The organism is Streptomyces sp. NPDC019531, from assembly GCF_044903305.1.
Classification (GTDB): domain Bacteria; phylum Actinomycetota; class Actinomycetes; order Streptomycetales; family Streptomycetaceae; genus Streptomyces.
Genome location: NZ_JBJDQL010000002.1, coordinates 1 through 80881, shown reverse-complemented (window position 1 = coordinate 80881; position 80881 = coordinate 1). Strand labels below are relative to the sequence as shown.

Sequence of the window (80881 nt, the reverse complement as noted above, 5' to 3'; positions counted from 1 at the left end):
CACGCGGAGCTGCGGGCGTTCGGGCCGCGGGGGCGGCGCCCGACCCCCAGACGCGGCACCCCGCCCGCGGGGGCGCGCGGGCCCCCCCCCCCCGGCCCACAGCGGCAACAGTGCCTCAGAACCCCGCCGGCTCCGTGTAGACCCCCCACTCGTCCCGCAGCACCCCACAGATCTCCCCCAGAGTCGCCTCCGCCCGCACCGCCTCCAGCATCGGCCCGATCATGTTGGAGCCGTCCCGCGCAGCGGCAAGCATCCCGTCCAGTGCCGTACGCACAGCACCCTCGTCCCGCCCCGCCCGCCGCGCGGAGAGCACCCGCACCTGCTCCCGCTCGACCTCGTGACTCACCCGCAGGATCTCCAGATCCCCGGTGACGGAACCATGGTGGACGTTCACCCCCACGACCCTCTTCTCCCCCTTCTCCAGCGCCTTCTGGTACCGGAAGGCGGACTCGGCGATCTCCCCGGTGAACCAGCCGTCCTCGATCCCCCGCAGAATCCCGGACGTGACCGCCCCGATGGGATGCCGCCCGTCCGGATGCGCCCGCAGTCCCCGCTCCTTGATCTGCTCGAAGATCTTCTCCGCGTCCGCCTCGATCCGGTCCGTCAGCTGCTCGACGAACCACGAACCACCCAGCGGATCGGCCACGTTGGCGACCCCGGTCTCCTCCATGAGCACCTGCTGGGTGCGCAGCGCGATCTCCGCGGCCTGCTCCGACGGCAGAGCCAGCGTCTCGTCCAGCGCGTTGGTGTGCAGGGAGTTCGTCCCGCCCAGCACGGCCGCGAGCGCCTCCACCGCCGTACGCACGACGTTGTTGTACGGCTGCTGCGCGGTCAGCGAGACACCGGCGGTCTGGGTGTGGAACCGCAGCCACTGCGCCTTCTCGGACCGTGCCCCGTACACGTCCCGCATCCAGCGGGCCCAGATCCTGCGCGCTGCACGGAACTTGGCGATCTCCTCGAAGAAGTCGACGTGCGCGTCGAAGAAGAAGGACAGCCCGGGCGCGAACACGTCGACGTCCAGGCCGCGCGACAGCCCGAGTTCCACATAGCCGAAACCGTCCGCGAGCGTGTACGCCAGCTCCTGCGCGGCCGTCGAACCGGCCTCACGGATGTGGTACCCGGAGACGGACAGCGGCTTGTAGGCGGGGATGCCGGCCGCGCAGTACTCCATCAGGTCGCCGATCAGCCGCAGATGGGGCTCGGGCTTGAAGAGCCACTCCTTCTGGGCGATGTACTCCTTGAAGATGTCGGTCTGGAGCGTGCCGTTCAACACCGACGTGTCCACGCCCTGCCGTTCGGCCGCGACCAGGTACATGCAGAAGACGGGTACGGCAGGACCGCTGATCGTCATCGACGTCGTGACCTCGCCCAGCGGGATGTCACGGAAAAGGACCTCCATGTCGGCCGCCGAGTCGACGGCGACCCCGCAGTGCCCGACCTCGCCGAGCGAGCGGGGGTCGTCGGAGTCCCGGCCCATCAGCGTCGGCATGTCGAAGGCGACGGACAGCCCGCCCCCGCCGTTGGCGAGGATCTTCTTGTACCGCTCGTTGGTCTGCTCGGCGTTCCCGAACCCGGCGAACTGCCGGATGGTCCAGGTCCGCCCCCGGTAGCCGGTCGGATAGAGCCCACGCGTGTAGGGGTACTCCCCCGGCCATCCGATCCGCTCGAAGCCCTGGTACGTGTCCCCCGGCCGTGGCCCGTACAGCGGCTCGACGGGGTCCCCGGAGAGCGTGCCGAAGTCCGCCTCCCGCTTGCGCGAGGCGTCGTACCGGGCCTGCCAGCGTCGGCGGCCCTCTTCGATGGCGTCAGCGTCCATACCTTCGAAGTTACTCGGACGTCCGAGTAAACGCCGAAGAACGACCGCCGCACGCGTGCCGTACGGCGGTAAGGGTTACGCCTTGACGGGCGCCGGAGTCCCATCCACGATCTTGCCCTCCAGCTCGCGGCTGATCTTCCGCTCGACGAAGAAGGCGGCCGTGGGAATCGTGCCGGCGAGCAGTACCCACACCTGCTTCAGGATCGGCCACCTCGCCTTGGAGCCCAGGTCGAAGGCGAAGACGAGGTAGACCACGTACAGCCAGCCGTGCGCGATGGCGACGACGCGGGTGACGTCCGCTGCGCCGTCGATGTCCAGGCCGTACTTGGCGATCATGCTCAGGCACAGCAGGACCAGCAGCACACCGGTGACATAGGCCAGGACGCGGTAGCGGGTCAGCACGCTCTTTTTCATGCGTACGAGCGTAACGACCCGTTCCGGGAGATCTTGCCCCGGGTCAGTCCTCGTCGAAGTCGTGCGCGGCGACCCTGAGCGGCCTCAGCATCGCGAAGATCTCCGCGCACTCCTCGGCGTCGTACACCCCGAGCCCGAAGTCCATCGCCATGAGGTCGCGGGTGGCCGCCTCGACGACCTCGCGCCCCTTGTCGGTGATGGAGGCGAGGGTGCCGCGGCCGTCGTTGGGGTTGGGGCGCTTGTCGACCAGACCGGACTTCACGAGCCGGTCCACGGTGTTGGTGACGGACGTCGGATGCACCATGAGCCGCTCGCCGATCTTCGACATCGTCAGCTCGCCGGACTTGGAGAAGTTCAGCAGCACCAGCGCCTCGTACCGCGCGAACGTCAGTCCGTACGGCTTGACCACCGCGTCGACCTCGCCGAGCAGGATCTGGTGTGCTCGCATGATCGAGGTGATCGCGGCCATGGACGGCACGTTTCCCCAGCGCTGCTTCCAGAGCTCGTCGGCGCGGGCGATGGGGTCGAAGGGAAGACTGAGCGGCTTCGGCACGGCAACGACCTTACCGGCCGGTCACATCGTGGTCAGCCCTGTCTCGCTCTTCGGTCCCGCGGCCGTTGTATGCCTGCGGGTGCGGGTGGGTGGGGGCGGACGTTTTGCGCAGTTCCCCGCGCCCCCATATATGCCTGCGGTGCGTTGCGGGGCGGGGCCGGGGTGGGGGGTGTCCGTCCTCGGTCCGGCGGCTCGGTCTCTTGAGCAGGGCTCGGTAACGGACGCCGGCCGCTGCGGGCGGACGCCCCCCACCCCGGCCCCTTCGCGCCGTCGGCGGCTGCAGGTTTTTAGGGGCGCGGGGAACTGCGCGATCAGCCCCCACCGGGCCGCGACCTCTACACTCTCGCCGCTCCCGTCACCGACATCACCAGGGAGTACAGAGACGTCGTGGCCGCGATGAACAGCCGGTTGCCCTTCGGGCCGCCGAAAGTCACGTTGGCCACCGGCTCAGGCACCCGGAGTCGCCCGATGAGCGTGCCGTCGGGGGCGTAGCAGTGGACACCGTCGGCCAGGGCGGCAGCCCACAGGCGGCCCTCGTCGTCGAAGCGGATGTTGTCGAAGTGGACGCCCTCGGGGGCCTCGGCGAAGACCTTGCCGCCCGAGAGCGTGCCGTCCTTGTGGACGTCGTACTCATGGATCCGGGCCGCCCGCGAGTCGGAGACGTACAGCCGTGTCTCGTCCGGCGACAGAATCACCCCGTTGGGCCCCTCGAACCCGTCCGCGGCCAGAGACACCTCACCGGTCGTCACGTCGATCCGGTACACATGGCACGCGCCGATCTCGGAGTCGGCCCGGTGCCCCTCGTAGTCGCTGAGGATGCCGAAGTCCGGGTCGGAGAACCAGATCGTGCCGTCGGAGCGTACGACGGAGTCGTTCGGGCTGTTCAGGCGCTTGCCCTGGTACCGCTCGGCCAGGACGGTCACCGTGCCGTCGGGCTCGGTGCGGGTGACGCGGCGCTTGCCCTGTTCGCAGCTGACGAGGCGGCCCCGGTGGTCGACGGTGTTGCCGTTGGTGTTGCCTGCCGGGGTGCGGAAGACGCCGACCGTGCCGGTGGCCTCGTCCCAGCGCAGGAGGCGGTCGTTCGGGATGTCGCTCCAGAGCAGCTGGCGCCAGGCGGGCAGGTACACCGGGCCTTCTGCCCAACGGCAGTCGTCGTACAGGACTTCCAGCCTGCTGTCGCCGTTGGCGCAGGGGCGGAAGCGGTCGTCCAGGATCTCGTAGAGGCTGTCGGAGCCGGGCATGGTGTCCTCTCGTCGGGTGGCGGGTCAGCGGCGGCCGGTTCTGCGGAGGTGGTGGCGTACCGCGCGTTGGGCGACCGGGCCCAGGTCCTCCAGCGCGGCGACGAGCACGCCGAGCTGCTCCAGTGCGTCCAGGGCTGCCGTGGCGCCCGCCTCGTCGACGCCCTCGTACAGCTCGATGCCCACGAAGGACGCGGCCACCGCCCGGGCCAGGCCCGCCGGGTCGGCGAACTCCCCGAAGGGCGTGGCCGCGAGCACCCTGGTGAGGACCCTCTCGATCTCGGCGATCCACAGTTCCAGGCCCGCCGCGGTGGCCGGGCCGAGGGTGGCGTGGGTCTGTGCGCCGGCCAGCAGCTGGCCGAGCAGGGCGACATGCCCTCCGGCTCGCTCCTCCTCGTGGACCTGCCGGCCCACCGCGAGGAGTTCGGAGAGCGAGGTCACCGCGGCGAGCCGCTCCCGGTACCGGGACACCGCGCGCTCGGCGCCGTAACGGCAGGACGCCGCGAGGAGTTCGTCGACCGAACCGAAGTGATAGAAGACCAGCGCCTGGTTGACGCCGGAGGCCGCCGCGACCGTGCGGGCGGACGTCTTGGCGATGCCCTGTTCCGTGAGGGTGCGCAGGGCGCCCTCCAGGAGTTTGGTCTTCGTCTCCAGCGACTTGGCGCTCTCCGGGCTCATGCGCGGACCTCCTCGCGGACGGGACGGAGACCGGGACGGACTCCGCAGGCCGCGACGTCGGTGTACGTCGCCTCGAAGGAGCCCTCGTAGCCGAAGAGCGGGCCGAAGTACCTGTTCACGACCCGGACCCGGATACGGAAGCGGCCCGCCCCGTCGTCGTACGACTCCCGCACCTCCGCCGTCGCGCCGACCAGCTCGGGCACCCGGGCGTCCACCACGCCCTCCCGGAACCGGTGTTCCCCCGAGCGGATCAGCAACGAGCCGTCGGGCTCCGCGTGGAAGTGGAGCTCGCTGGCCAGGTGCTGGTGGGTGCCGAGGTAGTCGAGGATGCGGTCGCCCTTGGGGCTGAGCACCATCTGGGCGTCGAAGCGGCGAGGTCGGCCAGGGAGGTGGAAGGTGCGCACGAAGGTCACCGTCTCACGGCCGTAGGTATCCACGTAGGGCACATTCTCGATCACGAACGGCACGTTCCGCCCCGGTCTCGGCACGAGGATGTTGCGCGTGGTGCCGAGCGCCAGGAACGGCTTCACGAAGGTCCCGCCGTGCCAGATCCGGTCCATCACGCCACGACCGGTGCACACCTCGCCGATCGCCAGACCGACCGAGAAACGGCGCCGGAGCTGAGGGTGGAGGCGGTCGAAGTCGTCGCCCATCACCGTGCGGAACATCGAGGTGGTCGCGGGAGCGCCTGGGCGTGTGTCCGGGGTCATCGGGGGTTCTCCAGGGTGCGAAGGACACGCGGGGCACGCACGCGCGTGGGGGGCTGACGCAGACAGCGGCGGGCGGCGGGGGTGCAGGGCAGGGGCGACGCGAACAGGGCCAGCGAGATGACCACGGCGAGCACCAGCGGCCAGACGTACGCCATCGACACGGCCAGCGGTCCGAAGAGCCGCAGGAACCGCTCCAGGCCGAGGCCCGTGCAGCCGACGGTGACGACAAGGGCGCGCACCAGCAGTTCGGCCAGCCAGTTGCGCAGCGCCCGCTCCGGGGTGATCCCGCGCTCCAGCCACAGGCGCAGACGGTCGAAGGACCAGGCCGTCGCCCAGCCGATGAGCGGGCGGAAGAGCAGGCGGTCGGCCACGGCACCGACGCGGCCCCAGCGGGGACGGTAGCCGTAGCCGGTGAGGAAGGTGACGCCGTCGCCGTCGGGCAGGTAACGCCAGTAACCGCTGCCCTCCGCGAGCAGTGAGAGGGGGTGCGGGGACGAGAAGCGCAGAGCCGAGGTCCGGGTGCCGTCGGGGCGTTCCCGCTCCCCCGCCGAGACGCCGGTGCCGGCGACGGTGAGACCGGGCAGCACGCGCGTGGCGTACTGGAATCGCTGCGGCTCGCCCTCCCCGCGCGGCAGGTACGTGATCCGAGTGAAGCGGAGATCCCAGCGCTGATGCTGGGACGGCTCCTGTGTACGCATCCACAGCTCGTCGAGATCGGCACGGATGCGTGTCTCGATGTAGAGCCCCATCGGTTCCCCCAGGTGAACTGGCAGTTTGAGCGACCGCTCAAATATTCCAGCCAGGAACGTACACGATTTTGAGCGATCGCTCAATCATCAGGCACGAGAAAACCCCGGCCCGCGCGGGCCGGGGTTCGTCCGTGGGTCAGCCGGCGAGGTGGCGCTCCACCGTCTCCACCTTGGAGGTCAGACCGTCCGTCACTCCTGGGCGGATGTCCGCCTTGAGGACCAGGGACACCCGCGGGGCCCGATCCTCGACGACAGCCACGGCACGCCTGACGACGTCCATGACCTCGTCCCACTCACCCTCGATCGAGGTGAACATGGCGTCGGTACGGTTGGGCAGCCCCGATTCGCGAACCACCCGCACCGCGTCGGCGACGTACTCGCCCACGTCCTCGCCGACCCCCAGCGGGGTCACGGAAAAGGCGACGATCATGCGTTCACGACCCCTTCCTGGCGAGCGCGCGAGGCGATCACCGCGTCTTCGGCCTCCCGGCGCAGGGCACGCTCAATGATGAAGCCGCCGCCCGGGATGATCGAGTACGCGAAGTAGAGCGCCGCCTTGCCCTTGGCCCACTTGGTGCGGTTCCAGGCGTCCGCCCAGAAGATCACGTAGAGGATGAACAGCACACCGTGAATCGGGCCGAGCACGGGGGCGACGTCGAAGCCGGAGGCGACCGTGTACTTGATGACGGTGCAGGTCGCCAGGATGATCCAGGAAACACCCTCCGGCACGGAGATGAGTCGGAGGCGTCGGATGGCGGAGGCTGTCTTGAGGTCCACGGGTCACCTTCGGTGGGAGGTACGTCGGTTTGTGAACGCGCGCACAAGCGTTCGCCCATTGTGACAAACGGTTCCGCGATCCCGGCCCGGGGGGTCTGACTCAGGGTGCGGCTGCGCCCCGGTGGGGGCTGGTCGCGCAGTTCCCCGCGCCCCTAGGGTGGGGACGGTGGACGCACCTTTAGCCGCGTACGGCGCGCAGGGGACGGGGTGGGGGGTGTCCGCCCGCAGCGGCCGGCGTCCGTTATCCAGCACATCTGAATCAACAGCACCCGCCGGACCGAGGACGGACACCCCCCCCCCCCGCCCCCCCCCCCCCCCCCCCCGGCCCCGACCCACCACACACCCGCACGCGCTACACAAACCCCCACCGGACCCGCACAGGCCGCCGCAGGCACTCAGGGGCGCGGGGAACTGCGCAAAACGCCCGCCCCCACCCACCCCGCACAGGCCGCCGCCAGGCACCCCGCCCCCTAGGGGCACGATCAGGGTGGACCTCCACCCCCAGGACCTGTCGGCAAGGGCTTGCGGCCAGCTACCTTCACTCCGTGGCGATGTTTCGACTTCAAGGCAGCAAAGTGCTCGCCGTCGACATGACCGGGGACGCCGTCAAGGCGAAGAACGGCTCGATGGTCGCGTACGACGGACAGATGGCGTTCAAGAAGCTGAGCGGCGGTGGCGAGGGCATCCGAGGCATGGTGACCCGGCGGATCACCGGCGAGCAGATGACCGTGATGGAGGTGTCGGGGCACGGAACGTGCTGGTTCGCGGACCGGGCCTCGGAGATCAACCTTGTCAGTCTCCAGGGGGACAAGCTGTACGTGGAGTCGAGCAACCTGCTCGCGACCGACGCGGGCCTGAGGACCGGCACCAGCTTCACCGGGCTGCGCGGCGCCTCCCAGGGCAACGGCCTCTTCACGACGACAGTGGAGGGCCACGGCCAGGCCGCGCTCACATCCGACGGCCCCGCGGTGGTCCTGCGCGTGAGCCGCCAGTACCCCCTCACCGTCGACCCCGGCGCTTACATCGCCCACCAGGGCAACCTCAACCAGTCCTTCCAGTCCGGTGTGACGTTCCGCACGTTCATGGGCGAGGGCGGCGGCGAGGCCTTCCAGATCCGCTTCGAGGGCGACGGCCTGGTGTACGTCCAGCCCAGCGAGCGCAACACGATCGCGGGGGATGTGTGACATGGCGTTCCGCGAGGTCAACTCCAAGATGGTCGAGGCCACGGTGATGCCGGGCCAGCGGCTGTTCAGTCAGCGCGGCGCGATGCTGGCGTACAAGGGCGAGATGTCCTTCACGCCCAACATCCAGGGCGGCCAGGGCGGGGTCATGTCGATGATCGGCCGCCGGGTGGCCAACGAGGACACCCCGCTGATGACGGTCGAGGGCAGCGGCACCGTCCTCTTCGGGCACGGCGGTCACCACGTCCAGGTCATCAACCTCACCGGCGACACCCTGTACGTCGAGGCAGACCGGCTGCTCGCCTTCGAGGGCACTCTTCAGCAGGGCACCATGTTCATGGGCTCGCAGGGCGGCGTCATGGGCATGGTGCGCGGCCAGATCAGCGGTCAGGGGCTGTTCACCACCACCCTCAAGGGGGTCGGCTCGGTGGCCGTCATGGCCCACGGCGGAGTGTTCGAGGTTCCGATCACCCCACAGCGCCCGGTCCACGTCGATCCACAGGCCTACGTCGCCCACCACGGCGACGTCCGCAACAAGCTGTCGACGGCCCTCGGCTGGCGCGACATGGTGGGCCGCGGCTCCGGCGAGGCCTTCCAGCTGGAGCTCAGCGGAAACGGCGCGGTGTACGTCCAGGCCTCGGAGGAGAAGCTGTGAGCCACTACCCGGGCGCGGGCCCCACCGTGTACGACCCCATGACGCTGCCCTCCGACGACAACGTCGACAACTACACCTTCTGCGTGGAGCTCAAGGGGAGCCAGTGGTTCCTGCAGAAGGGGAAGATGATCGCCTACTACGGACAGATGGATTTCAACGGCATCGGACACGGCCGCCTCGACGGTCTCATCCGTACGTCCTTCCATTCGCCTCTGCACGCAAGCGACTGGGTGGTGGCGCAGGGCTCGGGCAAGATGCTCCTCGCCGACCGGGCCTTCGACGTGAACTCCTACGACCTGGACAACGGCAATCTGACCATTCGCTCGGGCAACCTGCTCGCTTTTCAGCCAAGTCTCGCGCTGAAGCAGTCGATCGTGCCGGGCTTCCTGACCCTCATCGGAACCGGAAAGTTCGTGGCCGCGTCCAACGGTCCGGTGGTGTTCATGGAGCCCCCGATCCGGGTGGACCCGCAAGCGCTTGTGGGCTGGGCGGACTGCCCCTCGCCGTGCCACCACTACGACCACGGCTACATGACCGGTCTGATGGGCGGCCTACGTGCGATGACGGGCCTCGGCGGGGCCTCCGGCGAGGAGCACCAGTTCGAGTTCGTGGGGGCCGGCACCGTACTGCTCCAGTCGACCGAGGTCCTGATGGCCGAGCAGGCCACCGGAGCTGTTCCGCAGCAGGCCGGAGTGCCCGGCGGTCACGGGGCACCCACAGGGCATCCACAGCAGCCGGGGGTACCGCGCCTTCCCGGACAGCTGGGGGACCTCCAGCGTCGCTTCGGGCTGTGAGCGGTAGTCTGCGGAGTGTGACATCGAACGCGTGCGCACAGTCACACCGCCCTCATTAGTTCGCCTTTCAACCTTTTAGGTAGACTTCATTCATGGAGACCGAGACGGCCACGCGCTGGCTGACCGATGCGGAGCAGTGCGCCTGGCGCACCCACCTGGAGGTCAACAGGCTGTTGACGTATCAGCTCGAAAGGGACCTGCAGCCGTTCGGGCTGACGATGAACGACTACGAGATCCTGGTCAATCTCTCCGAGTCGGAGGGAGTACGGATGCGGATGAGTGATCTCGCGTCCGCCACCCTCCAGTCCAAGAGCCGGCTCTCGCACCAGATCACCCGCATGGAGAACGCGGACCTGGTCCGGCGCGAGAACTGCGAGTCCGACCGCCGCGGGCTGTTCGCGGTCCTGACCGAGCACGGCATGGAGACGATGAAGAAGGTCGCGCCCCATCATGTGGCGTCTGTGCGGAGGCACTTCATCGATCTCCAGACCCCCGACTCCCTGACGCAACTGAGCAAGGCGCTGAAACCGGTGGCGGAGCACCTGCGAGGCCACAGGGGCCGCCCGTAGGAGCGCCCGGCGGGGGCGCCTCCCAGGGGCGCGGACGTTCAGACGACCGGCAGGCGGAGCTCGAAAAGGGCCCCGCCTGTCGGCGCGTCACGCACGGTCAGCGTGCCCCCATGGCGCACCGCCACGTCCCGGGCGATGGCGAGACCCCGTCGAAGCTGCACGCCCGCTGTAGCAGCGCCTCGTCGTCCTGGGCGAGCCACGACCACACGGCCCGCATGGTCGGACCGAGCTGCGGGACGCAGGCTCCCGCCAGGGCGGCGAGGGACAAGCGCTCCGCGCGGCCCGCACCGGTCGATCAGCGTGGCCCGCGCGGGGCCAGGAAGACGACGATGGCACCGAAGAGCGCCATTGCACCGAGGAGCCACGGGAGCGGTGTGATCGGACCGCGGCTCGGTGTCCGTCCTACGCCCAGGAGAGGAACATGCCGGTCAACATGGCAAGGGCTCAGCCCTGGGTGAGTTCCTCCACCAGTTCGTCCGCCGCCCGGTAGGGGTCCAGCTGGCCGGTGACGATTCGCTCCGCGAGGGCGTCGAGGCGCCGGTCGCCGCGCAGGTCGCCGATGCGTTCGCGCAGGGCGGTGACGGCGATCGTCTCGACCTCGTGGGCGGCGCGGGCGCGGCGGCGCTCGATGAGGACGCCGTGCTCCTCCATCCACGCGCGGTGCTTCTCCAGGGCCTCGACGACCTCGTCGATGCCCTCCGCGCGGGCGGCGACGGTCTTGACGATCGGCGGGCGCCAGTCACCGGGCTTGCGGGACTCGCCCAGGCTCAGCATGTGGTTGAGCTCGCGGGCGGTGGCGTCGGCGCCGTCACGGTCGGCCTTGTTGACGACGTAGACGTCGCCGATCTCCAGGATTCCGGCCTTGGCGGCCTGGATGCCGTCGCCCATGCCGGGGGCCAGCAACACCACTGACGTGTCCGCCTGGGAGGCGATCTCCACCTCCGACTGGCCCACGCCGACCGTCTCCACCAGGACCACATCGCAGCCGGCCGCGTCCAGGACCCGGATGGCCTGCGGGGCGGCCCAGGCGAGGCCTCCCAGGTGGCCGCGGGTGGCCATCGAGCGGATATAGACGCCGGGGTCGGAGGCATGGTCCGACATGCGCACCCGGTCGCCCAGCAGGGCGCCGCCCGAGAAGGGGGACGACGGGTCGACGGCCAGGACGCCGACCCGCCTGCCTTGCTTGCGGTACGCGGTCACGAGGGCGGAGGTGGACGTCGACTTGCCCACCCCGGGTGAGCCGGTCAGGCCCACCACATAGGCGTTGCCCGTCAGCGGGGCAAGGGCCGCCATGACCTCCCTGAGCTGCGGGGACGCCCCCTCCACGAGGGAGATCAGCCGGGCCACGGCCCGCGGCCGGCCCTCCCTGGCCTGGGCCACCAGGGTGGAGACGTCCTGCATCACAGCTCCGTTCACATGGACGACGTACGAGGCGCTCAGACCTTGGGTACCCGCACGACGAGCGCGTCACCCTGACCGCCGCCGCCGCACAGCGCGGCCGCGCCGACGCCGCCGCCGCGCCGCTTCAGCTCCAGGGCCAGATGCAGGACGAGCCGGGCGCCGGACATACCGATGGGGTGGCCAAGGGCAATCGCACCACCGTTGACGTTCACCCGATCCGTGGAAACGCCGAGGTCCTTCATTGACTGGACGGCCACCGCGGCGAAGGCCTCGTTGATCTCGATCAGGTCGAGGTCGGAGACCTCCAGGCCCTCCTTCTTGAGGGCGTGCAGGATCGCGTTGGACGGCTGCGACTGGAGGCTGTTGTCCGGTCCCGCCACATTGCCGTGGGCGCCGATCTCGGCGATCCACTCCAGGCCCAGCTCCTGTGCCTTGGCCTTGCTCATCACGACCACGGCCGCCGCACCGTCGGAGATCTGCGAGGCGGAGCCCGCGGTGATGGTGCCGTCCTTGGTGAACGCGGGGCGCAGCTTGCCCAGGGACTCGGCGGTGGTGTCGCCGCGGATGCCCTCGTCCTTGCTGAAGACGACCGGCTCGCCCTTGCGCTGCGGGATCTCGACCGGGGTGATCTCGGCCTCGAAGATCCCGTTCTTCTGGGCGGCCGCCGCGCGCTGGTGGGACAGCGCGGCGATCTCGTCCTGTTCGGGACGGAGGATGCCGAGGCGGGTGTTGTGCTTCTCCGTGGACTCGCCCATGGCGATGTTCTCGAAGGCGTCGGTGAGGCCGTCGTACGCCATGGCGTCGAGCATCTCGATCGCGCCGTACTTGAAGCCCTCGCGGGACTTCGGCAGCAGGTGCGGGGCGTTGGTCATGGACTCCTGGCCGCCCGCGACGATCACGTCGAACTCGCCCGCGCGGATCAGCTGGTCGGCCAGCGCGATCGCGTCGAGGCCCGAGAGACACACCTTGTTGACGGTGAGTGCCGGGACGTTCATCGGGATGCCGGCCTTGACGGCGGCCTGGCGGGCCGGGATCTGGCCCGCGCCGGCCTGGAGGACCTGGCCCATGATGACGTACTGCACCTGGTCGCCACCGATCCCCGCACGGTCGAGGGCGGCCTTGATCGCGAAGCCGCCGAGGTCGGCTCCGGAGAAGGACTTCAGCGAGCCCAGCAACCGTCCCATGGGCGTACGGGCGCCCGCGACGATCACCGAGGTCGTGCTGTTCGATCCAGACATGAGCTGCGATCCCCTTACCGGCTGCACTGCCGAGGAGTGAACGAGGGTTTACTTCAAAGGTACTGAGTGGCACTCCGTGCCGTCATCGCCCCGTCAGTGTGATCGCGCGCACGTTGCGTAACCATCTCCAGAGCGCTGCACTAACACCATGCTGACGCGAATCGACCACATCGGGATCGCCTGTTTCGACCTCGACAAGACCGTCGAGTTCTACCGGGCCACGTACGGCTTCGAGGTGTTCCACTCCGAGGTCAACGAGGAGCAGGGCGTGCGCGAGGCCATGCTCAAGATCAACGAGACGTCCGACGGCGGAGCCTCCTACCTGCAGCTTCTGGAGCCGACCCGGCCCGACTCGACCGTCGCGAAGTGGCTGGACAAGAACGGCGAGGGCGTCCACCACATCGCTTTCGGTACGGCGGATGTGGACGGGGACGCCGCGGACGCCAAGAGCAAGGGCGTACGCGTTCTGTACGAGGAGCCGCGACGTGGCTCCATGGGGTCACGGATCACCTTTCTGCACCCAAAGGATTGCCACGGCGTACTGACAGAACTGGTCACTTCAGCGCCTGTTGAGTCACCTGAGCACTGACCCCCGTACATATGGGCCGGTAGGGTTGGGGGCGGTCGCTCCCGGAAAGGGGGTGGCCCGGTCCTGGCGTCAGAGGTGGCGCCTGCCGTGCAACGTCCGGCACGCACGCTCGCCGCGCTGCCGAAAGGCCCTGGTAGCTCGGCTACGAGGACCTTCCGGCGCCCTGCGATCGCGCACCGGAAGCCGCACGGCCTGCCCTTCGGGCGGACGACGCCACCTCTGACGCCAGGCCCACCGGGGTCCGGGTTTCGGGGGACGAGCGGCGGGCAGCAGCCCATGCTCCGTCGTTGATCTGACACCATTCCCCGGGGGCCCCGTTCGGCGGATGGACAGGGCTCGTTCGGAAAGACTTGCGACCAGGGGACGGATGGGACCGCGCAGTGCGGGGCTACGAACGCCAGGAGCGAGAGCCGGCGGCTGACGTCGACCACCTCTCTCGGTTCGAGGCCGAGATGGATCGGCTGAAGACCGAGCGGGAAAAGGCGATCCAGCACGCCGAGGACCTCGGCTACCAGGTCGAGGTGCTGCGCGCCAAGCTGCACGAGGCGCGGCGCACCCTCATGTCCCGGCCCGACTTCGGCGGCGGTGACATCGGCTACCAGGCCGAGCAGTTGCTGCGCAACGCCCAGGTCCAGGCCGATCAGTTGCGCCAGGACGCCGAGCGCGAGCTGAGCCAGGTCCGGGCCCAGACCCAGCGCATCCTCCAGGAGCACGCCGAGCAGGCCGCGCGTCTGCAGGCGGAGCTGCACCAGGAGGCGGTCACCCGCCGTCAGCAGCTCGACCAGGAGCTGGCCGAGCGCCGGCAGACCGTCGAGTCGCACGTCAACGAGAACGTGGCGTGGGCCGAGCAGCTGCGCGCCCGCAGCGAGTCGCAGGCCCGCCGGCTCCTGGAGGAGTCCCGCGCGGAGGCCGAGCAGGCCATGGCGGCCGCCCGCGCCGAGGCCGAGCGGGTCACCACCGAGGCCCGGCAGCGGCTCACCGCCGACGCCGAGGCGGCCCGCGCGGAGGCCGAACAGCTCCTGCTGCGGGCCCGCACGGACGCCGAGCGGCTGATCAACGCCGCCTCCACGCAGGCCCAGGAGGCCACCGACCACGCCGAGCAGCTGCGCAGCTCCACCGCGACCGAATCGGACAGCGCCCGGCGCCAGGCCACCGAGCTCAGCCGGGCCGCCGAGCAGCGGATGACGGAGGCCGAGGAGGCGCTGCGCAAGGCGCAGGCCGAGGCCGACAAGGTGCTCACCGAGGCGAAGTCGGCCGCCGAGAAAACCCTCGCCAGCGCCGAGTCCGCCAACGAACAGCGCACGCGTACGGCCAAGGAGCAGGTCGCCCGGCTGGTCAGCGAGGCCAGCCAGGAGGCCGAGGCGACCAAGGAGGCCGCCGAGCAGATCGTCGCGGACGCCCGTGCCGAGGCCGAGAAGATCGTCGCCGAGGCCTCCGAGAAGGCCCGCACGATCACCGCCGAGGAGAGTGCGACCCAGCTGTCCAAGGCGGCCAAGACCGCCGAGGACGTCCTCAACAAGGCGCAGGCGGACGCGCAGAACACCACCAAGGCCGCCGCCGAGGAGGCCGAGCGGATCCGCCGTGAGGCCGAGACCGAGGCGGACCGGCTGCGGGCCGAGGCGCACGACATCGCCGAGCAGCTCAAGGGCTCGGCGAAGGACGACACCAAGGAGTACCGCGCCAAGACGGTCGAGCTGCAGGAGGAGGCCCGCAGGCTGCGCGGCGAGGCCGAGCAGCTGCGCGCCGACGCGGTCGCCGAGGGCGAGAAGATCCGCGCGGAGGCGCGCAAGGAGGCCGTCCAGCAGATCGAGGAGGCCGCCAAGACCGCCGAGGAGCTGCTCTCCAAGGCCAAGGCGGACGCCGACGAGCTGCGCCAGACCGCCACCACGGACAGCGAGAAGGTCCGCACCGAGGCCATCGAGCGCGCCACCACGTTGCGCCGGCAGGCCGAGGAGACCCTTCAGCGCACCCGTCAGGAGGCGGAGCGGCACCGCGAGGAGGTCGTCGAGCAGTCTGAGGGCATCAAGGCCGACGCCGAGCGGGCCGCCCGCGAGCTGCACGAGGAAACCGAGCGGGCGATAGAGACCCGCCGTACCGAGGCCGCCGAGGAACTGACGAGGCTGCACACCGAGGCCGAGGAGCGCCTCGCCGCCGCCGAACAGGCCCTCGCCGAGGCCCGTGAGGAGGCCTCACGGATCCGTCGCGAGGCCGCCGAGGAGACCGACCGGCTGCGCACCGAGGCCGCCGAGCGGATCCGCACCCTGCAGCAGCAGGCCGAGGCCGAGGCCGACCGGGTGCGCACCGAGGCCGCGTCCGACGCGTCCGCCTCGCGTGCCGAGGGCGAGGCCGTCGCCGTACGGCTGCGGTCCGAGGCCGCCGCCGAGGCGGAGCGGCTCAAGTCCGAGGCGCAGGACACCGCGGACCGGGTCCGGGCGGAGGCGCGGGCCGCCGCCGAGCGGCTCGCCACCGAGGCGTCCGAGACGCTGGCCGCCGCTCAGGAGGAGGCCGACCGGCGCCGCCGCGAGGCCGAGGAGTACCTCGGCTCGGCCCGCCAGGAGGCCGATCAGGAGCGCGAGCGGGCCCGCGAGCAGAGCGAGGAGCTCCTCGCCTCGGCCCGCAACCGGGTCGAGGAGGCCCAGGCCGAGGCCGTACGGCTGGTCGAGGAGGCGGACCGGCGGGCCACCGAGATGGTGTCGGCCGCCGAGCAGCACGCCCAGCAGGTACGGGACTCGGTCGCCGGGCTGCACGAGCAGGCCCAGGAGGAGATCACCGGGCTGCGCTCGGCCGCCGAGCACGTGGCCGACCGCACCCGGCGTGAGGCGCAGGAGGAGGCCGACCGGGTCCGCGGTGACGCCTACTCCGAGCGGGAGCGGGCCAGCGAGGACGCGGCCAGGATCCGGCGCGAGGCCGCCGAGGAGACGGACGCCGCCAAGTCCCTCGCCGAGCGCACCGTGTCGGAGGCGATCGCGGAGGCGGAGCGACTGCGGTCGGACGCCTCCGAGCACGCCCAGCGGGTGCGTACGCAGGCCTCGGACACCATCGCCCAGGCCGACCAGGACGCTGCACGCGCCAGGGCGGAGGCCCGCGAGGACGCCAACCGCATCCGGTCGGACGCGGCGACGCAGGCCGACACCCTCATCACCGAGGCGCGTAGCGAAGCGGAGCGGCTCACCGAGGAGACCATCACCGACACCGACCGGCTGCGTACGGACACGGTCGCCGAGGCGGAGCGGGTGCGCGCCGAGTCGGTCGCCCGGGCCGAGCAGTTGATCGGGGAGGCCACCGGGGACGCGGAGCGGCTGCGCGCCCAGGCCGCCGACACGGTCGGGCAGGCCCAGCAGCACGCCGAGCGGGTCCGCGCCGAGTCGGAGCGGGTCAGGGCGGACGCGGCGGCCACGGCCGAGGAGTTGGTCAACTCCGCGCGCGAGGAGGCCGACCGGACCCTCGACGAGGTCCGCAGGGAGGCCAACAAGCGGCGCCAGGACGTGGCCGAGCAGGTCGACACGCTCATCACGGAGAGCACCGCCGAGGCGGACAAGCTCCTCACCGAGGCGCAGCAGCAGGCGCAGAAGACCACCGCCGAGGCCGAGGCGCAGGCCGACACGATGGTCGGTGCGGCCCGCAAGGAGGCCGACCGGCTGGTGTCCGAGGCGACGGTCGAGGGCAACGCGCGCGTGGAGAAGGCCCGTACGGACGCGGACGAGCTGCTCGTCGGCGCCCGCCGGGACGCGACCGCCATAAGGGAGCGCGCGGAGGAGCTGCGCGACCGGATCACGGGCGAGATCGAGGCGCTGCACGCCCGGGCCCGCCGTGAGGCCGCGGAGACCATGAAGTCGACGGGCGACCGCTGCGACGCGCTCATCAAGGCCGCGGAGGAGCAGCTGGCCAAGGCGCAGGCGAAGGCCAAGGAGCTGGTCTCGGAGGCCAATTCGGAGGCCGGCAAGGTGCGGATCGCCGCGGTCAAGAAGGCCGAGGGGCTCCTCAAGGAGGCCGAGCAGAAGAAGGCCACATTGGTCCGGGAGGCCGAGGAGCTCAAGGCCGAGGCGATCCGCGAGGCGAAGCGCACGGTCGAGGAGGGCAAGCGCGAGCTCGAAGTCCTCGTCCGCCGCCGTGAGGACATCAACACCGAGATCTCCCGTGTCCAGGACGTCCTGGAGGCGTTGGAATCCTTCGAGGCTCCGTCGGCGGGCAAGGACGGCGGCGTCAAGGCGGGCGCAGCGGTCGGTGCCCCTCGTTCGGGTAAGCCTTCGGACAGCTAACCGACAGGTTGCAACCGGTTACGGCCGGTCGAACTCGGATGCCATCTGGGGCCTTTGACCAAGTTTTTGGCAAGCCGTCCCAGGGTTAGCCACTCAAAAGGGGTGTCATTCTCCAGATCAAACACGTATCCGCTCGATGACACACCGCTTCGGCCCCTAGGATTCCCCCTATCACCTCACCGGTCTCATTTGACAGGAACCCCATGAGCGACACTTCCCCCTACGGCTTCGAGCTTGTGCGGCGTGGGTACGACCGCGCTCAGGTGGACGAACGGATCTCCAAGCTCGTCTCCGACCGTGACAGCGCTCTCTCCCGCATCACCGCCCTGGAAAAGCGCATCGAGGAGCTCCACCTCGAAACGCAGAACGCCCAGGCCCAGGTCACCGACGCCGAGCCGTCGTACGCCGGCCTCGGCGCGCGTGTCGAGAAGATCCTCCGCCTCGCCGAGGAGGAGGCCAAGGACCTGCGCGAGGAGGCCCGTCGCGCGGCCGAGCAGCACCGCGAACTCGCCGAGTCGGCGGCCCAGCAGGTCCGTAACGACGCAGAATCGTTCGCTGCGGAGCGCAAGGCCAAGGCTGAGGACGAGGGCGTCCGGATCGTCGAGAAGGCCAAGAGCGACTCCTCGCAGCTCCGTCAGGAGGCTCAGAAGGACGCGCAGCAGAAGCGCGAGGAGGCCGACGCCCTCTTCGAGGAGACCCGCGCCAAGGCCGCGCAGGCCGCCGCCGACTTCGAGACGAACCTCGCCAAGCGCCGGGAGCAGTCCGAGCGCGACCTGGCGTCCCGTCAGCAGAAGGCGGAGAAGCGCCTCGCGGAGATCGAGCACCGCGCGGAGCAGCTGCGCCTGGAGGCCGAGAAGCTGCGCACCGACGCCGAGCGCCGCGCCCGCCAGACGGTGGAGACGGCTCAGCGCCAGGCCGAGGACATCGTGGCCGACGCCAACGCCAAGGCCGACCGCATCCGTTCGGAATCCGAGCGCGAGCTGGCGGCTCTGACGAACCGCCGCGACTCGATCAACGCTCAGCTGACGAACGTGCGCGAGATGCTGGCGACGCTGACGGGGGCCGCGGTGGCCGCCGCCGGTACGCCCGCCGACGACGAGCCGATCTCCCGTGGGGTTCCGGCTCAGCAGTCCCGGTAACAACGCCTGACAGCGACGAAGGCCCGCACCGTCTCCCCCGGAGGTGCGGGCCTTCGTCGTCGGGTGCGGCCGCGTGGGGCCCGGTCGCGCATTTCCCCGCGCCTCTGAAGGGGCGCCCACAGCGCCTCCAGCACATCCCCTGCCTTCGCGTGGTCGACGGCTTTCAGCATTCTTGCCGCTCTCGTCGGTCTCCGTTTGCCCATAGGAGTGGCATCCGCCGGAGCGCACCCCTAGCGTGGTCGGCATGATCGAGCTCGAGGGGCTGACCAAGCGGTACGGCGAGAAAGTGGCGGTCAACAACCTGACCTTCACCGTCAGACCGGGCATCGTCACGGGCTTCCTCGGGCCCAACGGCGCCGGCAAGTCGACCACCATGCGCATGATGCTGGGCCTGGACCGGCCCACCGCCGGGGACGTGCGCATCGACGGCAAGCACTATGACCAGCTCAAGGACCCGTTGACGTACATCGGGGCCCTGCTGGACGCCAAGGCCATGCACGGCGGCCGGAGCGCCTTCAACCACCTGCTGTGTCTCGCGCAGAGCAACGGCATCCCTCGTATGAGGGTCCATGAGGTCCTCGACACCGTCGGGCTCACCGCCGTCGCGAGGAAGAAGGCCAAGGGGTTCTCGCTCGGCATGGGCCAGCGGCTCGGCATCGCGGGCGCGCTGCTGGGTGATCCGCGGATCCTGATGTTCGACGAGCCGGTCAACGGGCTCGACCCCGAGGGCATCCACTGGATCCGCAACCTGATGAAGTCGCTGGCCGCGCAGGGACGGACCGTCTTCGTGTCCTCGCATCTCATGAGTGAGATGGCGCTGACCGCCGACCACCTCGTCGTCATCGGCCAGGGGCGGCTGCTCGCGGACACCTCCATGGCGGACTTCATCGCGCAGAACTCGCGGTCGTACGTCCGTATCCGCACCCCGCAGCGCGAGCGGCTGCTCGACGTGCTGCACGCGGCCGGGGTCACCGTCGTGGAGACCGGCAACGGCACGCTGGAGGTGGACGGCAGCAAGTCCGAGTACATCGGCGAGCTGGCCGCCCAGCAGCAGATCGTGCTGCACGAGCTGAGTCCCCAACAGGCCTCCCTGGAAGAGGCGTTCATGCAGCTGACCGCGGAGTCGGTCGAGTACCACGCACACAGCGACACACCCGTCGAGGCACCGCAGCAGCAGCCGTGGGGCAACGGCTGGAAGGGGAACTGACCATGGCTGCGACCCAGGTCATCCGCTCAGAGTGGACCAAGATCCGTTCGGTGGCCTCCACGGTGTGGACACTGTCCCTCGCCGTGGTCGTCACCATCGGGCTGGGCATCCTGATCTCGGCCCTGTCGAAGAGCGAGTTCGACAAGATGAGCCGCCAGGACCAGCTCTCCTTCGACCCGACCTTCGTCAGCTTCGCCGGGATGACCCTCGGACAGCTCGCGATGATCGTGTTCGGGGTGCTCGTCGTGTCGAACGAGTACAGCACCGGCATGATCCGCACCTCGCTGGCCGCCGTGCCGCAGCGCGGTACCTTGCTGGCCAGCAAGATCGCGGTCGCCACGGGGCTCTCGCTCGCCGTCGGTCTCGTCACCAGCTTCGTGACGTTCTTCCTCGGCCAGGCGATGCTCGGCTCCCACGGGGCGGAGATCGGTGACACCGGAGTGCTGCGCGCGGTCATCGGCGGCGGCCTCTACATGACCCTCATCGCGATGTTCTCGATGGGCGTCGCCGCGATGCTGCGCTCGCCGATGCTGTCGCTGGGCATCCTGATGCCGTTCTTCTTCCTGATCTCCAACATCCTCGGCAACGTCTCGGCCACCAAGAAGATCGGCCGGTTCCTGCCCGACCAGGCCGGCAGCAAGATCATGCAGGTGGTCACCCCGATCGACGACGACACTCCCTACGGCCCCTGGGGCGGGCTCGGGATCATGGCGCTGTGGGTGGTCGCGGTGCTGATCGGCGGTTATGTCCTGTTGAAGAAGCGAGACGCGTGACGCGAAGAGCCTTTGCTTTCATTTGAGTGGAACCGTCAGCGCCCCGATAAGCTCCTAACCCTAACGGGGGGCGTGTGCCCCGCTGTCCTGAACCTTGCGATGGGTGCGGAGCATGATCGAGGCAGTCGGCCTGACCAAGCGCTACGGCGACAAGACCGCTGTGTACAACCTTTCCTTCCAGGTGCGTCCCGGTGCCGTCACGGGCTTCCTGGGCCCCAACGGCTCGGGCAAGTCGACGACCATGCGCATGATCCTGGGCCTCGACAACCCCACCTCGGGGCAGGTGACGATCGGCGGCTACCCGTACCGCAGGCTGCCGAACGCGCCCCGGCAGGTCGGCGCGCTGCTCGACGCGAAGGCCGTGCACGGCGGACGGGCCGCCCGTAACCATCTGCTCTGTCTGGCCCAGCTGTCCGGGATTCCGGCCCGGCGGGTGGACGAGGTGCTCGGCGTCGTCGGCCTTCAGGACGTGGCGAGGAAGCGCTCCAAGGGTTTCTCGCTCGGTATGGGACAGCGGCTCGGGATCGCGGCCGCGCTGCTCGGCGATCCGCAGGTGCTGCTCTTCGACGAGCCGGTCAACGGGCTCGACCCCGAGGGCATCCTGTGGGTGCGCAACCTGATGAAGGCGCTGGCGGCGGAGGGCCGTACGGTCTTCGTCTCCTCCCACCTGATGAGCGAGATGGCGCTGACCGCGGACCACCTCATCGTCATCGGGCGCGGGCAGTTGCTGGCCGACATGGGCGTGCAGGACTTCATCGCGGCCAACTCCGCGGGCTTCGCGCGCGTACGGACGCCGGACACGGAGCCACAGCTCAGGGAGAAGCTCTCGGCCGCGATCACGGAGGCGGGCGGGCACGTCCTCCCCGAGCAGGACGGGGCGCTGCGGGTGACCGGTCTGCCCCTCCCCCGCATCAGCGACATCGCCCACGACACGGACGTACGCCTGTGGGAGCTGTCCCCGCACCAGGCCTCGCTGGAAGAGGCGTACATGCGGATGACGCAGGGCGCCGTGGACTACCGCTCGACCATCGACCAGAAGGCCGGGCTCATGCAGCCCCTCCCGCCGGGCGCCCAGCCCCCCGTGCCGGTCCCCGGCCAGGGTCAGCCCGACTGGTACCCACCGGCACCGCCGCAGCAGGGCGGCCAGCCGTTCGTGGGGCCACAGGGCCAGGCCCAGCCACTGCCGTACGGCGGTCCCGGCACCCCCAACCCGTACGCCCAGGCTCCCGCGCCCGCCGCAGGTGCCCCGGCCCAGGCCTCCGCGCCCGCACCGCAGCCGCAGGCCTCGGCGCAGACCACCCCTCCCGCCCCGCAGGGACCCGCCCCGACCCAGCCCGAGGACGCCCGATGAGCACCCCGCAGCCCCCGATGCCGCAGACCGCCGCAGCGAACTGGCAGGCGGCCGCCGGACCCTCGTACCAGGGCTACACCTCGCCGATCCCCGTCGTGCGGACGCATCTTGGGCATGCGATCGCGTCGGAGTGGACGAAGATCCGGTCCGTGCGGTCGACGATCTGGACGCTGGGCGTGTTCGTGCTGCTCGTGATCGGGATCGGCCTCGCGGCCGGTGCGCTGGTCGCGGCCAATGCCTCGGAAGCGAGTCTGAGCAACGAGAACCCGCTGTCGTTCGGCTTCTTCGGGCTGCTGCTCGGCAGCATGTGCATCATCACGCTCGGCGTGCTGACCACGGCCTCGGAGTACGGCACCGGCATGATCCGTACGACGATGGTCGCCTGCCCCTCCCGCACCCGCGTCCTCGCGGCGAAGTCGCTCGTGTTCTTCTCCGTCGCCTTCGTGACCACCCTGGTCTCGGTCCTCGTCGTCGCCCTCGCCGACGTGGCCCTGTTGGACGGCGCCCGGACCCCGACCGGCCAGGAATGGCTGAAGGGCACCCTCGGCATCTCGCTCTACATCGCGCTGCTCGGCCTGCTCTCGCTGATCATCGGCTCGATCATCCGGCACTCGGCGGGCGCGATCACCGTCATGATCGGCGTCGTACTGGCCCCGCTGGTCATCGCGCTGTTCATGTTCTCGGAGTCCCTGGAGAGCCTGCGCCAGGCCCTGTTCGAGTACTCCATCCCGAACCAGCTCAGCGTGTTCTACTCCAACTCCCTCACCGAGACCGGCCCTTCGGGCTGGGACCCGCTGTGGATCGTCCTCGGCGTGACGGCCGCCGCGTTCGCCGGGGCCTACGCCCTCCTGGAGAACCGGGACGTCTAGAAGAGCCCTAGAACTTCGGCGCGTTACGGGACCGCTGCACCCGCGTGGTGCGGCGGTCCCGTGCGTTCCAGCAGGCCTTGTGCCAGTGCCGGCGTTCGTCGACGCCCGAGTGGTCCGGCCAGGCCACCACGTGCGGGACGCCGTCCGGGATCATCTGGTCGCAGCCCGGGCAGCGGTACGTCTTGCCCTGCGCGCTCGCCCCGGCCACATGCCGGACGTTCCAGTCCTCGCCCTGCCAGTGGGTCGAGGACTGGAAGCCGCCGTAGCGGCCCGACCGGTCGTCCTCGGCGCTCCGGCCGGCCGAGTCCGACGAACCGGAACCCTTGGGTCGGTTGCGACGCGGGGACACAGGACACCTCACGGGGCTATACAGGAAGCAGGGACTGTGTCCAGCCTACGCGGCGCGAGGCGGGGTACGCGTGGGGAACCAACCCCCACAAGTCCCCCTCCGCGGGGGCCCATTCTGCAGACAATCGGCAAATCTCTCCGCCAGGCCGTGTCCTCGGCACGTGTCAGACGGTTATGCCGAGTGGGGGAGCTCCGTGTCGGAGCCAAGGAAGCAGGAAAAGCACATGCACGTAGGAACATTCGTGTTGGCGGCCCAGTTCCCGGGGCAGGGCCAGGGGGAGGCGCTGCACCGCGCGGTCCGCTCGGCCGAGCTCGCGGAGGAGGCCGGACTCGACGCGGTCTGGCTGGCGGAACACCACTTCGTGCCGTACGGCACCTGTCCGTCCGCGGTCACGCTGGCGGCCCTGCTGCTGGGCCGCACCCAGCGCATCCGGGTCGGCACCGCGGTGAGCGTGCTGCCCACCGTCCACCCCGTCGCCCTCGGCGAGCAGGCCGCGCTGCTGCACATGACGAGCGGCGGGCGCTTCTCGCTGGGCGTGGGGCGCGGCGGACCATGGGTCGATCTGGAGGTGTTCGGCGCGGGCCTTCAGGCGTACGAGAAGGGGTTCCCGGAATCACTCGATCTGCTGGTGCGCTGGCTGCGCGAACCCTCCGTCGGGGCGTCCGGTGAGCGGTTCAGGTTCCGTGAGGTGCCCGTCGTGCCGCGGCCCTCGGAGTCGCTCACGGAGGTGGACGGGCCCGAGGTGATCGTCGCCTGCACCTCCCCCGCGAGCGTCCGGCTGGCCGCCGAGCGCGGGCTGCCGATGCTGCTCGGGATGCATGTCGGGGACGAGGAGAAGGCGGAGATGGTCGCCCTGTGGCGCAGGCAGGCGCGCGCGGCCGGGCACGCGCCGGAGAAGGTCCTGGACGCGCCCCATGTGTCGGCGGGTGTCTGTCAGATCGCGGACCGGCGCACGGACGCGGTGGAGGCCCTGGTGAAGGCGATGCCGGGCTGGCTCAGGCAGGGGCTCGGCGCCCATGTCACGGTCGACGGCCGGGCACGGCAGATGCGCGACCCGGTGGCCTACACCGAACTGCTCTGCGGACTGCACCCGGTGGGCACCCCGCGGCTGTGCGCCGACCGCCTCGCGGCGACCAGCGAACGGACCGGGGTCTCGCGCTTCGCCCTGCTCGTCGAGGGCTCGGGAGATCTGGCGGCCACCGAGGAGAACGTACGGCGGCTGGGTGCGGAAGTGCTGCCGCATCTGACCTGAAGTGGAACAGGAACCCTTGCCCGGCTGGAGCTTGCCGCCCCGGTACTGATGCACCTCCCGCGTACGGAGCGGCAAGCAAGCGGCGCCGTCTCAGCAGTCCCGGAACTCCGGAGACTGGTTCAGCAGCTGACTGCGCACCGAGGTGAAGCGGACCAGCGTCTCGTCGACCGAGGCGTCCAGCGGGAACACCGCCACCCGGTGGCAGTTCTGGAAGGCCAGCCGCACACCGAAGTGCCGTTGCAGCGCGCCGCGTATCGCGTCACTCGCAAGCGCACGCAACAGCTGACCGCGTGCCTGCTCGTCCGGCGGAGGCGTCTGGTTGTCGGCGAAGTTGCCGCCGTCGACCTTCAGCTGGGCCACCAGGGAGCTGATCATCTCCCATGCGTAGGGCAGGGAGGTCCGGACGCAGTCGACGAATTCGGCTTCGTCGACCTCGCCTCGCTCGGCCTTCTCGAGTAGGGCCGGTGAGACGTCGAGCGACATGGGTTCTCCTCTCGCACCCCTGATTTCCTCAGGGGTTGCCGGACAGATAAGGGAGTTCGCGATGTCGAACACTCTCAGTACACGCCTCGCGACCTCCCGTTTACTACGGTAGGCAACGGACGGTGACCGCACCAGGAGAATGCGAACAAAGGGCACTCCCAACAGGCCCACAATCGGCCACAAGTGAACAGGGTTTCTCCACAGCCTTACGGGCCGAATCGCGTGGACATGCGCCCGTCGAGTAGCGTTGCCGACCATGCGTCTCGTCATTGCCCGGTGTTCCGTCGACTACGCGGGCCGGCTCACCGCCCACCTGCCCTCGGCCCCCCGTCTGATCCTGGTGAAGGCCGACGGCAGCGTCTCCATCCACGCCGATGACCGGGCCTACAAGCCCCTGAACTGGATGTCGCCGCCCTGCACGTTGAAGGAGGGAACCGGCGACGAGGAAGGCGTCTGGACCGTCATCAACAAGGCGGGCGAGAAGCTCATCATCACGATGGAGGAAGTCCTCCATGACTCCTCGCACGAACTGGGCGTGGATCCGGGCCTGATCAAGGACGGCGTGGAAGCGCACCTTCAGGAGCTGCTCGCCGACCGCATCGAAACGCTCGGCGACGGCTACACGTTGATCCGCCGCGAGTACATGACGGCCATCGGCCCGGTCGACATCCTGTGCCGTGACTCCGACGGGCAGACCGTGGCGGTCGAGATCAAGCGGCGCGGCGAGATCGACGGCGTCGAGCAACTCACCCGCTACCTCGACCTGTTGAACCGCGACCCCCATCTCGCCCCGGTCCGCGGCATCTTCGCCGCCCAGGAGATCAAGCCCCAGGCCCGCGTCCTCGCGACCGACCGCGGTATCGGCTGCCACATCATGGACTACGACGCGCTGCGCGGCATCGAGGACGACAAGCTGCGGCTGTTCTGACAGCGCCTCTTCTTCTACTTCTACGACGACGAGGGCCGGGTCCGCTTCATGGACCCGGCCCTCCTGTCTCGTGCGCCGCTCAGATGGTCTGCTGCGAGCTGCTCGGCGAGCTCACGGCGCTGCTCTCCGGGGCGCCGGCCGAGCTGCTGTTCTCCACCGGGGTGGTGGAGCTCGGGCCGCTGGCCGAGTCGGAGGTGGTCGGCGTGGTGTCGGTCGGGGTGGTCGTGGGCGTGTCCGGGTCGGTGGGCGTCGCGGAGTCCGACGGCGTCGCGGAACCGGAGTCCGACGGCTTGCCGGACGGCGTCGGTGTCGGCTTCGGCGAGGTCGACGACGGCTTCGGCGACGGCTTGGACGTACCCGTCGAACCGCCCCCCTGCGTCCCGCTCGGGTCGTCGGACGGCTGCGCCGCCCCCGTAGGCGTCGGATCGTCCGAAGTCCCGTACGTGCCGTCAGGACCAGGGTCGGTCGGCCGGGATGTCGCCGTACCCGTGTCGCCCTTGTCGTCGCCGTCCTGCGGGGCCTCCGCGCCGAGGTTGCCGTCGTCGATGCCGACGCTGGCCGACGGGTTGACGCCCACCTCGTTGGACGGGGAGTTCGGGTCGTTGTCGGAGGTGGCACCCAGTGTCACGACCGTGCCGAGCACCGCCACAAGGAGCGCGCCCGCGCCGGCCGCGACGAGGTTGCGCTTGGCGAGGCCCTTGAGGCCGCCCCGGGCCTTGCGGGAGGGCGGGGGCGTGGCGGAGTCACGGTGGACGACGATGGTCTGGGAGTCGCCCGGCAGCTGGAGCGGCGGGAAGGCCGCGGGGACCCCTCCGGGCGGCGAGGCGGACTCGTCGTACCGAGCGTCGGGCACCTCCTCGCCCGCCATCGCGCCGAGGCCGGCCAGTCCGGGCGCGGTTCCGTCCCGGTCGGAGACCAGGGCGAGGGCGCGACGGCCCGCGACGGTGCCGCGCTTGTCGGCGAGGGCGCCGCGCAGGCCGATGGAGGCCTCAAGTTCGGCGCGGGCCCGGTCGAGCTCTCCGCCGCAGAGCGCGAGGATGCCGAGCTCGTGGTGGAAGTAGGCCTGTTCGGACACCTCACCGGCGAGCTGGGAGGCCTCCGCGCCGGCCCGCAGCGAACGCTCCCAGGCGCCCCAGTGGCAGCCTGCGGCGAACGCGGGCGCCGCTGTGCGGGCCAGCTGCACGGTGGCCGCCTCCTCGCCCTCGGCGGGCGCGGTGGTGGCCGGGGTCAGGACGGCGAGGGCGGCGAGCAGGGCGTCCGCCTCGGCGCACACCCGCTCCGGGGTGACCGAGGGGTGTCCGGCCCACCAGCTGTAGTGCTGGGCGGCGGTGAGGGCGGGGGCCTCGATGTCGTCGCCGTATCCGGCGGCCTCCAGCTGGGTGAGGACACCGGCGGCGAGTCGGTAGCGGGAGCCGACCGGGGAGACCAGGCCCGCGTCGGCGAGCTCGCCGAGGGCGGCGTCCGCGTGGGTGTCGCCGACCAGGGCGGGCAGGTGGGCCTGGTGGGGCACCTCGCCGCCGAGCGCGACGGCGAACCGCAGTGTGGCGCGCGCGGACTCGCTCAGCCGGGAGGCGAGCAGCGGGGCGGGGGCAGCGGCCTCGCCGAGGGCGGGCAGCGGTGTCTCCTCGCCCTCGTCGGCGGTGAACGGTGCGTCGGCCGGAGCCGCGTCCGCGAAGACGCCGAACTCGTCGACGGCGTTCGCCCCGGCCCGATGCCGGTCACGCTGTCTGAGCAGGGCACCGGCCTGGACGAAGCGCAGCGGCAGGCCCTCGGACTCGAACCAGAGGTCACCCGCCCAGTTCGACTCCTCCTCGGTCAGCACCCGGCCGACACAGCGCTCCAGGAGGTCGAGGCCGTCGGCGCGCTCCAGGCCGCCGAGGAAGACCTCCTCGACGGCGGAGTCGGCGGAGGGCGCGGGCACGTCGGGCGTGGCGCCGATCACGAAGGCGCACTCGGGCGTGGCGTCGAGCAGTTCGTCGAGACCCGCGCCGCCGAACTCGATGTCGTCGAGGACGACGACCGCGCCGATCTCCCGGACGCAGGAGAGCAGCTCGTCCCGGTCGGGGCGGTGCAGGGGCGAGTTGTGGACGGCGTAGAAGAGGTCGTACAGCAGCTCGCTCGCCGTGCGGTGGAAGCCGGTGAGGCGGACGACACCGTCGGGGGCGAGGTCCGAGCAGTCCTCGGCGACCAGGTCGAGGAGGCTGGTGCGGCCGGAGCCGGCGGGGCCGGTCAGGCGTACCGAGCGGCCGCGTGCGAGCAGGCGGACCAGGCGCTCCCGCTCGTCCTGGCGGGCCAGGAGCGGCAGCGCGGTACGAGTGGGTCCGGGCGGGACGGGCGGGCGGGCCGCGCGGTCCACCTCGGCGCGTTCGGCGGCGCTGAACTTCTCGGGCCGCCCCGGCCGCTCGCCGGGCGGGCAGGCCTCTATCTCGCTGCCGTCGACGGGGTTGACGGTGAGCAGGAAGTCGCCGGCGACGAGCTGCACGGTGCGGGCGAGCGCGGGCGAGTGCTGGCCGAAGTCGGATGTGAGGGAGTCCCTGGACGGGCGCTGACGGGGCGAACCGGCGTCGCCGTCATGGCCGTACTCCTCGGGTCCCCGGTTGTTCGGGTCCATAGGTCAAGCCCCCCAAAAGCGTCTCGTGTGCCTGTCGCGGCCCCTCCCGACCTGGCTGCACACAGCGCTGTCGCTTCTGGTCCGGGCCCGCTGGAAGGGATGTTGGCAGCGGGCGACCGAACCCTAAACCTTCGCACAGTATCTACGACAGCCCGGGGTACCGCGCCGTCCGAGACGTCACAGTCTCGTGAGGATTGCGCGTGACATGCGTTTCGCCGGGGTGTACGGGGGTCAGACGCGGGGCAGTGACTCCACCCCGATGCCGCCCTCGACCGCCAGGATCCGGTGCAGTCGGGTGGCGACCAGGAGGCGCTGCATCTGCGGCGGTACGTCGCGCAGCACCAGGCGTCGGCCGCAGCGGCCGGCCCGGCGGTGCACCCCCATGATCACCCCGAGACCGGTGGCGTCCCAGGAATCCAGCTCGGACAGGTCGAGCACCAGGTCGCCGGCTCCGTCGTCGACGGCCGAGTGCAGGACCGTACGGGCGTCCGCCGCGCTGCGGACGTCGAGGCGGCCCCCGACGACCAGCTCGGCGTGGTCGCCCCTGATGTACATATGCGCTCCCCGTGAGTGCGTGTAGTACTCCACGAATGTGATGTCCAGTGATGACACCTCTGACTGCGTTGCACGGTCGAAGGTTGCCGTCTGTAAGCGAACCGATACCGAATTCACCCCTGAGTGTGAAACCAGAGGGGCTTGTGCGGTTACGGTGACGGAAAACCGTCAGTGCTTGTAGAAGCCCTGCCCGCTCTTGCGTCCGATGTCACCGGCGTCCACCATCCGGCGCATCAGCTCCGGCGGGGCGAACTTCTCGTCCTGGGACTCGGTGTAGATGTTGCTGGTGGCGTGCAGCAGGATGTCGACGCCGGTCAGGTCCGCCGTGGCGAGCGGGCCCATGGCGTGGCCGAAGCCCAGCTTGCAGGCGAGGTCGATGTCCTCGGCGGTCGCGACGCCCGACTCGTAGAGCTTGGTCGCCTCGACGACGAGGGCGGAGATGAGACGGGTGGTCACGAACCCGGCCACGTCCCGGTTGACGACGATGCAGGTCTTGCCGACGGACTCGGCGAACTCCCGCGCGGTGGCGAGGGTTTCGTCGCTCGTCTTGTAGCCGCGGACCAGCTCGACGAGCTGCATCATCGGCACCGGCGAGAAGAAGTGCACGCCGACGACCCGCTCGGGGCGCTCGGTGGCCGCCGCGATCTTGGTGATCGGGATCGCGGAGGTGTTCGAGGCGAGCACGGTGTCCTCGCGGACGATCCTGTCCAGGGTGCGGAAGATCTCGTGCTTGACTTCGAGCTTCTCGAAGACGGCCTCGACGACGACATCGGCGTCGGCGGCCGCCTCCAGGTCGGTGGTCGCCGTGATCCGGGCGAGGGCGGCGTCGGCGTCGTGCGCCTCCAGTTTGCCCTTGCTCACGAACTTGTCGTACGAAGCCTTGATGCCGTCGGTGCCGCGCTTCAGCGCCTCGTCGGTGACGTCCCTGAGGACCACGTCCCATCCGGCCTGGGCGGAGACCTGGGCGATGCCGGAACCCATCAAGCCGGCGCCGATGACGGCAAGCTTCCGTGCCACTGTTGCGACTCCCCTTTGAAACGCCTTACACCCTGTTGAGGTTGCCTCTTCGGCGGACCCTAGCGCTCGTGAGGGGCTGTGTGACCGGTTAGTAATGCGCGTCACGTCTCAACTGACGGACATCACACCGGTAGCTGTCACGAGTGGTCTCGTACGGCGTAGTTGAGCACCTTGTCGCTCAACAGCTGCTCCATGTCATCGAGAAGCACGAGCGTCTCTCGTGATACTTCGTCCGGTTCGCGCCCCGCGACCATCTCGCGCCCGATGCTGCCCATGACCGTCTGGTGGAGCCAGTTGATCTGACCGGCGATCAAGGCGGGCAGCGGATCGCCGGGCGCTGCGCCGGTCTCCTCGCGCAGGGTCGCCTCCAGGTTCTCCTGGACCTCCTGCTGGATGCTCCACAGCCGGGAGCGGAGCGTCGGCGCGTCCTGGACGACCCGCATGAAGCGGTCGTAGCCCGCCAGCAGCCCGACGCGCGGCGAGACCGCCTCGACCTCCTCGCGCAGCTCCCTGAGTACGGCCGCGGCCGCCGACTCCCCCACGTCCCGTGCGCGCACCCAGCGCGAGAGCCGGTCGACGATGCCCTTGCTGCGGTCGAGGAAGAGGTCCTCCTTGGCCGGGAAGTAGTTGTAGACGGTGTTGACGGAGACGTTCGCGGCGTCGGCGATCTCGGCGACGGTGACCGCGTCGAAGCCGCGCTCGATGAACAGGCCGGTGGCGACGTCCGAGATGTACTGCCGGGTCTGTCGCTTCTTCCGCTCCCTGAGCCCCTCTGCCATGACCGCATCGTAGTCGTTCCTGGGTGCTCTTAAATTTTGGAGTCATTGCAAAATTTCATGGACTCTGTTTTTCTGGACCACATGACAGCAGTCATCAGCGCGGCCGGACTGGCCCGCACCTTCCAGACCAAGCACGGCCCCGTCGAGGCCGTCCGCGGAGTCGACCTCACCGTCCACGACGGCGAGATCCTCGGCTTCCTGGGCCCCAACGGCGCCGGGAAGACCACCACGCTCCGGATGCTCACCACCCTCCTCGCACCCACCGGCGGCACGGCCACCGTCGCCGGGCACGACCTCGCCACCGACGCCGCGGGGGTGCGCCGGGCGTGCGGGTACGTGGCCCAGTCGGGCGGGGTGGACACCCAGATCTCCGTACGGGAAGAGCTCGTCACGCAGGGGCGCCTGTACCGCCTGACGAAGGACCAGGCCGCCGCACGCGTTCAGGAGTTGGCTCACGACCTGGGGCTCACCGACCTGCTCGACCGAAAGTGCGGTGCGCTGTCCGGCGGTCAGCGGCGCCGCCTCGACATCGCGATGGCGCTCACGCACCGGCCCAAGGTGCTGTTCCTCGACGAGCCGACCACCGGCCTCGACCCCGGCAGCCGGGCCGACCTGTGGAACCTGGTTCGCCGACTGCGCGACGAGTACGGCACGACCGTCTTCCTGACCACGCACTATCTCGACGAGGCCGACGCCCTCGCCGACCGTCTGGTGATCGTCGACAAGGGCGTGGTCGTGGCCGAGGGCACGCCGAGCGCCCTGAAGCTGGAGTACGGCGGCTCGATCGACGCCCCGCTCCAGGACACGTTCCTCGCGATCACCGGCCGCGGTCCCGTCCCGGCCGACGCCGCCCCCGTAGCCGTATAGGAGAACCATGCTTGTGCACGACACCGCACTCGTCTACGGCCGTTACATTCGCCAGTCGCTGCGCTCCCGCTTCGCGCTGCTGTTCGGCGTGCTGATGCCGCTGCTGTATCTGGTGTTCTTCGGGCCGCTGCTCACCGGCCTTCCGCTCGGCGGGCACGGCAGTTCCTGGCAGGTCCTCGTGCCAGGGCTGCTGCTCCAACTGGGGCTGTTCGGGGCGCTGTTCGCGGGCTTCATGATCATCATCGAGAAGAGTCAGGGCGTGGTGGAGCGGATGCGGGTCACTCCCGTGAGCCGGCTCGCCCTGCTGCTGGGCCGGGTGCTGCGCGACGCCACGGTGTTCGTCTTCCAGGCGGTGCTGCTGGTGCTGGCCGCGGTGGCGATGGGGCTGAGGGCGCCGCTGGCCGGGGTGCTGATCGGCTTCGGGTTCGTCGGTCTGCTGACCGTCTCGCTGGCCTCGCTGTCGTACGCGCTGGCGATGAAGGTCCGTACCCCGCAGGAGTTCGGCCCGCTGATCAACGCGGTGTCGATGCCGTCCATGCTGCTGTCCGGCCTGATGCTCCCGATGACCCTGGGCCCGGCCTGGCTGGACGTCCTCTCCCACTTCATGCCGTTCCGCTATCTGGTGGACGCCATGCGGGACGCGTACGTCGGCTCGTACACGACCGCTCACATGCTGTACGGCGTCCTGGTCGCCGTCGGGCTCACGGCGCTCGCCGTGTCGGTCGGCACACGCGTGTTCCGGACGGCCGGAGCGTAACTACGCTGACCTCATGGTCAATCTGACGCGCATCTACACCAGGACCGGCGACCAGGGCACCACCGCCCTCGGCGACATGAGCCGGGTCGCCAAGACCGACCTGCGGATCTCCGCGTACGCGGACGCCAACGAGGCGAACGCGGTGATCGGCACGGCCATCGCCCTGGGCGACCTTGGGGAGGAGATCGTCAAGGTCCTCACCCGGGTGCAGAACGATCTGTTCGACGTCGGAGCCGATCTCTCGACGCCCGTCGTCGAGAACCCCGAGTTCCCGCCCCTGCGCGTCGAACAGTTCTACGTCGACAAGCTGGAGGCGGACTGCGACCACTTCAACGAGCAGCTGGAGAAGCTCCGCTCCTTCATCCTGCCGGGGGGTACGCCCGGGGCGGCCCTGCTCCACCAGGCCTGCACGGTCGTACGCCGGGCCGAGCGCTCGACCTGGGCGGCTCTGGAGGCCCACGGCGACGCCATGAACCCCCTCACCGCCACCTACCTCAACCGCCTGTCGGACCTGCTGTTCATCCTGGCGCGCACCGCCAACAAGGACGTCGGTGACGTGCTCTGGGTGCCCGGCGGGGAACGCTAGCGCTCGCGCTTGGGGAACAGCGTGTAGCTGGCGGCGATCACCACGTTGATGCCGATCAGCCACAGCATGCGCCGCTGCCAGGCGCGCAGTGACTCGGTCGGTCCGTCGCCGACGTACCAGACCGCGGCCTGGAGCAGGGCGGCGGCGACCAGCGCGGCGAGGATCCAGCGGCCCGCGACCTTCCACTCGTGGACGGCGCGGGCCGTGCCGTACCTCGGCGGCTTCACGGGGGGCGGGCCGCCCGCGAACCGGTGGGCGACCCTGGCGTCCGCCCACTTGATCGTCGAGTGGCCGAGGCCCACCGTGAAGCCGATGTAGACGGCGGCCAGGCCGTGCTTCCAGTCGGGCTCGGCCCCGTTCCTGAGGTCGATCGCGGTGACCGTGAACAGCACGAGCTCCAGCAGCGGCTCGCACAGCAGCAGGGCCAGTCCGACCCGCGGCATCCGCAGCCCGTAGCGGAAGGCCAGTCCGGCCGCGAGCAGCACCCAGAAGGCCACCTCACACGCGACGATCAGTCCCACGAGCACGGCTCGCTCCTCTCCCTCACCCCTCCAGGCTCGCGCCGCGGCCCGCCGCTTTCGTCGTCGGCGGTGACGACGTCGCCGTACATCGAACGATGCAGTCCAGGACCGTTCCCGGGGATCAGGCGCGGGGCGCGGGCACCGTGTTGGATGGAGTCATGGCCCTCCCCCGCCCGCACCGCTTCGACGTGTACATCGCGGCCGGCGGGCTGCTCGGCGGCCTGCTGCTGGTGGGCATCGGTCTGAGCACCCGGCCCGCCGACGACCCGATCACGCTCTTCGACGGCACCTGGCCGGTCCTCGTGCCGCTCACCGTGCTGGCCGGCTGCGAACTGCTGCGCCGGACGGCACCCCGCACCGCCCTGCTGACCGGCACCGCGGCGATCTGCGCCGACATCGTGACCCAGGGCAACCTGGCCACGATCCTGATGTTCACCGACGTCGTCTACGCGGCCGTGCTGTACGGCCCGCTCGCCTCGGCCCGCCGCATCCAGTGGATCAGCGGGCTGCTCACCGTGGCCGGGACGCTGGTGCCGTTCGCGATGTGGCGGACCGCGGAGTCGCTGCTGATCGGTGTGGTCGTCGGGGTGGTGGCGTACGGGCCCGCCGCCACCGGCTGGATCGTGCGCAACCACCGTGACGCCGCCGAGGCCGCCCGACTGCGCGCCGAACAGACCGCGCTGCTCGCCGAGATAGACCGCGCCCAGGCCGTCACCGCCGAACGGGCCCGGATGGCAAGGGAGTTGCACGACATGGTCGCCAACCACCTGTCGGCGATCGCCATCCACTCGACGGCCGCGCTGTCGATCGACGAACCGGCCACCTCCACGCAGGCGCTGACCGTCATCCGGGAGAACAGCGTGGCGGGCCTCGCCGAGATGCGGCGGCTGATCGGCATCCTGCGCGACGCCGGCGGCGACACCGAGCCCGCCGCCGCCCCCACCCTCGACGGCCTCGCGGCGCTGGTCGACGGCGCCCGCGCCAACGGCCTGGACGTGCGCCTCGACACCGACCACCACGGCAGGGTTCCCGCGCCGGTCGAACTCGCCGCCTACCGCATCGTCCAGGAGTCCCTGACCAACGCCCTCAAGCACGCCTGTCCCGGCCTGGTCACGGTCGCCCTCGGCCGCCGGGACGGTCTGCTCGACGTCCGGGTGACCAGTCCCTACGGCCATCGGGACGGCCCGCGGGCCCCCGGTTCCGGCGCGGGCCTCGCCGGGATGCGGGAGCGGGCCGCGCTCCTCGGCGGCACGTTCCAGGCCGGACCGCAGGGCGCGCTGTGGGCCGTACAGGCCACGTTCCCCGTGTCGGAAGGAGAATCCGAATGATCCGTGTCCTCGTCGCCGAGGACCAGTCCGCCGTACGTGCCGGGCTCGTCCTCATCCTGCGCAGCGCCCCCGGCATCGACGTGGTCGGTGAGGCGGCGGACGGCGAGCAGGCGGTGTCGCTGGCCCGGGAGTTGAGGCCGGACCTCGTGCTGATGGACGTGCAGATGCCGCGTCTGGACGGGGTGTCGGCGACCCGGGAGGTGGTCGGGGAAGGGCTCGCGGACGTCCTCGTGCTGACCACCTTCGACCTCGACGAGTACGTGTTCGGGGCGCTGCGGGCCGGTGCCGCCGGTTTCCTGCTGAAGAACACGGAGGCGAAGGACCTCATCACGGCCGTGCGCACGGTGGCCCGCGGCGAGGGGATCGTCGCCCCGGCCGTCACCCGGCGTCTGATCGCCGAGTTCGCGGCCAGGCCGGTCCGCGGGACGGGCGCCGACCCGGCCGTCCTCGACGCCCTGACCCGCCGGGAGCGCGAGGTGCTCTCCTGCCTCGGTGAGGGCCTGTCCAACGCGGACATCGCGGCCCGGCTCGACATGGCGGAGGCGACGGTGAAGACACACGTCAGCCGTCTGCTGGGGAAGCTGGAGCTGCGCAGCCGGGTGCAAGCGGCCGTACTGGCCCAGGAGTTGGGGGTCTGAAAGCGCTTCAGGGGGGCGCCAGGGAGCGCCGTATACAAGAGTGGTCCAGACCTATTGACCTGTGGTCCAGACCTTTCTATTCTCGCGGCACCGTGGGCGTGAAGGCTCAGTCACGCCCCCAACTCCCCGAGGAGGCGCACGATGCGCTTCAGACACAGAGCCGCGGCAGGCCTCGCCACGCTGCTGCTCCCCTTCGCCGGCCTGGTCGGCCTCGCGAGCCCCGCCCAGGCCGCGACCACCGCCACCGCGACCTACGCCAAGACCCAGGACTGGGGCACCGGTTTCGAAGGCAAGTGGACGGTGACCAACACCGGTTCCAGCAGCCTCAGTTCATGGACCGTCGAGTGGGACTTCCCCTCCGGCACCTCCGTCACCTCCGCCTGGGACGCCGACGTCACCTCCTCCGGCACCCACTGGACCGCCAAGAACAAGTCCTGGAACGGCACCCTCGCCCCCGGTGCCTCCCTCTCCTTCGGCTTCAACGGCACCGGCTCCGGATCTCCCGCCAACTGCAAGCTGAACGGCGGCAGTTGTGACGGCGGCTCCACTCCGGGAGACTCGGCGCCGTCCGCCCCAGGCACCCCCACCGCCTCCGACATCACCAACACCTCGGTGAAGCTGGCCTGGAGCGCCGCCACCGACGACAAGGGCGTCAAGAACTACGACGTGCTGCGCGACGGTGCCAAGGTGGCCACCGTGACGACGACGTCGTACACGGACAGCGGTCTGACCGCCGGCACCGACTACTCGTACACCGTGCAGGCCCGTGACACCGCGGACCAGACCGGACCGGCCAGCGGCTCGGTCGCCGTGCACACCACCGGCGGCACCACCGACCCGCCGCCCACCGGCTCCAAGGTCAGGCTCGGCTACCTCACCGAGTGGGACACCTTCGTGCGCAACTACCAGGTCAAGAACCTGGTGACGTCCGGCTCCGCGGCGAAGATCACGCACATCAACTACGCCTTCGGCAACGTCACGAACGGCCAGTGCGCCCTCGGCGACGCCTACGCCGACTACGACAAGGCGTTCACCGCCGACCAGTCGGTGAGCGGCGTCGCCGACACCTGGGACCAGCCGCTGCGCGGCAACTTCAACCAGCTGCGCCAGCTGAAGGCCAAGTACCCCAACATCAAGATCCTCTGGTCCTTCGGCGGCTGGACCTGGTCCGGCGGCTTCGGGCAGGCGGCGGCCAACCCGACCGCCTTCGCCGACTCCTGCTACAAGCTGGTCGAGGACCCGCGCTGGGCCGATGTGTTCGACGGCATCGACATCGACTGGGAGTACCCGAACGCCTGCGGTCTGTCCTGCGACACCAGCGGCGCCGCGGCCTACAAGAACCTGATGCAGGCCCTGCGCGCCAGGTTCGGCTCGAACAACCTGGTCACCGCGGCCACCACGGCCGACGGCACCTCCGGCGGCAAGATCGACGCCGCGGACTACGCGGGTGCGGCGCAGTACGTCGACTGGTACAACGTGATGACGTACGACTTCTTCGGCGCCTTCGGTACCACCGCCACCGGCCCGACCGCCCCGCACTCCCCCCTCACCTCCTACAGCGGCATCCCGACGCCCGGCTTCACCTCGGCCGACGCGATCGCCAAGTTCAAGGCGAAGGGCGTCCCCGCGAGCAAGCTGCTGCTCGGCATCGGCTTCTACGGCAGAGGCTGGACCGGAGTCACCCAGGACGCCCCGGGCGGCACGGCCACGGGCCCGGCGTCCGGCACCTATGAACCGGGCATCGAGGACTACAAGGTGCTCAAGACGTCCTGCCCGGTCACCGGCACGATCGCGGGCACGGCGTATGCGCACTGCGGCAGCAACTGGTGGTCGTACGACACTCCGTCGACGATCGCCGGGAAGATGAGCTGGGCCAAGTCGCAGGGCCTCGGCGGCGCGTTCTTCTGGGAGTTCAGCGGTGACACCAGCAACGGCGAGCTGGTGAGCGCCATCAACAGCGGGCTGTCATAGCCGCGTCGGCTAGGCGACGTTGACGCTCCCCCAGACTTCGTCCGGGGGGACCCCCACCCAGCGAGTGAATGTGGCTACGCCACATTCACTCGCTGTCCGGGCGGGGCTGCCTCCAGCCACGCGAGGAAACCGGTCAGCGCGTCTTCGCTCATGGCGAGTTCGAGACGCGTGCCCCGGTGCACACAGGTCAGGATGATGGCGTCGGAGAGCAGTGCCAGCTCCTCCTCGCCCTCGGGGAGACGACGGCCGGCGACCTCGATCGCGGCGCGCTCCAGGACGCGGCGCGGGCGGTAGGCGTAGGAGAACACGCGGTACCACTCCACACGGTCGCCGTTGTAGCGGGCGACACCGTAGCTCCAGCCTTTGCCGCTGGTGTCGGTTTTCTCCGGGACGTCCCAGCGCAGGGAACAGTCGAAGGTGCCGCCGGACCGCTGGATGAGTCTGCGGCGCAGACCGAAGACGAACAGCCCCAGCACCACCAGGGCCACGACGATTCCGCACACAGTCAGAGCGAGGACCATCGACACCGACCTCCTCGTCTCCTAGGTACCTTCGAAACAGGTAACGGAACGGAAAAAACATCCAGATCTGCCTCAGCCGCGACCGGCTCCGGATCGCTCCGGTGCCAGTCGCGGCTGAGTGACGTCATACAGCTCCGCGCGGCTCTAGCGCGCCGCCGCGGCACGCAGTCGTACGTCGGCGCGACGCTCGGCGGAGGCATCGCCCTCCGCCTTCGCGCGCTCCAGTTCGCGCTCCGCGCGCTGGACGTCGATCTCGTCCGACAGTTCGGCGATCTCGGCCAGCAGCGACAGCTTGTTGTCCGCGAACGAGATGAAACCGCCGTGCACCGCGGCGACGACCGTTCCACCTTCACTCGTACGGATGGTCACCGGGCCCGACTCCAGCACACCGAGCAGCGGCTGGTGACCGGGCATGACGCCGATGTCGCCGGACGTGGTGCGCGCGACGACCAGGGTGGCCTCGCCGGACCAGACCTCTCGGTCGGCCGCGACCAGCGCGACGTGCAGCTCAGCAGCCAAGGTGGCTCCTCGGGTCACCACCCGGCGGTTCGGCCGGGTGTTGGTTACAAGTCTAGTAGGCGTGAATGAGGGGGCGGGACGTGCCCCGCCCCCTCAGGCGTGAACCACAGGGTTCACTTCGAACTCAGGCAGTTCAGGAGACGCCGAGCTCCTTGGCGTTGGCCTTGAGGTCCTCGATGCCACCGCACAGGAAGAACGCCTGCTCCGGGAAGTGGTCGTAGTCGCCGTCGATGATCGCGTTGAAGGCCGCGATCGACTCGTCCAGCGGAACGTCCGACCCGTCGACGCCGGTGAACTGCTTGGCGACGTGGGTGTTCTGGGACAGGAAGCGCTCCACGCGGCGGGCACGCTGGACGACCAGCTTGTCCTCCTCGCCGAGCTCGTCGATGCCGAGGATGGCGATGATGTCCTGGAGGTCCTTGTACTTCTGCAGGACCCCCTTGACACGCATCGCGGTGTTGTAGTGGTCCGCCGCGATGTAGCGCGGGTCCAGGATGCGGGACGTGGAGTCCAGCGGGTCCACGGCCGGGTAGATGCCCTTCTCGGAGATCGGACGGGAGAGAACCGTCGTCGCGTCGAGGTGGGCGAAGGTGGTGGCCGGGGCCGGGTCGGTCAGGTCGTCCGCGGGGACGTAGATCGCCTGCATCGAGGTGATCGAGTGACCACGGGTCGAGGTGATGCGCTCCTGGAGGAGACCCATCTCGTCGGCCAGGTTCGGCTGGTAGCCCACCGCGGAGGGCATACGGCCGAGCAGGGTCGAGACCTCGGAACCGGCCTGGGTGAAGCGGAAGATGTTGTCGATGAAGAACAGCACGTCCTGCTTCTGCACATCGCGGAAGTACTCCGCCATGGTCAGACCGGCGAGGGCCACCCGCAGACGGGTGCCCGGGGGCTCGTCCATCTGGCCGAAGACCAGCGCGGTCTTGTCGATGACGCCCGACTCCGCCATCTCCTCGATGAGGTCGTTGCCCTCACGAGTGCGCTCACCGACACCGGCGAACACGGAGACACCGTCGTGGTTGTTGGCGACGCGGTAGATCATCTCCTGGATGAGCACCGTCTTGCCGACGCCGGCACCACCGAACAGGCCGATCTTTCCACCCTTGACGTACGGGGTGAGAAGGTCGATGACCTTGACGCCGGTCTCGAACATCTCGGTCTTCGACTCGAGCTCGTCGAAGTTCGGGGCCTTGCGGTGGATGCCCCAGCGCTCGCCCGTGTACTGCTCGTCGGCGTTCAGCACCTCACCGAGGGTGTTGAACACCTTGCCCTTGGTGAAGTCGCCGACGGGCACCGTGATGGAGGCACCGGTGTCGGTGACCGGGGCCTGGCGGACCAGACCGTCGGTGGGCTGCATGGAGATGGTGCGGACCAGGCCGTCACCCAGGTGCTGGGCGACCTCCAGGGTCAGCGTCTTCTTCGCGCCGTCGAGGGCCGGGTCGGCTACCTCTACGTGCAGAGCGTTGTAGATCTCCGGCATCGCGTCGACGGGGAATTCCACGTCGACGACCGGGCCGATGACCCGGGCGACGCGGCCCGTGGCAACGGCCGTCTCAACTGTCGTCGTCATTACCTGTCACTCCCCGCGGTCGCGTCGGCCAGGGCTGCGGAGCCACCGACGATCTCGCTGATTTCCTGGGTGATTTCGGCCTGGCGGGCCGCGTTGGCAAGTCGGGAGAGGCTGGTGATCAGGTCTCCCGCGTTGTCGGTGGCCGACTTCATCGCGCGGCGCGTGGCGGCGTGCTTGGAGGCGGCCGACTGGAGCAGCGCGTTGTAGATACGGCTCTCGACGTAGCGCGGCAGCAGGGCGTCGAGGACGTCCTCCGCCGAGGGCTCGAAGTCGTAGAGCGGGAGGATCTCGCCCTGGGGGGCGGTCTCCTTCGCCACGTCTTCGAGGCTGAGCGGAAGCAGTCGGTCGTCGAGCGCCGTCTGCGTCATCATCGAGACGAACTCGGTGAAGACGATGTGGAGTTCGTCCACGCCGCCCTCGGCCGTGTCCTTCTCGATGGCCTCGATCAGCGGAGCCGCGACCTTCTTGGCGTCCGCGTAGCTGGGCTCGTCGGTGAAGCCCGACCACGACTCCGCGACCTTGCGCTCGCGGAAGTTGTAGTGAGCCAGACCGCGGCGGCCGACGATGTACGTGTCGACCTCCTTGCCCTCGGCCTCAAGACGCTCGGTCAGCCGCTCCGCCGCCTTGATGGCGTTGGAGTTGAAGGCACCGGCAAGACCACGGTCGCTCGTCAGGAGCAGCACCGCGGACCGCACGACCGTCTCGGCCTGCGTGGTCAGCGGGTGCTTGGTGTTCGAGCCGCTACCGACCGCCGTGACCGCACGCGTCAGTTCCTGCGCGTACGGCGTGGAGGCCGCCACCTTGCGCTGCGCCTTGACGACACGCGAGGCGGCGATCATCTCCATCGCCTTGGTGATCTTCTTGGTCGCGGTGACGGATCGGATGCGACGCTTGTAGACCCGGAGCTGGGCTCCCATGAGTCAGGTCCCTTCCGTCGTCACTTGGCCGTGGCGGCCGGCGCGTCTTCGCCGAGAAGCTTGCCGTCCGAGGTCTCGAACTGCTTCTTGAAGTCCGCGATGCCGTCGGCGATGGCGGTGAGCGTGTCGTCCGACATCTTGCCGCCCTCCTTGATGGAGGTCATGAGGCCCTGCTCCTTGCGGTGCAGATACTCCAGGAGCTCCTTCTCGAAGCGGCGGATGTCGTTGACCGGGACGTCGTCCATCTTGCCGGTGGTACCGGCCCACACGGAGACGACCTGGTCCTCGGTCGGCATCGGCTGGTACTGAGCCTGCTTGAGCAGCTCGACCAGACGCTGACCGCGCTCCAGCTGCGCCTTCGACGCGGCGTCCAGGTCGGAACCGAAGGCGGCGAACGCCTCCAGCTCACGGTACTGGGCGAGGTCGAGGCGCAGACGGCCGGAAACCTGCTTCATCGCCTTGTGCTGGGCGGAACCACCGACTCGGGAGACGGAGATACCGACGTTCAGCGCGGGGCGCTGACCGGCGTTGAAGAGGTCCGACTCCAGGAAGCACTGGCCGTCGGTGATGGAGATGACGTTGGTCGGGATGAACGCCGAGACGTCGTTGGCCTTGGTCTCGACGATCGGCAGACCGGTCATCGAGCCGGCGCCCAGCTCGTCGGAGAGCTTCGCGCAGCGCTCCAGCAGGCGGGAGTGCAGGTAGAAGACGTCACCCGGGTAGGCCTCACGGCCCGGCGGGCGGCGCAGCAGCAGGGACACGGCGCGGTAGGCGTCGGCCTGCTTCGAGAGGTCGTCGAAGATGATGAGGACGTGCTTGCCCTCGTACATCCACTGCTGACCGATGGCCGAACCGGTGTACGGCGCCAGGTACTTGAAGCCGGCCGGGTCGGACGCGGGGGCGGCGACGATGGTCGTGTACTCCAGCGCGCCGGCCTCTTCGAGGGCGCCACGCACGGAGGCGATGGTCGAGCCCTTCTGACCGATGGCGACGTAGACGCAGCGGACCTGCTTCTTCGGGTCGCCCGAGCGCCAGTTGTCGCGCTGGTTGATGATCGTGTCGACGGCCAGAGCGGTCTTGCCGGTCTGACGGTCACCGATGACCAGCTGACGCTGGCCACGGCCGATCGGGGTCATCGCGTCGACGGCCTTGTAGCCGGTCTCCATCGGCTCGTGCACCGACTTACGGGCCATGACGCCCGGGGCCTGCAGCTCAAGGGCGCGACGACCGCTGGTCTCGATCTCGCCGAGGCCGTCGATCGGGTTGCCGAGCGGGTCGACGACACGGCCGAGGTAGCCCTCGCCGACGGCCACGGAGAGGACCTCACCGGTACGGGAGACCGGCTGACCCTCCTCGATACCGCTGAACTCACCGAGGACGATGGCGCCGATCTCGCGCTCTTCCAGGTTGAGCGCGAGGCCGAGGGTGCCGTCCTCGAACTTCAGCAGTTCGTTGGCCATGGCCGAGGGCAGACCCTCGACCTTCGCGATGCCGTCGCCGGCAAGGGTGACCGTACCGACCTCCTCGCGCGAGGCCGCGTCCGGCTTGTACGACTGGACGAAGGTCTCCAGCGCGTCCCGGATCTCCTCCGGCCGGATCGTGAGCTCCGCCATCTGGGTTCCCTGCTCTCCTTGTTGGGCCCGAAGTTTCACTTTGGGGGTCTGGGGGCGACCCCCAGGATTCTTCATGTACGGCCCAACCAGGGCCGTCGTAAGTACGTACTGCTATGAAGTTGCTGCTAGCCCGCCAGGCGGCGGCCGGCGTCCTCGATGCGGTCCGCGATCGAGCCGTTGATGACCTCGTCGCCGACCTGCACCCGGATCCCGCCGACGACCTCGGGGTCCACGTCGAGGTTGAGGTGCATCGCGCGGCCGTAGAGCCTCGCCAGGGCACCGCCCAGACGCTGCTTCTGCTGGTCGCTCAGCGGAACCGCCGAGGTGACCACGGCCACCATGCGGTCCCGGCGCTCGGCGGCGAGCTTGGACAGGGACTCAAGTCCCGACTCCAGGCTACGTCCCCGGGGCGCGGCCACAAGGCGCGTCACCAGACGCTCGGTCGTCACGTCGGCACGGCCGCCGAGCAGGCTGCGCAGCAGCTCGCCCTTGGCGGAGGCCGTCGCGGCGCGGTTGGTCAGCGCGGCGCGCAGCTCGGTGTTCGAGGCGACAATCCGGCCGAACCGGAACAGCTCGTCCTCGACGTTGTCGAGCTTGCCCCGTCGCTGCGCGGCGGTGAGGTCGGCGAGGCTCGCCAGCTCCTCCAGCGCGTCCACCAGGTCGCGCGACTGCGACCAGCGGGAGCGCACCATGCCGGACACCAGGTCCGCGGCGGGGCCGCCGATCTGCGTGCCGATCAGGCGCTGGGCCAGTTCGGCCTTGGCCTCGCCGGCCTGCGCCGGGTCGGTCAGGACCCGACGCAGCGACACCTCGCGGTGGAGCAGCGCGGTGACGGCGGCCAGCTCGTCGGCGAGCGAGCCGGCGTCCACGGACGTGTTGTCCGTCAGCGCGTCGAGACGCTCGCGTGCGGCTGCCAGGGCCTCGCGGCTCGCTCCGTTCATCGCGCGGCCTCGGCCTTCTCCTCGAGGTCGTCGAGGAAGCGGTCGATCACGCGGCTCTGCCGGGCGTGGTCCTCAAGGGACTCACCGACCAGCTTGCCGGCCAGGTCGGTGGCGAGCTTGCCGACGTCCTGGCGCAGCGCGGAAGAGGCGGCCTTGCGGTCGGCCTCGATCTGCGCGTGACCGGCGGCGACGATCTCCTCGCGCTGCCGCTGGCCTTCCGCGCGCATCTCGGCGATGAGCGTGGCGCCCTGCTCCTGCGCCTCCTGGCGCAGTCGCGCGGCCTCGTGGCGGGCCTCCTGGAGCTGGGCCTTGTACTGCTCAAGGACGCTCTGGGCCTCGGTCTGCGCGGCCTCGGCCTTCTCGATACCGCCCTCGATGGCCTCGCGACGCTCTTCCAGAACCTTGTTGATGGTCGGGAGGAGCTTCTTGGCGAGGAAGCCGAAGACGATGACGAAGGCGATCAGGCCGATGACGAGCTCCGGCCACGGCGGAATGAGGGGATTCTCCTTCTCCGCCTCGGCCGCCAGCTGAACCAGTGCGTGGTTCACATCAGTGCCTTTCGTCGAATGGGGCTGTCGTCGTGGTTCGTCTTAGTAGACGAACGGCATGACGAGGCCGATGAGGGCCAGCGCCTCACAGAACGCGAAGCCGAGGATCTGGTTGGCGCGGATGAGGCCGGCAGCCTCGGGCTGGCGGGCGAGAGCCTGCGTGCCGTTACCGAAGATGATGCCGACGCCGACGCCCGGGCCGATCGCGGCGAGGCCGTAGCCGATGGAGCCGAGGTTGCCGTCGACCGCAGCAAGGGTCTGGAGAGCGGACATGCCGGTTCTTCCTTCTCTTTCAGTGACCGGTGGGGGTTGGCCACCGGATGTCTCTTGGGGTGTGGCGGGGCGGTGCTCAGTGGTGCTCGGCGAGCGCGCCCTGGATGAAGGTGCAGGTCAGGAGGACGAAGACATACGCCTGCACAGCCTGGATGAAGAGCTCGAAGGCCGTCATGATGATGACCATCACGAACGAGACGCCGGAGTAGGCGATGCCGATGCCGTTCAGCATGTACCAGCTGGCGATCGTGAAGAGCAGCAGCAGGGTGTGGCCGGCGAACATGTTCGCGAACAGTCGCACCGCGTGCGTGAACGGACGGACGATCAGGTTCGACGCGAACTCGATGGTCATCGACAGCGGGAGCACCGCGCCCAGCGACTTGTCGTAGCCGGTGAAGTTCTTGAAGGCCCCGACCACGCCGTGCCGCTTGAAGGTCAGTGAGACCCACAGGACGTAGACGATCGCGGCGAGGACCATCGGGTAGGCGATGATCGAGGTCACCGGGAAGGCGGCGACCGGGACGATCGACCAGAGGTTCATCACCCAGATGAAGAAGAACAGCGAGACGGCGAGCGGAACGTACTTCTCGCCCTCCTTCTTGCCGATCGTCTCGTAGACGATGCCTCGGCGGATGAAGTCGTAGCCGGCTTCGGCGACCATCTGGAGCTTGCCGGGGACGATCTTCGGGCGGGCGAACGCGGCCCAGAAGAAGCCGACGATGATGACCGAGCCGAGCAGGGCCAGCAGCATCGGCTTGTTGAAGTAGAAGCCGTTGCCGTCCGCGTCGCCCAGGAGCGGCTCGAACAGGAACGAGTGGAGGCCCGGAGCGACCGTGTCGAAGCCACACCCGTCGAACAGGTGACAGCTCGTGTCGAAAGCGAGCGTCTGCGTCGGGTCAGCACTCACCGCGGGCTCCTTCATCGTGGCGCATAGGAACGGCAACCTCGTTGTGTCGGCGCGGCGCATGACCGCGATTCGGCACGGGACTGGTGTAACGGATGTGGGGGCGGCCGGGGGGCATCGAGCCTCGCGTTCGAGCAGGCGTCAGCTCGGATGCCCGCGCCCGCGATGCCGCAGTTGGCACCGGACGATAGCAGGGTCTCTCAGTCGCATTTATCCCGGCCCTACCTCTCACGACGAGTGCCCCGTTTTTTCGGGCTTGGTGCCCGAATCGGGTTCGACGTAGAGGATCTTGGACTTCATGTGGGCGCGGGTCTGTGCGGCGATCCAGGTGAGAGTGCCGACGACCAGCGTGAGAGCGAAAGCCTTGGGATGGAACAGCGTGGTGTTCTTGAACGCCGCGACAAAGACGAACAGCAGCAGGATCTGAGCCGCGTAGAGCATCAGGCCCATCGCCTGGAAGAGGTGCGGAAGCGATTTGGCAGTGCGCTGCAGTACGTAAAGGCCGATTCCCATGAAGAGAATCACGATCAGCGTCGCCACACCCGCCCCGATCGCGCCCTTGCCACCGGCGACCACACCACTGACGACGGCAGCAACAGCGCCGACGGCAGCCGTGGGCACGGCAGCCTGAGCCAGGATCCGGACGTCGTTGGACGGCATGGCGGCAACTCCACTTTCAAAGGGGGAAGGGGTGTCGTCATGGACGAGCGTAGCCCCGGGCTGAGAGTGACCCTCACGCCAATGGACCGTCGCACTACGGCCCTTCGGCTCTGTCCCGGGTTCTCGTGAACCGTATCACAAACTATTTGATGCGGTCTTTACCTAGAAGGTGTGCTCGCTGTCACACATGAGAGTGAAGGCGCACGTCTGTGCAGAAACGCGGTCGACTTGTCTGGTATAAGGGCGGTTTGCCGCCCCGTTGAACTCCCACGTGATGGCAATGCTTTAGTCAGATTCTTACCTTGGGCGTCAGCGCGACGATCCGGCCTTACGCCTCTCCGGCACGCGCGAACGGGCACCCAGAGCGGTCGCACCGTTGACTCCCGCCACTCCCACGGCGACCGGGGCGCGCTGTTCGGCCTCCATGGCGTCCACGGTCTCCGAGACCACGGGACGCCTGCGGCGGTAGCGCGGCGGCACGATGTGCTGGGCCCACATCGGGGCACGCGGGGTGAAGCGCGGCAGCAGGAGCAGTACGAGCCCGAGCGCGCTGAGGATCACGACGCCGAGCACGATCCACATGGACGCGGAGTTCACCGAGTAGGTGAGCGAGCCGAACGCGATCAGCGCCGCCCAGAAGTACATGATCCACACCGCCCGGCTGTGCGAGTGCCCGACCTCCAGGAGCCGGTGGTGCAGATGGCCCCGGTCGGCGGCGAACGGCGACTGGCCGCGCCAGGTGCGGCGCACGATCGCAAGGATCAGGTCGGCGGCCGGCACCGCGATGATCGTCAGCGGCAGCAGCAGCGGGATGTAGACGGGAACCGTCTGGTGCACGGCCGCCTTCTCGGACCCGGCGAACAGCTTGAGCGCGTCCGGGTCGATCTGGCCCGTGATGGAGATCGCGCCCGCCGCGAGGACCAGGCCGATGAGCATCGAGCCGGAGTCGCCCATGAAGATCCGCGCCGGGTGCATGTTGTGCGGCAGGAAGCCCAGGCACATACCCATCAGGATCGCCGAGAACAGCGTGGCCGGAGCGGCTGCCTCGATGCCGTACGAGTACCAGATCCGGTAGGCGTACAGGAAGAACGCCGCCGCCGCGATGCCCACCATGCCGGCCGCGAGGCCGTCGAGGCCGTCGACGAAGTTCACCGCGTTGATGGTGATGACGACGAGCGCCACCGTCAGCAGGGTGCCCTGCCACTGGGTCAGCGCGACCGAGCCGACGCTCGGGATGGGCAGCCACAGGATCGTCAGACCCTGCATGACCATCACACCCGCGGCGATCATCTGGCCGCCGAGCTTGATCAGGGCGTCGATCTCGAACTTGTCGTCCAGGACGCCGATCAGCCAGATCAGGGCGGCGCCGGAGAGCAGCGCGCGCGGTTCGTTCGACTTCTCGAAGACCTCGCTGAGGTTGGTCAGGTGGTCGGCGACCAGCAGGCCCGCGCACAGTCCGAAGAACATGGCGATACCGCCGAGCCGCGGAGTCGGTTCCCGGTGCACGTCACGGGCCCTGATCTCCGGCATCGCTCCGGCCACGATCGCGAACTTCCGTACCGGCCCTGTCAGCAGATACGTCACCGCGGCCGTGATGCAGAGCGTCAGCAGGTATTCACGCACGGGCTTCCCCACAGGTCTCGCTGGCCATCTCAGCACCACACCCTAGCGACGCTCGCATATGGTTGTGGACTTCCGGGTAGAGCCGATGGTTGCACGTGTGGCTGTGCACCCCGGTGCGACTACCCCCGCTCAGGCCGGATACGGCGGAAATCCGCCGACGAGATCCCGCACTTCTTCACGAGCCCTCGCGGTCTCCGTCTCCCCCCGCAGCACCCCCACCAGCAGTGCGGCGATCCGCGCCATCTCCTTCTCCACCATGCCCTGTGTGGTCACGGCGGCCGTGCCCAGGCGCAGCCCGCGGGCGTCCGCGTGCGGCAGCGCACAGCAGTCGAGCACCATCCCGGCGGCCGCGAGCCGACCGCGCGCGGTCCGTCCGTCGACGCCGAGGGGCGACGGGTCCGCCGTCACCAGATGGGTGTCGGTCCCGCCGGTGGTCACGACGAGCCCCTCCCTCGCGAGCCCCGCCGCGAGAACCCGGGCGTTGGCGACCACCTGATGCGCGTAGGCGCTGAACGCCGGCGTCGCCGCCTCGCCGAACGCGACGGCCTTGGCGGCGATGGTGTGCATCTGCGCGCCGCCCTGCGTGAACGGGAAGACGGCCCGGTCGACCCGCTCGGCCAGCTCGCTCCCGCACAGGATCATCCCGCCGCGGGGGCCACGCAGCACCTTGTGCGTGGTGGCGCAGACGACATCGGCGTACGGCACCGGACTGGGCGCCGCTCCCCCGGCGACGAGCCCGATGGGGTGGGCGGCGTCGGCGATGAGATACGCGCCCACCTCGTCCGCCACCTCCCGGAAGAAGGCGTAGTCGATGTGCCGGGGGTAGGCGATGGAACCGCACACGATGGCCTTGGGCCGGTGGTTGCGGGCCAGGGCGCGCATCTGCTCGTGGTCGATGATCCCGGTCTCCGCGTCGACGCCGTAGGGGACGAAGTCGAACCAGCGGCCGGAGAAGTTGGCGGGCGAGCCGTGGGTGAGATGACCGCCGTCGGGCAGGCCGAGGGCGAGGACGGTGTCGCCGGGGCGCAGCAGGGCGGCGTAGGCGGCGAGGACGGCCGACGACCCGGAGTGCGACTGCACGTTGGCGTGCTCGGCGCCGAACAGCGACTTCGCCCTTCCCACCGCGAGCCGCTCGGCGACGTCGACGATCTCGCAGCCGCCGTGGTGCCGGGCGCCCGGATAGCCCTCGGCGTACTTGTTGGCCAGCGGCGAGCCGAGCGCGGCCAGCACCGCGGGCGAGCAGAAGTTCTCGGCCGCGATCAGCTGCAACGACGACGACTGCCGGTCGAGTTCCCCGAGCAGGATCTCGGCCAGCTCGGGGTCCTGCCGCCGCAGGACGTCGGCGGTCTCTGGGGCATGGGTGACCGACATGGTGGACTCCGGGCGTCGACGGTGACGTAACGTCCAATGTAGGCCGAGCGCCCTGAAGGGGCGCGGGGAACTGCGCGACCAGCCACGACGGACCGCGGCCGCACGACGGCGCAACGCGGCGCCCCGGTCCACCTGACCGGCGCTCAGGTCTTCGCCGGTACCCCGGTCAGCGCCGTCACCACCGGATCCAGCGCCTCGTTTATCTCGTCCCCGATCGAGCGGAAGAAGGTCAGCGGGGCGCCGTACGGGTCGAAGACCTCGTCGGCCTCGGCGGTGGGGGCCAGGAGCCACCCGCGTAGCGCCGCCGCCGCGCGGACCAGGGCGCGGGCGCGGATCACCAGGCCGTCCTCCAGGGGCGGCAGGGTCGCCGGGTCTATCGCCTTCACCAGGCGGGTGAACTCCTTCAGGGTGAAGGTGCGCAGGCCCGCGGAGTGGCCCATCGAGATGACCTGCTGACGGTGGTCGCGGGTGGCGGTCAGAACCAGGTCGGCCATGATCACGTGCTCGTCGAGGAGCTCGCGTCCGGTGAAGCCGGAGGCGTCCGCGCCGAAATCGGCCAGGACCGCCTCCGCGTTGGCCTCCATGGGCGCGCCCTCATGCCCCCAGGTCCCCGCGCTCTCCACGACCAGGCCGCCCCACAGCGGGTCGCCGAGCCGGTCCGCCAGGGCATGCCGGGTCAGCCGCTCGGTGATCGGCGAGCGGCACACGTTGCCGGTGCTGACGTGGAGGATGCGGAAGCTGTCGAGCGGAAGCCCCGTGAAGGTCCGCGTCTCTTCCCCGTCCCATATGCCACGCCCCGCGTCAGGGGCCGTCAATTCGCCACCTCGAGGTCGGGTACGACCTTCCTGAGCTCTTCCGCGGAGATCGCGCCCGCGCGCAGCAGCAGGGGCACCTCGCGGGTGACGTCGACGATCGAGGACGGCACGTTGCCCGGGGTCGGGCCGCCGTCGAGGTAGACGGAGACCGAGTCGCCGAGCATCTCCTGGGCGGCGTCGCAGTCCTCCGGCGACGGGTGACCCGTCAGGTTCGCGGAGGACACGGCCATGGGGCCGACCTCGGTCAGCAGCTCGATGGCGACCGGGTGCAGTGGCATGCGCACGGCGACCGTGCCCCGGGTGTCGCCCAGGTCCCACTGGAGGGACGGCTGGTGCTTGGCGACCAGGGTGAGCGCTCCCGGCCAGAAGGCGTCGACCAGCTCCCAGGCCAGCTCGGAGAAGTCGGTGACGAGACCGTGGAGGGTGTTCGGGGAGCCGATCAGCACGGGGGTGGGCATGTTGCGGCCCCGGCCCTTGGCCTCCAGCAGGTCCTGGACGGCCTCCGAGGAGAACGCGTCGGCGCCGATGCCGTACACCGTGTCGGTCGGGAGGACCACGAGCTCGCCACGGCGGACGGCGGACGCGGCTTCGCGCAGACCGGTCGTGCGGTCGGTCGCGTCGTTGGTGTCGTATCGCCGTGCCATATCTAGCGGGCCTCCTCGTACACGTACTGCTCTGAAGTCTTCCGGAAGTGGCTCACGGCAGCGCCTTGCGGGCCGTCGCGAACCGGGGGCGGTTGTTGAGGTCCGGGTGGTCGGCCGCGTCGGCCCAGCCCCGCTCCTCGGTGAAGATCCACGGCACCTGACCGCCCTGGGTGTCGGCGTGCTCGATGACGACGACACCGCCGGGGCGCAGCAGCCGGTGCGCGGTCCGTTCCAGACCGCGGATGAGGTCGAGGCCGTCCTCCCCCGAGAACAGGGCGAGTTCGGGATCGTAGTCCCGCGCCTCGGGAGCGACGTACTCCCACTCGGTCAGCGGGATGTAGGGCGGGTTGGAGATGACCAGGTCGACATGGCCGTCGAGGTCGGGGAAGGCGTCGAGGGCGTTGCCCTGCCGCAGATCGACCCGCGATCCCTCCACGTTCTTACGGGTCCACCGCAGCGCTTCCTCGGACAGCTCCACGGCGTGCACGCGGGAGCGCGGCACCTCCTGGGCGAGGGCGAGCGCGATGGCGCCCGAGCCGGTGCACAGATCGACGATGCGGGGCTCGACGACGTCCATCGCGCGTACGGCGTCTATGGCCCAGCCGACCACGGACTCGGTCTCGGGACGCGGCACGAACACCCCGGGGCCCACCTGGAGTTCGAGGTACCGGAAGTAGGCGAGCCCGGTGATGTGCTGGAGCGGCTCGCGCTGCTCACGGCGCGCGATGGTCTCCCAGTAGCGGGCGTCGAAGTCCGCGTCCTTCACGGAGTGCAGCTCGCCCCGCTTCACACCGTGCACGAACGCGGCGAGCTCCTCCGCGTCGTTGCGCGGCGAGGGCACGCCGGCGTCGGCCAGCCGCTGGGTGGCCTGGGCCACCTCTGCGAGCAGCAGGTTCACGCAAGTCCTCCGTGTCGTACTCGGTCGAGCGTACGTGCCTCTTTCGCGGCCTTTACGCGTGCCTTTACCCGTACCTTTACGCGGCCGCCAGCTTCGCCGCCGAGTCCGCGTCGACGCAGGCCTGGATCACCGCGTCGAGGTCGCCGTCCAGGACCTGGTCCAGGTTGTACGACTTGAAGCCGACGCGGTGGTCCGAGATGCGGTTCTCCGGGAAGTTGTACGTACGGATCTTCTCGGAGCGGTCGACAGTGCGGACCTGGCTGCGGCGGGCGTCGGCGGCCTCCCGCTCCGCTTCCTCCTGCGCCGCCGCGAGCAGCCTGGAGCGCAGGATACGCAAGGCCTGCTCCTTGTTCTGCAGCTGGCTCTTCTCGTTCTGGCAGGAGGCGACGACTCCGGTGGGAATGTGCGTGATGCGCACGGCGGAGTCGGTCGTGTTGACGGACTGTCCGCCGGGCCCGGAGGAGCGGTAGACGTCGATGCGGAGGTCGTTGGGGTTGATCTCGACGTCGACCTCCTCGGCCTCGGGGGTGACCAGCACACCGGCCGCGGAGGTGTGGATACGGCCCTGGGACTCGGTCGCCGGCACCCGCTGCACACGGTGCACACCGCCCTCGTACTTGAGGCGGGCCCACACGCCCTGGCCGGGCTCGGTCGCGCCCTGGCCGCCCTTGGTCTTCACGGCGACCTGGACGTCCTTGTAGCCGCCCAGTTCGGACTCGGTGGCGTCGATGATCTCGGTCTTCCAGCCGACGCGCTCGGCGTAGCGGAGATACATGCGCAGCAGGTCGCCTGCGAAGAGCGCGGACTCGTCGCCGCCTGCGCCCGCCTTGATCTCCAGGATCACGTCCTTGTCGTCGCTGGGGTCGCGCGGTACGAGAAGAAGCCGCAGCTTCTCCGTCAGCTCCTCGCGCGTCCGCTCCAGCTCCTTGACCTCGGCCGCGAAGTCCGGGTCGTCCGCGGCGAATTCCTTGGCCGTGTCGACGTCGTCGCCGGTCTGCTTCCAGGAGCGGTACGTGGCGACGATCGGGGTGAGCTCGGCGTAGCGCTTGTTCAGCTTGCGCGCGTTGGCCTGGTCGGCGTGGACCGACGGGTCGGCGAGCTTCGTCTCCAGGTCGGCGTGCTCACCGACGAGTTCCTCGACGGCCTCGAACATCTCAGGGCTCCTGTACTGCGGATGAAGGGGGAAGGCGGGCGACCAAAAACGCCGGTCCCGGTGCGCCCTGGAAGGGGGCGCGACCGTGGACCGGCGAAATGGAGCTCGCTACTTCTTGGCAGCAGCCTTGCCGAAGCGGGCCTCGAAGCGGGCCACACGGCCACCGGTGTCGAGGATCTTCTGCTTGCCCGTGTAGAACGGGTGGCACTCGGAGCAGACCTCGGCGCGGATGGCGCCGCTCTCGATCGTGCTGCGGGTGGTGAACGACGCGCCACAGGTGCAGCTGACCTGCGTCTCGACGTACTCGGGGTGGATGTCGCGCTTCAAGGTGTCTCCTAGTTTCGGGAGGGCGCCGGGTCGCCACCGCGGGTTGCGGGGGCGTGAACCGGGGCCGACGTACCAGTCTGCCAGGACTGGCCGCATCCCCCAAAACGAGGGGGCACCGCGATCTATTCCTCAGGACGTCACAACACCCTTTGCCTGGCCCGTGGCGTTGCCTTCCGTGGCCGACTCGGGGATCACCCGGTCGTCCTCCAGGGCCGTCCAGATCTGCTTGGCCTTGGTCTCTCGGACGAGCACGCGGTTCGGGTCGGCCGGGTCGTACTGGACCGGCATCGTGACCATGGTCATGTTCGCGGGGCTGATGCCCTTGAGGCCGCTCGCGAAGGAGACCAGGGAGTTCACCGAGCCGAGGTCGGAGTCGGTGGTGACGGTCTTCGTGGCGGTGTCGGCGAGGTCGTACAGCTTCTTGGGGCTGGTCAGCACGCCGAGGCTCTTGACCTGTTTGACCAGCGCCTTGATGAAGGCCTGCTGGAGTTGGATACGGCCGAGGTCGGAGCCGTCGCCGACGCCGTGCCGGGTGCGGACGAGACCGAGGGCCTGCTCACCGGTGAGCTTGTGCGTGCCGGCCTTCAGGTCGAGATGGCTGTCGGTGTCCTTGATGTTCTTGGTCGTGGTGACCGTGACCCCGCCGAGCTCGTCGACCAGCTTCTCGAAGCCGCTGAAGTCGACCTCCAGGTAGTGGTCCATGCGGATGCCGGTCAGGGACTCGACGGTCTTCACCGCGCAGGTCGCGCCGCCGGTGGAGTACGCGGAGTTGAACATGACGTCCGAGGCGGCGTCGTGCTCGGTGCCCTCGGTGTCGGTGCACTCGGGGCGGTCGATCAGGGTGTCGCGCGGGATGGAGACCACGGTGGCCTTCTTGTGGCCCTCGTAGACGTGGACGATCATCGCGGTGTCGGAGCGGGCGCTGCCGTCGTCGGTGCCGCCGCCGAGCTTCTTGTTGGAGCCGGAGCGGGTGTCCGAGCCGAGGACGAGGATGTTCTCGGAGCCGTTGTCGACCTTCGTGGGCCGGGCGCTGCCGAGGGCCTGGTCGATGTCGACGCTCTTGATGTTGCCGTTGAGCTTGAAGTACAGGTAGCCGGCTCCGGTGCCGCCCAGCACCACGATCCCCGCGGCGACCCAGGCCGTGATCAGCAGGCCCTTGCGTCCCTTGCTGCGGGGCTTTCGGCGGCGTCCCTTGCCACCCGGTTTCCCGGGTATCGGCGTGCTCTCGGCTGACATGTGCTCCTCGAATCTCGTCCGGTCGGTTACCCCCTGCTTTCAGGGTCAGACGTGGTCACAAAAAGACCCGTACCGCACCATGCTCGCTCCGCCTGGTCAGACGGCGAAACTTGAGAAAGGGTTGCACAACGTGCTGTGACCACCACGTGAAGCAGTGGTCACAGCACGTGACGGAAACCTCAGGGCGAGCCTCGCTCACCAGCGGTTTCAGCCAAAGATGTCGTACTGCTGGAAACCGGTACCAACACTGATCCTTGTGGCAAAGATCTCGCTGGTCGCCTTGCCGGTGCCCTTGTAGAGGTAGAGCGTGCCGCCCGCGGTGCGGGCCAGCAGGTCGGCCCTGCCGTCGCCGGTGATGTCGCCGACGGCGTCGAAGGCGTTGTAGCCGCTCCAGTTGGTGCGCACCTTGACCCGGGCCGCGAAGACGCCCGTTCCGGACTTGCCGGTGCCCTTGTACAGGTAGAGGTCGCCGGTGCTCTTGTTGCGGGCGAGCACGTCCGCCTTGCCGTCGCCGGTGAAGTCTCCGTGGCCGAGCAGCTGGTTGTACTGGCTCCAGCCGCCGCCGACCCTGACCCGGGTCGCGAAGCTGCCGTCGCCCTTGCCCGGGTAGATCCACAGCACGCCCGCGGAGTCCACGGAGAGCAGGTCGGGCTTGTAGTCCCCGGTGACGTCGCCGGGGGTGACGATCCGGGTGCGGGTCCTCCAGTCGGTGAAGACCTTCTTCGGGTCGGCCCAGGTCTGGGTGGACGGCACGTACCGCAGCCAGTAGACGTCACCGGTGGCGGAGACGCGGTACATGAGGTCCTGGTAGCCGTCCCGGTTGAGGTCGGTCTGCCGGACGAGGTTCACCCCGTTCCAGTCGCCCCAGGACTGCCGGGCGGCGAGGGTGGTGCCCTTGGAGTCCAGTTCGTAGCCGACCTTGGTGGAGGACTTGCGCACCCACAGATCGGCCTTGTGGTCGAAGCTGAGGTTGGTGTCGTCGACGCGCGGGTAGGCGGCGCCGACGTACTTGCTGACCTTGGTGAAGACGCTGTAGGCGCCCTTGGCGACGCAGTCCGTGACGTTCCAGGAGACCACGCCGACGATCCGGCCGTTCACGACGAGCGGGCCGCCGGAGTCACCGCTGCAGATCGCGGTCGTACCGGAGTCGCTGCCGCTGGCGGGGTTCCCCGCGCAGACCATGTGTCCCTTGATGAACCAGGAGCCGTAGGCCGCGGCGCAGGTCGTGTCCGACTTGATGGGCAGCGTGGCCGTCTTCAGCGTCTCGGAGACGGCGTCACTGGTGGAGCTGGTACGGCCCCAGCCGTAGACCTTGGCGGCCTTGGCACCGGCAGTCGCGGGGTCGTAGGAGGCCGTGTCCGTGGACGTCGTCATCCGGATCGGGGTGGCCTTGACGGGGGCCGCCAGGGTCAGCACCGCGATGTCGTTGTCGATGGTGTCCGCGTTGTACGACGGGTGGTACCACTGGCGCAGCACGGCCGTCGCGGTGCCGCCGTGCAGGTCGCCGTCCTCGGAGGGCAGTTGGGTGGCCCCGGTCACCACGGCGCCGCCCTTGGCCCAGTCGGCGCCCTTGACGCAGTGCGCGGCGGTGAGGATCTTCGTCGGGGCGACGACGGCACCACCGCAGAAGAAGCCGGTGTCGTCGCTGGTGTCCGTGGTGCCCTGATCGTCGGTGTACCAGAGCTGAGCCATCCACGGCGCCGAGGAGATCGTGGTCGTGGTGCCGCCGATGACCATCGGCGAGATGCTGCTGTCGACGGCCGGGCTGCTCGCCGTCGTCCTCGACGGCCGGGTCACCGCTCCGGAGCCGTCGTCGGCCGCCATAGCGGCGAAGACCCGCTTCTCCAGCTCGGCCTGCGAGGGTGAGGCGGAGGCCACGGCCCGCGGCTCGGGATCGGGCGTCACGGTGGCGGCGTTCGCCGACGTGGTCACCAGCGCGGCGGCCACGGCGACGGGCAGGGCGATCCGGAAACGGCGTCTGTGGCGCCCGGCGCCTCCGGACATGCGTATGCCCATGCAAGTCCCCCCTAGGGATCAGAAGTTCAGAGATCGAAAATTCGACCGAAGAGCGTGATCGTAAACCAGAAGGGGCCGCCCCCTGTTACCAGGGGGCGGCCCGTTTTCCGAACGTTCGACCTCAGTCGCCGTTGCCCGGCGTCGGCGTCGTCTTCTGGATCTGCATCAGGAACTCGGCGTTCGACTTCGTCTGCTTCATCTTGTCGAGAAGCAGCTCGACCGCCTGCTGCTGGTCGAGGGCGTGCAGCACCCGGCGCAGCTTCCATACGATCCCGAGCTCGTCGGGAGCGAGCAGGATCTCTTCCTTACGGGTACCGGACGCGTCGACGTCCACCGCGGGGAAGATGCGCTTGTCGGCGAGCTTCCGGTCGAGCTTGAGCTCGGCGTTGCCGGTGCCCTTGAACTCCTCGAAGATGACCTCGTCCATGCGGGACCCGGTGTCCACCAGCGCGGTGGCGAGGATGGTCAGCGAGCCGCCGTCCTCGATGTTGCGGGCCGCACCGAAGAAGCGCTTCGGCGGGTACAGGGCGGTCGAGTCGACACCACCGGACAGGATGCGGCCGGAGGCGGGCGCGGCGAGGTTGTACGCACGGCCCAGACGCGTGATGGAGTCGAGCAGCACGACGACGTCGTGGCCCAGCTCCACCAGACGCTTGGCGCGCTCGATGGCGAGCTCGGCGACCGTGGTGTGGTCCTCGGCCGGGCGGTCGAAGGTCGAGGAGATGACCTCGCCCTTGACCGACCGCTGCATGTCGGTGACCTCTTCCGGACGCTCGTCGACCAGGACGACCATCAGGTGGCACTCGGGGTTGTTGTGCGTGATCGCGTTGGCGATCGCCTGCATGATCATGGTCTTGCCGGTCTTCGGCGGGGCCACGATCAGACCACGCTGGCCCTTACCGATCGGCGCGACGAGGTCGATGATGCGGGTGGTGAGGATGCCGGGGTCCGTCTCCAGGCGGAGGCGGTCCTGCGGGTACAGCGGGGTCAGCTTGTTGAACTCCGGGCGGCCACGGCCGTGTTCGGGCGCCATGCCGTTGACGGAGTCGAGACGCACCAGCGCGTTGAACTTCTCGCGCCGCTCGCCTTCCTTGGGCTGACGGACCGCACCGGTGATGTGGTCACCCTTGCGCAGACCGTTCTTGCGGACCTGGGCGAGGGAGACGTACACGTCGTTGGGGCCCGGCAGGTAGCCCGACGTACGGATGAAGGCGTAGTTGTCGAGGATGTCCAGGATGCCCGCGACCGGGATCAGGACGTCGTCCTCGTTGATCTGCGGCTCGGCGCCACCGATCTCGTCGCGGCCGCGACGGCCCCGGCGGTCCCGGTAACGGCCCCGACGGCCGCGGCGGCCGCCCTCGAAGTCGTCGTCGTCCTGCGGGCCGTTGTCGCGCTGCTGGCGGTCCTGACGGTCCTGACGGCCGCCGCCCTGCTGCTGGTTCTGCTGCTGGCGCTGACCGCCCTGGCCCTGCTGGTCGTCGCTCTTGCGACGGTCACCGCGCTCGGCACGGTCCCCGCGGTCCCGGCCGCGGTCCCGGCGGTCGCGGCGGCCACGGCCGTCGCCGTCACCGGCGTCGCCCTGCGGCTGCTGCTGCGCGGGCGTCTCGGCCTTGGGCTCGCTCTTCGCCTCGGCCACGATCGTCTCGGCGCTGCCCGCCGGGGCACCGGCCTCGGCGGTCGCGCGGCGACGGCGGCGCTCGACGGGGGCGTCCTCCGCCGCACGCTCGGTCTCGACGGCGCGGGCCGGCTGACCGGGGATCTCGATCTGCTGCTGGGCCACGGCCTTCTCGGCGGGGGCCTCGGCCTTCGCCTCCGCCTTCTTCTCGGCGGCATCGCCCGTACGGGCCTTGGAGGTGGCGCGGCGCTTCGGCTTGGTCTCGGTGGCGTCCCCGGCGGGTGAGGACCCGGCCTTGGCAGCCGCGGCACCTCCCCCGGCCTGCGCCTCCTTGATGACCTCGATCAGCTGGCTCTTGCGCATACGCGCGGTGCCCTTGATGCCGAGGCCGGATGCGACCTGCTGCAGTTCGGCCAGCACCATGCCCTCAAGGCCGGTACCGCGGCGCCGCCGGGAGCCGGCACCGGTGGCAGGCGCGGAGGCGTCCGTGGCGGGCGCGGCAGCGGTCTCCTCGACACGTGCGCCCATCAGATCGGTGGTGTCGCTCACGAAGGGTCCTTCCCTGGAGCGGACGTCGGCCTGTCTGGCTCGGCGACCGGTTGTGCTGTCCGACGTCGGTCCCATCCTTGTGGACCGTGCCGGGGCGGTGGTCCGCCTGAGTGGCGGAGGAATGTGGTGACGGCGCTTCCGAGAGCCGTGACACTGAGTGTCTGTGTCACGTGGCCTGGTCGCACCGGTTCCGGAGCATGCCCGGCAAGTCGCTCAGTGCCCGCGTACGAGGTACTGCCCATGTACGTCGTACGGAACGCAGTGCGGCTTGGGAGGCTCCCGGAAGAATGTCTGTCCCGGACGGGGACGTGAAGCACCTCGCCATGGTGGGGTCGGGTGCAGACTTGAGATTAACACTACCGGATCCAACAAACATTCCCCCTCTCGAAATCCGGCACACGCCGGACTTCAGATGTCACTGGCCGCCGCGAGCGGCAGCACGCTCGCGCCCTGGGCGTCGAGGTCAAGCCGGTTTGCTGCCCAGCCCGCGCCCGCCAGATGGGCCACCTTGTCGGCGCTGTCACCGTCGACCAGCGCGAGCACGGTGGGCCCCGCTCCTGAGATGACTGCCGGGACTCCGTCGGCCCGCAGCCGCTCCACCAGCGCGGCGCTCTCCGGCATGGCGGGAGCGCGGTACTCCTGGTGGAGACGGTCCTCGGTGGCCGGCAGCAGCAGCTCGGGGCGCCTGGTGAGGGCCTCGACGAGCAGCGCGGCACGGCCGGCGTTGGCGGCGGCGTCGACGTGCGGCACGGTGCGCGGAAGCAGGCCGCGCGCGGTCTCGGTCAGGACCGGCTTGCCGGGCACGAAAACCACCGGAACGATGGAATCGGCGGGCTCCAGCCTGATCGCCCGGGCCGCTCCGGCCTCCATCCAGGCGATCGTGAAACCGCCCAGCAGGCAGGGGGCCACATTGTCGGGGTGGCCCTCGATCTCGGTGGCCAGCTCCAGGAGCGCGGTGTCGTCGAGACGGGTTTCGCCACCTATGGTCACGGCACGCGCAGCGACGATGCCGGCGCAGATGGCGGCCGAGGAGGAACCCATGCCGCGGCCGTGCGGGATGCGGTTGGCGCAGACGATCTCCAGGCCGCGCGGCTGGCCGCCCAGCAGGTCGAAGGCGGTGCGCAGGGAGCGTACGAGGAGGTGCTTCTCGTCGCGCGGGAGCGTCTCGCTCCCCTCCCCCGCGATGTCGATGTGCAGCCCTGAGTCGGCCACCCGGACGACCACGTCGTCGTAGAGCCCCAGCGAGAGGCCGAGGGCGTCGAAGCCCGGACCGAGGTTGGCGCTGGTGGCGGGGACGCGCACCCGGACGGCGGCGGCACGGAAGGCGGGACCGGCCATCTCTCGATGACTCTCCTTGAGCTGCGTGATTGTCGAAGACATTCGATAGGTACCTGAAGCCCCTCAGGCCGCGGAGACTAAGCGGCTCCCTGCCATGCGCGGAGGCATATGCAGCGGGCGGGTTCAGTACAGCCTATCGAAGGAAGGTTCTGTGGCGACATAGGGCGCACAGGAGGCGCACGATGCGTGTCGTAAGCCCCCTGTGCACCCCCGGTAGGGAAGCCCCGGATGTACGCCGGTCAGAGGTGCCGCGCGCGCTTACGCGAGCCCGAGGAGGCGTGTTGTCACGCGAGCCCGAGACGCTCGGCCGCGGTCGCCGCGTCGACCGGGACGGTGACCGGCTGCGGGGCGCCCGCGACGGCCCAGTCGGGGTCCTTGAGGCCGTTGCCGGTGACGGTGCAGACGATGCGCTGCCCCGGGTCGACCTTGCCCTGCTCGGCGGCCTTCAGCAGACCGGCCACGGAGGCGGCGGAGGCGGGCTCCACGAAGACACCCTCCTGAGCGGCCAACAGCCGGTAGGCGCGCAGGATCTCACGGTCCGTCACCTCGTCGATGAACCCGCCGGACTCCTCCTTCGCCGCGAGGGCGTACTGCCAGGAGGCGGGGTTGCCGATGCGGATGGCGGTGGCGATCGTCGAGGGGTCCTTGACGACCTCGCCGCGCACGATCGGGGCACTGCCGGAGGCCTGGAAGCCCCACATCCGGGGCGTCTTGGCGGCCACCGCGTCGGCGGCGTACTCCTTGTAGCCCTTCCAGTACGCCGTGATGTTGCCGGCGTTGCCGACCGGGAGGACGTGGATGTCGGGGGCGTCGCCGAGCATGTCCACGATCTCGAAGGCGGCGGTCTTCTGGCCCTCGATACGCACCGGGTTGACCGAATTGACCAGCGCCACCGGGTAGTTGTCGCTCAGCGCGCGGGCCAGGGTGAGGCAGTCGTCGAAGTTCCCGTCGACCTGGAGGATCTTCGCGCCGTGGATGAGGGCCTGGCCCATCTTGCCGAGCGCGATCTTTCCTTGCGGGACGAGAACGGCCGAGACCATGCCCGCGCGGACGGCGTAGGCGGCGGCGCTCGCCGACGTGTTGCCGGTGGAGGCGCAGATGACCGCCTTCGCGCCCTCCTCCTTGGCCCGTGTGATGGCCATGGTCATACCGCGGTCCTTGAAGGACCCGGTGGGGTTGGCGCCCTCCACCTTGAGGTGGACCTCGCACCCGGTGCGCTCGGAGAGCACCTGCGCGGGCACGAGGGGCGTGCCGCCCTCGCGGAGCGTCACGACCGGCGTGCTGTCGGAGACGGGCAGCCGGTCCCGGTACTCCTCGATGATTCCGCGCCACTGGTGGGTCATTGCTGGTTACTCTCCTTCAACCCGCATGATGCTGGCGACACCCCGCACGGTGTCGAGCTTGCGCAACGCCTCGACGGTCCCGCCCAGGGCGGCGTCGGACGCGCGGTGCGTGACGACGACGAGGGATGCCTCGCCGTCCTTCCCCTGCTGCCGAACCGTATCGATCGACACCCCGTGCTCGGCGAACACGGTCGCCACCTGGGCGAGAACACCCGGTTTGTCCGCCACATCCAGGCTGATGTGGTAGCGCGTGACGACCTCGCCCATGCCCGAGACGGGGAGGGCGGCGTACGCGGACTCGCCGGGCCCGGTCGTGCCGCTCAGCCGGTTGCGGCAGACGGCGACCAGATCGCCGAGGACGGCGGAGGCGGTGGGAGCGCCGCCCGCGCCCGGGCCGTAGAACATCAGCTGGCCGGAGGCGTCGGACTCGACGAACACGGCGTTGTACGCGCCGCGCACGGAGGCCAGCGGGTGGCTGAGCGGGATCATCGCGGGGTGCACGCGCGCGGTGACGGACCGGCCGTCCTCGGCGCGCTCGCAGATGGCGAGCAGCTTGATGGTGCAGCCCATGTTCTTCGCGGAGGCGAAGTCGGCCGCCGTCACCTCGGTCATGCCCTCGCGGTAGACGTCGTCGAGACGCACACGCGTGTGGAAGGCGATCCCGGCGAGGATGGCGGCCTTGGCGGCGGCGTCGAAGCCCTCGACGTCGGCGGTCGGGTCGGCCTCCGCATACCCCAGGGCAGTGGCCTCGTCGAGGGCCTCCTGATACCCCGCACCCGTGGAGTCCATCTTGTCGAGGATGAAGTTGGTCGTGCCGTTGACGATCCCGAGCACCCGGTTGACCTTGTCCCCGGCGAGGGACTCGCGCAGCGGGCGGATCAGCGGGATGGCGCCGGCGACGGCGGCCTCGTAGTAGAGGTCCTTGTCGAGCTGCTGGGCGGCGGCATGGAGCGCGGCCCCGTCCTGGGCGAGGAGCGCCTTGTTGGCGGAGACGACCGACGCCCCGTGCTCGAAGGCGGCGGTGATGAGGGAACGGGCGGGCTCGATCCCCCCGATGACCTCCACCACCACGTCGATGTCCCCGCGTTTGACGAGGGCGGTGGCGTCGGTGGTGACGAGCTCCTGCGGGATGCCCTCACGGACCTTGGAGGGCCGCCGTACCGCGACTCCCGCGAGCTCCACGGGAGCCCCGATCCGGGCGGCGAGGTCGTCGGCGTGCGTCGTCATGATGCGCGCCACCTCTGAGCCGACCACTCCACAGCCCAGCAGCGCCACTTTCAGCGGACGCGTACGCATCATCCGACCTCGTTTCCTCATACCGTCTACGGTGGGACCAGTCTCACTCACCGGACGGGAGTTTCTGCCCCTGGTCCGGATGATGAGACATCTATTTCATTTGTACGGGCGTGGAAGACCGTAGATCTTCCTTTGGGAGTGCGGTCGCTCAGCCGACGTCGAGCCGCAGGAGGTCCTCCTCCGTCTCGCGGCGGACGATGACCCGGGACTCGCCGTCGTGCACGGCGACGACCGGCGGGCGCAGCACGTGGTTGTAGTTGCTCGCCATGGACCGGCAGTAGGCGCCCGTCGCCGGTACGGCGATGAGGTCACCCGGTGCCAGGTCGGCCGGCAGGAACGCGTCCTTCACCACGATGTCCCCGCTCTCGCAGTGCTTGCCGACGACGCGGGCGAGCATGGGCTCGGCGTCACTCGTCCTGGACACGAGGGCGACGCTGTACTCGGCGTCGTAGAGCGCGGTACGGATGTTGTCGGACATGCCGCCGTCGACGGAGACGTAGGTGCGCAGCCCGTCGAGGGGCTTGATGGTGCCGACCTCGTAGAGTGTGAACGCGGTGGGGCCGACGATGGCACGCCCGGGCTCGACGGAGATCCTCGGGGTCCGCAGCCTGGCGGCCTCGCACTCCCTCGTCACGATCTCGGTGAGCGCCTTGGCGATCTCGTGGGGCTCGCGGGGGTCGTCGTCGCTGGTGTAGGCGATACCGAGGCCGCCACCGAGGTCGATCTCGGGCAGTTCGACCCCGTGCTCGTCACGGACGTCCTTGAGCAGCCCGACCACGCGGTGCGCGGCGACCTCGAAGCCGGACATGTCGAAGATCTGCGACCCGATGTGGGAGTGGATGCCGATGACTTCCAGCGAGTCGAGCTGGAGGGCCCGCCGCACGGCCTCGGCGGCCTGTCCGCCGGCCAGCGGGATGCCGAACTTCTGGTCCTCGTGGGCGGTGGCGATGAACTCGTGGGTGTGCGCTTCCACGCCCACGGTGATCCGGATCTGGACGCGCTGCCGCTTGCCGAGTTCCCGCGCGATGTGCGCGACGCGGACGATCTCCTGGAAGGAGTCGAGGACGATACGGCCGACGCCGTTCTCGATCGCCCTGGTGATCTCTTCCCCGGACTTGTTGTTGCCGTGGAAGGCGATGCGGTCGGCGGGCATGCCGGCGGAGAGAGCGGTGGCGAGCTCGCCACCGGAGCAGACGTCGAGGTTCAGGCCCTCTTCGTGCAGCCAGCGCACGACGGCCCGGGAGAGGAAGGCCTTGCCGGCGTAGAAGACGTCGGCGTCGGCCCCGAACGCGCTGCGCCACGCACGCGCGCGTGCCCGGAAGTCGGCCTCGTCGACGATGTAGGCGGGGGTGCCGTGCTCTTCGGCGAGGGCCTTGACGTCGATACCGCCGACGGTGACGACACCGTCGTCATCGCGCGTGACCGTCTGGGCCCACACCCTGGGGTCGAGGGTGTTGAGGTCGGCGGGCGGGGCAGAGTAATGGCCCTCGGGGAGGACGTCGGCGTGACGGGGCCCGGCGGGGTGTGCGGAACGGCTCATCTTGACTGGCTCTCTAGAGGTGTTCGGGTGCGTCGATACCGAGCAGGGACAGGCCACCGGCCAGCACCGCCCCGGCGGCTTCGGCGAGCGCGAGCCGGGCACGGTGGGCGGCCGAGGGTTTCTGCGCGCCGCGGGGAAGGACGGTGACGAGGAAGGGCAGCACGGCATCGGCGACGGTGACGAGGTGCCGGGCGAGCAGGTCCGGGGCGTGGTGCGCGGCCGACCGGGCGAGGACGCGGGGGTGATCGGCGAGGGCGATTTCCAGTGCCCTTGCGTCTTGCGCGTCCTGTGTCACCTCTGTCGCCTCTGTCGCCTCTACGGCGGTGTCGCCGGGCTCGGCGTGGAAGCCCAGGTCGGTGGCGTTGCGGCTGAGGGCCCGGGTGCGGGCGTGGGCGTAACGGATCCGGAAGAGAGGGTTGCTCTCACGCTGGACCAGGTGCTCGGCGGTGATGCGGGGACGGTCGTGGGCGGCGGGCTGGAGGAGGGCCCAGCGGGCGGCGTCACGGCCGAGGTGGAGGGGGTCGGGGACCACCGGTACCGGCCGCACGTTGACGTCGAGGGGAGCAGGGGCCTCAGGGGTGCCGTACGCGTCGATGTCGACGCCGAGGAGGTCGGTCCACTCGGACTCGGGCCGGTCGGCACAGCTGGTGCGGACGAGGGCGCCCTGGGAGCGGAGGACGCGGGCGACGGCGTCCATGACGACGACGGCACGGACCTCGTGGGGTGCGTGCAGCTGCACGAGCTGCCCGGTGGGACGGTCTGCGTGGCCGTACGTTCGACCACACCGCAGGATCTCCCGTACAAGGTCCGTGTGACTCCCCCGCAGGATGATGTTGAGGAACCCGGGCCCGGTGACGACGACCTCGCGGATACCGTCCGCCCCGGCGAGGTGCTGCCGAAGAATCTCGGCGACCCGCAGCGGCGGTTGTCCGGCCGGCCGGGCGAGCCGGAGCGCCACGTTGGTGGCGTAGTCACCACAGCCACCGGGGCCGGGAGGCACGACCTTGGCCTGCCCCGGCACGGCCACGTCCAGCTCCCCGTCGTCGACAGCACGACGCACCGCGCGCAGCACGGTACGGGAGAGCTCGACGGGGGTCACGGGACAAGCGTATGGGAGGAGGGGGGTGGGTGAGCGAGCGGGTTTGGGCGGCGGTCCGGGATGTGGACGGTGGGGTGCGCGGCGAGGACGGCGACCGATGGGGAACGTCGTTGCACCTGGGAACCGGTGTTGCGGCTTGACGATCAGCCGCCGGCGCGACCGGCCTCTCCACCCCCGAGGGACCCCCCGACGAGGGGGCTGTCCCCCTCTGCCGCGCCCGGCTCCTCCCCACTGCGCTCCATACTGCGCTCCATCAACTGCCGTACGAGCCGCACGAGTTCGGCGGGCTCGAAGGGCTTGGCGAGGAAGGCGTCGACGCCGACGTCGAGGCCGCTGTCGACCTCGTACTGCGTACAGGCACTGACGATGGCGAGGGGCAGATGTGAGGTCCGGGGATCGGATCGCAACCGCGCGGCGGTCCGCAGCCCGTCCAGCCGGGGCATGACCACATCGAGGGTGACCACATCGGGCTGCACCTGATGAACGACATCAAGACACTCGACACCATCGGCCGCGGTCACGACCTCGAGACCCTCCAGCTCGAGATTGACCCTGATCAACTGCCGGATGACCTTGTTGTCGTCCACAACAAGCACCCGACCCGACGCGCCTGGCACAACTCGAGAGTAGGTGCGGACCGGCCACCGCGTCCGGCTTTTCCTCACTTCCACCCAGGGCGGTGGAACTCCGCCATGTGCGGTGCCCAACTGCTCCCACGAAACCCGTTCCTGATCACCCCGAGGGAGCTGGTAGTGTTCTACCCGTCGCCGCGAGCCACCAGCTCCGCGCCCGACACGCCCCCGTAGCTCAGGGGATAGAGCAACGGCCTCCGGAGCCGTGTGCGCAGGTTCGAATCCTGCCGGGGGCACTCCGGAAAAAGCTCCTGACCTGCAGAAATACAGGTCGGGAGTTTTTGCGTACCTGCCAAAACGCACACGGTCTTTTGACCGTTGCTCTTTCAGGGCGCACGCCTCTCCACATGCTGTGGATAACCTCTTCTGCTGGCAGATTCTCGCAGGTCAAAGACCTAGGACTGGGCGGTCGATGGCCCCGCTCATCAACGCATCCCGACCGTGCCGCGTCGCGGGAAACCCGGCACCGCTATCCCACACAAAACGCCTTTGGCCTGCCTTGATGTGACCAACGACACGCTGAAACGCAAACGGTCTGGTGGGTCGTTACTCTTTGGAACACCGGGGATCCTCGCAGCACTGCGCCGTCACGAAGTCAAGTACCCACGGCAACCTCCGGTTGACGTGGAACCCCAGCTGGCCGCAGCGACACGCGAAGGTTCCGCACGCGATCACCCGGAACATGCAGGGCGCCGCAGCCCTGTCAGGGAATCACGACCGCTGAAGAATCGAGGCTGACCGAGTCGCGTACCCGGTGCACTGCGGGCCTGAGGCCGCCACAGGCGCCTGGAGAGCGCCTCCGGCCACTGTGGGAACGAGGACATTGGAAATGCCTATTCTCGTTGGCCAGAGACACTCTCTCTACGCCGGGGGCAGGGGCAACGATCACCCGCATGTACCCCGAGGTCAGCTGTAGACGGTCAATTCTGCAATTGACCACCAGTTACTCGCAACGTTGGCGGTATTGATGACCTTGATGTAGCGAGCTGTCTGGGTCGGGAAGGAAATCAGTTCGACTCGCTGGCCGTCTGTTATGGAAGAGACCTTGGTCCAGTCGGTTCCGTTCGTGGAGACATATACGTCCGCGGTTCGCGCGTAGTCGCCGGTGCTGCTGCCGGAATCGAGCAGGATCTTGTCGAACGTCTGGGCCTGCTGCATGTCGACCTGGATCCACAGGCCGTCGTACTGGCCCCTTCCGGAGCTGTACCGGGTGTCGGAATTGCCGTCCAGCATGTTGGCGGGACCGTCGTTGTACGGGCTTGTGTCGGAGGTCGTGGCGGTCCAGCCCGTGCGCGACAGCGCGGGGCCCAGGTCTATGACGTCGAACGGAGCTGAACCCGCGTCCGCTCCGCCGGCGCCGTTCACCGAGACCTTGTAGGTCCCCACCGGAAGCCCGCTCGGCACGTACGCGCTGATGCTCGTGTCCGACCAGCTGTCGATTTCGGCGAAGAGCTTCCCGAAACGCACCGTGCCCAGCCCCTGCGCGTCACCGAAGTGAGAACCGCTGATCGTGAACTTGGCGCGCGGTATGCCTTGCTTCGGCTTCAGGCTGCTGAAGACCGGCGCGGGGAAGCTGGACTGCTTCTGCGTGGTGAACATCGCCGATGTGCCGCTCGGCAGGGTGTAGCTGTACGAGCCGTCGGCGGACACCGGGAAGCTCTGGCTGCCGGCGGTGCCGTTGAACACCGCGGTGACCTGCTCCCCCTTCGGACTGGTCCAGGTCTTCAGCTGGAGTCCCTTGGGCACCGCTGTCGGGGCTGCGATCGAGCCGGTGCCGCTCAAGGATCCGTATACGTTGATTTCGGCGATGCTCCACCAGAAACCGGATGCCGCGACGCAGACGATGCGAATGTACCGTGCGGTCTGGGCCGGCAACGTGACGGCTATCTTTCCTATGTTCCCGCTGCCGTTGGCGACCGCGCTGCCCCATTCGGCCCCGTCATCCGAGACGTATATCTGGTACTTGGTGACGTAGTCGAAGGAGCTGCTTTCTCCCGTGGCGAAGACGATCTTGTTGAAGCTCGTCCGGCTCCCCAGATCGATCTGGAACCAGGCGCCGCTGATCGTCCCCTGGCCGAGATTCCACCGGGTGTTGATGTCGCCGTCGATCGCGTTCGAGGCCGCACCCCAGTCCGGGCTCGACGAGGCCGTGGCGGTCCACTTGCCACGGCTCAGTGACGTTCCGGGCGTCTTGATGGACGCTCCGATCGGCAGGGAGTACGTGAGCAGGTTGCTTCCGGTGCGGACGGCGTTCTGGTACTGCAGGAGTGCCGGGTCGTATGTGACCGTCATCGGCCCGAGCGACGACTTGAACGTGAAGTCATGGGTCGGGTCGGAGACATTGGTCGCCGCGCGGGTCCCGCCGCTGCGCCGGCCCGTGTAGGTGAACGTGACGGCGTCGCCGGCGTTCAGGGTGTAGTCGAAGGACTGCGTCCCGTCCGCCACGCTGAAGTTCTTCGTGGTGCTGCCCGAGTTGTATGCGATGACGACCTTCGAGCCGTCCGGGTTCAGGAACGCGACGCTCTCGATGCTTCCTTCCCCGAAGGTGTTCGAGTAGATGCGATGCGCTCCGGGCTTCACAAACCGGCTGGCGTGAGCGAGTGCGTAGTAGTCCACGTTGTACGACACCTGCCCACTGTCCGGGTCGACCGTGACCAGTCCCCGGCACATGGGGATGCCGTTGGTGTCGCTGTTGAGCGGCCCCAACTTGGGGTCGAGCGCGGTGTTCCACAGCATCACGCCGTTCGCCCAGTTGCGCGTGCCCCTGATGATCCACGTGCCGAGTGCGTCATTGAACGCCGTCTCGTCGTCGCCCTGCCAGACACCTCCGCTGGCTTCGGTGATGTAGGTTTCCTTGCCCGGAAAGTCGTTGTGGACCAGGGTCTGGTACGTCGGGTTGCCACTGTAGATGTGCCATCCGGTGCCCACCGCGTACTGGGAGGCGGCGGGGTCGCTGAAGATCGTCTCGGGGTACGAGGGCACATCCCAGTTGTGGTCCCAGGCGAGGATCTTCGTGGAGATGCGGTTGGCCGCGAACGCCTGGCCGATCTCCTGGATCAACGCTGATTCCTGGTAGGCGGACAGGAACATGCCGGGCCAGCTGGGCGTGCCCATGGGCTCGTTCTGCGGCGTGATGTAGGAGATGGGCACACCGGCCTTGTCGTAAGCCTTGATGAACTTCACGAAGTAGTCGGCCAGCGCGGAGGCGTACTCGCTTTTGAGGGTGCCTCCGATCATGGAGTCCGAGGTCTTCATCCAGCCTGGCGGGCTCCATGGGTTGGCCATGATTTTGGCGGAGGGGTTCTGTGCGAGAGCCTGCCGCAGGACCGGAATGATGTACTTCTCGTCGTGCTGGACTGAGAAGTTGGACAGCGTCGGGTCCGTCTGCCCTGACGGCATGTCGTCGTAGGAGTAGTTTCCGGAGGCGTTGAAGTCCGTGGCGCCCATCGGCGTGCGGATCAGGCTGAGGCCGATGCCCTTCGAGGGGTCGTACACTCCGTTCCCCGCACGCCGGCAGCCCCGCTGCATGGTCCCCGGCTGGGACACCGAAGTCTTCGGCTGCCCGCTGCCCGACTACGTCGGCACCGCCCAGCTGCTATGGGGATGTGCGTTGTTCAATGCCGGGCGTTTCGATCCCGTCATCTACGACGGCCCGGACGGGGAGAAGTTCAACCGCATGGTCAGCCGGGACACGGCCCTGCGCGTCGCCGAACGCCACTTCGCCACCGACGTGGCCTCCGTCAAAGCAGCCGAGAAGCGGATCACGCAGAACCTGGCGAAGGTGGCCGGCGGCAATGCGGCCCAGCTGCGGCGCTTCACGTACAACCCGCTGCTCGGCCGACCCGCCGTCAGCGGCTTCGGGCCCGGCCTGTTGTGCCCCTCACCCCAGCTGGTCTGGCGCAAAGCGACCCCGGCCGGCATCTACCACACAGGACGCGAGCACTTCGGGCCCGACTTCCTGCAGGAGACCGGCTACCTTTTCGAGGAGTACGTCGGCCGCCAGCTCCGCCTGATGCCCAACGCCGATGTCATCCCGGAGATCACGTACCGGGTGAAGCGGAACGAACTGCAGAGCGTCGACTGGATCGTCGTCTTCGACGACCTGGTGCTGCTCGTGGAGGTCAAGTCCATGATGCCGACGGAGAACGCCCGGCTCGGCCTGGAACTTGGGGTCGCCGAGACGGACAGCAAACTGGCCCGCGCCCTCCGCCAGGTCAACGCCACCTCGGCCCAGATCGACCAGCGCAACCCGGCATTCGCCAGCATTCCGACCGACCGTCCACGCCAGGCGCTGATCGTCACCCTTGAGCCGTTCCCCGTCGCCAACGCCAACCTGCCCCACCTCGACCTGCCCACCGCCGACATCCCGACCACGGTCGTCGCGGCCCACGAAGTCGAACGCCTGGTGACCCTCACCGACACCACACCCAGCTCTCTGCTCCTGGAACGGGCGGCCGACCCCCAGCGCTCCACCTGGGCTCTCAACGAATGCCTCAACGGACACGAAGGCGCCCGCAACCCGGTCCTCGATCAGGGATGGGCGTCCTACCCCTGGGCAACCGGCAGCCTGCCGACCCCTGGCGCGACGTAGTCCATGTGCCGGCCATCCGTATGCCCCGCCGGCCGCCACCCGCTCGGCGGCGCGTGCGGCATGGTCGGCCGCAGCACCGGTTCGTCCGGGGACTCCCGCAGGGGCGGGTTTGCCAACCGGCCGGAACGCGGCGGGCCAGGGGACGGGCGGAGCGAACGCCGCGTGAGCCGCTCTCCCGCCGTGCCCGGCGGCACCCTCGTACGGGACAGCGAGGGACTAGCCAAGGCCGCCCTCCCCGACCGTACCGTCACCGCCTGGCTCGCCCTCGCCCGCACCGACGATCTACGGGTGATCACCTCCGCGGCCACCCTGGTGGAGGTCGTCCACCCGCAGATCAACCGCCCCGCCCTGGAGGGGGCCCTCCCCCGCCTCGTCGTGGAACCGGTCACCGAACCCATCGGCCGCCACGCCGCGGCCCTCCTTGCCGACGCCGGCCTGCACGGCCACAAGTACGCCATCGACGCCATGCTCAGCGCCACAGCCCTCGCAGCCCCCGGACCGGCCACGATCCTGACCTCCGCTCCGGAGGACGTCACGATGCTGTGCGGCGGGCGCGCCACCGTCATCAAGATCTGATGTGTCCGCCGGTCACGGCTTGCGGCCGAAGTGTCCGCTGCCATCGGCAGCCGACTGGCGGTTTGCCTTACATGTAGTGGGCGTAGCGGGTGGCGACAGCCTGGTCGGGCGGGCAGAAGCGCAGGACGGACTTGACCTGGTTGGCGGTGCGCAGCGTGACGGGCAGCCGTCCGTCCAGGCGGGTCTGGTTCCAGTTCATCTTGGTCAGGGCGAGGACTTCGGCCGCCAGTTCACGCGGGTCCCGGGCTGCGATGGTAGGTCTGATGCCGATCGGGCGCGGGATGTACATGCCGGGGTAGGTCCGGTAGAACTCGATGCTCCCAGTGACGTACAGGGCGAGTTCGCGTTCGCCGAGGACGGCGAGGGTGCCGCGCAGGGGCGGCGCGTCGCCGGGGCGGAAGGTGGCGGCTCCTTCGCTGCTGGTGACCCAGCTCATCTCCAGCGTGTCGATGAACCGTTCGTCCGCGGCATCCTGGAAGCCGCCTGTCTCCTCGCCGGTGAGGGCCGAAGTCTTGTGCAGCACGATGCGAGCAGGGGCGGTGTGGTGTTCGCGCCGGTAGGCGTCCAGTGCCTGGAGCAGGAGGGCACGTGCGTCGGCGCGTGCCAGGTGGGGCTGGCGGTCGGTGCGGCTGATCCGTGCCGGTCCTCCGCGCACGATCACGCCGTCCCCGCGTTCGTTGAAGACCTGGGCGACCGAGGTGTTCAGGGCTTTTCCGTCGTCGCTGCGGTAGAACGCGATGCCGACGTAGCAGGTGGTGAGATCGGTGGGGCTGCGCAGGAGGCGCCAGGGGACGCCGCCGGCCTTGTAGTAGAGGGCGACGTGGAGGTTCCAGGCGCGGCTGGCCTCGTCCTGCCGACTGTGGCCCTCGGGAGGGCGGGTGGCTTCGTCCCAGGTACTGCGCCGGATGATCTGGATGGGCTGGCGCAGGTTCAGCAGCCGGGCTTTGAGCAGGTCGTGGAAGTTGGCGAACTGACCTGGCGGCGGAGCGTCAGAGGCGTCCTGCGAAGAAGCACCGGCTTCGTCCGGACGGCCTGGTGATCGGCGGGTCGTCTCGAGGAGTTGCTCGGGTCTGGCGACCAGGAGGACGTCGACCCGGTTCTCGTCGGCCAGTGCCTTGATCTCTTCCGCGTAGATGCTCACGGCCCTGGTCAGAGCAGCCGGCTGGCCGGCGGTCTCGATGGCACGCAGGTCCCTGCTGCTGATCGCGCGCGTGTTCCGGTCGCTGAAGACCAGGGTGGTGTGCAGGCCGCGGTCGGCGTCGCATCCGGGGAATTCCGGGAACAGATGCGGATACTGCTCGTCCTTGGCCGCGATCGGCTCCCGGCAGCGCTCCAGCCACCGGCGCAGCCCCTCGAGTTGGTCCGCAGGACCGACCAGGCCGACACGGATCGCCCGTGGAGCATCGGCCGCACCGAGATCGGCTGGACCGTAGTTCGTGATGCCGAACCGCGGATCGATGTGCCGGGCCGCGCCACCGAACTCCAGCTCGGGCTCATCAAGGATCACGGAGTACATCACCGGCCTCGCCTCGCGCTGTTCGTTCCTGCCCGACGGGACGTCCGTCGCCCTGCGGACCTGGCCTTGTCTCCGGGACTTCTTCGCCGGGGAGCGCCGGGGCCGGGTTCGCCGTCGCTGTCCCCGTCCTGGAGCAGACTGAGAAGATCCCGGGTGTCCGTGTCCACGGCGGCCAGCACGGTGTCCAGGCTTTCCTGTCCCCCGACGGACGGGTCCTGGTCGTCCTCGGGTGCGGCACCAGACGGAGCCGGGCCCCAGCACCGGTCGTCGATTCCCCGGTCAACGGTCATGGTGGCGAGTTCGCCGAACTGTACGGGCCGTGGTTCGGTGAACAGGTCGGCGTGGTTCAGGTAGTTGGCCCACGCGCGGGTCCAGCCCCGGACGGCTGGGTGCCGGTCCAGGCGTTTGATCCCCGCGAGCAGCCGGTCCGCGTAGCGGTGCTCGGTGTGACCGTCGGTGGTGAAGCAGTAGTCCGGCTCCAGCTGGCAGTACCAGACTCCGCCTAGGCGCCGGAATCGTGTGCGCAGCGCGGCGTGGTGGTAGAAGCCGACGCGCTGCGGGTCGGACTTGGAGGCGTGCGGTCCGAACACGGTCCGGCCCCGTGATCCCGGTCCCTTGCCGGCCTTACGTGGCCCCAGGCGCGAGGTGGCCCGGAAGTGCATGTGTTTGCGGTCCTTGTGCCACCGCAGGTCCGGGTAGGAGCTCTGAACGGTCCGGGAGAGCAGGTCAGCGAAGCGGTGCAGGGTGTCCAGGTCGTCGCTATCCGCCCACTCGACGGTCTCGTGGCGCTCGGGGTCTCCGGCGCACAGGACCCGCAGGGGCGAGTCCCGCAGGCTGTGGAACGACAGGACCAGTCCGTCCCGCAGAATCCAGCCGGACGCACGCTGACCCTGTGCGTCCAGTGCTGCGCCGGCCGCGCGGTAGTCGGTGAAGGCCGCAGGGGCCAGATGCACCGTCGGCGGCATCTCGGTGACGGGCAGCAGGTTCGTGGTGAGCACTTCGGTGATCGGCGCGGGCCTCAGGTACAGGCCGGCCGTCCGGGGCACGGCGAGATGCAGCAGTGCCTGGGCTGCGTCCCGGTCGAAGCGCTGGGTGTGCTTGTCGATGTGCACGACGCGCTTGGCACGGCTGACCGCGTCCGGGAACGCCGCCTTGACTCCGTCCACCACGCCTCGTCGCTCTCCGGGTGGGAGAAGACCAGGATGACGGGCGAGTTGCCGGACAGCCAGTGATCAAGGTCGCGCTGGTCGCAGACGTAGTGGAACGCGTCGTCCGTCTCACCGGAGAAGCGCCTGTCCTGGGCCTTGCTCTGGACCAGCAGAGTCAGATTGAGAACGGCCCCGCTGCCGGGTTCCACCAGGTCGATGTGCCCGTCGATGCCGTGGTCGACCCGCCGGGGATGAAAGAGGTGGCCCATCTCCAGGCACCGGCGTTCGATCAGGGCTATGCCCTTCTCCCCGATGAACGTCTGGCGCGTCACGGTCTTGCGATCAGCCATCACCACACCCTCCCTGCTGGACACGGCACGGCTACGAGCCACCGGCCGAGCTGCTGCTCAGTCAGGCTACGCGGCACCACTGACAACCGGGTCCGAGCACATCCAGGTGCTCCACAGGACCCGGCCACGACGCAAGGGGCCTCCACCGCTTCGCGGCGAACCTGGCGAGTTTCTCCCGCGCCCGCTTCAGCTCGGGCGCGGGGAGCTACGCCTCGAACTGCTCATCAGGCTCGGATGGCCGGTCGTAGGAACTCAACAGCCCTTCGATGCGCTGGTTGTTGATGGACTGCTGGTCATACGGGCACTTCGCGTACCGGGACAGCAGGACCTCGACGCTGTTGCCGGCACGCTGGGCGACCTCAGCCGGGTCGGCCCCCGCGCACAGCCAGGTGGACAGGGCCGAGTGCCGCAGGTCGTACGGACGTTTCACGAGCGGGGTGTTGCCGAGAGCGGGCGGCAGAGCCAGTTCGCGGGTCTCGTGCCAGACCCGGTTGTAAGTGGTGTAAGTGACGATCCGGCCCTGCTCGGTGAAGAACAGCCGGCCGTCGTCGGCCGTGCCGAACGTGGCGACGTGGTCCCTCCACATCGTCACCAGGGGCGGCGGCAACGGCACCACCCGTGTCTCTCCCGGCGGGCGGTTCTTCAGCCCGCGCTCGTCGTGGAACTTGCCGGTGTCGGTCCACCGTTTGCCCGCCTGCGGCAGAGTGCGGTGCAGGATCAAGCGGCCCCAACCGGTGCGGGGCAGGCGGCAGTCCGGCAGGGCCACCGCGACCGCCTCCTCCGGGCGCAGGCCGGCGTAGTACATTCCGGCGAAGAACCCGACCAGCCGACGGCCCCGGGCCCGCCGGTAGTCACCCACATAGGAGACGGCGCTCAGCAATTCCCGTGCCTGGTGCGGGTTGGCCACCACCCGCGGGTCCACCGCGATGGCTGGCTTGGGCACCCGCCATCGGATCTTCTCCAGGGGATGGCTGCCCAACTCGCCCCGTTCCACGGCGTAGTGGAGCGCGTGCACCAGCACCTTGCGCTTGCGGCGCATCGTCTCCACTGCCGCCTCGCCCCCATCGAGCTTGCTGCGCAGCGACTCAAGCACATCCCGCGCCAGGACTGGATCGTGTAGCCAGGGCGGACGGCGACGCTGCGGAGTACGCAGCCGTGCTGGCGTTCAAGGCCCGCCGCTACGGCCGGTCCTGCAGCGTCCCGGGTGAGCCAGTACCGGGTATCGGGGTGAGTACGTCCTGAGGTGAAAGACCCTGACTGGCCACAAAGGCGGAAAGTTCTGCCGCGTCCTCCGGACGGGCCGGGAGCAGCGCGAAGGGCTTGGCGTAGCAGCGGCTGAGTGTCTTGTGGTGGTAGGGCGGATAGTTGGGGATCGGCTGGTAGCCGGCGCGGGTGTATAGCGCGATGGCTTCGGGCTGATGGACGGCCGTTTCCAGGCGTATCTCGGTGTGGCCGAGGGCGATGGCGATCCGTTCTGCCTCGGCCAGGAGGCGGGTGGCGAAGCCATGACCACGTGCGTCCGGGGTGACGTACATGCGCTTGAGTTCGACCGCACTGTCCGGGTGTGGGAAGGGCTGAACGGCGCAGCAGCCGACCGGACGGCCTTCAGCCTCGGCAAGCAGGAAGCGGATCTTAGGGTTGATGTGGGTGCCGCCGGTGCAGGGCTCGTCGGGGTAGCGGGCGGCGAGATCGAGGTCGAGAGCGTTGACCAACTGCTGGATAGCGCCGTTCCGAGCTCTCCAGCGCCGTATGGCAATGGCTGCGAGCACGGTGGCCGACTCCGCGACTGGCTACGGCGACACCACGCGGCTTGGAGGCCACCGCCACCGGGCAGCTCACCCCGTGCCCGCGCCGAGCGCGCCGCGCCGGGTGCCGCGCCGCTCGCATCCCGGTTCTGCCGAAGGGCCGCGGCGGGCAGTCTTTTCACTCTCCATCGTCAACGCCCTCATCGACGATCAGGGCCGCCGCTTCGACGCCATCGAAGACCTTTACGACGTCGCCGGAAACCCAGAATGCAACGCCCAACTACAGCCCGGCTTCAAGGACGAGATGCTCTTCGTCTACCGCGTGACGAAAGACGCAAAGATCGCGCTGTGGGAGTTCGAGGAATACGACCTCGAATCCGAACCGAACCCCACGCTCGTCGACCTCACTTGAGACCCCTGCGCACCCCACGCGCCAAAACCGACGGGCGCGTACCGGCGGTGTTCCCGCGGGCAGGGCGCACTGCAGGAATTCGCTGCTCAGGGCGGTCCGGCAGAAGACCGGGGCGCGGTCATAGCGCGAACGTCCAGCCTTTCTGTCCGGCCGTTGCCTCCTTGGCGCGGGCGAGGAATTCGGGGGTGATGCGAGACTCGGCGGGGGCGGCCAGCGGGCTATGGGCGGTGCGCCGTGCGGACTCGACGGGCTTCTCCTCGTCCGTCGAGTCCGCGAAGCCGGTCAGCGCGGCGGCGAGGAGCACCGCCAGCGCGGCAGAGGCCCTTCTCACGCGGCGGCCCTCCTTGGCCCGACCGTGGAGTGTTAGATAGAAGGTCTGCAGGGATTCCCCCGGTCCGCCGAGGTCGAAGCGGTTGTGGACCTTACCGAGCGGGTTCCAGACCCGGCCGTCGGGCATCCGCACGCCGACCGGCTGGCCGAAGTAAGCGCGCTGGTCTGCGTCGAAGTCCACCCACACCGCACCCGCGCGGCGAGTGAGCACCTCACCGACGTAGGCGCCGAGTCCGAACATGGTGTCCCGCATCTGCTCGCCCTCGGCCCCGCCCCTGCGCAGCCCGTCGATCAGGAAGTCCACGATCCGCAGGCTGGCCACGGAGTAGTCCAGCGGCAGCCGATTGCGGGCGGTGATGCGGGCGACGAACCTCGCGGCGTATGACCGCATCATTTCTGCCCCCGGGTCACGCCCGTTCTCTGGGCTCATGCAACCCCACCCCTTCGCTCGGTCAGTCGGGAGTCCTGCTTCCGGTACTCCCGATCGATCAAGCGGATTTCGCGTCACCAGCATCACGGGTCACAGGCGTGTTGATTGACACACAAGAAAGTCACGAGAGGCATACAACCCTTTGGACTCTCGTTCGTCGGTGTAGGCGTGACCCGGGAGACGTGGGATTCCTGAAGTGTGGGCTGACGGTGCTCGAAACGGGCTGAGCGTGGCCGCCCGCTACGATCACGACTCGTCACCGAGCAGTACCGGGGAGGGGCTGTGACCGAGGGACGGAGCACGGCGTCGTGCACCGCTGTCGAACTGGGATACGCGCTGGGGCAGCCGGAGTGGTCCGACGCGTTGCACGCACGCGCGCGGGCACGGGGGATCAAGGGCCGGCTGCAGGGGCTGCTCCTGCCCGTGCTCCTCGCGGTGCCGGTGTGGCTGCTCACCACCAATGCCCTGGCCGCGGGATTTGCCTCTCTCGGCAGCCTGTTCGGCCTCCTTGTCAGGACGCGCACCCTGGCCGCGCGGCACGCCAGGATGAGCGCCTCGCTGGGGCCGTGGACCGTCACCGTCGCCGACTCCGACGACGCGGTGCGCTTCGCAGGCACGCAGATGGAGACGCGCCGGGGGTGGCGGAGCCTCGGCTGGTATGTGGAGACCGCCGCCGGATTCGTCCTGCTCACGCCCGCGCCGTATCTGCTCGTCGCCCACTAACTACCGAAGCGCGCCATGAGCCAGGAAAACACCGACCGGCTGCGCGTCATACTCGACCGCCACCTGCCCCGCCACGGCGGCCATCAGCCCCGGCACTGAGGTTCAGCAGCATCCGCGGGTCGTCGTACCGGGGCCCAGGGCGCGGCCGACTGCGATTCGGTCAACTCGAGGCCATCGAGACGGAAAGGACCACCGTGATCATTTTCAGGGCAGGAATTCCCAGAACTGGCCGCCAGGCGCAAGGTTGCGAGAGCACACCGTCACGTCCTCACCCCTGAGATAAGCCAGCAACCACTCGCTGAACGTCATCTCGTAGAGAGTCCAGGACGGGCTGTCGAACTCCTGGACCAAGACGCGCCAGGGCGACGAGGGATCACCGGGAAGGCGGAGGAACACTGCTTCACCCGTCGTGGCGGTCGCCACCGGCATCAACTCACCGGGGTTCGCCCCTACCGGACTGGGCAGGCTGAAAGCGATGCCACCGATATGCCCCTTCTAACACCTTGAGCCGATGCCGGCCGATCTGGGAGTTGACCGCCGTGCACGAGAAAGAGTTTCTCAGCCGGTCGGAACGGCGGTGACGAGGCGCCGGCTGAGGTCGGCTCAAACGGCTGGTCGGTCAGTGTGGTGAATTCAGCAGAGGGCGTTCTCCGACTGCTGGCATGTCGCGTCGCGATGGTCCGCGCATCCGTACCCGAGCCGGTGACCAGAGGCGAGGATGCTCCCAGGACGATGACGACCGCGGTCACGATTCTCACCGCGGGGCCGATCCAACGGCGTCTGGCCCGGCTGTCCATGTCACGCCATGCCCGGCCATTGCAGAGGTCTTCCGCCAGCCAGAGTTCACCGACCGCTTCCGAAGCCGGCCCACCCGCTGGCCACTCGGGAACTTCACGCTGGATCGGCCTGCTGCTTTTCACCTTCGGTGCCCGGTTGCGGAAACCTCGCCCAGGCCGCGCGGCCCCTGTTGGCCAGCGGGTGCTTTCGATCGCTCCCCGGCGGGTGTGGGCCGGGCCCGGCCCGCACCTGTTCACGTCAACTCCAGGACATGCCCGTGTAAGGATCGGGTTCACCGGTCCACGGGTCCTGGCCCTGGGCGAGGCGGTGTCGCTGCTCCGCCTCGTTGAGGAACAGAGCCGAGCTCGTACCCCAAAAGGAGAGGTCTCCGAGCGGACAGTCGTCGAACTCCGCCCGGATGACGCGCACGAAGAACTCGACCACCCCGCAGTCGTAGTGACGCCAGAGGTTGTCGTCCCTGTTGTATACGAGCAGCGGCCAGGTGGCCGGGTCCTCGGTCGAGGTGTCCCAGCACAGGATGTCGGCCGCGCAGGAGACCCCCCACGCGATCAGCACCGGATCCAGGCCGGCCGCCTCGGGGGCCTTCGGGATCCTGCTTCAGGCTCCCTTGGCGTTGGCCGTCTCCTCGGCCATCGCGTCGGAACCCGGCGCGGACGACTCACCCTTGGAGCAGGGCGCCAGGACCGCCAGGCATGCCTCGACCGAACCTGCCCCGTACACGTCGAGGAACCGACGGTAGTCAGGCGGGAACACCTTGCCCCAGGACTGCGCCAGGCGGTCCCAGTCCATCCGGGTGTCGCTCGCCGTCGTGGGAGGCATGACACGCTGGAGATCGTCCCACGCCGTCATGGCGCCGCCCCTTCCGTCCCGAGTGACCCTGCCACGGCATTCCTCCTGTGGGGGCCGGATGCCCGGTGTTCTGGTCACTGAACGTTCCGAGGTTCCGCCCCGCCAACACGTTGGGCACAAATCGGTAGCTGAAACCGACCAGTGCGGCACGACAGCCTTCGTCCCGTGGTGAAGTGACGCGTGGCCCTGATGCTGGTCCGGGCCACGTGGTGTCACCGACTGTCCTTGGCTCAGACCCCGGTCGCGTTCCGGTCGAGGATGGCCCGCAACCGTTCGGCATCCGCCGGTTCGACGACGCCACGCTTAGGGAGTACTACGATGCCGACGCTGTGCTTGTCGGGTGTCTTCAGCACGAAGAGGGCGTCTGTCTCCGCGTGCCGAGTGATCATCGGCCACCGGTACGCCGTCTCGCTCATCCGCGAGGTCAGCCGCACCCCGGTGTCGTCCACGACAGCCCGGAACTCCCCCTGCAGGGCGACCATCCGGTGCACCTGCCGCCCCTGCAGGACGGGTACCAGCACGTACACCCCCACGCACAAGGCCAGCGCAGCGAGGCAGAGAACCGTCGACCTGAGGCTGGGCCCCTTCGGCCCGGTGAAGTTCACGACGAGAGCATCCAACACCACGATTGCGCTGGCGAGGATGATCCCGCTCTGCAGCCGCCCCGCCGGTGTGGCCCGCACCCGCTCTCGGAGTGCCCCCGTTGCGTCCGCGGTCGTCGGCACGTAGGCCAGCTCCACCGTGCTCGTTTCCTGCACGGTCCCTCCCCAGATCGTCACGTTGGCGAGCCGCGATCGTAACGGGTCACGCCAACAGCCGAGCCAGGGCTCCACCTGGTCGAGCCCAAAGTAAGTCGAGCCCGGTACGGGTGGACGGCGGCCGTGCAGGAGTGTCCTGCATGGCTGCCTTCGCAGGACGCCTCGCTGCCACTGGATCAAGTCCGAGCCCGCGTCGTTCACGTCTTCGCCCGCATGAAGGGTTGGAAGATCCTCCGAGATTGCCGCCTCAAAGGCGCCAGCGTTCACCATGCCATGCTCGGCACCGCCCGCCTGCACAACCTGGCCTGAGCTTGATCCGTTTTGACGGACACCCTCAGTGTGGTGGTCAGGCCGCGAGGGCGGTCTCATAGTCGGCAGGGCTGCGGTAGCCGAGGCTGCTGTGTAGTCGGTGCAAGTTGTACCAGCCCTCGATGAAGTCAAAGATCGCGGTGCGGGCAGAGGCCCGACTGAGCCAGGCGGCGGTGCCGAGCAACTCGCGTTTGATGGTGGCAAAGAAGGACTCGGCGAGGGCGTTGTCCCAGCACTGCCCGGTGCGTCCGACAGATAGCCGGACGCCCAACTCATCGGCCAGGGCAGCGAATTGCTGACTGGTGTACTGGCAGCCGCGATCCGAGTGGAAGATCACCGGATGGGCAGGGCGCCGCTGGCGACAGGCGGATCGCAGAGCGTCGGCGACCAGGTCGGTCCGCAGGTGGTCGGCGGTGGCCCAGCCGACCACCCGCCGTGAGGCGATGTCGATGACCGTGGCCAGATAGAGCCAGCCCTCGTCGGTCGGGACGTAGGTGATGTCGCCGCACCAGCGGGTATTGAGTCCCGCGGCGTCGGGAGCGAAGTTGCGGACCACGAGGTCGGGCCGGAGGGCGGCTCGTGGATCAGGAATCGTGGTCAAGTGCCGTCGTCTGCGGTGCCGGCCCTCCAGACCGGCCGCTCGCATCAGCCGGGCAACCCGGCGGCGGCCGCACTCAGCACCTTCCTGCTTGAGCACGGCATGGACGCGCGGGGCTCCATAGGTTCCTCGTGAACGCTCGTGGACTGCGGCGATCTGCTGGGTCAGCTCGGCGTCTTGGACCG

General features: G+C 69.3%; 76 protein-coding genes, 1 tRNA gene and 3 pseudogenes. 25 read left to right on the top strand and 55 right to left on the bottom strand.

The annotated features are described in order from the left end of the window. Positions 1 to 115: 115 nt before the first annotated feature. The 9 genes from ACI2L1_RS02650 to ACI2L1_RS02610 form a co-directional block, all read right to left on the bottom strand. Positions 116 to 1816: a methylmalonyl-CoA mutase gene (locus tag ACI2L1_RS02650; RefSeq protein ID WP_404737493.1), complete on the bottom strand. Its 1701-nt coding sequence runs from the start codon at positions 1814 to 1816 to the stop codon at positions 116 to 118. 75 nt (positions 1817 to 1891) lie between these two features. Continuing rightward, positions 1892 to 2230 (bottom strand): DUF3817 domain-containing protein, encoded by a 339-nt coding sequence (locus ACI2L1_RS02645; RefSeq protein ID WP_362668500.1) that lies wholly within the window; start codon positions 2228 to 2230, stop codon positions 1892 to 1894. A 43-nt stretch (positions 2231 to 2273) separates the two neighbouring features. After that, the gene (locus ACI2L1_RS02640; RefSeq protein ID WP_404737492.1) at positions 2274 to 2783 is read right to left on the bottom strand and encodes a MarR family winged helix-turn-helix transcriptional regulator; all 510 of its coding nucleotides are present in this window, start codon (positions 2781 to 2783) and stop codon (positions 2274 to 2276) included. Between the two features lie 335 nt (positions 2784 to 3118). Beyond that, complete coding sequence (locus ACI2L1_RS02635; protein WP_404737491.1) at positions 3119 to 4024, bottom strand: SMP-30/gluconolactonase/LRE family protein; 906 nt, start codon at positions 4022 to 4024, stop codon at positions 3119 to 3121. Between the two features lie 24 nt (positions 4025 to 4048). Next, a complete protein-coding gene (locus tag ACI2L1_RS02630; RefSeq protein WP_404737490.1) occupies positions 4049 to 4699 on the bottom strand; it encodes a TetR/AcrR family transcriptional regulator in 651 nt (216 codons plus the stop codon). Continuing rightward, positions 4696 to 5409 carry a DUF4166 domain-containing protein gene (locus tag ACI2L1_RS02625; protein WP_404737489.1) on the bottom strand — a complete coding sequence of 238 codons (714 nt, stop codon included), beginning with the start codon at positions 5407 to 5409 and terminating at the stop codon, positions 4696 to 4698. Before ACI2L1_RS02625 ends, ACI2L1_RS02630 begins: the two co-directional genes overlap by 4 nt. After that, the gene (locus ACI2L1_RS02620) at positions 5406 to 6158 is read right to left on the bottom strand and encodes a hypothetical protein (protein WP_404737488.1); all 753 of its coding nucleotides are present in this window, start codon (positions 6156 to 6158) and stop codon (positions 5406 to 5408) included. The genes ACI2L1_RS02625 and ACI2L1_RS02620 overlap by 4 nt, the downstream gene beginning before the upstream one ends. 136 nt (positions 6159 to 6294) lie before the next feature. After that, the gene (locus tag ACI2L1_RS02615; protein WP_404737487.1) at positions 6295 to 6588 is read right to left on the bottom strand and encodes an MTH1187 family thiamine-binding protein; all 294 of its coding nucleotides are present in this window, start codon (positions 6586 to 6588) and stop codon (positions 6295 to 6297) included. Next, positions 6585 to 6935, bottom strand: coding sequence for a DUF3817 domain-containing protein (locus ACI2L1_RS02610; protein WP_404737486.1), 351 nt, complete (start codon positions 6933 to 6935; stop codon positions 6585 to 6587). Before ACI2L1_RS02610 ends, ACI2L1_RS02615 begins: the two co-directional genes overlap by 4 nt. A 551-nt stretch (positions 6936 to 7486) precedes the next feature. On the opposite strand from ACI2L1_RS02610, the gene ACI2L1_RS02605 reads away from it, so the two are divergent. From ACI2L1_RS02605 to ACI2L1_RS02590, 4 genes are all read left to right on the top strand, one after another. Beyond that, complete coding sequence (locus ACI2L1_RS02605; protein WP_404737748.1) at positions 7487 to 8119, top strand: AIM24 family protein; 633 nt, start codon at positions 7487 to 7489, stop codon at positions 8117 to 8119. A gap of 1 nt (position 8120) precedes the next feature. After that, positions 8121 to 8771 (top strand): AIM24 family protein, encoded by a 651-nt coding sequence (locus tag ACI2L1_RS02600; protein WP_404737485.1) that lies wholly within the window; start codon positions 8121 to 8123, stop codon positions 8769 to 8771. Further along, positions 8768 to 9565 carry an AIM24 family protein gene (locus tag ACI2L1_RS02595; RefSeq protein WP_404737484.1) on the top strand — a complete coding sequence of 266 codons (798 nt, stop codon included), beginning with the start codon at positions 8768 to 8770 and terminating at the stop codon, positions 9563 to 9565. Before ACI2L1_RS02600 ends, ACI2L1_RS02595 begins: the two co-directional genes overlap by 4 nt. 92 nt (positions 9566 to 9657) lie before the next feature. Then, positions 9658 to 10134: a MarR family winged helix-turn-helix transcriptional regulator gene (locus ACI2L1_RS02590; protein WP_404737483.1), complete on the top strand. Its 477-nt coding sequence runs from the start codon at positions 9658 to 9660 to the stop codon at positions 10132 to 10134. Between the two features lie 444 nt (positions 10135 to 10578). Here the strand turns inward: ACI2L1_RS02590 and meaB are convergent, their stop codons facing one another. Then, complete coding sequence (gene meaB, locus ACI2L1_RS02585; protein ID WP_404737482.1) at positions 10579 to 11535, bottom strand: methylmalonyl Co-A mutase-associated GTPase MeaB; 957 nt, start codon at positions 11533 to 11535, stop codon at positions 10579 to 10581. 35 nt (positions 11536 to 11570) lie between these two features. Next, a complete protein-coding gene (locus tag ACI2L1_RS02580) occupies positions 11571 to 12773 on the bottom strand; it encodes an acetyl-CoA C-acetyltransferase (protein WP_404737481.1) in 1203 nt (400 codons plus the stop codon). Positions 12774 to 12921: 148 nt separating this feature from the next. On the opposite strand from ACI2L1_RS02580, the gene mce reads away from it, so the two are divergent. From mce to ACI2L1_RS02545, 7 genes are all read left to right on the top strand, one after another. Then, a complete protein-coding gene (gene mce, locus ACI2L1_RS02575; protein WP_404737480.1) occupies positions 12922 to 13362 on the top strand; it encodes a methylmalonyl-CoA epimerase in 441 nt (146 codons plus the stop codon). Positions 13363 to 13742: 380 nt separating this feature from the next. Then, a complete protein-coding gene (scy, locus tag ACI2L1_RS02570) occupies positions 13743 to 17621 on the top strand; it encodes a polarized growth protein Scy (RefSeq protein WP_404737479.1) in 3879 nt (1292 codons plus the stop codon). Positions 17622 to 17824: 203 nt separating this feature from the next. Beyond that, complete coding sequence (locus ACI2L1_RS02565; protein ID WP_404737478.1) at positions 17825 to 18760, top strand: cellulose-binding protein; 936 nt, start codon at positions 17825 to 17827, stop codon at positions 18758 to 18760. A gap of 244 nt (positions 18761 to 19004) precedes the next feature. After that, a complete protein-coding gene (locus ACI2L1_RS02560) occupies positions 19005 to 19967 on the top strand; it encodes an ABC transporter ATP-binding protein (protein WP_404737477.1) in 963 nt (320 codons plus the stop codon). Between the two features lie 2 nt (positions 19968 to 19969). After that, on the top strand, positions 19970 to 20740 hold the full coding sequence (locus ACI2L1_RS02555; protein WP_404737476.1) for an ABC transporter permease: 771 nt from the start codon (positions 19970 to 19972) through the stop codon (positions 20738 to 20740). A 112-nt stretch (positions 20741 to 20852) separates the two neighbouring features. Further along, entirely contained in the window at positions 20853 to 22091 is a 1239-nt protein-coding gene (locus ACI2L1_RS02550) for an ATP-binding cassette domain-containing protein (protein WP_404737475.1), read from the top strand. Next, positions 22088 to 22960, top strand: coding sequence for an ABC transporter permease (locus ACI2L1_RS02545; RefSeq protein WP_404737474.1), 873 nt, complete (start codon positions 22088 to 22090; stop codon positions 22958 to 22960). The genes ACI2L1_RS02550 and ACI2L1_RS02545 overlap by 4 nt, the downstream gene beginning before the upstream one ends. Positions 22961 to 22967: 7 nt before the next feature. Here the strand turns inward: ACI2L1_RS02545 and ACI2L1_RS02540 are convergent, their stop codons facing one another. After that, complete coding sequence (locus ACI2L1_RS02540) at positions 22968 to 23309, bottom strand: ATP/GTP-binding protein (protein ID WP_280849275.1); 342 nt, start codon at positions 23307 to 23309, stop codon at positions 22968 to 22970. A 223-nt stretch (positions 23310 to 23532) separates the two neighbouring features. Between ACI2L1_RS02540 and ACI2L1_RS02535 the strand changes: the two genes are divergently transcribed. Beyond that, positions 23533 to 24561 (top strand): LLM class flavin-dependent oxidoreductase, encoded by a 1029-nt coding sequence (locus ACI2L1_RS02535; RefSeq protein ID WP_404737473.1) that lies wholly within the window; start codon positions 23533 to 23535, stop codon positions 24559 to 24561. Between the two features lie 90 nt (positions 24562 to 24651). Here ACI2L1_RS02535 and ACI2L1_RS02530 read toward each other — a convergent pair whose 3' ends face one another. Beyond that, positions 24652 to 25044: an SCO5389 family protein gene (locus ACI2L1_RS02530; protein WP_404737472.1), complete on the bottom strand. Its 393-nt coding sequence runs from the start codon at positions 25042 to 25044 to the stop codon at positions 24652 to 24654. Between the two features lie 256 nt (positions 25045 to 25300). On the opposite strand from ACI2L1_RS02530, the gene nucS reads away from it, so the two are divergent. Next, entirely contained in the window at positions 25301 to 25972 is a 672-nt protein-coding gene (gene nucS, locus ACI2L1_RS02525; RefSeq protein ID WP_404737471.1) for an endonuclease NucS, read from the top strand. 79 nt (positions 25973 to 26051) lie between these two features. Here the strand turns inward: nucS and ACI2L1_RS02520 are convergent, their stop codons facing one another. The 4 genes from ACI2L1_RS02520 to ACI2L1_RS02505 all read right to left on the bottom strand — a co-directional run bounded on the left by ACI2L1_RS02520 (position 26052) and on the right by ACI2L1_RS02505 (position 30934). Continuing rightward, positions 26052 to 28583, bottom strand: coding sequence for an ATP-binding protein (locus ACI2L1_RS02520; RefSeq protein ID WP_404737470.1), 2532 nt, complete (start codon positions 28581 to 28583; stop codon positions 26052 to 26054). Positions 28584 to 28814: 231 nt separating this feature from the next. After that, positions 28815 to 29138 carry an STAS domain-containing protein gene (locus ACI2L1_RS02515; protein WP_328750541.1) on the bottom strand — a complete coding sequence of 108 codons (324 nt, stop codon included), beginning with the start codon at positions 29136 to 29138 and terminating at the stop codon, positions 28815 to 28817. A gap of 168 nt (positions 29139 to 29306) precedes the next feature. Beyond that, positions 29307 to 30155, bottom strand: coding sequence for a 3-hydroxyacyl-CoA dehydrogenase family protein (locus tag ACI2L1_RS02510; protein WP_404737469.1), 849 nt, complete (start codon positions 30153 to 30155; stop codon positions 29307 to 29309). A gap of 137 nt (positions 30156 to 30292) precedes the next feature. Next, complete coding sequence (locus tag ACI2L1_RS02505; RefSeq protein ID WP_404737468.1) at positions 30293 to 30934, bottom strand: TetR/AcrR family transcriptional regulator; 642 nt, start codon at positions 30932 to 30934, stop codon at positions 30293 to 30295. An 81-nt stretch (positions 30935 to 31015) separates the two neighbouring features. Between ACI2L1_RS02505 and ACI2L1_RS02500 the strand changes: the two genes are divergently transcribed. Genes ACI2L1_RS02500 through ACI2L1_RS02490 form a run of 3 tightly spaced genes read left to right on the top strand, consistent with a single transcriptional unit; the run spans position 31016 to position 33144 of the window. Beyond that, positions 31016 to 31801, top strand: a complete 786-nt coding sequence (locus ACI2L1_RS02500; RefSeq protein ID WP_404737467.1) for an ABC transporter ATP-binding protein — start codon at positions 31016 to 31018, stop codon at positions 31799 to 31801. A gap of 7 nt (positions 31802 to 31808) precedes the next feature. Next, positions 31809 to 32558, top strand: a complete 750-nt coding sequence (locus ACI2L1_RS02495) for an ABC transporter permease (protein WP_404737466.1) — start codon at positions 31809 to 31811, stop codon at positions 32556 to 32558. Between the two features lie 13 nt (positions 32559 to 32571). Beyond that, positions 32572 to 33144 carry a cob(I)yrinic acid a,c-diamide adenosyltransferase gene (locus ACI2L1_RS02490; RefSeq protein ID WP_404737465.1) on the top strand — a complete coding sequence of 191 codons (573 nt, stop codon included), beginning with the start codon at positions 32572 to 32574 and terminating at the stop codon, positions 33142 to 33144. Here the strand turns inward: ACI2L1_RS02490 and ACI2L1_RS02485 are convergent. Continuing rightward, complete coding sequence (locus ACI2L1_RS02485) at positions 33141 to 33671, bottom strand: hypothetical protein (RefSeq protein WP_404737464.1); 531 nt, start codon at positions 33669 to 33671, stop codon at positions 33141 to 33143. The genes ACI2L1_RS02490 and ACI2L1_RS02485 overlap by 4 nt on opposite strands. A gap of 152 nt (positions 33672 to 33823) precedes the next feature. Here ACI2L1_RS02485 and ACI2L1_RS02480 point away from each other — a divergent pair, with 152 nt between their 5' ends. From ACI2L1_RS02480 to ACI2L1_RS02470, 3 genes are all read left to right on the top strand, one after another. After that, positions 33824 to 34993: a sensor histidine kinase gene (locus ACI2L1_RS02480; protein ID WP_404737463.1), complete on the top strand. Its 1170-nt coding sequence runs from the start codon at positions 33824 to 33826 to the stop codon at positions 34991 to 34993. Beyond that, entirely contained in the window at positions 34990 to 35631 is a 642-nt protein-coding gene (locus ACI2L1_RS02475; RefSeq protein WP_404737462.1) for a response regulator, read from the top strand. The genes ACI2L1_RS02480 and ACI2L1_RS02475 overlap by 4 nt, the downstream gene beginning before the upstream one ends. 141 nt (positions 35632 to 35772) lie before the next feature. Then, positions 35773 to 37602, top strand: a complete 1830-nt coding sequence (locus tag ACI2L1_RS02470) for a glycosyl hydrolase family 18 protein (protein ID WP_404737461.1) — start codon at positions 35773 to 35775, stop codon at positions 37600 to 37602. Positions 37603 to 37676: 74 nt separating this feature from the next. Here the strand turns inward: ACI2L1_RS02470 and ACI2L1_RS02465 are convergent, their stop codons facing one another. From ACI2L1_RS02465 to ACI2L1_RS02340, 26 genes are all read right to left on the bottom strand, one after another. Further along, positions 37677 to 38123 (bottom strand): DUF2550 domain-containing protein, encoded by a 447-nt coding sequence (locus tag ACI2L1_RS02465; protein WP_404737460.1) that lies wholly within the window; start codon positions 38121 to 38123, stop codon positions 37677 to 37679. 144 nt (positions 38124 to 38267) lie between these two features. Continuing rightward, complete coding sequence (locus tag ACI2L1_RS02460) at positions 38268 to 38642, bottom strand: F0F1 ATP synthase subunit epsilon (protein WP_404737459.1); 375 nt, start codon at positions 38640 to 38642, stop codon at positions 38268 to 38270. Positions 38643 to 38775: 133 nt separating this feature from the next. Then, positions 38776 to 40212, bottom strand: coding sequence for a F0F1 ATP synthase subunit beta (atpD, locus tag ACI2L1_RS02455; protein WP_404737458.1), 1437 nt, complete (start codon positions 40210 to 40212; stop codon positions 38776 to 38778). Next, positions 40212 to 41129: a F0F1 ATP synthase subunit gamma gene (locus tag ACI2L1_RS02450; protein WP_404737457.1), complete on the bottom strand. Its 918-nt coding sequence runs from the start codon at positions 41127 to 41129 to the stop codon at positions 40212 to 40214. Before ACI2L1_RS02450 ends, atpD begins: the two co-directional genes overlap by 1 nt. Positions 41130 to 41149: 20 nt before the next feature. Next, on the bottom strand, positions 41150 to 42742 hold the full coding sequence (atpA, locus tag ACI2L1_RS02445) for a F0F1 ATP synthase subunit alpha (protein ID WP_404737456.1): 1593 nt from the start codon (positions 42740 to 42742) through the stop codon (positions 41150 to 41152). 125 nt (positions 42743 to 42867) lie between these two features. Beyond that, complete coding sequence (locus ACI2L1_RS02440; protein WP_404737455.1) at positions 42868 to 43683, bottom strand: F0F1 ATP synthase subunit delta; 816 nt, start codon at positions 43681 to 43683, stop codon at positions 42868 to 42870. Next, positions 43680 to 44231: a F0F1 ATP synthase subunit B gene (locus ACI2L1_RS02435; RefSeq protein WP_404737454.1), complete on the bottom strand. Its 552-nt coding sequence runs from the start codon at positions 44229 to 44231 to the stop codon at positions 43680 to 43682. Before ACI2L1_RS02435 ends, ACI2L1_RS02440 begins: the two co-directional genes overlap by 4 nt. 42 nt (positions 44232 to 44273) lie before the next feature. Continuing rightward, on the bottom strand, positions 44274 to 44504 hold the full coding sequence (atpE, locus tag ACI2L1_RS02430) for an ATP synthase F0 subunit C (RefSeq protein WP_103780068.1): 231 nt from the start codon (positions 44502 to 44504) through the stop codon (positions 44274 to 44276). A 76-nt stretch (positions 44505 to 44580) separates the two neighbouring features. Beyond that, the gene (gene atpB / locus ACI2L1_RS02425; protein WP_404737453.1) at positions 44581 to 45426 is read right to left on the bottom strand and encodes a F0F1 ATP synthase subunit A; all 846 of its coding nucleotides are present in this window, start codon (positions 45424 to 45426) and stop codon (positions 44581 to 44583) included. A 210-nt stretch (positions 45427 to 45636) separates the two neighbouring features. Then, entirely contained in the window at positions 45637 to 46068 is a 432-nt protein-coding gene (locus ACI2L1_RS02420) for a hypothetical protein (RefSeq protein WP_404737452.1), read from the bottom strand. A 309-nt stretch (positions 46069 to 46377) separates the two neighbouring features. Further along, positions 46378 to 47691 (bottom strand): MraY family glycosyltransferase, encoded by a 1314-nt coding sequence (locus ACI2L1_RS02415; RefSeq protein WP_404737451.1) that lies wholly within the window; start codon positions 47689 to 47691, stop codon positions 46378 to 46380. A gap of 129 nt (positions 47692 to 47820) precedes the next feature. Next, positions 47821 to 49062, bottom strand: a complete 1242-nt coding sequence (gene glyA / locus ACI2L1_RS02410) for a serine hydroxymethyltransferase (RefSeq protein ID WP_404737450.1) — start codon at positions 49060 to 49062, stop codon at positions 47821 to 47823. A gap of 143 nt (positions 49063 to 49205) precedes the next feature. Then, positions 49206 to 49877 (bottom strand): protein-tyrosine-phosphatase, encoded by a 672-nt coding sequence (locus tag ACI2L1_RS02405; RefSeq protein WP_404737449.1) that lies wholly within the window; start codon positions 49875 to 49877, stop codon positions 49206 to 49208. Continuing rightward, positions 49874 to 50521, bottom strand: coding sequence for an L-threonylcarbamoyladenylate synthase (locus ACI2L1_RS02400; protein WP_404737448.1), 648 nt, complete (start codon positions 50519 to 50521; stop codon positions 49874 to 49876). Before ACI2L1_RS02400 ends, ACI2L1_RS02405 begins: the two co-directional genes overlap by 4 nt. Before the next feature lie 52 nt (positions 50522 to 50573). Continuing rightward, positions 50574 to 51419 (bottom strand): peptide chain release factor N(5)-glutamine methyltransferase, encoded by an 846-nt coding sequence (gene prmC, locus ACI2L1_RS02395; RefSeq protein WP_404737447.1) that lies wholly within the window; start codon positions 51417 to 51419, stop codon positions 50574 to 50576. 76 nt (positions 51420 to 51495) lie between these two features. Then, entirely contained in the window at positions 51496 to 52572 is a 1077-nt protein-coding gene (prfA, locus tag ACI2L1_RS02390) for a peptide chain release factor 1 (protein WP_404737446.1), read from the bottom strand. A gap of 108 nt (positions 52573 to 52680) precedes the next feature. Further along, positions 52681 to 52899, bottom strand: coding sequence for a 50S ribosomal protein L31 (gene rpmE / locus ACI2L1_RS02385; protein ID WP_404737445.1), 219 nt, complete (start codon positions 52897 to 52899; stop codon positions 52681 to 52683). Positions 52900 to 53028: 129 nt separating this feature from the next. Beyond that, on the bottom strand, positions 53029 to 54135 hold the full coding sequence (locus ACI2L1_RS02380; protein ID WP_404737444.1) for an LCP family protein: 1107 nt from the start codon (positions 54133 to 54135) through the stop codon (positions 53029 to 53031). A 207-nt stretch (positions 54136 to 54342) separates the two neighbouring features. Next, positions 54343 to 56139, bottom strand: a complete 1797-nt coding sequence (locus ACI2L1_RS02375; protein ID WP_404737747.1) for a trypsin-like serine protease — start codon at positions 56137 to 56139, stop codon at positions 54343 to 54345. A gap of 133 nt (positions 56140 to 56272) precedes the next feature. Further along, positions 56273 to 58315, bottom strand: a complete 2043-nt coding sequence (gene rho / locus ACI2L1_RS02370) for a transcription termination factor Rho (RefSeq protein ID WP_404737443.1) — start codon at positions 58313 to 58315, stop codon at positions 56273 to 56275. Positions 58316 to 58723: 408 nt separating this feature from the next. Continuing rightward, the gene (gene thrB / locus ACI2L1_RS02365) at positions 58724 to 59653 is read right to left on the bottom strand and encodes a homoserine kinase (RefSeq protein WP_404737442.1); all 930 of its coding nucleotides are present in this window, start codon (positions 59651 to 59653) and stop codon (positions 58724 to 58726) included. A 284-nt stretch (positions 59654 to 59937) separates the two neighbouring features. After that, positions 59938 to 60996, bottom strand: coding sequence for a threonine synthase (gene thrC, locus ACI2L1_RS02360; protein WP_404737441.1), 1059 nt, complete (start codon positions 60994 to 60996; stop codon positions 59938 to 59940). A gap of 6 nt (positions 60997 to 61002) precedes the next feature. Next, on the bottom strand, positions 61003 to 62295 hold the full coding sequence (locus tag ACI2L1_RS02355; protein WP_404737440.1) for a homoserine dehydrogenase: 1293 nt from the start codon (positions 62293 to 62295) through the stop codon (positions 61003 to 61005). A 145-nt stretch (positions 62296 to 62440) separates the two neighbouring features. Then, on the bottom strand, positions 62441 to 63832 hold the full coding sequence (lysA, locus tag ACI2L1_RS02350) for a diaminopimelate decarboxylase (RefSeq protein ID WP_404737439.1): 1392 nt from the start codon (positions 63830 to 63832) through the stop codon (positions 62441 to 62443). Positions 63833 to 63845: 13 nt separating this feature from the next. Further along, positions 63846 to 64931: an ArgS-related anticodon-binding protein NrtL gene (gene nrtL / locus ACI2L1_RS02345; protein WP_404737438.1), complete on the bottom strand. Its 1086-nt coding sequence runs from the start codon at positions 64929 to 64931 to the stop codon at positions 63846 to 63848. Between the two features lie 143 nt (positions 64932 to 65074). Next, positions 65075 to 65596, bottom strand: a complete 522-nt coding sequence (locus tag ACI2L1_RS02340) for a response regulator (RefSeq protein ID WP_404737746.1) — start codon at positions 65594 to 65596, stop codon at positions 65075 to 65077. Positions 65597 to 65727: 131 nt separating this feature from the next. Here ACI2L1_RS02340 and ACI2L1_RS02335 point away from each other — a divergent pair. Continuing rightward, positions 65728 to 65799 (top strand) — tRNA-Arg (locus tag ACI2L1_RS02335). Between the two features lie 670 nt (positions 65800 to 66469). Here ACI2L1_RS02335 and ACI2L1_RS02330 read toward each other — a convergent pair. Further along, positions 66470 to 69058: a discoidin domain-containing protein gene (locus tag ACI2L1_RS02330; protein WP_404737437.1), complete on the bottom strand. Its 2589-nt coding sequence runs from the start codon at positions 69056 to 69058 to the stop codon at positions 66470 to 66472. Here ACI2L1_RS02330 and ACI2L1_RS02325 point away from each other — a divergent pair. Beyond that, positions 69036 to 70154, top strand: a complete 1119-nt coding sequence (locus tag ACI2L1_RS02325) for a hypothetical protein (protein WP_404737436.1) — start codon at positions 69036 to 69038, stop codon at positions 70152 to 70154. The genes ACI2L1_RS02330 and ACI2L1_RS02325 overlap by 23 nt on opposite strands. A 162-nt stretch (positions 70155 to 70316) precedes the next feature. Further along, positions 70317 to 70730 carry a DNA-binding protein gene (locus tag ACI2L1_RS02320; RefSeq protein WP_404737435.1) on the top strand — a complete coding sequence of 138 codons (414 nt, stop codon included), beginning with the start codon at positions 70317 to 70319 and terminating at the stop codon, positions 70728 to 70730. Positions 70731 to 70797: 67 nt separating this feature from the next. Here the strand turns inward: ACI2L1_RS02320 and ACI2L1_RS02315 are convergent, their stop codons facing one another. From ACI2L1_RS02315 to ACI2L1_RS02295, 5 genes and pseudogenes are all read right to left on the bottom strand, one after another. Beyond that, positions 70798 to 72246 (bottom strand): hypothetical protein, encoded by a 1449-nt coding sequence (locus ACI2L1_RS02315; protein ID WP_404737434.1) that lies wholly within the window; start codon positions 72244 to 72246, stop codon positions 70798 to 70800. After that, the gene (locus ACI2L1_RS02310) at positions 72246 to 73415 is read right to left on the bottom strand and encodes a hypothetical protein (protein WP_404737762.1); all 1170 of its coding nucleotides are present in this window, start codon (positions 73413 to 73415) and stop codon (positions 72246 to 72248) included. Before ACI2L1_RS02310 ends, ACI2L1_RS02315 begins: the two co-directional genes overlap by 1 nt. Positions 73416 to 73441: 26 nt before the next feature. Beyond that, positions 73442 to 73663 (bottom strand): annotated as a pseudogene (locus ACI2L1_RS02305) (DUF4365 domain-containing protein); the annotation flags it as partial. Positions 73664 to 73949: 286 nt separating this feature from the next. Continuing rightward, positions 73950 to 74864: pseudogene (locus ACI2L1_RS02300) on the bottom strand (tyrosine-type recombinase/integrase); the annotation flags it as partial. Positions 74865 to 74922: 58 nt separating this feature from the next. Continuing rightward, positions 74923 to 75513 carry a GNAT family N-acetyltransferase gene (locus tag ACI2L1_RS02295; RefSeq protein WP_404737433.1) on the bottom strand — a complete coding sequence of 197 codons (591 nt, stop codon included), beginning with the start codon at positions 75511 to 75513 and terminating at the stop codon, positions 74923 to 74925. Between ACI2L1_RS02295 and ACI2L1_RS02290 the strand changes: the two genes are divergently transcribed. After that, entirely contained in the window at positions 75500 to 75901 is a 402-nt protein-coding gene (locus tag ACI2L1_RS02290) for a hypothetical protein (RefSeq protein WP_404737432.1), read from the top strand. The two genes, ACI2L1_RS02295 and ACI2L1_RS02290, sit on opposite strands and share 14 nt — an antisense overlap. 118 nt (positions 75902 to 76019) lie before the next feature. Here ACI2L1_RS02290 and ACI2L1_RS02285 read toward each other — a convergent pair whose 3' ends face one another. Next, positions 76020 to 76661 carry a hypothetical protein gene (locus ACI2L1_RS02285; protein ID WP_404737431.1) on the bottom strand — a complete coding sequence of 214 codons (642 nt, stop codon included), beginning with the start codon at positions 76659 to 76661 and terminating at the stop codon, positions 76020 to 76022. Positions 76662 to 76943: 282 nt separating this feature from the next. On the opposite strand from ACI2L1_RS02285, the gene ACI2L1_RS02280 reads away from it, so the two are divergent. Continuing rightward, entirely contained in the window at positions 76944 to 77384 is a 441-nt protein-coding gene (locus ACI2L1_RS02280) for a hypothetical protein (RefSeq protein WP_404737430.1), read from the top strand. Between the two features lie 1035 nt (positions 77385 to 78419). On the opposite strand, the gene ACI2L1_RS02275 is transcribed toward ACI2L1_RS02280, so the two are convergent. From ACI2L1_RS02275 to ACI2L1_RS02265, 3 genes are all read right to left on the bottom strand, one after another. Beyond that, positions 78420 to 78737, bottom strand: a complete 318-nt coding sequence (locus ACI2L1_RS02275; RefSeq protein WP_404737429.1) for a hypothetical protein — start codon at positions 78735 to 78737, stop codon at positions 78420 to 78422. A 42-nt stretch (positions 78738 to 78779) separates the two neighbouring features. Continuing rightward, on the bottom strand, positions 78780 to 79031 hold the full coding sequence (locus ACI2L1_RS02270) for a hypothetical protein (protein ID WP_404737428.1): 252 nt from the start codon (positions 79029 to 79031) through the stop codon (positions 78780 to 78782). A gap of 230 nt (positions 79032 to 79261) precedes the next feature. Continuing rightward, positions 79262 to 79789: a YcxB family protein gene (locus ACI2L1_RS02265; protein ID WP_404737427.1), complete on the bottom strand. Its 528-nt coding sequence runs from the start codon at positions 79787 to 79789 to the stop codon at positions 79262 to 79264. 171 nt (positions 79790 to 79960) lie between these two features. Here ACI2L1_RS02265 and ACI2L1_RS02260 point away from each other — a divergent pair. Beyond that, positions 79961 to 80098, top strand: a pseudogene (locus ACI2L1_RS02260) (IS5/IS1182 family transposase); the annotation flags it as partial. A gap of 37 nt (positions 80099 to 80135) precedes the next feature. Here ACI2L1_RS02260 and ACI2L1_RS02255 read toward each other — a convergent pair. Beyond that, on the bottom strand, positions 80136 to 80881 hold a 746-nt coding region (locus ACI2L1_RS02255; protein ID WP_404737426.1), incomplete at its 5' end, for an IS3 family transposase.

Excerpts from the sequence above, each read along its gene's own strand:
- ACI2L1_RS02420 (WP_404737452.1), bottom strand. The coding sequence starts at position 46,068 with ATGCCGTCCAACGACGTCCGGATCCTGGCTCAGGCTGCCGTGCCCACG.
- ACI2L1_RS02550 (WP_404737475.1), top strand. The coding sequence starts at position 20,853 with ATGATCGAGGCAGTCGGCCTGACCAAGCGCTACGGCGACAAGACCGCT.
- ACI2L1_RS02380 (WP_404737444.1), bottom strand. The coding sequence starts at position 54,135 with ATGTCAGCCGAGAGCACGCCGATACCCGGGAAACCGGGTGGCAAGGGA.
- ACI2L1_RS02560 (WP_404737477.1), top strand. The coding sequence starts at position 19,005 with ATGATCGAGCTCGAGGGGCTGACCAAGCGGTACGGCGAGAAAGTGGCG.
- atpD (WP_404737458.1), bottom strand. The coding sequence starts at position 40,212 with ATGACGACGACAGTTGAGACGGCCGTTGCCACGGGCCGCGTCGCCCGG.
- ACI2L1_RS02590 (WP_404737483.1), top strand. The coding sequence starts at position 9,658 with ATGGAGACCGAGACGGCCACGCGCTGGCTGACCGATGCGGAGCAGTGC.
- ACI2L1_RS02440 (WP_404737455.1), bottom strand. The coding sequence starts at position 43,683 with ATGAACGGAGCGAGCCGCGAGGCCCTGGCAGCCGCACGCGAGCGTCTC.
- ACI2L1_RS02605 (WP_404737748.1), top strand. The coding sequence starts at position 7,487 with ATGTTTCGACTTCAAGGCAGCAAAGTGCTCGCCGTCGACATGACCGGG.
- atpB (WP_404737453.1), bottom strand. The coding sequence starts at position 45,426 with ATGAAGGAGCCCGCGGTGAGTGCTGACCCGACGCAGACGCTCGCTTTC.
- ACI2L1_RS02535 (WP_404737473.1), top strand. The coding sequence starts at position 23,533 with ATGCACGTAGGAACATTCGTGTTGGCGGCCCAGTTCCCGGGGCAGGGC.
- ACI2L1_RS02325 (WP_404737436.1), top strand. The coding sequence starts at position 69,036 with ATGCCCTTCGAGGGGTCGTACACTCCGTTCCCCGCACGCCGGCAGCCC.
- ACI2L1_RS02650 (WP_404737493.1), bottom strand. The coding sequence starts at position 1,816 with ATGGACGCTGACGCCATCGAAGAGGGCCGCCGACGCTGGCAGGCCCGG.
- ACI2L1_RS02565 (WP_404737478.1), top strand. The coding sequence starts at position 17,825 with ATGAGCGACACTTCCCCCTACGGCTTCGAGCTTGTGCGGCGTGGGTAC.
- atpA (WP_404737456.1), bottom strand. The coding sequence starts at position 42,742 with ATGGCGGAGCTCACGATCCGGCCGGAGGAGATCCGGGACGCGCTGGAG.
- ACI2L1_RS02645 (WP_362668500.1), bottom strand. The coding sequence starts at position 2,230 with ATGAAAAAGAGCGTGCTGACCCGCTACCGCGTCCTGGCCTATGTCACC.
- ACI2L1_RS02355 (WP_404737440.1), bottom strand. The coding sequence starts at position 62,295 with ATGATGCGTACGCGTCCGCTGAAAGTGGCGCTGCTGGGCTGTGGAGTG.
- ACI2L1_RS02630 (WP_404737490.1), bottom strand. The coding sequence starts at position 4,699 with ATGAGCCCGGAGAGCGCCAAGTCGCTGGAGACGAAGACCAAACTCCTG.
- ACI2L1_RS02615 (WP_404737487.1), bottom strand. The coding sequence starts at position 6,588 with ATGATCGTCGCCTTTTCCGTGACCCCGCTGGGGGTCGGCGAGGACGTG.
- ACI2L1_RS02635 (WP_404737491.1), bottom strand. The coding sequence starts at position 4,024 with ATGCCCGGCTCCGACAGCCTCTACGAGATCCTGGACGACCGCTTCCGC.
- glyA (WP_404737450.1), bottom strand. The coding sequence starts at position 49,062 with ATGTCGGTCACCCATGCCCCAGAGACCGCCGACGTCCTGCGGCGGCAG.
- atpE (WP_103780068.1), bottom strand. The coding sequence starts at position 44,504 with ATGTCCGCTCTCCAGACCCTTGCTGCGGTCGACGGCAACCTCGGCTCC.
- thrB (WP_404737442.1), bottom strand. The coding sequence starts at position 59,653 with ATGGCCGGTCCCGCCTTCCGTGCCGCCGCCGTCCGGGTGCGCGTCCCC.
- ACI2L1_RS02490 (WP_404737465.1), top strand. The coding sequence starts at position 32,572 with ATGGTCAATCTGACGCGCATCTACACCAGGACCGGCGACCAGGGCACC.
- ACI2L1_RS02500 (WP_404737467.1), top strand. The coding sequence starts at position 31,016 with ATGACAGCAGTCATCAGCGCGGCCGGACTGGCCCGCACCTTCCAGACC.
- meaB (WP_404737482.1), bottom strand. The coding sequence starts at position 11,535 with ATGCAGGACGTCTCCACCCTGGTGGCCCAGGCCAGGGAGGGCCGGCCG.
- ACI2L1_RS02515 (WP_328750541.1), bottom strand. The coding sequence starts at position 29,138 with ATGTACATCAGGGGCGACCACGCCGAGCTGGTCGTCGGGGGCCGCCTC.
- ACI2L1_RS02480 (WP_404737463.1), top strand. The coding sequence starts at position 33,824 with ATGGCCCTCCCCCGCCCGCACCGCTTCGACGTGTACATCGCGGCCGGC.
- ACI2L1_RS02270 (WP_404737428.1), bottom strand. The coding sequence starts at position 79,031 with ATGACGGCGTGGGACGATCTCCAGCGTGTCATGCCTCCCACGACGGCG.
- ACI2L1_RS02315 (WP_404737434.1), bottom strand. The coding sequence starts at position 72,246 with ATGTACTCCGTGATCCTTGATGAGCCCGAGCTGGAGTTCGGTGGCGCG.
- ACI2L1_RS02520 (WP_404737470.1), bottom strand. The coding sequence starts at position 28,583 with ATGGACCCGAACAACCGGGGACCCGAGGAGTACGGCCATGACGGCGAC.
- thrC (WP_404737441.1), bottom strand. The coding sequence starts at position 60,996 with ATGACCCACCAGTGGCGCGGAATCATCGAGGAGTACCGGGACCGGCTG.
- ACI2L1_RS02495 (WP_404737466.1), top strand. The coding sequence starts at position 31,809 with ATGCTTGTGCACGACACCGCACTCGTCTACGGCCGTTACATTCGCCAG.
- ACI2L1_RS02450 (WP_404737457.1), bottom strand. The coding sequence starts at position 41,129 with ATGGGAGCCCAGCTCCGGGTCTACAAGCGTCGCATCCGATCCGTCACC.
- ACI2L1_RS02600 (WP_404737485.1), top strand. The coding sequence starts at position 8,121 with ATGGCGTTCCGCGAGGTCAACTCCAAGATGGTCGAGGCCACGGTGATG.
- ACI2L1_RS02555 (WP_404737476.1), top strand. The coding sequence starts at position 19,970 with ATGGCTGCGACCCAGGTCATCCGCTCAGAGTGGACCAAGATCCGTTCG.
- ACI2L1_RS02475 (WP_404737462.1), top strand. The coding sequence starts at position 34,990 with ATGATCCGTGTCCTCGTCGCCGAGGACCAGTCCGCCGTACGTGCCGGG.
- prfA (WP_404737446.1), bottom strand. The coding sequence starts at position 52,572 with ATGTTCGAGGCCGTCGAGGAACTCGTCGGTGAGCACGCCGACCTGGAG.
- ACI2L1_RS02400 (WP_404737448.1), bottom strand. The coding sequence starts at position 50,521 with ATGGCACGGCGATACGACACCAACGACGCGACCGACCGCACGACCGGT.
- nucS (WP_404737471.1), top strand. The coding sequence starts at position 25,301 with ATGCGTCTCGTCATTGCCCGGTGTTCCGTCGACTACGCGGGCCGGCTC.
- ACI2L1_RS02580 (WP_404737481.1), bottom strand. The coding sequence starts at position 12,773 with ATGTCTGGATCGAACAGCACGACCTCGGTGATCGTCGCGGGCGCCCGT.
- ACI2L1_RS02285 (WP_404737431.1), bottom strand. The coding sequence starts at position 76,661 with ATGAGCCCAGAGAACGGGCGTGACCCGGGGGCAGAAATGATGCGGTCA.
- ACI2L1_RS02470 (WP_404737461.1), top strand. The coding sequence starts at position 35,773 with ATGCGCTTCAGACACAGAGCCGCGGCAGGCCTCGCCACGCTGCTGCTC.
- ACI2L1_RS02530 (WP_404737472.1), bottom strand. The coding sequence starts at position 25,044 with ATGTCGCTCGACGTCTCACCGGCCCTACTCGAGAAGGCCGAGCGAGGC.
- ACI2L1_RS02625 (WP_404737489.1), bottom strand. The coding sequence starts at position 5,409 with ATGACCCCGGACACACGCCCAGGCGCTCCCGCGACCACCTCGATGTTC.
- ACI2L1_RS02545 (WP_404737474.1), top strand. The coding sequence starts at position 22,088 with ATGAGCACCCCGCAGCCCCCGATGCCGCAGACCGCCGCAGCGAACTGG.
- ACI2L1_RS02290 (WP_404737432.1), top strand. The coding sequence starts at position 75,500 with ATGGCTGCGAGCACGGTGGCCGACTCCGCGACTGGCTACGGCGACACC.
- ACI2L1_RS02505 (WP_404737468.1), bottom strand. The coding sequence starts at position 30,934 with ATGGCAGAGGGGCTCAGGGAGCGGAAGAAGCGACAGACCCGGCAGTAC.
- ACI2L1_RS02375 (WP_404737747.1), bottom strand. The coding sequence starts at position 56,139 with ATGTCCGGAGGCGCCGGGCGCCACAGACGCCGTTTCCGGATCGCCCTG.
- ACI2L1_RS02465 (WP_404737460.1), bottom strand. The coding sequence starts at position 38,123 with ATGGTCCTCGCTCTGACTGTGTGCGGAATCGTCGTGGCCCTGGTGGTG.
- lysA (WP_404737439.1), bottom strand. The coding sequence starts at position 63,832 with ATGAGCCGTTCCGCACACCCCGCCGGGCCCCGTCACGCCGACGTCCTC.
- mce (WP_404737480.1), top strand. The coding sequence starts at position 12,922 with ATGCTGACGCGAATCGACCACATCGGGATCGCCTGTTTCGACCTCGAC.
- ACI2L1_RS02620 (WP_404737488.1), bottom strand. The coding sequence starts at position 6,158 with ATGGGGCTCTACATCGAGACACGCATCCGTGCCGATCTCGACGAGCTG.